Source organism: Mesorhizobium muleiense (assembly GCF_900099905.1).
Classification (GTDB): Bacteria; Pseudomonadota; Alphaproteobacteria; order Rhizobiales; family Rhizobiaceae; genus Mesorhizobium; species Mesorhizobium muleiense.
On sequence record NZ_FNEE01000008.1, the window covers coordinates 156,340 to 257,857 of the forward strand.

The 101,518-nt window shown below is 62.7% G+C and carries 87 protein-coding genes and 2 pseudogenes; 34 read left to right on the forward strand and 55 right to left on the reverse strand.

Annotated elements, in window-relative coordinates; genetic code table 11:
* From BLT09_RS16525 to BLT09_RS16535, 3 genes are all read left to right on the forward strand, one after another.
* Positions 1–958 (forward strand): OmpA family protein (locus BLT09_RS16525; RefSeq protein WP_139172617.1); only part of this gene is annotated, 958 nt, incomplete at its 5' end.
* Positions 959–987: 29 nt separating this feature from the next.
* Positions 988–1,461, forward strand: coding sequence for a Rab family GTPase (locus BLT09_RS16530; RefSeq protein ID WP_036262255.1), 474 nt, complete (start codon positions 988–990; stop codon positions 1,459–1,461).
* Positions 1,462–1,464: 3 nt separating this feature from the next.
* Entirely contained in the window at positions 1,465–2,535 is a 1,071-nt protein-coding gene (locus BLT09_RS16535; protein WP_091594753.1) for an adenylate/guanylate cyclase domain-containing protein, read from the forward strand.
* 9 nt (positions 2,536–2,544) lie between these two features.
* On the opposite strand, the pseudogene BLT09_RS16540 reads toward BLT09_RS16535, so the two are convergent.
* Positions 2,545–3,272, reverse strand: a pseudogene (locus BLT09_RS16540) (amino acid ABC transporter ATP-binding protein).
* A pseudogene (locus BLT09_RS34935) lies at positions 3,250–3,420 on the reverse strand (amino acid ABC transporter permease); the annotation flags it as partial. The pseudogenes BLT09_RS16540 and BLT09_RS34935, both read right to left, overlap by 23 nt.
* A 453-nt stretch (positions 3,421–3,873) precedes the next feature.
* On the opposite strand from BLT09_RS34935, the gene BLT09_RS16555 reads away from it, so the two are divergent.
* Positions 3,874–4,833: a DMT family transporter gene (locus BLT09_RS16555; RefSeq protein ID WP_091594755.1), complete on the forward strand. Its 960-nt coding sequence runs from the start codon at positions 3,874–3,876 to the stop codon at positions 4,831–4,833.
* A 23-nt stretch (positions 4,834–4,856) separates the two neighbouring features.
* Here BLT09_RS16555 and BLT09_RS16560 read toward each other — a convergent pair whose 3' ends face one another.
* The 23 genes from BLT09_RS16560 to BLT09_RS16665 all read right to left on the reverse strand — a co-directional run bounded on the left by BLT09_RS16560 (position 4,857) and on the right by BLT09_RS16665 (position 33,738).
* Positions 4,857–5,663, reverse strand: coding sequence for an ABC transporter permease (locus tag BLT09_RS16560; protein WP_091594757.1), 807 nt, complete (start codon positions 5,661–5,663; stop codon positions 4,857–4,859).
* Positions 5,660–6,667, reverse strand: coding sequence for a daunorubicin resistance protein DrrA family ABC transporter ATP-binding protein (locus BLT09_RS16565; protein WP_027153181.1), 1,008 nt, complete (start codon positions 6,665–6,667; stop codon positions 5,660–5,662). Before BLT09_RS16565 ends, BLT09_RS16560 begins: the two co-directional genes overlap by 4 nt.
* 181 nt (positions 6,668–6,848) lie before the next feature.
* Positions 6,849–7,358 carry a superoxide dismutase family protein gene (locus BLT09_RS16570; RefSeq protein WP_027153182.1) on the reverse strand — a complete coding sequence of 170 codons (510 nt, stop codon included), beginning with the start codon at positions 7,356–7,358 and terminating at the stop codon, positions 6,849–6,851.
* Between the two features lie 133 nt (positions 7,359–7,491).
* A complete protein-coding gene (locus BLT09_RS16575) occupies positions 7,492–8,268 on the reverse strand; it encodes a sulfite exporter TauE/SafE family protein (protein ID WP_091594759.1) in 777 nt (258 codons plus the stop codon).
* A gap of 440 nt (positions 8,269–8,708) precedes the next feature.
* Positions 8,709–9,824 carry an AI-2E family transporter gene (locus BLT09_RS16580; RefSeq protein WP_091594761.1) on the reverse strand — a complete coding sequence of 372 codons (1,116 nt, stop codon included), beginning with the start codon at positions 9,822–9,824 and terminating at the stop codon, positions 8,709–8,711.
* A gap of 559 nt (positions 9,825–10,383) precedes the next feature.
* Positions 10,384–11,343, reverse strand: a complete 960-nt coding sequence (locus tag BLT09_RS16585; RefSeq protein WP_091594763.1) for a D-ribose ABC transporter substrate-binding protein — start codon at positions 11,341–11,343, stop codon at positions 10,384–10,386.
* Between the two features lie 32 nt (positions 11,344–11,375).
* Positions 11,376–12,512: an ABC transporter permease gene (locus BLT09_RS16590; protein ID WP_091594765.1), complete on the reverse strand. Its 1,137-nt coding sequence runs from the start codon at positions 12,510–12,512 to the stop codon at positions 11,376–11,378.
* Positions 12,513–12,537: 25 nt separating this feature from the next.
* Positions 12,538–14,079 carry a sugar ABC transporter ATP-binding protein gene (locus tag BLT09_RS16595; protein ID WP_091594767.1) on the reverse strand — a complete coding sequence of 514 codons (1,542 nt, stop codon included), beginning with the start codon at positions 14,077–14,079 and terminating at the stop codon, positions 12,538–12,540.
* Positions 14,076–14,726, reverse strand: a complete 651-nt coding sequence (locus tag BLT09_RS16600; protein WP_091594770.1) for a DUF2291 family protein — start codon at positions 14,724–14,726, stop codon at positions 14,076–14,078. The genes BLT09_RS16595 and BLT09_RS16600 overlap by 4 nt, the downstream gene beginning before the upstream one ends.
* The gene (locus tag BLT09_RS35480; RefSeq protein WP_268929399.1) at positions 14,723–14,845 is read right to left on the reverse strand and encodes a hypothetical protein; all 123 of its coding nucleotides are present in this window, start codon (positions 14,843–14,845) and stop codon (positions 14,723–14,725) included. Before BLT09_RS35480 ends, BLT09_RS16600 begins: the two co-directional genes overlap by 4 nt.
* A gap of 398 nt (positions 14,846–15,243) precedes the next feature.
* Positions 15,244–17,028, reverse strand: a complete 1,785-nt coding sequence (locus BLT09_RS16605; protein ID WP_091594772.1) for a glycerol-3-phosphate dehydrogenase/oxidase — start codon at positions 17,026–17,028, stop codon at positions 15,244–15,246.
* On the reverse strand, positions 17,025–17,801 hold the full coding sequence (locus BLT09_RS16610; RefSeq protein WP_091594774.1) for a DeoR/GlpR family DNA-binding transcription regulator: 777 nt from the start codon (positions 17,799–17,801) through the stop codon (positions 17,025–17,027). The genes BLT09_RS16605 and BLT09_RS16610 overlap by 4 nt, the downstream gene beginning before the upstream one ends.
* On the reverse strand, positions 17,798–19,333 hold the full coding sequence (locus tag BLT09_RS16615) for an FGGY-family carbohydrate kinase (RefSeq protein WP_091594777.1): 1,536 nt from the start codon (positions 19,331–19,333) through the stop codon (positions 17,798–17,800). The genes BLT09_RS16610 and BLT09_RS16615 overlap by 4 nt, the downstream gene beginning before the upstream one ends.
* A gap of 349 nt (positions 19,334–19,682) precedes the next feature.
* Positions 19,683–21,194: an L-piperidine-6-carboxylate dehydrogenase gene (amaB, locus tag BLT09_RS16620; RefSeq protein WP_091594779.1), complete on the reverse strand. Its 1,512-nt coding sequence runs from the start codon at positions 21,192–21,194 to the stop codon at positions 19,683–19,685.
* A 231-nt stretch (positions 21,195–21,425) separates the two neighbouring features.
* Positions 21,426–22,697: an RNA polymerase sigma factor gene (locus BLT09_RS16625; RefSeq protein WP_091594781.1), complete on the reverse strand. Its 1,272-nt coding sequence runs from the start codon at positions 22,695–22,697 to the stop codon at positions 21,426–21,428.
* On the reverse strand, positions 22,694–23,068 hold the full coding sequence (locus BLT09_RS16630) for a YciI family protein (protein WP_027153193.1): 375 nt from the start codon (positions 23,066–23,068) through the stop codon (positions 22,694–22,696). The genes BLT09_RS16625 and BLT09_RS16630 overlap by 4 nt, the downstream gene beginning before the upstream one ends.
* Before the next feature lie 104 nt (positions 23,069–23,172).
* Positions 23,173–23,745: a type II toxin-antitoxin system VapC family toxin gene (locus tag BLT09_RS16635; RefSeq protein WP_091594783.1), complete on the reverse strand. Its 573-nt coding sequence runs from the start codon at positions 23,743–23,745 to the stop codon at positions 23,173–23,175.
* A gap of 1 nt (position 23,746) precedes the next feature.
* Positions 23,747–24,007 (reverse strand): hypothetical protein, encoded by a 261-nt coding sequence (locus BLT09_RS16640; protein WP_236473051.1) that lies wholly within the window; start codon positions 24,005–24,007, stop codon positions 23,747–23,749.
* Positions 24,008–24,194: 187 nt separating this feature from the next.
* Positions 24,195–25,301, reverse strand: coding sequence for a DNA topoisomerase IB (locus tag BLT09_RS16645; RefSeq protein WP_091594787.1), 1,107 nt, complete (start codon positions 25,299–25,301; stop codon positions 24,195–24,197).
* A 164-nt stretch (positions 25,302–25,465) separates the two neighbouring features.
* Positions 25,466–26,350 (reverse strand): transglutaminase family protein, encoded by an 885-nt coding sequence (locus BLT09_RS16650; RefSeq protein WP_091594789.1) that lies wholly within the window; start codon positions 26,348–26,350, stop codon positions 25,466–25,468.
* A 21-nt stretch (positions 26,351–26,371) separates the two neighbouring features.
* The gene (locus BLT09_RS16655; RefSeq protein WP_091594791.1) at positions 26,372–28,777 is read right to left on the reverse strand and encodes a circularly permuted type 2 ATP-grasp protein; all 2,406 of its coding nucleotides are present in this window, start codon (positions 28,775–28,777) and stop codon (positions 26,372–26,374) included.
* 6 nt (positions 28,778–28,783) lie between these two features.
* Complete coding sequence (locus tag BLT09_RS16660) at positions 28,784–32,179, reverse strand: transglutaminase family protein (protein WP_091594793.1); 3,396 nt, start codon at positions 32,177–32,179, stop codon at positions 28,784–28,786.
* A gap of 353 nt (positions 32,180–32,532) precedes the next feature.
* Positions 32,533–33,738 carry an acyl-CoA dehydrogenase gene (locus tag BLT09_RS16665; RefSeq protein ID WP_091594795.1) on the reverse strand — a complete coding sequence of 402 codons (1,206 nt, stop codon included), beginning with the start codon at positions 33,736–33,738 and terminating at the stop codon, positions 32,533–32,535.
* Positions 33,739–33,923: 185 nt separating this feature from the next.
* Here BLT09_RS16665 and BLT09_RS16670 point away from each other — a divergent pair, with 185 nt between their 5' ends.
* Entirely contained in the window at positions 33,924–34,820 is an 897-nt protein-coding gene (locus BLT09_RS16670; RefSeq protein ID WP_091594797.1) for a LysR family transcriptional regulator, read from the forward strand.
* Here BLT09_RS16670 and BLT09_RS16675 read toward each other — a convergent pair whose 3' ends face one another.
* The 8 genes from BLT09_RS16675 to BLT09_RS16710 all read right to left on the reverse strand — a co-directional run bounded on the left by BLT09_RS16675 (position 34,821) and on the right by BLT09_RS16710 (position 45,862).
* Complete coding sequence (locus tag BLT09_RS16675; protein WP_091594799.1) at positions 34,821–37,127, reverse strand: Tex family protein; 2,307 nt, start codon at positions 37,125–37,127, stop codon at positions 34,821–34,823.
* A 369-nt stretch (positions 37,128–37,496) separates the two neighbouring features.
* Positions 37,497–38,678, reverse strand: a complete 1,182-nt coding sequence (locus tag BLT09_RS16680; protein ID WP_091594801.1) for a serine hydrolase domain-containing protein — start codon at positions 38,676–38,678, stop codon at positions 37,497–37,499.
* 81 nt (positions 38,679–38,759) lie between these two features.
* The gene (locus tag BLT09_RS16685) at positions 38,760–39,956 is read right to left on the reverse strand and encodes a serine hydrolase domain-containing protein (RefSeq protein WP_091594803.1); all 1,197 of its coding nucleotides are present in this window, start codon (positions 39,954–39,956) and stop codon (positions 38,760–38,762) included.
* A 238-nt stretch (positions 39,957–40,194) separates the two neighbouring features.
* On the reverse strand, positions 40,195–41,229 hold the full coding sequence (locus tag BLT09_RS16690; RefSeq protein WP_091594805.1) for an ABC transporter substrate-binding protein: 1,035 nt from the start codon (positions 41,227–41,229) through the stop codon (positions 40,195–40,197).
* 29 nt (positions 41,230–41,258) lie between these two features.
* Positions 41,259–42,062 carry an ABC transporter permease gene (locus tag BLT09_RS16695; protein WP_091594807.1) on the reverse strand — a complete coding sequence of 268 codons (804 nt, stop codon included), beginning with the start codon at positions 42,060–42,062 and terminating at the stop codon, positions 41,259–41,261.
* On the reverse strand, positions 42,055–42,975 hold the full coding sequence (locus BLT09_RS16700) for an ABC transporter permease (RefSeq protein WP_091594809.1): 921 nt from the start codon (positions 42,973–42,975) through the stop codon (positions 42,055–42,057). Before BLT09_RS16700 ends, BLT09_RS16695 begins: the two co-directional genes overlap by 8 nt.
* Positions 42,975–44,069 (reverse strand): ABC transporter ATP-binding protein, encoded by a 1,095-nt coding sequence (locus BLT09_RS16705; RefSeq protein ID WP_091594811.1) that lies wholly within the window; start codon positions 44,067–44,069, stop codon positions 42,975–42,977. Before BLT09_RS16705 ends, BLT09_RS16700 begins: the two co-directional genes overlap by 1 nt.
* Positions 44,070–44,194: 125 nt before the next feature.
* Positions 44,195–45,862, reverse strand: coding sequence for an amidohydrolase (locus BLT09_RS16710; protein WP_091594813.1), 1,668 nt, complete (start codon positions 45,860–45,862; stop codon positions 44,195–44,197).
* A 169-nt stretch (positions 45,863–46,031) separates the two neighbouring features.
* Between BLT09_RS16710 and BLT09_RS16715 the strand changes: the two genes are divergently transcribed.
* Entirely contained in the window at positions 46,032–47,063 is a 1,032-nt protein-coding gene (locus tag BLT09_RS16715; protein ID WP_091594815.1) for a histone deacetylase family protein, read from the forward strand.
* Between the two features lie 155 nt (positions 47,064–47,218).
* Here the strand turns inward: BLT09_RS16715 and BLT09_RS16720 are convergent, their stop codons facing one another.
* The 3 genes from BLT09_RS16720 to BLT09_RS16730 all read right to left on the reverse strand — a co-directional run bounded on the left by BLT09_RS16720 (position 47,219) and on the right by BLT09_RS16730 (position 49,260).
* A complete protein-coding gene (locus BLT09_RS16720; protein ID WP_091594817.1) occupies positions 47,219–47,767 on the reverse strand; it encodes a dihydrofolate reductase family protein in 549 nt (182 codons plus the stop codon).
* A gap of 225 nt (positions 47,768–47,992) precedes the next feature.
* On the reverse strand, positions 47,993–48,919 hold the full coding sequence (locus BLT09_RS16725; RefSeq protein ID WP_091594819.1) for an SRPBCC family protein: 927 nt from the start codon (positions 48,917–48,919) through the stop codon (positions 47,993–47,995).
* Positions 48,916–49,260 (reverse strand): ArsR/SmtB family transcription factor, encoded by a 345-nt coding sequence (locus BLT09_RS16730; protein WP_091594821.1) that lies wholly within the window; start codon positions 49,258–49,260, stop codon positions 48,916–48,918. Before BLT09_RS16730 ends, BLT09_RS16725 begins: the two co-directional genes overlap by 4 nt.
* A 283-nt stretch (positions 49,261–49,543) precedes the next feature.
* Between BLT09_RS16730 and BLT09_RS16735 the strand changes: the two genes are divergently transcribed.
* Complete coding sequence (locus BLT09_RS16735) at positions 49,544–51,187, forward strand: MFS transporter (RefSeq protein ID WP_091594823.1); 1,644 nt, start codon at positions 49,544–49,546, stop codon at positions 51,185–51,187.
* Between the two features lie 73 nt (positions 51,188–51,260).
* Here BLT09_RS16735 and BLT09_RS16740 read toward each other — a convergent pair whose 3' ends face one another.
* The gene (locus BLT09_RS16740) at positions 51,261–52,262 is read right to left on the reverse strand and encodes an NADP-dependent oxidoreductase (RefSeq protein WP_091594825.1); all 1,002 of its coding nucleotides are present in this window, start codon (positions 52,260–52,262) and stop codon (positions 51,261–51,263) included.
* 107 nt (positions 52,263–52,369) lie between these two features.
* Between BLT09_RS16740 and BLT09_RS16745 the strand changes: the two genes are divergently transcribed.
* Both BLT09_RS16745 and BLT09_RS16750 read left to right on the forward strand, forming a co-directional pair.
* Complete coding sequence (locus BLT09_RS16745; RefSeq protein WP_091594828.1) at positions 52,370–52,972, forward strand: TetR/AcrR family transcriptional regulator; 603 nt, start codon at positions 52,370–52,372, stop codon at positions 52,970–52,972.
* Positions 52,969–53,835, forward strand: a complete 867-nt coding sequence (locus BLT09_RS16750) for an alpha/beta fold hydrolase (protein ID WP_091594830.1) — start codon at positions 52,969–52,971, stop codon at positions 53,833–53,835. Before BLT09_RS16745 ends, BLT09_RS16750 begins: the two co-directional genes overlap by 4 nt.
* A gap of 114 nt (positions 53,836–53,949) precedes the next feature.
* Here BLT09_RS16750 and BLT09_RS16755 read toward each other — a convergent pair whose 3' ends face one another.
* Both BLT09_RS16755 and BLT09_RS16760 read right to left on the reverse strand, forming a co-directional pair.
* Positions 53,950–55,371: a coiled-coil domain-containing protein gene (locus BLT09_RS16755; RefSeq protein WP_091594832.1), complete on the reverse strand. Its 1,422-nt coding sequence runs from the start codon at positions 55,369–55,371 to the stop codon at positions 53,950–53,952.
* A 271-nt stretch (positions 55,372–55,642) separates the two neighbouring features.
* Positions 55,643–56,755 (reverse strand): TauD/TfdA family dioxygenase, encoded by a 1,113-nt coding sequence (locus tag BLT09_RS16760; RefSeq protein ID WP_091594834.1) that lies wholly within the window; start codon positions 56,753–56,755, stop codon positions 55,643–55,645.
* A gap of 472 nt (positions 56,756–57,227) precedes the next feature.
* On the opposite strand from BLT09_RS16760, the gene BLT09_RS16765 reads away from it, so the two are divergent.
* Positions 57,228–57,512, forward strand: coding sequence for an SCP2 sterol-binding domain-containing protein (locus BLT09_RS16765; protein WP_091594836.1), 285 nt, complete (start codon positions 57,228–57,230; stop codon positions 57,510–57,512).
* Positions 57,513–57,573: 61 nt separating this feature from the next.
* Here the strand turns inward: BLT09_RS16765 and BLT09_RS16770 are convergent, their stop codons facing one another.
* Positions 57,574–58,245 (reverse strand): GNAT family N-acetyltransferase, encoded by a 672-nt coding sequence (locus tag BLT09_RS16770; RefSeq protein ID WP_091594838.1) that lies wholly within the window; start codon positions 58,243–58,245, stop codon positions 57,574–57,576.
* Between the two features lie 161 nt (positions 58,246–58,406).
* Positions 58,407–59,540: an ornithine/lysine decarboxylase gene (gene odc2, locus BLT09_RS16775; RefSeq protein ID WP_091594841.1), complete on the reverse strand. Its 1,134-nt coding sequence runs from the start codon at positions 59,538–59,540 to the stop codon at positions 58,407–58,409.
* A 544-nt stretch (positions 59,541–60,084) separates the two neighbouring features.
* On the opposite strand from odc2, the gene BLT09_RS16780 reads away from it, so the two are divergent.
* From BLT09_RS16780 to BLT09_RS16795, 4 genes are all read left to right on the forward strand, one after another.
* Positions 60,085–61,284: an amidase gene (locus BLT09_RS16780; RefSeq protein WP_091594932.1), complete on the forward strand. Its 1,200-nt coding sequence runs from the start codon at positions 60,085–60,087 to the stop codon at positions 61,282–61,284.
* Position 61,285: 1 nt separating this feature from the next.
* On the forward strand, positions 61,286–62,185 hold the full coding sequence (locus BLT09_RS16785; protein WP_091594843.1) for a LysR family transcriptional regulator: 900 nt from the start codon (positions 61,286–61,288) through the stop codon (positions 62,183–62,185).
* An 83-nt stretch (positions 62,186–62,268) separates the two neighbouring features.
* Positions 62,269–62,937, forward strand: coding sequence for a DUF1007 family protein (locus BLT09_RS16790; protein ID WP_091594845.1), 669 nt, complete (start codon positions 62,269–62,271; stop codon positions 62,935–62,937).
* Between the two features lie 4 nt (positions 62,938–62,941).
* Positions 62,942–64,078 carry a nickel/cobalt transporter gene (locus BLT09_RS16795; protein WP_413468389.1) on the forward strand — a complete coding sequence of 379 codons (1,137 nt, stop codon included), beginning with the start codon at positions 62,942–62,944 and terminating at the stop codon, positions 64,076–64,078.
* A gap of 254 nt (positions 64,079–64,332) precedes the next feature.
* On the opposite strand, the gene denD is transcribed toward BLT09_RS16795, so the two are convergent.
* The 4 genes from denD to BLT09_RS16815 form a co-directional block, all read right to left on the reverse strand.
* Complete coding sequence (gene denD, locus BLT09_RS16800; protein ID WP_091594847.1) at positions 64,333–65,304, reverse strand: D-erythronate dehydrogenase; 972 nt, start codon at positions 65,302–65,304, stop codon at positions 64,333–64,335.
* Between the two features lies 1 nt (position 65,305).
* Entirely contained in the window at positions 65,306–65,512 is a 207-nt protein-coding gene (locus tag BLT09_RS16805) for a hypothetical protein (RefSeq protein ID WP_027153224.1), read from the reverse strand.
* A 62-nt stretch (positions 65,513–65,574) separates the two neighbouring features.
* Positions 65,575–66,552 carry a cation diffusion facilitator family transporter gene (locus BLT09_RS16810; protein ID WP_091594849.1) on the reverse strand — a complete coding sequence of 326 codons (978 nt, stop codon included), beginning with the start codon at positions 66,550–66,552 and terminating at the stop codon, positions 65,575–65,577.
* Between the two features lie 128 nt (positions 66,553–66,680).
* On the reverse strand, positions 66,681–67,367 hold the full coding sequence (locus BLT09_RS16815) for a GNAT family N-acetyltransferase (protein WP_091594936.1): 687 nt from the start codon (positions 67,365–67,367) through the stop codon (positions 66,681–66,683).
* Between the two features lie 83 nt (positions 67,368–67,450).
* Between BLT09_RS16815 and BLT09_RS16820 the strand changes: the two genes are divergently transcribed.
* Positions 67,451–68,635: a pyridoxal phosphate-dependent aminotransferase gene (locus BLT09_RS16820; RefSeq protein ID WP_091594851.1), complete on the forward strand. Its 1,185-nt coding sequence runs from the start codon at positions 67,451–67,453 to the stop codon at positions 68,633–68,635.
* 34 nt (positions 68,636–68,669) lie between these two features.
* Entirely contained in the window at positions 68,670–69,050 is a 381-nt protein-coding gene (locus BLT09_RS16825; protein ID WP_091594853.1) for a YciI family protein, read from the forward strand.
* A gap of 192 nt (positions 69,051–69,242) precedes the next feature.
* On the opposite strand, the gene BLT09_RS16830 is transcribed toward BLT09_RS16825, so the two are convergent.
* From BLT09_RS16830 to trhO, 3 genes are all read right to left on the reverse strand, one after another.
* Positions 69,243–69,998, reverse strand: a complete 756-nt coding sequence (locus BLT09_RS16830) for an SDR family oxidoreductase (RefSeq protein WP_091594856.1) — start codon at positions 69,996–69,998, stop codon at positions 69,243–69,245.
* Positions 69,999–70,277: 279 nt separating this feature from the next.
* The gene (locus tag BLT09_RS16835) at positions 70,278–71,030 is read right to left on the reverse strand and encodes a tellurite resistance TerB family protein (RefSeq protein WP_091594858.1); all 753 of its coding nucleotides are present in this window, start codon (positions 71,028–71,030) and stop codon (positions 70,278–70,280) included.
* A 247-nt stretch (positions 71,031–71,277) separates the two neighbouring features.
* The gene (gene trhO / locus BLT09_RS16840) at positions 71,278–72,201 is read right to left on the reverse strand and encodes an oxygen-dependent tRNA uridine(34) hydroxylase TrhO (protein WP_167366454.1); all 924 of its coding nucleotides are present in this window, start codon (positions 72,199–72,201) and stop codon (positions 71,278–71,280) included.
* A 192-nt stretch (positions 72,202–72,393) separates the two neighbouring features.
* On the opposite strand from trhO, the gene BLT09_RS16845 reads away from it, so the two are divergent.
* A complete protein-coding gene (locus tag BLT09_RS16845; protein WP_091594860.1) occupies positions 72,394–73,032 on the forward strand; it encodes a 2-dehydro-3-deoxy-phosphogluconate aldolase in 639 nt (212 codons plus the stop codon).
* 131 nt (positions 73,033–73,163) lie between these two features.
* Here BLT09_RS16845 and mepK read toward each other — a convergent pair whose 3' ends face one another.
* Together mepK and BLT09_RS16855 are read right to left on the reverse strand one after the other, a co-directional pair.
* The gene (mepK, locus tag BLT09_RS16850; RefSeq protein WP_091594863.1) at positions 73,164–75,047 is read right to left on the reverse strand and encodes a peptidoglycan L,D-endopeptidase MepK; all 1,884 of its coding nucleotides are present in this window, start codon (positions 75,045–75,047) and stop codon (positions 73,164–73,166) included.
* Positions 75,048–75,423: 376 nt separating this feature from the next.
* On the reverse strand, positions 75,424–76,953 hold the full coding sequence (locus tag BLT09_RS16855) for a sigma-54-dependent transcriptional regulator (RefSeq protein WP_091594865.1): 1,530 nt from the start codon (positions 76,951–76,953) through the stop codon (positions 75,424–75,426).
* 191 nt (positions 76,954–77,144) lie between these two features.
* Between BLT09_RS16855 and BLT09_RS16860 the strand changes: the two genes are divergently transcribed.
* The 4 genes from BLT09_RS16860 to BLT09_RS16875 all read left to right on the forward strand — a co-directional run bounded on the left by BLT09_RS16860 (position 77,145) and on the right by BLT09_RS16875 (position 82,086).
* Positions 77,145–78,983, forward strand: a complete 1,839-nt coding sequence (locus BLT09_RS16860; RefSeq protein WP_167366455.1) for a M3 family oligoendopeptidase — start codon at positions 77,145–77,147, stop codon at positions 78,981–78,983.
* 353 nt (positions 78,984–79,336) lie between these two features.
* Positions 79,337–80,158: an NADH-quinone oxidoreductase subunit E gene (locus BLT09_RS16865; protein WP_091594867.1), complete on the forward strand. Its 822-nt coding sequence runs from the start codon at positions 79,337–79,339 to the stop codon at positions 80,156–80,158.
* Positions 80,159–80,329: 171 nt separating this feature from the next.
* Positions 80,330–81,475: an aminodeoxychorismate synthase component I gene (locus BLT09_RS16870; RefSeq protein ID WP_091594869.1), complete on the forward strand. Its 1,146-nt coding sequence runs from the start codon at positions 80,330–80,332 to the stop codon at positions 81,473–81,475.
* A complete protein-coding gene (locus tag BLT09_RS16875) occupies positions 81,424–82,086 on the forward strand; it encodes an aminotransferase class IV family protein (RefSeq protein WP_091594871.1) in 663 nt (220 codons plus the stop codon). Before BLT09_RS16870 ends, BLT09_RS16875 begins: the two co-directional genes overlap by 52 nt.
* 120 nt (positions 82,087–82,206) lie before the next feature.
* Here the strand turns inward: BLT09_RS16875 and aztD are convergent, their stop codons facing one another.
* Together aztD and aztC are read right to left on the reverse strand one after the other, a co-directional pair.
* Entirely contained in the window at positions 82,207–83,418 is a 1,212-nt protein-coding gene (aztD, locus tag BLT09_RS16880; protein WP_091594873.1) for a zinc metallochaperone AztD, read from the reverse strand.
* Between the two features lie 85 nt (positions 83,419–83,503).
* Positions 83,504–84,487, reverse strand: coding sequence for a zinc ABC transporter substrate-binding protein AztC (gene aztC / locus BLT09_RS16885; RefSeq protein WP_091594942.1), 984 nt, complete (start codon positions 84,485–84,487; stop codon positions 83,504–83,506).
* A gap of 372 nt (positions 84,488–84,859) precedes the next feature.
* Here aztC and BLT09_RS16890 point away from each other — a divergent pair, with 372 nt between their 5' ends.
* The 10 genes from BLT09_RS16890 (at position 84,860) to BLT09_RS16930 (ending at position 94,041) form a co-directional block, all read left to right on the forward strand.
* Positions 84,860–85,240 (forward strand): Fur family transcriptional regulator, encoded by a 381-nt coding sequence (locus BLT09_RS16890; protein ID WP_091594875.1) that lies wholly within the window; start codon positions 84,860–84,862, stop codon positions 85,238–85,240.
* 90 nt (positions 85,241–85,330) lie between these two features.
* Positions 85,331–86,335: a CobW family GTP-binding protein gene (locus BLT09_RS16895; RefSeq protein WP_167366456.1), complete on the forward strand. Its 1,005-nt coding sequence runs from the start codon at positions 85,331–85,333 to the stop codon at positions 86,333–86,335.
* Between the two features lie 72 nt (positions 86,336–86,407).
* Complete coding sequence (locus tag BLT09_RS16900; protein ID WP_091594877.1) at positions 86,408–86,668, forward strand: nitrate reductase; 261 nt, start codon at positions 86,408–86,410, stop codon at positions 86,666–86,668.
* A 12-nt stretch (positions 86,669–86,680) separates the two neighbouring features.
* Positions 86,681–86,854 (forward strand): hypothetical protein, encoded by a 174-nt coding sequence (locus tag BLT09_RS34320; RefSeq protein WP_167366457.1) that lies wholly within the window; start codon positions 86,681–86,683, stop codon positions 86,852–86,854.
* A 183-nt stretch (positions 86,855–87,037) separates the two neighbouring features.
* Entirely contained in the window at positions 87,038–88,483 is a 1,446-nt protein-coding gene (locus BLT09_RS16905) for a homospermidine synthase (protein WP_091594879.1), read from the forward strand.
* Positions 88,484–88,681: 198 nt separating this feature from the next.
* Entirely contained in the window at positions 88,682–89,053 is a 372-nt protein-coding gene (omp10, locus tag BLT09_RS16910; protein ID WP_091594946.1) for an outer membrane lipoprotein Omp10, read from the forward strand.
* A 178-nt stretch (positions 89,054–89,231) separates the two neighbouring features.
* Positions 89,232–91,253, forward strand: coding sequence for a bifunctional metallophosphatase/5'-nucleotidase (locus BLT09_RS16915; protein ID WP_091594948.1), 2,022 nt, complete (start codon positions 89,232–89,234; stop codon positions 91,251–91,253).
* A gap of 148 nt (positions 91,254–91,401) precedes the next feature.
* Positions 91,402–92,466 (forward strand): ferrochelatase, encoded by a 1,065-nt coding sequence (gene hemH, locus BLT09_RS16920; protein ID WP_091594881.1) that lies wholly within the window; start codon positions 91,402–91,404, stop codon positions 92,464–92,466.
* Between the two features lie 149 nt (positions 92,467–92,615).
* Positions 92,616–93,566 (forward strand): SPFH domain-containing protein, encoded by a 951-nt coding sequence (locus BLT09_RS16925; protein ID WP_091594884.1) that lies wholly within the window; start codon positions 92,616–92,618, stop codon positions 93,564–93,566.
* 4 nt (positions 93,567–93,570) lie between these two features.
* Entirely contained in the window at positions 93,571–94,041 is a 471-nt protein-coding gene (locus BLT09_RS16930; protein WP_091594886.1) for an NfeD family protein, read from the forward strand.
* Positions 94,042–94,119: 78 nt separating this feature from the next.
* Here the strand turns inward: BLT09_RS16930 and BLT09_RS16935 are convergent, their stop codons facing one another.
* Entirely contained in the window at positions 94,120–95,121 is a 1,002-nt protein-coding gene (locus BLT09_RS16935) for a KpsF/GutQ family sugar-phosphate isomerase (RefSeq protein WP_091594888.1), read from the reverse strand.
* A gap of 161 nt (positions 95,122–95,282) precedes the next feature.
* Between BLT09_RS16935 and BLT09_RS16940 the strand changes: the two genes are divergently transcribed.
* Positions 95,283–97,013, forward strand: a complete 1,731-nt coding sequence (locus BLT09_RS16940) for an outer membrane beta-barrel protein (RefSeq protein WP_091594890.1) — start codon at positions 95,283–95,285, stop codon at positions 97,011–97,013.
* Positions 97,014–97,081: 68 nt separating this feature from the next.
* Here BLT09_RS16940 and galU read toward each other — a convergent pair whose 3' ends face one another.
* Positions 97,082–97,987, reverse strand: a complete 906-nt coding sequence (galU, locus tag BLT09_RS16945; RefSeq protein ID WP_023798070.1) for a UTP--glucose-1-phosphate uridylyltransferase GalU — start codon at positions 97,985–97,987, stop codon at positions 97,082–97,084.
* 212 nt (positions 97,988–98,199) lie between these two features.
* Here galU and BLT09_RS16950 point away from each other — a divergent pair, with 212 nt between their 5' ends.
* Complete coding sequence (locus tag BLT09_RS16950; protein WP_091594951.1) at positions 98,200–99,423, forward strand: lytic murein transglycosylase; 1,224 nt, start codon at positions 98,200–98,202, stop codon at positions 99,421–99,423.
* Between the two features lie 127 nt (positions 99,424–99,550).
* The gene (locus BLT09_RS16955) at positions 99,551–100,789 is read left to right on the forward strand and encodes an SGNH/GDSL hydrolase family protein (protein ID WP_091594892.1); all 1,239 of its coding nucleotides are present in this window, start codon (positions 99,551–99,553) and stop codon (positions 100,787–100,789) included.
* A 36-nt stretch (positions 100,790–100,825) separates the two neighbouring features.
* On the opposite strand, the gene BLT09_RS16960 is transcribed toward BLT09_RS16955, so the two are convergent.
* On the reverse strand, positions 100,826–101,518 hold a 693-nt coding region (locus BLT09_RS16960), incomplete at its 5' end, for an FAD-dependent oxidoreductase (protein WP_167366458.1).

Consider the following 101,518-nt stretch of genomic DNA (forward strand, 5'->3'; position numbering starts at 1 on the left):
GCTGACCCCGCCGAAATCGGTTCGGCTTTCGATCGTCGAGGATCGCATCGTTGCCGAGGGTGAGGCTCCCGACACCTGGATAGATCGGGCACGCGTAGCGGCCCGACAGCTTGAGGCAGGCGGACCGGTATTCGACTTCTCCAAGGTTCGCGATGTGAGCCCCGAAGCACGCGCGGCGGAGCACTGGCAGACTTATGTGTCGCGTCTTGAGGCCCAACCGGGAATCATCGTCGCCCAACAAAGGGCGAGTGGCGGACATTTCTACATTTCCGGCCTGAGAGATCCGCAGGCCGCCGACCCGCAGGCTCTGCTGTCCGGAACGGAGGTTGATCCGGCTCGCGTTCATTCGCAGTGGCAATTCTATCAGAGCCTTGATCCGAAGTTCGTGGTGAAGCGGCTGATGGCGTCGCTGGTCCCGCCGGATTCAGTACGATTTTCGATCATCAAGGATCGCATCGTTGTCGTGGGCGAGGCTCCTGCCGCCTGGATAGATCGGGCGCGGGTCGCCGCCCAACAACTGGCCGCGGACGGACTCTCTCTGGAAATTTCCGAGCTGCGCGAGGTGACCCCTCAGGAACTCACGCATTTGAGGGAGGCTATTCAAGCGGTCGACATTTTCTTCGATTCTGGCAAGGCTGTACCGGGACCAGAGCAACTGCCAGTTCTCGACCAATTGGCGAATCAATTGAAGGAATTGGCCAAGGACGCCCGCAAGGCAGGCGTAACAGCACAGTTCATGTTGACCGGCCATTCGGACGCCGTGGGCCGTGAGACGGCCAACGCGTCGATCAGCGCCGCCCGCGCCGAGACAGTTCGTGCGCTTCTCAAGAAGCGCGGCGTTGCTCCGGAATCGCTTTTGGTTCGCGGCGCGGGCACTTTTGAGCCGGCGGAGACTGAGAATAGCCGAACCGGGAGCTCCGCCAATCGCAGAGTTTCGGTTACGGTAAACTTCCACTAGGGCCCAGGTTATTGCAAAAAAAGATCTGCATGTTGGGCGGGTTCGCTGTCGGAAAGACGAGTCTGGTTCGCAGGTTTGTGCAAAGCATCTTTTCAGAAACCTACTTGACCACGGTGGGAGTGAAAATCGACAAGAAGAGTGTTGTACTGCCGGATAAAACCGTGGATCTGATTTTGTGGGATCTGGCCGGCGAAGACGATATCGGCTCATTCCGCGTCAGCTATGTGCGAGGTGCGAGCGGGCTCGTGCTTGTCGTCGATGGAACCCGCGCCGCTACTCTTGCCGTGGCGCTCACGCTGCGCGAGCGGGCCGAGGCCGAATTCGGCGCCATGCCGTTCGTATTACTGTTCAACAAATCCGATCTGGCCGATCGGTGGGCAATACCGGATAGTGAGATTAACGAACTGAGGCAACTTGGATGGCAAATCTATCTAACAAGCGCGCTTTCAGGTGAACATGTTGATGATGCATTTCGTCAGCTTGCTTCGATGGTCACCAAATAGACCATGCATGGATTGCCAAGAGAAGTCAAAAGCTGGATTTACGATTTCTTCTACAACGAGAACTCTGTCGCATATCTGAAAATTGACGCCCAGCTTTGCATCGCTGCGAAGGGCGGCAGTGTTGAACATTACGGCCTATCATCACTTTGCATTGGCAAGCCCGTTGCCGAGCAGCTTGCGTTCATGGAAGGTTTGCTGCCTTGCCCGGAGCTTCCATATCATATGGCCATGGTCGAACTGCCCAGCGGGCGTGTCGCGGACCTTCATCTTTTTGCTGGCAATGCCTGCGTATGGCTGCTCTTTCTTGACGCCACTGCCGAACGCGACAACAGGCAGCGGCTTCAACAGAAGGCTTATGAAATGACTCTCCTGCAAGAGAGAGAGCGTCAACTCAACGAAAAATTACAATTGACGAACGAGGCGTTGAGGCAGAGCCAAGAGGGATTGTCGCGTGAATACCAGCGCGCCGAAAGCCTGCTCCTCAACATTCTTCCGGCGTCGATCGCGGAGCGGTTAAAAGCGGACGAACAAATTGCAGACAACCACGCTGAGGTGAGTGTGCTTTTTGCCGACATCGTCGGCTTTACAGAAAGAGCGCGGAGCGTCGGAGCCGAGACGACGCTCGCTATGTTAAATTACTTCTTCAAGGCGGCGGATCTGCTCTCGGAACGATACGGCTGCGAAAAGATCAAGACAATCGGCGATTGTGTGATGGTGGTCGCTGGCCTGCCCGCCGCGCGATCCGATCATGCAGAAGCCCTTGCGCACTATGCACTTGAACTGCGGAAGGCGGTTAAGCTCGAACGCTTCGCGGGACAACCGCTAAGACTCAGGATTGGAATTCACTCAGGGCCAATCGTCGCGGGCGTCATAGGCAAAAGGCGGTTTGCCTATGACCTTTGGGGCGAGACCGTTAATCTCGCCGCACGTATTCAAACGTCAGCGGAGCCCGACGAAATCCGTATTTCGGATGCAACTCGCAAACTGCTTGGACCAAATTTTGCTTGCGACCCACTCGCGGAAACGGAATTGCGTGGTACAGGTCGTGTGCGAATGTGGCGGCTCCCGGCCTGATTTGCCGGGCTACTTCACGTCCGATTTAATAAACTGCTGCAGTTCCGGGTCTTCGGCCTGCCGAAGAGTTCCACCGAAGGCCCCTCTTCCCAGATCTTTCCGTGATGCATGAAAATCGTTGTGGTCGCCACCCGGCGGGCAAAACCCATCTCGTGGGTGACGAGCAGCATGGTCATTCCGTTACGGGCGAGCGTTTCCAGCACGTTCAGCACCTCCTCGGTCAGTTCCGGATCGAGCGCCGACGTCACCTCGTCGAACAGCATCACCTTGGGACGCATGGCGAGCGAGCGGGCGATCGCCACGCGCTGCTGCTGGCCGCCGGAAAGCTGGTCGGGATAGGCGTCGAACTTCTCCGACAGGCCAACCATGCCGAGAACTTCCTCCGCAGTGGTTTGGCTTCAGCTTTCGACACCAATTTGACGATCCGCGGCGCCAGCATGATGTTTTCGCCCACCGTCAGGTGCGGAAAGAGATTGTAGCTTTGGAAGACGATGCCGACATCGGTGCGCAGCTTGCGCAACTCTTTCGGGTCTCGGCCAACGGCGTGGCCGGCAACTTCGATGCGGCCGGAATTGATCTTTCTAGTCCGTTGATGCAGCGCAGAAGCGTGCTTTTTCCGGAACCGGAGCAGCCGATCAACGCAAACACGTCACCCCGATTGACGACAGCGAGACGCCCTTGAGGACTTCGACAGCTCCGAAGCTCTTGTGGACATTATAAATAAGCACTTCCGGCATGGAGCCTCCTTTCCAGCAGACGCGACAGCTGGGACAATGGATAGCAGACGACAAAGTAGAGAGCCGCGACTGCGAGAAAAACGCGGAACGGCTGGAACGTCGCGTTGTTGATGAGTTGCCCGAGGCGGCGAGCGGGCCTTACGAAGCCGGCTGGGCGCGGGAAGCGATCATCTTCGTGCGCGCGCTGAGGTCGCCGGTCGGACGCGCCCCGACAGCCTGGGTCGAAATATCGCCCGACGGCATGCACTGGGTGCGCGAAGGCACAAGCCTGGAAATACCAACCGCCAAGGACGGTGTTGCGGCTGCCCGTCTCGGCCATTTCGGCAACTGCTGCGGCTCACCGCTCGTTTCGAAGAGGGTGCCGAAAGCACTGTTTTGGTTACGCTTCATCTCAAGGTGTGAGCCTGCTTCGTCTGAGGAGGCAGGCCTGTAGCCTATGCCTCTGTAGTGATCTCGCACCGGCCTCAAGGCGCGAGCAGCAAGACCCGCAATGGCTCACCTTTTTTGAATTCAAGGCGAGGAAGGTTGGTTAAACAGCTGACTTTTGCTGCTCGGCAAGACGCAGCAATTTTGCTAAGATCGGCTGTGGGAGGAGACGGGCATGCAATCGATGCCGATAGCCCATCCTGGCGTAGCCAAGACGACGGCCGACGCATCGCTTCCACTCGCCTATTCCACCGCGACGCTCTGCTGGCTCCTGTCCGCCGGCGTCTACATCGCAGCCAAGTGGGTCGCCCCCGAGATGCCGCCTTGGGCGCTCTGCTTCTGGCGGCTGGTGCTCGCCTGCGCGATCCTGCTGCCTATCGTCCATCATCATCATGGGGCGATGCTTGCACTGATCCAGTCCCGGGCGATCGAGGTGCTGGCCATCGGCGCCATCGGGCTGACCCTCTGTCAGGGCATGATCTACACGGGCCTCAATTACACCGACGCGACCACCGCCGGCATTATCATGGCGCTGTCGCCGATCATGACCATGGTGCTTGCCCGCTTCGTGCTCGGCGAGCCCCTCGGCGTCTGGAAGGCACTTGGCGCGCTGCTCGCTCTGGTCGGGATGGTGGTGATCGTGGCGCGCGGCGACCTTGCCTCGCTGATGCGGCTCCAGTTCAATCCCGGCGAGTTGTGGATCGTCGGCAGCGCGTTTTGCTGGGGCCTCTACACCGTGCTGCTGCGTCGCGCCAAATTCGCCATCGAACTGCTGCCGACGGTAGTCCTGCTGCTGGGGGCCGGCGCGCTGGCCGCACTGCCCCTCTATCTCTGGGAGCTGTTTTCCGGCGAGCGTTCGGCGCTGCATGCGAACGGCCTTCTGGCACTCGCCTATGTCGCTGGCCCGGGCGGCGCTCTGATGTATTACCTCTACAACCGCAGTGTCGAGACGCTTGGCGCCGGGCGCGCCAGCATGCTGCTCTATCTGCAGACTGTTTTTGTCGCCGTGCTCGCTTATCTTTTCCTAGGCGAAAGCTTGCACGACTACGACCTCGCCGGCGCCGCCTTTATCGTCGCCGGCCTGCTGCTCGCCACCGCGATCAAGCCGAGGCAGCGCACGGTGCATGTCGCGTAGGGATACCTCTCCCGCTACGCCTCTCACCTTCTGAGATACAGCCATAGTGTCGTCGGCGCCAGGATCGCGGTCAGCGCCACCGGCGCGATCAGGGCGAAGACGACCTGACTGAGTGTCGCCCCGCCACCCATCAACCCGCGCAGCGCCGTCGTCATCAGCGACACCGGATTGACTTCGACGAAGGCCCGCAGCCAGTCCGGCATGGTCCCGGGGTCGACCATGATGTTTGAGGCGAAGACGAGCGGGAACAGGAAGGTAAAGCCGAGCGTCATCACTGTGGTTGGCGTGCGGATCAGCAGGCCGAGCACGATGAATACCCAGCCCATGCCGAACCCGATGGCGATCAGCATGGCGAAGGCGGCAAGCACGCCGAGGCTGCCCGCCTCCGGCCGGTAGCCGAGGATCAGCCCGATGATGAGAATGATCGAGGCGGCAATCAAATGGCGCAGGATGTCGCCCACCATCAGACCGGCGAACGGAGAGAGCGACCAGATCGGCAGCGATCGGAAGCGGTCAAACAAGCCCTTGCCGAGGTCGGTCGACAATCCCATGCCCGAATAGACTGCGTTGAACACCACGGTCTGAACCAGGATGCCGGGCAGGAAGAACTGCAGGTATTCGCCAGGCGAACCGGCGAGCGCACCGCCGAAGACGAAGGTGAACAGCAGCGTGAACATGATCGGAGTCATCACCAGGTCGAAGAGTTGCTCCGGCACATGCTTGAATTTCAGCACCGCGCGCCATCCGAAGACCAGCGCGTTGGAAAGGGCTGATGGGGACCTCGGTCGGGCGACCCTTTGCAGCCGCTGCAGGGATGTCGTGTCGATCATGGCTTGTCGTCCTTCCGGCTTTCACCCAGGCTCGGCTGGCCCGTCAGCGCGAAGAAGACCTCCTCAAGGCTGGGTTGGCCCATGGAGAAATCCGACAGTTCGATGCCGGCAGCGACCAGGTCGGCGAGCGCCTCGTTGGCGGCCTTCGCCGTGCCGGCAAGGACGGAGAGTTCGGCGCCCTCGGCACTGCGTTGGACAGGGTGCTCCAGCCGGCGTTCCAGGATCGACGCCGCCTGGTCCAGCCGCGCAACATCAGCGAGCGCGACATGGAGAAAACCGGAGCCGGTGGCCGCCTTCAATTCGCGGCTGGTGCCCTCGGCAATCTTCCTGCCGTGGTCGATGACGGCGATGCGTGCCGCGAGTTGATCGGCCTCTTCGAGATATTGCGTGGTGAGCAGGATGGTGACGCCGGCCTCGGCGAGGCCGCGGATCATGCCCCAGACATCCTTGCGGGCGTTCGGATCGAGGCCCGTGGTCGGCTCATCGAGGAACAGCACGCCCGGCGTGACGATCAGCGACGCGGCTATGTCGAGCCGCCTTCGCATGCCACCCGAATAGTCCCTCACCTGCTTCGTCGCCGCTTCGGACAAGCCGAAAGCCGCGAGCAGGTCGTCCGCACGGGCTTTCGCGGCACGACCGCGAAAACCCCAGAGTCGGGCGAGCAGGACGAGGTTCTCCCGGCCCGTCAGGTCCTCGTCGAGCGAAGCGAACTGCCCGGTCATCGCGATTGCCGCACGGACCTCGTGCGGGGCCTGCACGAGATCGTGCCCCATCACGGTCGCGGAGCCGGCGTCGGGGCGCGACAGCGTCGCAAGCATCCGCATCAGCGTTGTCTTGCCGGCGCCGTTCGGACCCAGGATAGCGAAAATAATGCCGCGCGGCACATCGAGGTCGATACCATCGACGGCACGCAGCTTGCCGAAGGTTTTGACCAGGCCGCGGGCGGAAATGGCTGACTGGGCAAGGCCCGTGGCGGGCACACCCATAGGAGAAGTATCGTTCATGCAGTCATCCGGCAGTCGCAAATGAAGGCCAACCTCGGCGCAATCGCTGCGTCGTCAGTTCTCTGCAGGCTCATGAGCTTACCGTCTGGCTTATCCTCATGCCAGAGGCTCCGACCATCTGCCCGGCCGCCGAACTGTAGCGCCGGTCAGATCATATGTCGGCTACGCCCTTGGGGTTTTCTCACTCGATCACGGCACAGGCCTGACGTTTTCCGGCATCGCCGGCAGGCTGGCTTTTGTAGTCGTCCTGCCCACCGTGGATCATCAATGCCTTGCCTCGTATCGCCGTTTCTCCACCATCCAGCTTGACCATGCTGTTGAAGACCTGAGCACGCAAAACGCCGTCGGCGCCGACCCGCTGATTTGGCATATCGCCCGCGTGCGGGCCTTTTCCGGCGAGATATCCATGTTCGGCATTCGTCGGATTGAAGTGTCCACCGGCCGAGTCATGGCCGGTCTGATGATCGCACTTTCCAGTCTCATGAACATGGAACGCAACCAATTCGCCCGCCGGCAGTCCCGTCACCTGCAACTCTATCAGCACACCCTGCGCCGTCTCGGTCAGCGTGGCCGTTCCGTTCTTCTCGCCGGCCATGTTGACGAATTCGGCTTTCGCGGTCGCTGCGTCCTGCGCCGCTGCAGGCATCGCGACCGCCAGCGCCAACCCTGCTGTTGCAACCAATTTTCTCATCGACTCGGCCTCCGGTTGTCCAAGGCATCCAAACAACAAAGGGGCCTCTTCGTTCCATTTGGGAATTGAGTTTTTGTCTCCGGCACGGCCGCCAGGGAAGCGACGCCGATACTTTTTTCGATGTGTCTTCAGCTTATACCAGTTCGAAGAGTTGCGCGGTTTGCCAGCCCGCCAGCAGTATGATGAGAGTACCAACGAGCCTGAGAAGCGTCTTTTCTGCGATCGACTTCACCATCAATCCGGCCATCGGCGCTGCGATCACCCCGCCAAGGACCAGGCCGGCAACGGCGATCAGATTTTCTGTCAGCTCTCCTGCCTCCGCCCAATGGCCCGTTAACAACGCAAATAGGAAGGTCAGAGACACCGACAACGTGGTAAGGAACTCGGTGGCATTTACCGTACCAATAACGTAGCGGGGCGTTCCGCCAAAACCGAGAAGGCCCGTCGTCACGATGGGTCCCCATCCGCCACCCCCTGCCGCATCGAGAAATCCACCACCAAGTCCAAGCGGAGGTACCACGGCTGCAGGGACCGGATTGCTTGGGATCCGCCGGAAGGAACGGAACAGGAGCCAGGCTCCGACGAGCGCAAGATATGTGGTCACATATGGCTTCATGACGGCCCCCTCAAACGAGGTGAGCACAAAAGCGCCGAGAACGCCGCCGAGAACGCCAAATGGCATCAGCCGCCAGAAAAGCTTCCAGTCGATATTGCGGTGATAGAGGTGAGCCGAACCCGAAGCCGCCGTGGTAAACAGCTCAGCCGCGTGAACTGAAGCCGAAGCGTGTGCAGGAGACACGCCGAACCCCAGCAGTGTTGTCGAGCAAACCACGCCGTAAGCCATGCCGAGAGCTCCGTCCACGGCCTGAGCTAAAAACCCTACGATCACAAAAAGAAGGAATTCTTGCATTTGGCTCTCCGACAAAGCGCAGTGGTACTCGATAAAAGAGGAACCCGCCGCCTACAACGCATGCAATCTTCATGCTTCCACAACTCACCAAACGCCTGGCATCGATAATGGGGCGACGAACGGGAAACTGTCCACCCGATCAACGCTTTTCTCCGCACCCGATCGAATGGACTGCGCCCCACCTCCTCTGGAGGTTTCACGGGTCGGCCGCAGACTTGCAGCTCCACCCATGAGGCCGGTTGGCGCATGACAGAAAGCCAACCCGCTTGCCTCGGCCAGCCTCGATTATTGGGTCGACCTGCAAAGCTTCATCGATGACGTGATGCCTTTGCTGGAGGTTCGCAAATGTTCGACGCCGGGGGTAAGCGCACCCTTTGCGAGCAATACGGGCCTTCCACGTTCTTTAGGTCTGGAATCGAACTGGTGGCGCGTGGCGATGCTTATTCACGACCAGGCGCGGCTCCCGACTGCCGCGATGGCTTTGTGTCGCGCTTTGGCGTCAGTTCCGCCCCGGGTTGCTCGTTCAGTCGTTTCTTGAGGATGTCAACCAGGCTGACGGTGACCGCAATCACCGCAGGGCCAAGAACGAGCCCAGATGCTCCGAACAGGACGATGCCACCGACAGCACCGACAAAGGCGACCACCGTGTGGAGCCGCAGCCGGTTCCCGACAAGTATCGGATAGAGCAGATTGTCGATGCCGGCGACAACCACGCCGCCCCAGACGGTCAGGATCGCCGCGCTCGCCCAAGCCCCCTCCAGCGCGAGATAGATCGCTGCGGGCACCCAGATCACGAATGCGCCGAGCACCGGCACGATGGCAAGAAGTCCCATTGCCAGGCCCCAGAAGACCGGAGTGGGCAGGCCGAGCCACCAGAAAATCAGGCCGCCCAGCGTCCCCTGCACAGCTGCGACAAGCACGGTGCCTATCAGGATCGCATGGACCGTCTCGGCAAGGCGGGACAGCGTGTATGCCGTCTCCGCGGTACGCAGGGGCGAGAGACGCTCGATCCCGCGCAGGGCGGATTCACGGTCCCGCAGAAAATAGAACAGCAGATAGAATGTCAGCACGAACATCACGGCCTGATTGATCGAGCCGCGCAACAGCGATGTGCTTTGTGCCGTCAGCCATTGAACAAATGCGGCGACCGTACCGGCCGGATCGATTTGGTTCTCGATCCACTGGGCAACCGCCGAAAGCCTGGGATAGCCCGACATGAAGGCATCTGTGTTCCAGCCCCGGATGACCTCCTCCATATAGGTGGCGCCGTTTACCGTCTCGCGTACAAGCTGCTGGGCCACGAAGATGAGCGGCAGGCCGACCGCCACCGCCGCGATGCTGACAGACATCAGTGCAGCCAGGTTCTTGTTCCTGAGCCTTTCCTCGACCTGTCGATGAGCCGGATACAGGATGATTGCCAACACCACCGCCCAGGTCAGTGCGGGCAAAAAAGGCAACGCCAGGAGATAACAGACATACAGGCCGATCGCCGTCGCGGCGACGATGCCGAGCAATCTCATTTGCTTCATATCGGGCATCTGTTTCAGGTCGGGCATCTCTCGCCGCCTCGCAAACCAAGCGAGACTAGTGGATTTTCTGACAAAATGGCAGCTTCCGACGTCGCACCCCCTACTGCCAGGCCGCTGTCGAGCGTGACGAAATTGGCCATTTCTCGGTCATTGGGCTGGCTAGGCCGGTTGGGCGCCCGTCCGCGCTGCCAGCACCACGACGGCCTGCCGGTCGTGGATGCTCTGACCTACGGCGGTTCTACATCTCGCTCGCGGCAGCGCAGCTTCACAGGGCCAAAAAGAAAAAAAGGCCGGACTGTTAAAGTCCGGCCAGGCATGAAGGTTCAAAACCTCCAGAGGGGAACGCGCCGGACGCAATGGGAGGAAAACATCCGACGCAATGCTCATATGGGTCGGCACGGATGACGTTTCAACGACATGGGGTGGGCCACATCAGCCGCTCCATAGAGCCACCCGGGCGGATTCAATCGTCACCGGCCCGTGTTTCAGTTTTAGCGTCATACATGTGAGCGGTGCGTCGCCCGATCAAAAAGGTCGCCGCCTCGGATCAGGCGAGGAGTGTCCCGCGGGACACTCCTCCTTCGTTTTACTCCGAGAGCGTGAAGGGAGCCGTGTATTTGTCGACGTTGTCCTTGGTGATGAGAAGGCAGTCAAACAGCTGCTTCTCGGTCGGCGCGCCGGTTTTGCCGGTCTTTATGAAGGAGTCGGCCTGTTGCACGGCCTTCGCCGAGTAGACGGCCACCGGCTGGAGCACGGTGTACTGCAAGTCGCCCGCCTTGATCGCGGCGACGGCGTCCGGAGAGCCATCGAACCCGCCGACCTTGATGCTCGACAGCTTTCCGGCTTCTTTCAGCGCGGCGATCGCGCCGAGCGCCATCTCGTCATTACCGCTCGTCACGCCGATGATATCGGGATGGGCCTGCAGCAGGCTCTGCATCTTGTCGTGGCCCTGGGTACGGTCCCAGTTGGCGACTTCCGAGCCGGCCTTTTTAAGGTCCGGATACTGGCTGATCACGGTCTCGTATCCGTTTGACCGCGTGGCGGCGTTGTTGTCGGACGGGGCGCCCAAGAGTTCGACGTAGTTGCCTTTCTCGCCGATATTAGTCACCCATTGCTGTGCCCCCAGAGCGGCGCCCTGTGCGTTGTTGGAAACGAGCTGCGCTTTGGCCAGGCCTTCCTGGTTTATCTCGGCGTTGACGAGGAAGACCGGAATGTTAGCAGCAATCGCCTTCTTGACGGCGCCGATGGATCCGCTGGCGTCGGCAGGATCGAGGATGATCGCCACGGATTTGTTGGTGATCGCGGTGTCGATCAGTCTGCTTTCCGTGTTCGTGTCGGCTTTCGATGCGCCGACAGTCGCGGTGTAGCCGAGTTTTTCGGCCTCGGCCTTGGCCACATTGCCTTCGGTGAGCCAGTACGGGTTGGCGGGGTCAATGACGATGATCGAAATGAGACCTTCGGCCGACGCTGCGCTTACCGACCCTGCGAGGACCGGAGCGGCCAGCGCAAAGGCCGTGAGCATTAGAATTCTTGCCTTGCCATACATGAAATTTCCTCCTTGGTTAGCGATGGTACCGGTCAACCGGCAATCTTCTCGTGAGCGGGATCGGCCGTTCGGGCTTTGCCGGCTTGTTGCGGAGAAGTCGAAGGGCCGCCGGTCGAGCCCGGGAGCTTGACGCGACGGCGATACTGAATGGCGTTGAGCAGCACCGCCAACACGATGACGGCGCCGGTGAACACTGTTTGCCAGTAGGCGGACACGCCGATGATCACCAGGCCATCGGAGAGGAAGCCGATGACGAAGGCCCCGACCAGCGTGCCACGGATATTGCCTCGACCACCGGTGAGTGCGGCGCCGCCGATGACGACGGCCGCAATGGCGGTCAGCTCATAGGAGTTGCCGGCGGTCGGCCCTGCCGAGGTCAGTTCCGAGGACAGGATGAGGCCGGCTACCGAGGCGCAGATGCCGGACAGCATATACACCGAGACCTGGACTTTTTTCACCGGCACGCCGGACAGTTCCGCGGCGCGCTCGTTGCCGCCGGAGGCATAGAGCCACCGGCCGAAGGCCGTGCGATTGAGGATGATGCTGCCGATGATCGCGATGACCACCATGACCAGCACACCGATAGGGATACCGAACAGGCGGTTGAAGCCCAGCCAGTCGAAGCCGGTATTGCCCAGCTCCGGCTTGCCGCCGAGATCATTATATGTGAGGCCGTTTGTCATCAGCAGCGCGGCGCCCCGCACCACATAGAGCATGCCCAGCGTGGCAACGAAGGCAGGCACCTTCAACCAGGCGATAAGGACGCCGTTGACCAGGCCGACCAGTGCGCCGAGCACGCACACCAGCACCACGACCACCCAGACGGGGGGAAACAGCACGACGCCGAGCATTTGCAACTGCACGCCCTGCATCAGGAATCCGGCGATGACCCCCGACAGCCCAAGCGTCGACCCCACCGACAGGTCGATGCCGCCATTGAGGATGACCAGCAGCATGCCGACCGCGAGGATGCCGAAGATGGCGACATGCGACGCCATGGTGAGGAAATTGCCCAGCGAGAAGTAATAGGGCGACAGCATCGAGAAGACGAAGATGATCACCATCAGCGCGAGAAACGCCCGGCCCTCCAGCAACAGCTTGGCCAGGCTGAAGCCACCGCTCGATGTCCTCGGGCCGGAGCGGCTACTATTCTGACTGGCGTTGGTCACGGTCTGGGCTCCTGTATTCTTCTGATCAGACAAGCACGGCCTCGCCCGAGGCTGCCATGATCTGCTCTTTCGAGACGTCGGCGCCGAACTGAGCCGAAATCCTGCCTCGGCGCATGACGATGATCCGGTGCGCGATACCAAGGCACTCGGCGACTTCCGAGGTCGAGAACACGACCGCGAGCCCCTGCGCAGCCCGCTCGCCGAGCAGCCGGAACACCTCCGCCTTGGCGCCGACATCGATCCCGCGACTGGGCTCGTCCAGCAGTATGACCTTGGGGTCGGTGGTCAGCATCTTGCCGATGACGACCTTCTGCTGATTGCCGCCGGACAGCGATCCGATGGGCGCGCCTGCGCCCGCCGTCTTGACGCGCACATCGCGAATGGTTCCGTCGATCAGCGACCGCTCCCGCGATTGCGAAAGCAGCATCCCCTTGACGAAGGCGCCAATGCTGGCGAGCGACAGATTTGCCCCCACGGTCATCGTCTGAACCAGCCCGTCGCGTTGGCGGTCCTCAGGCACCAGCACAAGCCCCCTTGATATGCGCTCGGCGATGCTGAGGCGGGAGACGTCCTTGCCCTCCAGCAAGACCCGTCCGCCCGTCATCGGCAGTCGTCCGGCGACGCACTCCAGCAATTCCGTGCGCCCGGCGCCCATCAGCCCGTAAATGCAGATGATCTCGCCGGCGCGTACATCGAGCGACAGCCGGTCGACGACCAGGCGGTCCGAACCCGAAGCATCGGCGATGCTCACATCATCGATCGACAGGGCAACATCGCCGAATGCGTAACCGGTGGGTGGCGATCCCAGGTCGAAGTTCTCGCCCACCATGTTGCGGACGATCCATTCGAGATCGATGTTCTTCGCTTTGGCCGTGGCCGTGATCGTCCCGTCGCGCAGCACCACCGCGTGGTCGGTGATCTGCAGCGCTTCTTCGAGGTGATGGGAGATGTACACGATCGAGACGCCGCGGGCGGTCAGGTCCCGGATCACCTTGAACAGCACTTCTACCTCGGTCGCGCTCAATGCGGAGGTAGGCTCGTCCATGATCAGGATGCGTGAATCGACGCAGAGCGCGCGGGCGATTTCGACGATCTGCTGCTGCCCCAGGCGCAGATCCTGCACCAGGGTCAGCGGATCGATGTCTTCCTCGAGATCGGCCATCAGCATCCGCGTCTGACGAGCCTCTTCCGCGAAGTCGAGGCCGGTCGCGCCCCGCAACTCACGGCCCATGAAAATATTGTCGCGCACACTCAGATTGGGCGCGAGACTCAACTCCTGATGGATTATCGAGATGCCGCGGTCCCGCGCGTCGACGGTCGAGGAGAAGACGACAGGACGGCCATCGAGCTCGATGCTTCCGGACGTCGGCGTCTCGACACCGGAAAGGATCTTCATCAGCGTCGACTTGCCTGCGCCATTCTCTCCGAACAGCGTGGTGACCTCGCCACGGCGGATGTCGAAATTGACCCCCTTGAGGGCATGCGTTCCGCCATAGGATTTTACTATGTTGCGCGCCGCGAGCACGGTGTCGCCGGCCGCCGGCTCGAATTGAGGCGCCGCATTCATTGAACGCTCAGCTTTACGGGTGTGACGAGCCAGCCCTTGGGATTGATCAATTTGAAGACGCCGATCACCGAAATCGCCTTTCCGGTGAGCTTGGTATTGTCGATGGCCGACAACACCTGCTTCTTCATCTCGTTGTTCAAGGCCGATCCGGCGTTCTGATACTCGATCTGGTTGGTGAATTGCCCGAAGGTGATCGTGCCCGTGGCATCGCGCAGATCGGTTCCGTTGATCGCCGGCCCGGTCTGCACGCGAATGACCAAGGTGCTGGGAACATCGTCGACCTTGACGGCGTAGATGCCGGACTTTCCCTCACCGACGACGCCGGTGAATTTGACTGAGAATTCCGTACCGACATTGGCCGGCACGCCGTACTCCTTCTCCGCCGCCGCCTTGTCCTTGGCAATGGCCGACGCGAGGGTAGCGGCGTTCACCGCGCGTTGCTCCACTGCGGATTGAACCTTCGGAAACTCGGACTTGCCGTATTCTTCCGGGGAAAACGCAGCCTTTCTCGCGTCCTCCGCCGAACCAATTATGACGACCTTGGTGTCGAGAACCATTGCGCCGAGCAAAATCAAGATTGCGGCCGCGGCAACAATCCAACGAACGCCGACCCGCCGATTGATCGTGGTGGCGGGCTGCGAACTCATGGCGCAACGACCTGCGGCATGACGCCGATCAGGTCACGGTCACGACTGGCGGCGCTGCTGGCTTTCATTCCATCTCCTCCCAGGATGATATTATTATCTTCAGTTGAAAAATTTTTCACGCGTTCATATCGTTGTCAATCCGCCTTCACCAGGATCAGCGTGCAGCCTGCATCATCGAGAAGAACTTTAATCGCGTATCAGTTGATTGCGGCCGAGAACCCTGCCGGTATTCGGCTGCATGATCGTGTGACCGCGATTGCATGCGCTGGTCGTCTGCCCAACCGCCGTAAGCAAGAACTTCCTCACGAGCCGAAGCCTTTCGGAACAGTCAGGCCTCAGGCATAAAATCGACCATACGTTAGTGTTAAGTTCACGTCAAGACATGGGATATTTTGCCCATTCTCCGGCAGTGCCGGAGAATGGCCACCTGTCAACCAAGCTTAGTAGGCTGTTTTCGTGTGGTATTTTTTGAAAACAGCACATACCCGCGAGGTGTTCGTCCCAAATCAGGGCGCCATCACAATCGCATCAGATTCCTGTCGCTGAGCTGCGCGACAGCGGCATCGAGTTCGTCGGACATCCGCTGCGGGTCCCAGTTACGTGCACGGCCGGCAATGGCGGCGATCTGCTTCAAATCGCTCATGGTCAGGGAACCGCCAATGGCCAGGGTCGTGCGCCGCATGACGATATCGGCCAGATGCTCGACGAATTCATTACGAACGATGTAGTCGATTTCGGATGTGCCGTAGTCGCTTGCCCCCGGCAGGCGATCTTCATTGTCTCCTGAACTTTGGTGGCGGGCGATTGGCAACGCCTTGGTGCCGTAGCGCGACAGAAGCTGGTCGAGACGGCGTTCGTCGGCGCCCGAAGCCGACCTGGCATCGGCCAGCCAGGCGGCTCGCGCCGCAGGCTCGGTTGGAAACCCCTTGCCGCCGCCGATCGGCATCGATCGCGTGGTGACCTTGCGGCCGCGTCCCAGCCGGTCGAGTACCGTGTCGGCAACCTCCTCGGCAAAGCCGCGGAACGTCGTCCATTTGCCGCCGACCAGCGAGATAATCGGAAACGGACGCGAACCTTCCGGCTCGATGAGCGGTGCCGAATGATCCCGGCTGATCAAGCCGGGGACAGAGGCGTCGGATGCAGGCAACGGTCTGATGCCGCTATAGGCATAGACGATCTGGTCGCGTCCAAAGCTCATGCCCGGCATCAGCGCACGCACGCTCTCGAGCAGATAGTCGATCTCCTGCGGCTCGCAGCATACTGTGTCCGGGTTGTCGGCCTGGATGTCGGTCGAGCCGACAAGCGCCAGACCGAGATAGTCGTAGACAAGGCAGATGCGGCCGTCGTCGGCTTCGAAGTAGAGCATGCGGCCTGCCAGGCTTCGTACCAGTTCGTCATGCTTCAAAAGGATATGCGAGCCCTTGGTGCCGCCGATCATTTTCGACGGCGCGCCCAGCGAGGCGTTGACATCGTCGATCCACGGGCCGGCGGCGTTGACGACCAGTTTCGGCCGTACCGAAAATACAGCGCCGTTCTCGGACTGGCCCCCGGCTTTTGACTGGCCAACACCTTTTGACTCGCCCCCGCCTTTTGACTGAAAAGTCAGCACGCCATTGGACGACGAAACCAACGTCGTGTAGTTGGCGGCCGCGGCGAGGGCATTTGCTGCCAGCCCGTCGGTGATCAGTTCGAGCACCAGCCTTTCGGGATGGCTGATCTTGGCGTCGTAATAGATGCCGGTGGCGACGATCGACTTGGTCAGTGCCGGCATGTCGCTCAGCGCCCGCCGTCGCCCGACCAGTCGGTGGCGCGGCATGACACGATGCTGCGACCCATAAAAATCGTAGATCGTCAGGCCGATCTTGATGAGGACGGCGCCGCGGCTGCGCGGCGCGCTGGTCGAGCCCAGCAGCGTGCGCAACGCCGCCCAAATGCCCTTGCTCCAGGAGAAGATCGGGATGATTGTCGGCAGCGGGCTGACATAGTGCGGCGCGTTCTTCAACAGCAGGTTGCGCTCCAGCGTTGACTGCGCCACCAGCCCGAACTCGCCCGTTTCGAGATATTTCAGGCCGCCATGGATCAGCCGCGACGGCGCAGCACTTGTGCCTGAGCCAAAATCGTCCTTGTCGACGATCAGGCAACTGACGCCTTGCGCGCACAGATCCCGGAACAGGCCAGCCCCATTGATGCCGGCGCCAAGAATGACGACGTCGACGTCGCCCGTCCTGTTCATAAAGGCGAGGCGCCCGATCGGGTCGGCTGAGCCAGGGTCGGATGCGCCTGCGCCGTCGGAAGGGCTCATGGCTTAGTCATCTTGACGATGCGCAGTTTTACGCCCGCCTGTTCGAGCTTTTGCGCCTGCGCATCGCTTACGCCGTCGGTCGTCAGCACCGCGTCGAAACGGGTCAGATCGTCAAAGACATGCAGGGCGACCTTGTCGAACTTGGAATGGTCGACGACAAGAATGCGCCTGGTCGAGGCAGCAACCATCGCTTGCTTGACCCGGACCACATGCTGGTCCTGGATGAAGGCCGTGGTGCCTGAGATCGCCGAAGCCGAGCAAATCAGAAGATTGGCGCGCAATTGCGCCACGGCATTCTCGCAGACGATGCCGATATAGGCATTGTAGGTGCGGTGATACTGACCGCCTAGGCAGATGAAGTCGATATCGTCGACATTGGTCAGCAGTGCTGCAGTCGCGACGCTGTTGGTGATGACGGTCAGTGGCTTGATGTCGGGCAGCAGTGGCGCGATCGCGTTCGCCGTCGTCGAATCGTCCAGCATGACGGCCTGGCCGGCCTCGATATAATCCAGCGCCGCATGCGCCAGCGCATCCTTTTCGGCCCTGCCGACCGTCACCCGATAGCGGAAAGCGCTTTCATAAAGGCCGGAAGGCTGCACCGTCACCGCGCCGTGCAGCTTGCGCAGCACGCCCTGGTGCGCCAGTTGGTCGATATGGCGGTGGATGGTCATCCGCGACACGCCGAAATGCTCGACCAGGTCGTCGATGCGCACCTGGCCGAATTTGATCACATAGTCGGCGATTTCCTCGCGCCGTTCGTCGGCCTTGATCATGCAGCCCCCTCAATGCTTTGCCGCGCCAGCCTTTCGATCTCCGGCCATTGCGGCTTGAGCGATTCGGCAATGCGGCAATAGAGAGAAAAACGGTCCTCGAAAGCCGCATTGCGCGCCGCGTCGGGCAGATATTCATGGCTCGTCTCGCTGACGGCGCGCGCGCCCTGTTGCGGCGTGGCAAACAGGCCAACCGCGGCGCCGGCACAAAGCGCTGCGCCGAAGGCAGCCGCCTCGTCGGTCGACGTGACGATGACCGGTGCGTTGAGTACGTCGGCGAACATCTGCGCGAAGGCCGGATTGCGCGAACCGCCGCCGGTGAGCCGCACCTCACGAACGGCAAAGCCGTCGCGCAGCGCTTCGACGTGAGTGCGGTGGTTGAAGACGATGCCTTCCAGCACTGCCTTCAGCATGTCGCCGCGATCATGCCAGCCATGCAGGCCGAGAAAGCTGGCGCTGGCGGCATTGCCGTAAGGCGAGCCGAACAAATAGGGATGGAACAAGATGGTCGAAGGCCTGCCAAGCGCAACGTCGATCTCTGCCGCCAGCATCTCGTGGATCGAGCCGCCGGTCCTTTTTGCTTCATCCTGTTCCGGGCGGCAGAGCGTGTCGAGGAACCAGTCGTAATTCGCCGTCGAGGCCGGCGAGATCGACATGTTGTTCCAACGCCCCAAGTCGATAGCGTTGCGGCAGAACCAGCGCGGGTCGACACGCGGCTCGGTGGAGACGATTTCGTTGATCGAATAGGTGCCGGCGACGATGCTGACCACGCCCTCCTCGTGGCCGCCGATGCCAAGCGCCGATGCCGTGACATCATGCAGGCCGCAAGCGACCGGCGTGCCTTTCGCAAGCCCGCTCATCGCCGCTGCATCGGCGGTGACGTAGCCGACGATGTCGGCCGAATGCGCCATCGGCGGCAAGGCTTCAAACAACGCCTCAAGACCGAAAATGCGCATCGCCTCCGGCACATAGCTTTGCGTACGCACATTGGTGAACGAGGTGCTTGCCTCCGTGAGGTCAGTGCCGATGGTGCCGGTCAGGCAAAACCGCAGCCAGTCCTTGCAGGCGAATACGTGCCCTGTCCGGCTGAAGCGTTCCGGGTCGTGCTCCCGCAACCAAACCAGCAGCGACGACGGTGAGGAAGCGTGCGGCACTTGGCCGGTCAGGGCGAGCGCTTCGGCGAAGACCGAACTTCGCGACCATCTGTCGACGATTTCGCCCGACCGGCTGTCCAGCGACAATATGCCGGGGCCCAGCGGCCGGCGATCGTTGTCGAGCAGGTACAGACCATCACCATGCGCGGTCGCCGCCACTGCCTTGATGTCGCTGGCCGGCCGGCCGCTCAAGGCAATGGCCTCCCGGATCGCCTCGGCGGTCGCTTGCCAGAGACCGGCCATGTCGCGTTCGACCCAGCGCGCGTGCGGCATCGATTGCGGCACCCGCCGGCGCGCCACCGACAGTTGCGAACCGTCGGCGTCGAAGATCACTGCCTTCGTCACCGTCAGGCCGTTGTCGATCCCAAGCAGGCTGGACATGGCTACCTCTCAGCTCATCGCTTGCCGATACGCGTTGCGAATAGGATTCTGGTGCTTTGCGCTTGACGACGGCGGGGAAAGCTGCCCGGCGAAGCAACCGCCGAACACCGATGGGAAATCCGAACCAACGGAATCGACCATACAGTGGTGTTAAATTAACGTCAACATGTGTGATTTTTGGACGCAATCCTGCGGCGGGCCAAGGGCCTACCAGCGCTGAAGTCCCGAGCTCGCCATCATCGATGCGGCTTTCGCAGACTGATTTGGATCTCCCGGAAGCCGCTGAACGGCGACCGAGATAAGTCGTGGCAGCCATTGGCGTAGCCGCCACGACAAGGGTCTCACCAGCCTAGTCGATGTCGAAGGACACGCCTTGGGCCAGCGGCAGCGCCTTGGAATAGTTCACCGTGTTGGTGGCGCGCCGCATGTAAGCCTTCCAGGCGTCGGAACCGCTCTCGCGGCCGCCGCCGGTCTCCTTCTCGCCGCCGAAGGCGCCGCCGATCTCGGCCCCCGACGTGCCTATGTTGACGTTGGCGATGCCGCAGTCGGACCCGTCGACGCCGAGGAAGCGCTCGGATTCCTGCAGGTCGCGGGTGAAGATCGACGACGACAGCCCCGCTCCGACCGCATTGTGCTCGTCGAGCACGGCGTCGAAGTCCGAGTATTTCATCACGTAGAGGATCGGCGCGAAGGTCTCTTCCGTCACCGGCGAGACCTGCTTGGGCATCTCGATCAGCGCCGGACGAACGTAATAAGCGTCGGGAAGGCCGTTCTCGACCCGCGCGCCGCCGGTGACCTTGCCGCCTTGAGCGGCGGCTTCCTTCAACGCGTTCTGCATGCTGTCGAAGGCTGCCTTGTCGATCAACGGTCCGACCAGCGCTGATGTCTCCAGCGGATTGCCGACAGAGACGCTTTCATAGGCCTTTTTCAGGCGCGGAACGAGTTGGTCGTAGACGCTCTCATGCACGAACAGGCGCCTGAGCGTCGTGCAGCGCTGGCCGGCGGTGCCCATGGCGCCGAAGGCGATGGCGCGCAAGGCCATGTCGAGATCGGCCGTCGGGCAGACGATGCCGGCATTGTTGCCGCCGAGCTCCAGCACGGCGCGGGCAAAGCGCTTCGCCAGCCGTGGACCGACATCCCTGCCCATGCGGGTCGAGCCGGTGGCCGAGACCAGCGGCACATCAGGATGATCGACCAGAATTTCGCCGACGGCGCGATCGCCGATCAGCACCGAAATCAATCCTTCCGGAGCATCGCCGAAACGTTCAGCCGCACGCTTGAAGATCGCCTCGCAGGCGAGCGCCGTCAGCGGTGTCTTTTCCGATGGCTTCCACACCACCGCGTCGCCGCAGACCAGCGCCAGCGCGGCGTTCCACGACCACACCGCGACCGGGAAGTTGAAGGCCGAAATCACGCCGACGACGCCCAGCGGGTGCCAGGTTTCCATCATGCGATGACCCGGGCGCTCGGTGGCGATGGTCAGGCCGTACAATTGCCGCGACAGGCCGACGGCGAAATCGCAGATGTCGATCATCTCCTGCACTTCGCCGAGCCCTTCGGACGGGATCTTGCCGACCTCGATCGACACCAGCCGGCCAAGCTCTGCCTTGTGCGCGCGCAGTTCCTCGCCTAGCAGCCGCACCAGCTCGCCGCGCTTCGGCGCCGGCACCAGCCGCCATGTCTGGAAGGCTTTATGCGCCCTGTCGATGGTCTCTGCCGCATCGGCCGGTGAGATCGTCTTCAGCGCGGCGATCTGCTCACCCGTCACCGGGCTGCGCACGATGAGATCGCCGCCTGAAAGCGCAGCCTCGGCAACGCCCAGTTTCGCCAGCAGCCCGGCTGTTTCCTTCGCAATCGTCATTTTCTTTCCCTTTCAGACCCGTCGCTCAATTATGCATGTCGCCCAAAAGCATGCCCTCGGGCCTGACCCCAAGTGCGCAGCGGTTTTGGGACATGCACCCTTGCGCCATGCCGTCCCTGCACCGATCGGCACATCAGGCGCTGTCATGGCGTGGCATTACTCGCTTCAGGGAAAAATCGCCACCCCGGCATGGTCTAAGCCAAAGGCAGACCGTTGAACCAGCGAGTCGTCTCAGCGCGCTGCCTGCGCACCCCGCACGGCGCCTTCCTTCATCAGGCGGTCGATGTGCATGCGGATATGGGCGGCCTCGGCGGCCGTATTGGCAAGCGCAATGGCGCGGTCGAAGGCGATGCGCGCCTCCTCACCACGACCGAGCTGCATCAGCAGGCCACCCCTAAGGCCGAAGAAGTGGAAATAGCCGGAAAGCCTTTGTTCCAACGGCTCGATCATGGCAAGTGCGGCTTCCGGCCCGCGCACCTTGGCGACCGCGACGGCGCGATTGAGCGTCACCACCGGCGACGGCTGCATCTGCTCGAGCAGGCTGTAGAGCAGCTCGATCTCGTTCCAGTCCGTGTCCTCGGGCCTTTCCGCGCGCGCATGCAGGGCGGCGATCGCCGCTTGCACCTGATAGGGACCGGGCTTGTGGTGGCGCAGCGCTTTGTCGACCAGCGCCAGCCCCTCGTCGATCATCTTGCGGCTCCACAGGCTGCGGTCCTGGTCTTCGAGCAGCACGATTTCGCCGTTCTCGTCGAAACGCGCCGGCGCACGCGCATGCTGAAGCAGCAAGAGTGCCGTCAGGCCCATGATCTCCGGCTCGGTCTGGAACAGCCTGAGCAGCAGCCGGGCCAGCCGGATCGCCTCCTCGCAGAGCGGCGCGCGCGCCGGCGCCTCACCGCTGTTGGTCGAATAGCCTTCGTTGAAGATCAGGTAGACCATGGCGGCGACCGCGGCGAGCCGCTCGGAGCGCTCGACCGCACCGGGCGTCTCGAACGGCACGCCGGCATCGGCGATGCGCGCCTTGGCACGTGTGATGCGCTGCTCCATGGCGCTTTCGCCGACGAGAAAAGCGCGGGCGATCTGCTTGACGCTCAGGCCTGAAACGATGCGCAACGCCACGGCGATCTGCTGCGTCGCCGGCAGGTCGGGATGACAGCAGATGAACAGCAGCCGCAATATGTCGTCGCGGTAGTGCGCGCCGTCCAGCCGTTCGGCGATATCGGTTTCGGCATCTTCCAGATCGGAGATCTGGTGCTCTTCCGGCAGCGGCGCCTGCTTGGCACGCTTGCGCACCGCGTCGATGCCGCTGTTGCGGCCAACGAAGATCAGCCAGGCTGCCGGATCGCGCGGCGGGCCGTTTGTCGGCCAGTTCTTCAGAGCGCGCAGGCAAGCGTCCTGGAAAGCTTCCTCCGCCGCGTCGAGATCGCGGAAGTAGCGCAACAGCGCGCCCATCGCCTGTGGGCGGGCGGTGCTGATCGCTGTGCTGATCCAGGTAAGGTCGGTCATGCTGAAACCTTGGCGGGATTGAAGAGCGAAACCGGCCGTATCTCGTAGGAGCCGCCGCTCGGGTTGACCTCGGAAAGCTCGCGCGCAAAGTCGACGGCCTCGTCGAGATCGGCGCATTCGAGCGTGTAGAAGCCGAGGAACTGTTCCTTGGTTTCGGCAAACGGGCCATCGATGACGACCGATTCGCCCTTGACCTTTCTCAGCGTTGTCGCAGCGGTCGTCGGCAGCAGCCGCGCCACCGGGCCAAGCCGGCCGGCCCGAGCGTATTTTTCCTGCACGCCCAGGAGTTTTTCCATGACGGCATCGTCCTGTTCCTTGCTCCACGAGCAGACGACGTCTTCGGAGGCATAGCAGAGGATTGCGTAGAGCATGGGCGCGTCCTTTTCTCTGTCAAAGGACGAAACAGTAGGACCGATCCCGACACAACGTCGATAAAAAAATCACGTCCTGCTCACCCAGAAGCCCCGATGTGCAGCTATGTTTGGATTGGCCGATACATCAAGACCCGGCCCGTCGGGATCAGCTGCAGCAAATAATCGAAGTCGCTGATGTTGCCCGTTAGAACGGCAAATCCCAATTTCTGGGCCTGCAGGAACAGAACGCAATCCTGAAGCGCCCGCAGCCTGGAATCATTCTTGTAGCCTTGCAGGCGACACAGCATTCCTGAGAGGAGTGCGGCTCGGCCCAGGACATCGGGATCTGCTGCAAAAACCCGATGCGGCGGCATATCCTCGATCATGGTCCCGATCTGCTTGATCGCTTCGGCGGTGCCCGGGTGGTTCGGCTTGAGGACGCCAACCGTGTGCATCAGTTCCTGGATGGCTATGGTTGAATGATTGACCTGCCTGATGTCGAGGAGGTCGGCAACTGCTTCTGGCGCTCGGCCTTGCAAACCGTCAAGGTAAACACAGGTATCCAGCAGCAATTCCTGTCCCGCCTCGACAAGGTTACCGATGATCGGCAGCTCCTTGTCGGGCCGGCGGCTTAACGTTTTCTGGGGGTCAAATCGCGACCATCTGACGGCCGCACCGAAGTCGAAATCGGCCAATTCAGAATCCGAGCTTCAGCGTCGGATCCACCGTTCCACGTGTTTTCCTGAAGGTCTCGGCGAAATTGTCTTCCAAGGCTACATTTGCCAGCGCAAATTCGACCAGCTCGGTATCAGACGTCAATCCGGTTCGAGCCTTAGCCTGCTTGATCAGGTCGGCACTCACCCGTCCCGCGATCCTGCCGTTCTTCTCAGCGCGCAGGCCGGATTCTTCTGCCCTCTGCAGGACGGCATCAATTCTGGCCAGGCGACGCATCTGCATTTTCGCAGCCGCTTTGGGAAGCGTTTTCGTCCGCTTGCCAGCGGCGAGGCCGCGACGGACATGTACAGCTGTCTTCGCCATCAGGGTGCCTCACCTTCTGTTTAACAATAATCGATTTTGGACAACATAGCAGGAAAGACAATGTTTTCAATGCCCGCTTCCGGCACAGGTTCAGGCGCGCTTCGGTTCAGCTTTCCTGCGCCTTCAGCCATCTCAGAACGATGGCTTCTTCGTCATCAAGGCCGGCTATCGATCGCTTCCGCTTGTTCGCATCCGCCATTTCGCCGAGCAGCCGACCTTCGGACCAGGCTTCGAAAACCTGTGGGTGGATATAACAGCTGCGGCAGATGGCGCGCGTGTTGCCCAGCCGCTCGGCGACCTTGTCGATGACGCCGTTCATCACCCGCTTCTGTTGTGCCTGGCTTTCGGGTCGTTCGGTTTGCGCAAACAGCGACGCAGCATGGATGGTGCCGCCCCAGGTTCGGAAATGCTTCGAGCTGAAATCCGCCCCCGCCGTCTCCCTGATATAGCGGTTGACGTCGTCGGAGCGGATCGGTCGCCTGCTTCCGTCCTCGTCGAGATACTGGAACAACTTCTGGCCCGGCAGATCCTGCGCCCCGCGCACGATCCTGGCGATCCGGCGATCGACGAGCTTCAGCTTCCACTCCTTGCCGGACTTGCCCTTGAAAGCGAAACGCAGGCTCGAGCCACTGATGTCGACATGGCGGTCGCGCAGCGTGGTCAGCCCAAAGCTGTTGTTGTCGCGGGCGTAGGCAGCATTGCCGACGCGGATCATCGTGTTGTCGAGCAGCCAGACCACAGCGGCGACAACGCGTTCCAGCGGCAGGCCGTGACGGCGCAGATCGGCGTCGATCTGGCGTCGCAGTTCAGGCAGGCTCCCTGCAAAGGCAACCAGGCTCGAATATTTGACGCCGTCGCGCTCCTCGGCCCATTGCGGATGATAGCGATATTGCTTGCGTCCGCGCTGGTCTCGGCCGGTCGCCTGGATGTGACCGTTGGCATCCGGCGCGATCCACACATCCGTCCACGCCGGCGGGATGGCGAGTGCCTTGATGCGGGCCATGGTGTCTGTGTCGACGCCCTGCCCGTCAGGCCCTTTGTACGAAAATCCCTTGCCGGCCCTGAAGCGGCGGATACCGGGCTCGGTATCGGTGACATAGGTGAGCGAGGCTCGATCGGCCGAGGCCTCTCCGCCATTCTTCGGCGCCCCGTTTTTTGGTGCACCCTCCTTGGCAGCCGACCGGCCAGTCGACGATCCGGATTTGTCCAGCATGTCCTCTCCACGGAATCTTCCCGTAGATAAGCAACGGATCGGCCCGCTGGTTCCGCCATTGCTTCGACGAACATGGCTGCCACAAAGATGCCGGGCTCACCGCATGCGCGTTTGAGAAGCAGCCTTCTGCCGATGTTCAAGATCGATTGCGGCCTCGCTTGCCGTCATGCCTTTTCCAGCACGACCGGAATGACGTCGACAGCCTGCTCGCCGACCTGTCCGCCCGTCGTCTTCAGGACGCCGACGATCGGCGCTACATCCGAATAGTCGCGGCCGTGGCCAACGGTGATGTGGTCATTGCTTGCCCGCATGCCGTTGGTTGGATCGAATTCCTGCCATCCGGTGTCGCGCCCGCACCACACCTTGACCCAGGCATGCATGGCGTCGGCCCCTTCCAAACGCGGTTTTCCGGGCGGCGGAATGGTGCGCAGGAAGCCGCTGACATAGCCGGCGGGGATACCGAGGCCGCGCAGGCCGGCGATCATGATGTGCGAAAAATCCTGGCAGACGCCCCGCTTCAGGCTGAAAGCATCGCTCGCCCGGGTCTGCACCGTGGTCGCCTCGCCATCGTAGGTGAAATCGCGATGAATGCGGTTGCACAGGTCCATGGCGGTACCGACGACAGAACTGCCGGCACTGCTCCGCGCATACCCCGTGATATCAGCGTCAATGCCGACATGGTCGCTGGCGGCCAGAAAGTGATGCGGTGTATCAGGCGACAGCGACCGCACCGCTTCGAGTTGGCTCCGCAGCCGGCGAATGTCGGGCGACACGTCAAGCCCGGGTTCCGGCCGCGAGACGGCGACGCGCGCGCTCATCCTGATGTCGAGCGCATCATGGGCATCGCGAAAGGCGATCGACGTGACATTGTTGCCGAAGAAATCGGAAAAGTCGGAGCGTTCGCTCGGCGCCGGCGCGAAGGATAGCGAAGCGGCGATCACCCGCTGCACGCCCGATATCGTCGGCGGCAGCACGCGCACCTGATGGCGGCCGCCGCCGGCTGCAGCATCATAGTCGTAACGCAGATTGAGTCTGATGTCGTAGAGCATGCCAGCCTCCGGGTCCCGTCCTTAGCCGAAATAGGCCTTGGCGAGGCTGTTGTAGAGGCCGCCGATCTCGGTGGCGAGATCGTCCAGGGCCTTCGCCGTCATGTCCGAGGGCTCCTTGATGGCGATTGCCGTATTGAGCTGCAGTATCTCTTTCGCCGCCGGCGACATATGCCCCTCGCCACCGACAGCAGGCAACAGCGCGATCTCGGCCTTCAGCCGCTCGAGCTGGAACAGGATGGAGCGTGGGTTGAGCGGATCGAGCACCAGGAGGTCGATCACCGTGCGCCTGCCGGCCTGCACCGGATACTGCCGCCGGTGGGTCATCACGCTGTCGCCGATCTCCAGCATCATGTCGAGCGCGCCTTCGGGCGCCGCAGCCCCGGTCAGCCGGGCCAGCGTGCGGGCGATCTGGATGCCGCGTTCCAACCGCCGGCCGATCTCCAGGAAGCGCCAGCCGGTGAAGCGATACATGTTCTCATGCAGCAGGCCGGAAAACCCGGCGAGCTTGCGCAGGATGACCGTCATCGCCCGCGTCGCATCATCGCCAGGCGCCACCGTTGTCGCGAATTGATGGATGGTCTTCGACAGATCCTTCAGCGCCAGCCAGCCGTCGGGCGAGAAGCGGTCGCGGATCTGTCCGGCGCTGTAGACGGCGCTGTCCAGCGTGCCGATCAGCCCCGGCGGGATCGCCGTGGCGACGTCGATGCCGAACGGTTCGAGATGGTCTCTGATATCGGCAAGCAAAGGCATGTCCGGGTCGGAGGCCTCGGCCAGCCGCACGTGATAGGCGCGCAGGATGCGCACCGTGCCTTCCGATCGCTCGATATAACGGCCGAGCCAAGTCAGGTTCTCCGCCGCGCGGCTGGGCAGGCTGCCTGGCGAGGTGCGGATGAAGCTGTCGTGCTCCTGCGGCAGCAGCGTCTCGCGCTCCACCGGCCTGTCGCTGACCACCCATACATCCGCAGCCTGGCCGCCGCGCTGCATGGCGATTGCGGTCGGGTCGAGCGAAAAGCCGACACGGGCAAAACCGCCGGGCATCACCGTCCAGCCTTCCGGCGTTCGCGCCAGATAGACGCGCAGGGCTGCCGGCCGCGGCTCAAGCCAGCCGCCGACATAGACCGGCGTGGTCGAAAGCGTCACTGCTTCCTGTCCGACGAAGGCGCCGCCGTCGCGTTCGATCCGGGCTATCAGTTCGGCCCGTTCCCCGGCAACCAGCGCCGAGCCCAGCCTGGTGCAATCGTCATCCTCGAAGGCAAGCCGCGTCGACAGCGCCGGACCGATCACCATGCGGTCGAGGTTGGCCAGCACATGGTCACGGTCCGCGTCCCGCCCGCACCACCATGTCGCGACGCTCGGCAAGAGAAGCTCCTCGCTGCGCAATTCGCGCGAAATTTTTGGCAGGAAGGCGAACAGCGCCCGCGTTTCCATCAGCCCGGAGCCGAGCGCGTTGACGGCTGAGACGGCTCCCCGGCGGATCGCCTCGACCAGCCCTGGCGTGCCGATCTGCGAATCCGGCCGCAGCTCCAGCGGATCGGCGAAGGCGGCGTCGAGCCGCCGCCACAGCACGCTGACCGGCATCAGCCCGGAAACCGTGCGCACCATCAATCGACCGCCGGAGACGGTCAGATCCTCGCCTTCGAGCAGCATGATGCCGAGATAGCGGGCGATATAGGCATGCTCGTAATAGGTTTCGTTGAGTGGCCCGGGCGTCAGGATGGCGACACGACCGCCCGATCCCTTGGCCATGCCGTTAAGCGCGTCGCGAAAGCGACGGAAGAAGCCGGCAAGGCGGTGCACATGCATCTCGCCATAAACGTCGGACAGCGCACGCGTTGTGGCGACGCGGTTTTCCAGCGCAAAGCCGGCACCTGACGGCGCCTGCGTGCGGTCGCCCAGCACCCACCAGCGGCCATCCGGTCCACGGCCGAGTTCGAACGCGCAGAAATGCAGGAAATGGCCGCTGGCCGGTCTGGTGCCGACGACGGGGCGCAAATATTCCGGGCTGGCCGCGATCAGCCCCGCCGGCAGGACGCCTTTCTCGACCAGGCGGTTCGGCCCGTAGATATCGGCAATCGTTTCCTCGAACAGCTCGGCCCGCTGGACCAGGCCGGCACTGATCGCGGCCCATTCCTGCTCCTCTATCAGGAGAGGCACATGCGCCAGCGGCCATTCGCGCTCATTGGCGCCGGCCTGATCGTAGAGACGGTAATAGACGCCGGCGTCGCGCAGATACTGGTCGGCGCGGGCGAAACGCTGGGCGAGCTTTTCAGGCCCCAGATCTTCCAGCGCCTCGATGAACTCCTTCCAGACCGGACGGGGATTGCCTGATGCATCGACCATCTCGTCGACGACGCCGTCGATCGGCTGGTAGTGCTCCAGCAGGTTATGCGGCCTGCCGCGTATTTCCTGGTGATTCCCCTTTGCCATGGCTGATCAGAGTCTTGCAGGCAGCCGCAGGTCAAGGGTCATCGGGAAATCCTCAGAGGCTTGTTCGCCGCGCAGCACGTAGGCGGACGGCGTATGGCCGCGCGGCTCGAAGCGGGCGAGCCGCCGCGCCTCCGCTTCGTTGCCGTTGACCGGGAAAGTGTCGTAGCTGCGCCCGCCGGGATGCGCGACATGGTAGACGCAGCCGCCGACCGCCCGGCCCGACCAGCGATCGTAGATGTCGAAGACCAGCGGCGTGTTGACCGGCAGTGCTGGATGCAGCCCCGATGACGGCTGCCAGGCCTTGAAGCGGACGCCGGCCACCGCGATCTCTCTGGTGTCGGTCACCTTCATCGGCACGATGCGGCCGTTGCAGACGACCGCATGACGTTCCGGATTGAGCCCTTCGGTCTTCACCTGCAGCCGCTCGACCGAAGAATCGACGAAGCGCACGGTGCCGCCGATGGCGCCCTGCTCGCCCATGACATGCCACGGCTCCAGCGCCTGCCGCAGCTCCAGCTTGATGCCGGCATGCTGGACTTCGCCGCAGAAAGGAAAGCGGAATTCGAGCTGCGCATCGAACCATTCGGGACGGAACTCGAAGCCGTTCAGCTTGAGGTCGTCCAGCACGTCGAGAAAGTCAGCCCATACATAGTGCGGCAGCATGAAACGGTCATGCAGTGACGTGCCCCAGCGCACGAAGCGGCCATCGAGCGGGTTCTTCCAGGCGCGGGCGATGATGGCGCGCACCAGCAATTGCTGCGCCAGGCTCATGCGCGCATTGGGCGGCATCTCGAAGCCGCGGAACTCGACCAGCCCCAGCCGGCCGGTCGGTCCGTCGGGCGAAAACAGCTTGTCGATGCAGATTTCCGAACGGTGGGTGTTCCCCGTCACGTCGGTCAACAGGTTACGGAACAGCCGGTCGACCAGCCACGGCAACGGGGCGCTGCCACTGTCCGGATGCGGCACCTGCGCCATGGCGATCTCAAGCTCGTACAGCGAATCGTGGCGCGCCTCGTCGAAACGCGGCGCCTGGCTGGTCGGGCCGATGAACAGGCCTGAGAACAGATAGGACAGCGACGGACGGCGCTGCCATTGCAGGACCAGGCTCTTCAGCAAATCGGGGCGGCGCAGAAACGGACTGTCGTTGGGTGTTGCGCCGCCGACGACGACATGGTTGCCGCCGCCGGTGCCGGTATGACGGCCGTCGATCATGAACTTGTCGGCGCCAAGCCGCGTCTGCCGCGCCTCCTCGTAGATCGCTGTGGTCGTCGCCACGCAGTCCTGCCAGTTCGCAGCCGGATGGATGTTCACCTCGATGACGCCGGGATCCGGAGCAACGCGGATGACGTTTAGGCGCGGGTCGTGTGGCGGACCGTAGCCCTCGATATGCACCGGCAGGCCGATAGCCTTTGCCGCGTTCTCGGCCGCCGCGACCAGTTCGAGATAATCTTCCAGCGCCTCGACCGGCGGCATGAATACACAAAGCCGTCCGTCGCGCGGCTCGACCGACAGCGCGGTGCGCACCGCGCCACCGATCTCGGTAATCTCCTGTTCGACACGGTCCTGCTGGCCGGTCGCTGCGGTGAAGGACGCCGCCTGCTGGCGGCGCGCCATTTCGCCAGCGCCTTCAAGTTCGGCCGGGGCAGCCTCCGGCAAAGAAGCGGCTTCAGGCAAAATAGCCTCGCGCGCCGGCAATGGTCCGCGCGGCAGCGAAGGATCGACCGGCACGATGTAGGGGAACTGCGCCGGCGGCACATGGGGTAGCGTGCCGAGCGGCAGGCGGTAGCCGACCGGTGAATCGCCCGGCACCAGGAACAGCCTGCCGCGCCGCGTCTTCCATTTCTCCGAACGCCAGCGCGGTCCCGACGCCTGGCTGTTCCAGCGCTGGACAGGCAGCACATAGCCCGACGGCTTGGTCAGGCCGCGCTCGAACACCCGCGCCATGCGGCTGCGCTCCTCGGGGTCGTCCAGCTTCGAATTCGACGGATCGACATTCTCCGGCAGCTTGCCTTCCTTGAGCAGCCACTCAGCCGGGTCCTCATAGGCTTCGCTGACCATTGACTTGTCGATGCCGAGTTCATCGGCAATCGCCGTCAGCAGGCTTTCAGCCTGCTTCGGCCCAACATCTGCTTCGCCTGCTTCATCTGCTTCGCTGTTCTCCCGCGCGATCAGCGACGGGTCGCTCCACACCGGCTCGCCGTCGGCGCGCCAGTACAGCGAGAAGGTCCAGCGCGGCAGGCTTTCGCCCGGATACCACTTGCCCTGCCCGTAGTGCAGGAAGCCGCCCGGCGCGAAACGCTCACGCAGCTGGCGGATCAGCGCATCGGCCTTTTCGCGTTTTGTCGGGCCGACGGCGGCGGTGTTCCACTCCTCCGCCTCGAAATCATCGATCGACACGAAGGTCGGCTCGCCACCCATGGTCAGCCGCACGTCCCCGGCTTCGAGCGCGGCGTCGACCTGCCTGCCCAATGCGTCAAGCGCCTGCCAGCTTTCGTCGGAGAATGGCTTGGTGATGCGGGGGTGCTCGGCGATGCGGTCGACCCGCATGTCGAAGCCGAACTCGACATTGGCGAAGCTCGCCATGCCGGAAATAGGCGCGGCGTTGCGGAAATGCGGCGTGGCCGCCAGCGGCACATGGCTTTCGCCGGTGAGCAGACCGGAGGTCGGGTCGAAGCCGATCCAGCCGGCGCCCGGCAGATAGACCTCGCACCAGGCATGGAGATCGGTGAAGTCGACGGCGGTGCCGGGCGGTCCGTCAAGCGCGACGAGGTCGGGCTTCAGCTGGATCAGGTAGCCGGAAACAAAGCGCGCGGCGATGCCGAGGTTCCTCAGGATCTGCACCAGCAGCCAGCTCGTATCGCGGCACGAGCCTTTCTTGGCGGCCAGCGTTTCCTCCGGCGAAAAAACGCCGGTTTCCATGCGCACGATATAGGCGACCTCGCGCTGCAGGCGGGCATTGAGGTCGACGACGAAATTGACGGTATTGGTTGGGTGGCGATCGATGGTTTGCAGGAACGCCGACAGCAGCGGTCCAGCCGGTTCCGGCGTCCGGTAGATGGCGAGATCGTCGCTGATCTCTTCCGGGTATTCGAACGGCAAGGTCTCGGCCGCCGGCTCGACGAAAAAATCGAATGGGTTGTAGACCGTCATGTCGGCGACGAGGTCGACCTCGATCTTCAGTTCCGTCACCGGTTCCGGAAACACGAAGCGCGCCAGGAAATTGCCGTAGGGATCCTGCTGCAGATTGACGAAGTGGTTCGCCGGCCCGACCTTCAACGAATGGCTGAGCACCTTGGTGCGGGAATGCGGCGCCGGCTGCAGCCTGATGACCTGCGGGCCGAGGACGACCGGCCGGTCATATTTGTAATGGGTCAGGTGGTAGACGGCTGCCAGAATTGCCATGGGACCCCGAAAGTCGGCGTTTCAAACGAACGCTAGACCCTGACACAGATAGTAGCCGATCTCCAAGCGGATGTTGCGGCGCACCCAATCGAACGTCTTGTTTCGTCTAGCCGAGCAGGTCGACCCCCACTCCGTCTCGGCTTCGCCGAGCCACCTCTCCCCCGATCGACGGGGTAGAGGAAGGGCGCGAACCTATTCCGGCTGGCTCCCTTCTTCTCCCTCCGGAGGGGGGAGAGGTGGCTCGGCGAAGCCGAGACGGAGTGGGGGAAGGCGGTCCTCAATCGCGCGGCCCTTTGGTAACGCGATCAGCAATCCATTCAGGCGCGCACATTGCGTGCATGGCGCTGCCCGGCTTAGAAAAACGCCTGCAATCCGGTCTGCGCCCGTCCGAGGATCAGCGCATGCACGTCATGCGTGCCCTCATAGGTGTTGACCGTTTCCAGGTTCTGCGCATGGCGCATGACGTGGTAGCCGATCTGGATGCCGTTGCCGCCATGCATGTCGCGGGCCTGGCGGGCGATGTCGAGCGCCTTGCCGCAATTGTTGCGCTTGACGATCGAGATCATCTCGGGCGCCATCTTGCCCTCATCCATCAGCCGCCCGACCCGCAAGCTGCCCTGCAGCCCCAGCGCGATCTCGGTCTGCATGTCGGCGAGCTTCTTCTGGAACAGCTGCGTGCCGGCCAGCGGCTTGCCGAACTGCTTGCGGTCGAGGCCATATTGGCGGGCCCGGTGCCAGCAATCTTCCGCCGCGCCCATCGCCCCCCAGGAAATGCCGTAGCGCGCCCGGTTGAGGCAGCCGAAAGGCCCCTTCAGGCCCGACACGTCAGGCAGCAGCGCGTCCTCACCGACCTCGACGCCTTCCATCACCACTTCGCCGGTGATCGACGCGCGGAGACTGAGTTTGCCGTCGATCTTTGGCGCCGACAGCCCCTTCATGCCTTTTTCCAGCACGAAGCCGCGAATCTCGCCGTCATGCGCGCTCCCACTCTTGTCGGACAACTTTGCCCAGACGACGAACACGTCGGCGATCGGCGCGTTCGATATCCACATTTTCGAGCCGGAGATCCTGTAGCCGTTCGCCGTCTTCTCGGCCCGCGTCTTCATGCCGCCAGGGTCGGAACCGGCATCCGGCTCGGTCAGCCCGAAGCAGCCGATCCATTCGCCTGACGCCAGCTTCGGCAGGTATTTTTTGCGCTGCGACTCCGAGCCATAGGCATGGATCGGATACATCACCAGCGACGACTGCACGCTCATCATCGAGCGATAGCCAGAATCGATGCGCTCGACTTCGCGCGCCACCAGGCCATAGGTGACGTAGTTGGCGCCGAGCCCGCCATATTCTTCCGGAATGGTGATGCCGAGCAGACCCGCTTCGCCCATCTCGCGAAAGATCCCGGCATCGGTCTTTTCCTCGAGATAGGCTTCCTCGATCCTGGGGGCGAGCTTGTCGGCGGCGAATGCCGCTGCGCCATCGCGCACCATCCGCTCGTCTTCCGACAGCTGGTCCTCGATCAGGAAAGGATCATCCCAGACGAATGCGTTCTTGTCGGCGGCCATGGCCTCGGTCTCCCAACTCTTGCATGTCGCCCAAAAGCTTGCCCTGGGGCCTGACCCGAAGGTGTCCGGCGGTTTGGGATAACGACATGCACAAACAACAACATGAATCGGGCGGCTTATCGGCTTCCGGTTCGAAAAAATCAAACGAAATTGCTTCGCCAACCAATGAGCGTTAGTAATGGATCATGAACGTGCAGCGCCGCCTTTTGCCTGGTATCAGCGCCCTTGCCGCCTTCGAGGCGGTGGCCCGGCTGGGCAGCTTCACCGCCGCCGCAAGGGAGCTCGATCTGACCCAGGGCGCCGTCAGCCGCCAGATCAGACTTTTGGAGGACCAGTTCGGCCGCCAGCTGTTCGAACGCGACAGCCGCAATGTCAGGCTGTCGACGGCCGGTGAGATCTATGCCGAAGCCGTGCGCGCCGCCTTGGGTCAATTGCGCGACGCAGCGCTTGGATTGATGAGCAATCGGCATAGTGGCATCTTGAACCTTGCGATCCTGCCGACCTTCGGCACACGCTGGCTGATGCCGCTCATCCCGGATTTCGTCGAAAGCAACCCTGATATCACCATCAATTTCGTCACCCGCATCGGCCGTTTCGACTTCGCCCGCGAGAGGCTCGACGCCGCCATCCATTACGGCCTGCCCGACTGGCCCGGTGCCGACTCGACGCTGCTGGTGCGCGAGACAGTGGCGCCGGTTGTCTCGCCCGAATTTCTGGCCGGCCGCGCCATTGCCACGCCTGCCGATATCGGCCGCCTGCCACTGCTGCATATGGCGACGCGGCCCGGCGCATGGACCGAGTGGTTCGAGCATCAGGGATTGAGCGCACCGACCGGGCCCGGCATGCAGTTCGAGCAATTCGGCACCGCCGCCCAGGCCTGCATGGCCGGGCTCGGCGTGGCGCTGCTGCCGCAGGTCCTCATCTCAGGCGAATTGCAACGGGGCCAGTTGGTGCCGGCGCCGGGCCGGCCGATGCAGAGCCGCAGCGCCTATTACCTCGTCGTGCCGCATGACAAGCGCGGCCATCCGCCGGTCGCCAGTTTTCGCGACTGGCTGCTGCGCCATGTGCCGCCGGAGAAGTAGCTACTTACGCTTCAACGCATCGGCCAACGCGGCGCCGAACGCGCCTTGTTGCACCGGCCGCTCCGGCTGGCGCTGCGGCGCCGGCGCGCGCGGCACCGGTCTGTTGCCGTCGTCGCGCGGCTTCGGTGTGCCGCCGTCACCATCCCTGCGCATCGACAGGCCGATGCGCTTGCGCTTGATGTCGATGTCGACGACGCGCACCTTGACCACGTCGCCGGCTTTGACCACCTCATGCGCGTCCTTGACGAAACGGTCGGCCAGTTGCGAGACATGCACCAGGCCGTCCTGATGCACGCCGATATCGACGAAGGCGCCGAAAGCGGCGACATTGGTGACGGTGCCTTCCAGCAGCATGCCTGGCTTCAAATCCTTGATGTCGTCAACGCCGTCAGCGAAGGTGGCGGTCTTGAAGCCGGGGCGTGGATCGCGGCCGGGCTTTTCCAGTTCCGCCAGGATGTCGCGCACCGTCGGCAGGCCGAACCGCTCATCGACGAAGACACGCGGATCGAGCGCCTTGAGAGCGGCACTGTCGCCCATCAGCGAGCGGAGGTCGCGCCCGCAGGCCGCAACAATTTTATTCGCCACGCCATAGGCTTCCGGATGCACGGCCGAGGCATCGAGCGGTTCGGTGCCGTTGGCAATGCGCAGGAAGCCGGCGCATTGCTCGAAGGCGCGGGGTCCAAGGCGCGAGACCTTCAACAGGTCGCGTCGGCTGGCGAAGGGACCCGCCGCGTCACGGTGCGCGATGATCGCCTCGGCCAGCGAGGTGCCGAGGCCCGAAACCCGCGCCAGCAGCGGCGCCGAGGCGGTATTGAGGTCGACGCCGACGGCATTGACCGCGTCCTCGACCACCGCTTCCAGCGAGCGGCCAAGCCGGTACTGGTCGACGTCGTGCTGGTATTGGCCGACGCCGATCGACTTCGGCTCGATCTTGACCAGTTCGGCCAGCGGATCCTGCAGCCGCCGCGCGATCGACACCGCGCCGCGCAGCGACACGTCGAGGCCGGGGAATTCCGCCGCCGCTGTTGCCGAGGCGGAATAGACCGACGCGCCCGCCTCGCTGACGATCACCTTGAGCGGCTTCGGCCCGGACTCGGCAGGCATGTCGGCCAGCATGTCTGCGACCAGCCTTTCCGTCTCGCGGCTGCCGGTGCCGTTGCCGATGGAAATCAACTCGACCTTGTGCAGGCGGATGAGTTTTGCCAGTTCGGCCTGCGTGCCGCGCACGTCATTCCTTGGCGGAAACGGATAGACCGTCGTCGTTGCCAGCAGCTTGCCGGTGCCGTCCACCACCGCCACCTTGACGCCGGTGCGGATACCGGGGTCGAGCCCCATCGTGGCGCGCGAGCCGGCCGGGGCAGCGAGCAGCAAGTCCTTCAGATTGCGGGCGAAGACATGGATCGCCTCCTCCTCGGCCCGCTCGCGCAGATCCCGCATCAAATCGAGCGTCAGATGCAGCGACAGCTTTACGCGCCAGGTCCAGCCCGCCACCTCCATCAGCCAGCGGTCGCCCGGCAACTGGCGGCCGATGGCGTAGGCATCGGCGATCATCCGCTCGACCGGCTTCACCGGCGACGCGTCGTCGGCATCGACTTCGATATCAAGCGACAGCACCTCTTCGTTGCGTCCGCGCAGCATCGCCAGGGCGCGATGGCTCGGCACATTGGCCCAGCGCTCGACATGGTCGAAATAGTCGGAGAATTTCGCGCCGGCTTCCTGCTTGCCGTCGACGAGGCGCGACCGCATGAAGGCGCGTTCCTTCATGTAGCTCCGCAGCCTGCCGACCAGATCGGCATTCTCGGTGAACTGCTCGGACAGGATGTCGCGCGCGCCCTCGAGCGCCGCCTTGGCGTCGGCCACCTCTTCAGTGATGTAGGCCAGCGCCAGTTCGCTGGGCGCCGCCGCGCGGTCGGCAAGGATGGCCTCGGCCAGCGGTCCCAGCCCACGCTCGCGCGCGATCTCGGCCTTGGTCCGGCGCTTCGGTTTGTAGGGCAGATAGATGTCTTCGAGTTCCGCCTTGGTGGCGGCCGCAGCGATCTTGGTTTCAAGCTCTTCGGTCAGCTTGCCCTGCTCGCGGATGGAACCGAGAATGGTGTCGCGGCGCGCATCGAGCTCGCGCAGATAGGCTAGGCGCTCGGCCAGCAGGCGCAGCTGCGTGTCGTCCAGACCGCCGGTGACCTCCTTGCGGTAGCGCGCCACGAACGGCACCGTCGCGCCTTCGTCCAGCAGTCCGATCGCCGCCGCGGCCTGTTCGGGCCGGGCTGTGATCTCGGCTGCGATGATTGCTGCGATGCGCTCGGATGCCATGTCGTTCCTGCTGTCCTGTCGAAAAGAGCGGCGACCATAGGCGCAGAGCGTCGCCACGCCAACCTCGCTCTTTTCGACCGATCAAGAGTTCCACAGGAAAGCACGTTGGAAATTCGCATGGCAGAATGCGCCCACGCCTGGATTTGCCCGTGCCCTTCAGACGTGCGCGCTGCCCCTCATTGCCCTGCCGGGCATTTCTCCCCGTATAGTGACGGGGAGAAAGACGCCTCCAAAAGGGTTTCGCCAACGACCAGCGTTGCAATAAATAGCGCCGCGGTGCGGCCAGCCCCCTTCTCCCGGTCACTATACGGGGAGAAGGTGCCGGCAGCGGGGCAGCGCTGACATTGCCAGTCGGATACGATTGCCCTGCTAGACCATCCGGCTCAGCGCATCGAAGAAGGTGACCATATCGACACTGAGCGGCTCATCGACCGGCTCAGGCTGCGACGACATCTTGGCGATAACCACCTCCGCCTTGGGATCGACGTAGAGCCACTGGCCGTGGATGCCGATACCGCAAAAAGCGCCGCTGGCCGCGCCGGTCTGGTACCATTTGTTGCGGTAGCGGCCTTGCGGGAAGCGGAACGCCATCGCGCCACGCTGCCAGGCCTCGGCATCCCCGCCTGTGCTGACAGTGTCGCGCACCCAGGCTTCCGGCACGATGCGGCGGCTATGGGCGATGCCGCCCTGCCGCATCATCTCGCCGACCCGGGCCAGATCGCGCGGCGTCACCGAAATGCCGCCGGCCGTGCGCGCAGTGCCGGCCATATCGACCGTCACCGAGGCTTCGCTCATTGCACCAAGCGGCAGCCACAATTTCTCGTGCATCAACTCGGCAAAGCGCTGGCCGGACGCGCGCTCGAGCAGGATGCCGAGCAGGTCGGAATTGGGCGAGCGGTAGCGGAACGTCCGGCCATGCGGCTCGGCAAGGCGCTGCAGCGTCAGGATGAAGTCGGCCAGGCTTTCGGTGCCGCCGCCCGGATTCCACAGCGTCGCGCGGCGATAGCGGGCAAAGGCGCTTTCCGGATCGAGATAGGCTTCTTCGAAGTCGAGGCTGACGCTCATGTCGAGCGCATGCCGCACGCTGGCATCGCCATAGGCCGAGCCGGCAGCTTCCGGCAGATAGCGGGTCACCGGCGCCTGCGGATCGAAAACTCCCTCGCCTTCCAATATGCCGGCCAGAATGGCGGTCAGCGACTTGCTGATCGAGAAGATGATGTGGCGCGCGCCGAACTCCATATGCGGTGCGAACCAGTCGCCGACGAATTTGCCGGCTTTCGTGATCGTCAGCGCGTCGGTGTCGGAGCGCGCGAGAAAGGCCGCAACAGTCTCTGCGCCGCCGGTCAGCGCGACCTTTTCGTCAAGCAGCCCGTCAAGATCCTGTGCCGGCGCCTCACTGCCGCTTGACGCTGCAGCGACACGTGCGCTCGGCACCAACTCGCCGACATTCTGGAACGACCACCGGCTGAACGGGCTTTCGCGCCAGTTGCCGAGCAGCACCTTGTTGCGGGCAAAGCCATGTCTGGTCTCGAACGCGGTCTTACCGGTCATGGCTTTTCCTTCCGGTTTTTAGGAACTTAGAGACTGTTTCGAAATCAGATGGCCGCCAGAGTAGAGTTTCCAAACCGTCACTTAGCCAAGCGCGGCGGCGATCGCGTGCACGGCTTTCATCGTCGCCACCGAAAAGGCGATGCTGGTGAAATCGGGGTAGCTCGAAAGCTTCACCACGACCATTCTCCTGTTCCAGTCGATATGGATCAGCTGCCCGAACACCCCCCGGCACATCAGCGCGCGCGAACGCGGGTCCTCGATCCAGAACTGGTTGCGGTAGCTGCCTTGCGGCAGGCTGGGATTGAAGTCCGGTCCATGCCTGCCGGTGCGCGTCGCCTCGATCCAGTCGGCCGGCACGACGCCGCCGCCATTGTCGAGGATCAGCTGGCCGAAACGGCCATAGTCGCGCAGCGTGGCGTTGAAGCCGCCATCGGCGATGGCGTAGCCGGCGCTGTCGACGGTGAAGCAGGCGCTTTCATCCGCGCCGAGCTTTTGCCAGAGTTCTTCCGAAACCAGTTGCGCCAGCCGCTTGCCGGTCACCCGTTCCATGATGAAGGCGAGCACGTCGGTCTCTATCGAACGATATTCGAACGCAGCGCCATGCGGCCGGCTTGTCTTCTTGAGCCGCAGGATCAATTCGAACATATACGACGGCCACTCGAAGGCCGGGTCGCTGTCCGGCGGCACCGGTTTCCAGCCGCTGGCGACATCGACCTGGCCGATGTCGGAATAGCGGTCGGTGTATTCCTCGGAAAAGCGCACGCCGGACGTCATGTCGAGCACATGCTGCACGCTGGCGCCGGCCCAGCCGGTAGCTTCCAGCTCCGGCAGATAGGTCGTCACCGGCATGGCGGGATCGATCAGGCCGCGCCCGGCGAGTATGCCGAATACCGAGCCCGTGACCGACTTGGCCATCGACTGCGACAAATGCAGCGTGCGCTCGGTCATGCCGTTGCAATAGCGCTCATAGGCGATCTTGCCATCCTTGAGCACGAGGAACCCATCCGTATAGGTTTCGTCCAGCAGCCCGGCCAGCGTCGAAGGCTGCCCCGTGCTGCCGCCCACCGGCAGCGCGTCGAGATCGACGTCGGCGCGCTCGAGCCGGCGGCGATGGCCATTGCCGCGCCAGACTTCGACGGTCGGCAGGATTTCGCGGATGTGCTGGAACGCCCACCGGTTCCAGGGTCCCCTGTCCCAGTCGAGCTTCGGCGGCACCATCTTGGGCGGTGAGCCCTGCATGATCGGCGGCCGCGGATCGGAGTTGCGGTAAGACTGCATGAGAATTTCCCTGCCGCCGCATGCCGCTCTTCGGTTCACTTGGATGAGGAGCGGTCTGCACAGCGGACGAAAAAGCCCCCGAATGGGCCTTTCGAGTGACGAACGCCCGACGCCATGGCGAAGGGCAGTGCCGGCAGGCCAGGTGAGGGGCGGCGCGAACGCTGCGAATTCAGCGCTACCCCTCATCCGGCCCTTGACCCGCCTTCTTCCCGCTCGCGCGGAAAAAGGCGGAGTGCCGCTATTTCTGAACGTCCGTCCAGATGCGCGTGTAGAGTTGCTGCACATCGGGCGAGCAAGGGGTGAGGAACTCGCCCGCTTTCTCCAGTTCTGGCGGTACCACCAGTTCGGGCGCATCCTTCATGTCGGCTGGCATGAATGTCTTCGAGCCCTTGATGCCATTGGCATATTTGGCGAAGGCGGAGATCATGGCGGCGTTCTCGGGATCCATGATGAAGTTCATGAACAGCTTGGCGTTGTCGACATTCTTGGCATCCTTGAGGATGGCAACACTGTCCATGAAAAAGGGGAAGCCCTCTTTCGGGTAGCCGAACTTGATGTCGGGGTTCTTGATGCGCGAGCGCATGATGGCGCCGTTCCAGTAGTAGACGGCCGAATAGTCGCCGGCCGGTAGCTTCTCGGTCACGCTATAATCCATGGCCAACCACTTCGGCTTGGCCTCCACCAGCTTGTCGCGCACTTTCTTGAGCAGTTCCTTGTCGTCCGTGCACCAGTCGCCGCCCAGATACTTGATGGTGGCGAACAGCACGTCGTTCATTTCCGGCGCGACATTGATCTTGCCAACCAGTTCCTTCGGCGGATCGAGAAAGATGGCCGAGGTGTTGATGTCGCCGTCATAGACCTTTGTGTTGACGCCGATACCGGTCACGCCCCACTGCCACGGAACCGTATAATGACGGCCCGGATCCCAGGGAACGTTCACCCAGCGCTCGTCGACATTCTTGAAGTTCTCCATCTGGTCGGGCCGGGCCTCAAGCAGAAGCCCTTCCTTCACCCAGATCGGCACGTAGTTGGCCGACGGCACCACAATGTCGAAGCCATGACCACCGGCGCGTACCTTTGCTAGCGCGGTGTCGTTGGAGTCGTAGTCGGTGATCGTCACCTTGACCTTATAGGTATCCTCGAACTTCTTGATCATCTCGGGGCTGGTGTAGTCGCCCCAATTAAAGATGTTGAGTTCGCCTTCCGCATACGCGCTGCCCGCAAAGGCAAACATTGCGAATACCGCCGTGGCAGCCGTGGTCTTCCATTTCATTGCTATTCTCCCGTTTTGGCAATCGTTGGTCACGGCTTGCGCCGGTTGACGAAGTAGAACGCGGTTACGAGCACCACCGACAGCGCCAGGAATACCGTGGCGATCGCATTGATTTCCGGGCTCGTTTCGCGCCGCAACTGGCCGAGCATGTAGGTGGGCAGCGTATCCTGGCCGCCGGACTTGACGAATTCGGTGATGACCACATCGTCGAGCGAAATGACGAAGGCGAGCATGAAGCCCGCGATGATGGCCGGCCTCAAGAGCGGCAGCGTCACGAAACGGAAGGCTTTCCAGGGCGTGGCGTATAGGTCAGCGGCTGCGCGCTCCAGCGTCAGGTCCATGCTCTCCAGCCGCGCCCGGATCGGCAGGTAAGCGAACGGGATGCAGAAGGCGGTGTGCGCGGCGATCAGGTAACCGAGTCCTGAGTAACCGGTCCAGACCTTGATGCGCGAGAACACGATCAGGAGCGCGACGCCGGTGACTATCTCCGGCACCATCAGCGGCTGGTTGATGAAGGCGTATTTGAAGGTAAGGCCGGGATAGGGCCGCGTGCGGGTCGTGGCCAGCGCAGCCATGGTGGCGGCGATCGTCGACAGCGCGGCGGCCGAGACCGCCAGCACGAGCGAGCGGACGGAGGCGTCCTGCACGGCCGAATTGTGCCAGGCCGAAATAAACCAGCGCAGTGAGACGCCGTCCCAGCGCGAAAGCGAATCCGCCGTGTTGAACGAATAGGTGACGAGCGCCGCGATCGGCAGATAGAGCGCGAAGAAGGTCAGAAGCGCCATGAACCCGAAGCCGGGTTGCGCCTGGATGTCGAACGGACGCTTAGCCATGGGCGCCCTGCGACCCGGATGCGTTGCGCACGTAGAACAGGAGCGCGATCATCACCAGCACCATGAGCGTAATTGAGATGGCCGCGCCAAGCGGCCAGTTACGGCCCGCGCCGAACTGCAGTTCGATCAGGTTGCCGAGCATCATGTTCTTGCCGCCGCCCAGCACCCGCGGAATGACATAGGCGCCAAGCGAGGGAATGAAGACCAGTATCGAGCCGGCTATGACGCCGGGCTTGATCAATGGGAAGATGATGCGGCGCAGAACCTGCCAGCGACCGGCGTAGAGGTCATATCCGGCCTCGACCAGCCGGAAGTCGAGCTTCTCCATCGAGGCGTAGATCGGCAGCACCATCAGAGGCAGGTAGATATAGATCATGCCGAACAAGATGGCGGCGTCGGTATTCATGATCTGCAGCGGTTGCTTGATGATGCCGAGCGCCATCAGCGCCGTGTTGACCAGCCCTTCGTTGCGGATCACCTGCTGCATGGCGAAGGTGCGGATCAGGAGATTCGTCCAGAACGGAATGGTGACGAGGAAAACCCAGACCTCGCGCGTCTTCGGCGGTCGCGTGGCGATGAAATAGGCTGTGGGGAAGCCGAAGAACAACGTCAGCACGGTGGTGTAGAACGACAGGCTTATCGAACGCCAGAAGATCGACAAATGCGCATCGGCGAAGGCCAGAGTGTCGTCGAAGATGTCACGCTGCATCAACACCGACAGCCAGCCGTCGGTAGAAAATTTCCACACCACGTCGCCATAGGGCCCCGGCGTCAGGAAGGAATAGATCACGACGATCAGCAGCGGTCCGCTCGCGGCGAGAAAGATGATGATCAGCGCCGGCGCCGACAGCAGCCAGCGATCGCGGATCTCTCGGCGCTCGGCCTCCTCAGCGACTTGTTCCGCGCTCGCCATCAGTCCCTCAGCACTTGCGCGGCGTCGTTGCCGATCGAGATGCCGACCTTGTCGCCCCGCTCGAAACCGCAGCCGGCGCTGCGCGTGTTCTGCTGGCGCACGGTGAAGCTCTCGCTGCTGTCCAGGCGAACATGGATGTGGGTGTCGGTGCCGAAATAGACGATGTTTTCGACCGTGCCCGACAGGTCGCCCTTGCCGCTGGTCAGCTTGGCATGTTCGGGCCTGACCACCACGGTTGCATTGTCCTTCGGCTGGAAGCCTTCAGCCACGGTGGCGTCGATGGTCGCGCCGGATTTGAGCGTTGCGCGTGCCTTGCCGTTGCCCATTCCTGATATGGCCGCCGTCAGGAAATTGGTTTCGCCGATAAAGTCGGCGACGAAACGCTCGGCCGGCTTGTCATAGATATCCCAGGGCGTGCCGACCTGCAGGATCTTGCCCGCCGACATCACCGCGATGCGGTCCGACATGGTCAGCGCTTCTTCCTGGTCGTGAGTGACGAAGATGAAGGTGATGCCGGTCTCGTGCTGCAGCCGCTTCAGCTCGATCTGCATCTCCTTGCGCAGCTTGAAGTCGAGCGCCGACAGCGGCTCGTCGAGCAGCAGCACTTTCGGCTGCGGCGCCAGTGCCCGCGCCAGCGCCACGCGCTGCTGCTGGCCGCCGGAAATCTGGCTGGTGCGGCGGTTGCTCAGCGCCTCCATCTTGACCAGCTTCAGCATCTCGGCGACCCGCGCCTTCACTTCGGCCTTGGGCTTGCCGAGCATTTCGAGGCCGAAGCCGATATTCTCGGCCACCGTCATATGCGGGAACAGCGCATAGTTCTGGAACACGGTATTGACCGGCCGCTTGAACGGCGGCAGCGGCGCGATGTCCTGGCCATGCAGCAGGATCTCGCCGGCGCTGGGGAAATCGAAGCCGGCGATCAGCCGCAGCAGCGTCGTCTTCCCGCAGCCGGACGGACCAAGCAGCGTGAAGAATTCATTTTCGCGGATCGACACCGAAACCGTGTCGAGGGCGGCGACCTGTGACTCCCCGCTACCGAAGACCTTGCGGACGCCACGAACTTCAATTGCACTTCTACCCGGTTGTTCCGGCACGATTACCCCATTCTTGCGTCCGCTCTTCTGGCGGATCCAGTTCCCACTCGATTGTCAGCACACGGCGCATGGCTTGGCAAGCACACATCTGAATGTCGATCCAGAACGCAATTCCCATGCCACCGTCAGGCCTGGTAGGTGATCTTGCCGCCGCAGATCGTCGTCACCGGCCGCACCGTATGCAGCGCTTCCGGCGCGGTCGCCTCGATGTCGCCTGAGAGCACCACCAGATCGGCCATAAAGCCTGGCTTCAGGCGGCCCTTGCGGTGCTCCATGAACTCGGCATAGGCGCCTTCCACCGTGTAGCCCGCTAGTGATTCATGCAGCGAAAATCTCTGGTCGGGATCGCCCTCTGCCCAAGGTTTGCGCAGCACCGCCGCCTGAATGCCCAGGATCGGATCGATCGGCGACACCGGCCAGTCGGAAGCGAAGACGACATGCGCGCCCGCCTGCTTCAGCGTCCGCCAGGCATAGCTCAGCGGCCATCTTTCGCGGCCGATGCGCGAAAGCGTCGGCTCCAGCGGGAAGTCCATGGCGCCGGGCGGGTGCGGCGGCTGCATCGAGGCGATGACGCCAAGCTCTGCGAAGCGCGGTATGTCGGCGGCAGTGACCACCTCGATATGCTCGACGCGGTGCCGGCTGTCGCGCCTGCCGTTCTTCCGCCGCGCCGCCTCATAACCATCGAGGACCGCGCGCACCGCGCCGTCGCCGATCGAATGCACGGCGACCTGCAGCCCGCGCCGGTCGGCCTCCACCGCCACCTCGGCGAGATGCTCCGGCGTAAACAGCGGCTCACCGCGCCAGCCCGGCCGGTCGGCATAGTCGTCGACCATCACCGCGGTCCAGCCTTCCAGCACGCCGTCGTAAAACATCTTGACCATGCCGGACGACAGCCATTCGCCCGCGTATCGCTCAGCCATATCAGAGGCTTTGTCGAGCATGTCGAGCGTCATGAAGTTCTTGTAGTGGAACGGCACCTGCACCCGGCACAGCAAGTCGCCCTCGGCCTCGATCTCGGACAGGAGTTCGAGCTGGTGCAAATTGCCGTCCATGTTCTGGATCGAGGTGATGCCGTGCCTGGCGCACCATTCCAGCCCGCGGCGCATGATCGCCCGGTCGGAGGCCTGCTCCGCCGGCGTCGGCTTCGGGTCCGGCTCGCCGCCGGTGGCCAGGCCGAGCCGCACACGCTCCTCGCCGGCCAGCGCGATCAGCGGCCCAAAGGCCTCGCCCTCGCGCAATTCGCCACCGGCCAACCCGTCGTCGCCCATGACGATCTCGTTGCCGGGACCAAGCCGCTTGCCTCCAAGCAGGCCGGCCAATTCCAGTGCCTTGGTGTTCGCCCACATTGTGTGGTGGTCGGGCGCCGCCATGACGAAGGGCCTGTCCGGAAGGATGCGGTCGAGGTGATGGCGGCTGACCCGTTCCGTCGCCGACAGGATGGTATAGTCGGCGCCTTGCGCCTGCAGGACGGATAGATCCGTCCGCTTTGCGGCATAGTTGCGCACAGCATCGCAAAGCGCATCGAAACCGTGGACGCCCATCAGTTGGAGATGATCGAGTTCGGCCGCGCCGCCGAAAAGATGCATATGCGCTTCGATGAAGCCGGGAACGACGGAACCGCGCTCGGCGTCTATGACGCGCGTGCCGGATCCCTTGTGCTCCAGCACGGTCGCGCGATCTGCGATCGCAATGATTTCGCCGCCCTTGATCGCTATGGCTTCGGCGCGGGGAGTATCGGGATCCATCGTCAATATGCTGGCGTTCTCGACGATCAGATCGGCCGATGGCGGCATAATTTTCCCCCGTTTGAGCTAAGGCTAGCAGAGTATTGGCGTCTGGCAAGCCGCCGCTGCCACTCGCAACAACGATCCGGGAAAGCCTCTTGGCGGGGCTGAAACTCTCTGCCACAAAGCAATTCGTCAATGACGGATACGCAACCCGAAGAGCGAGCCGGCCGCCAAAATGAAGACTGTTTTCTCCCCTCTTCACGCCGGTCATGCCGGCAATTTCGAGCTCATTTCGGGCGCCATCGTGCCGGCCTTCGAGAAACCCTCGCGCGCCGAGTTCATCAAGGCGAGGGTGGAGAGCGAAAAGCTCGGCCCGGTGCTGCCGCCCCACACGCACGACCTCGCTGCCGCCAAGCAGGTGCATAGCAGCGACTACATCGATTTCCTGCCGACCGCATGGCCGCTCTGGGAAGCGTCGGGCCGGACGGGCTCGGCCATCCCCTTCACCTGGCCGACGCGCGGCTTGCGCGGCGATGTGCGCCCGCAAACCATCGATGCGCTGCTTGGCTTTTACTCCTTCGACGGCGGCGCCAGCTTCGTCAAAGGCACATGGGAGGCGATCAAGTCGTCCTACGATGTGGCGCTGACCGCAGCCGCTCTGGTCAAGGGCGGCGAGATATCAGCCTTCGCGCTCTGCCGCCCGCCCGGCCATCATGCCGGCGCTGCGTTCATGGGCGGCTACTGCTACATCAACAACGCCGCTGTCGTCGCGCAGTGGTTCCGCGACCAGGGCGCCAGGCGCGTCTCGATCCTCGATGTCGACTACCATCACGGCAACGGCACGCAGGAGATATTTTACAGCCGCGGCGACGTGCAGGTGCTGAACCTGCATGGCGACCCGATGACCGAATATCCGTTCTTCCTTGGCCACGCCGACGAGCGCGGCGCCGGGCCCGGCGAAGGCTTCAATGTCAACTACCCCATGCCGTTCGGCACCACATGGGACGCCTGGAATGTTTCGCTGGAGGACGCCTGCGCAAAACTTGCGGCTTACGCCCCCGAGATCGTCGTCGTTTCGCTCGGCGTCGACACGTTCGAGAAGGACCCGATCAGCAGGTTCAAGTTGAAAAGCGCCGACTATCCCAGGATTGGCCGTCGCATCGCCAAGCTCGGCCTGCCGACGCTGTTCGTCATGGAAGGCGGCTATGCCGTCGAGGAAATCGGCATCAACGCGGTCGGCGTGCTGACCGGATTCGAGGATCGGTAATGCATGTCGCCCAAAGGGCTGCCCCGGGCGTTCGACCCGAGAGCGCAGCGGTGATGGCAGCTACGCCACTTGGCCGCCGATCGTCTGGAGCGCGCCACTTCCCCGGGCCCTCCCAATTCGACAAGCCTGGTTGACGGGAAACAGCGGATCGATCGTCATTGTCTGCTCTCCGGCGCGTAATGGAGGATGACAACACCTGACTTGAGCGTCCTCGTCTCGAGATGCTTCAGGGGTATCCGCTTCGGGCCGCCCTTGAAGAGCGGCGTGCCTCTCCCGAGAATGACGGGGTTGATCCCGAGGTGAAACTCGTCGATCAGGCCATGCTCCATCAGGGTCGCCGTGAGGTCGGCGCTGCCGAACACGAAGATGTCTCCGCCGTCCCTGGTCTTCAGCTTGGAGATTTCTTCCGCGACATTGCCGTTGAAGAGCTTCGTGTTGTTCCAGTCGGCGCTTTTCAGCGTGCGCGAGAAGACCAACTTCTCGATCTTGTTCATGAAATCCGCGATCCAGCCTTGCTCGGACGGCCAATAGGCTGCCATGAGCTCGTAGGTCACCCGGCCGAAGATCAGCGTGTCGGCCTTTTCCTGGGTCTCACGAATGTAGTTCTCGAGTTCTTCTTCAAAGACGAACCAGCTGATGTCCCTGTCCGGACCTTCGAAGAAGCCGTCGACACTCACCATGTCCCATATGATCAGCTTTCTCATAGAACCCTCCTCTTCGTGTATCCCTTTGTGAATTCTCGGCCTATCCCGTGAAGCGGAAGCGCATGTTGGTGATCTGCCCCGCTTCCGAGAGCTCGGTCTTCTCCAGCCTGATCGGCACCATGCCGTTCTGACTGAAGCGGCGGATGCCGTCGCCGATGAGGACAGGCGCGACATGGAGAACTCGTCCGCAAGCCCTGATTCGGACCGACGGGAAGTCGCAGCATTTCAGCGGGATGCGACGAAGCGCTCCAGTTTGCCCAAAGTTTGCAGTCCCAGTTCCACGGCACCGAAGCCCTTCGCCTCCTGGAACTCGGCAGCCGTGCTGAATACCATGCCCAGCGTTACCTTCGTTGCCCCGTCCTGATCCTCGAACGAGGCCCAGGCGTCGGCATGTTTCGGCCCGTTCTCGCCCCAATGCAGCGTATAGCCGATCCTCTCCTCGGGCCGGACCTCGTTATAGAGATGGTGGTTCGGGAAAACCGTGCCGTCAGACGCGATCATGTCGAATACCCACTCGCCGCCCGCTCGCAAGTCGATCCTCTTCGTTCGACAGGAGAAGCCTTCCGGCCCCCACCATTGCGGCAGCGTTTCAGGGTTCATCCACGCGCCCCAGACGATGGACCGCGGCGCCTGAATCACCCGCTGCAGCACCATGGTTCGTTCGGCCGCGCCCGCGAGGTTGTCCAGGCCGGCACCGAAGCCCGCCCGGTAGCCTGCTTCCATGTCCTGCGCCAGCGAGGAAAGTTGCACCGTCACGACCAGCCGGCTGCGCTCGTGCGTGCCTGAGAGATCTGCCGTCACCAGCGCTGCTGATTGCGTCACGCCTTCGCACGAGACCACCTCGTAGCTCACACTGCACAGCGCTGGCTGCAACACCAGCCAGCCGCACTCGCAGCGGATGTCCGGCTGGCCCTCTGCCTTGCAGAGCGAGATCTCGCGACCACCCACCCTGGTGTCGGCCTCCAAAAACTCCACGGTGACCGAGGGCGATGGCGCAGCCCAGATCGCCCGCGCGGCTGGGGCCGTCCAAGCCTCCCACAGCACGGCCAATGGCGCGGCCACGTCCCTTTCGAAGGTCAGCGTCACAAAACGGCCCTTCCTATCATCGGGCACCGCACGAGTCGCACTGTTTGTAGCGAGGTTCTGTGTCATTCTGCGCGCTCCTTCTTCATCACATTCATCACAAATGCGTCCAACCGGTCGAGCCGGGCTTCCCAGATGGCCCGCTGTTCATCGAGCCATGTTCGCGCTGGATCCAGAGCCTCGGGTACGATGGCGCAGGTGCGTATCCGCCCGTCCTTGGACGTGGTGATCAACCCTGCCTCCTCCAGCACGGAAAGGTGCCGCATCACCGTGGGCAGCCGCAGTCCCGTCGGCCCAGCCAGATCCGTCACCCGCGCAGGTGTTTCGGCGAGCCGGCTCAGGATCGACCGGCGGGTCGGATCAGCGAGCGCATGGAAGAGCAGCGAGAGATCAGGATCATGCTTAGCCATATCGCTAACTATCGCCCAATTTGCCGATGGCGCAAGCGAAAACTTCGTCAAGTCGCTAAGTATTTTTTGCCCAACGCGCCGAGTTCCTGGAGCAGGCGGCCGAAGCGTTTAACGCGGCCTGCAGAATGGCCGCTGACCTGTCCCAGCCACCGTTATCTCTTTGTTGGACCATGATCTTCTTTGAAAAGGCGTTCGCCCTTTGCGAAGTCATGCTCTACTTCTAGGGGACGGCATGAGGCACCGATTCTGGAAGAACGCAGCATTTGAAGTCGGGGAAGCATCCATGATCGACGACGAGCCGGACAGCGAACGCGTCTCGGCGCTGGCGCCGTTCCGGCACGGCATTTTCCGCGCCGTGTGGTCCGCCAGCCTTGTTTCGAATTTCGGTGGCTTGATCCAGGGCGTCGGCGCCGCCTGGATGATGACCACGATCGCCACCTCGTCCTACCAGGTTGCGCTGGTCCAGGCTTCGACCACCTTGCCGATCATGCTGTTTGCGCTCGTCGCCGGGGCCATCGCCGACAGCTTCAACCGGCGCAAGGTCATGCTGATTGCCCAGATCTTCATGCTGGTCGTCTCGGTTCTGCTGACCGTGTTCACCTATCTTGGCTTGATGACGCCGTGGACGCTGCTCGCCTTCGCCTTCCTGATCAACAGCGGCACGGCGCTCTACAACCCGTCATGGCAGGCTTCTGTCGGCGACATGGTGCCGCGCGCCAAGCTGCCGGCTGCCGTCGCGCTCAACTCGCTGGGCTTCAACCTGACGCGCAGCGTCGGCCCGGCGATCGGCGGCATTATCGTCGCCGCCGCAGGTACCGCAGCGGCCTTTGCCGCCAACGCATTGAGCTATGTCGGGCTGATCATCGTGCTGGCCCGCTGGAAGCCCGACCTGCCGGCCTCGACACTGCCGCGCGAGACGCTGGGCGCGGCGATGGGTGCTGGCCTCCGTTATGTCGCCATGTCGCCCAATATCGGCAAGGTGCTGGTCAGGGGTGCGGCCTTCGGCTTCAGCGCCGGCGCGGTTCTGGCGCTGCTGCCGCTGGTGGCGCGCGACGTCGTCAAGGGCGATGCCTTGACCTACGGCATCATGCTCGGTGCTTTCGGCATCGGCGCCGTCGGCGGCGCGCTGATCAGCGTCCGGCTGAGGCAGATCCTGTCGAGCGAGACGATGGTGCGCATGGCATTCGCCGGCTTTGCGCTCTGCGCCTTCAATGCCGCCGTCAGCGATCAGGCCTGGCAAACGTCGCTCGGACTGCTCATCGGCGGCGCCTGCTGGGTGGTCGCGCTGGCGCATTTCAACGTCACCGTGCAGATGTCGACGCCGCGCTGGGTGGTCGGCCGGGTGCTCTCGGTCTATCAGACGGCGACCTTCGGCGGCATCGCGCTCGGCAGCTGGATCTGGGGTGTCGTCGCCGATGCGCAAGGCGCCGAGTTCGCGCTGACCGCGGCCGCCGTCACGATGCTGGCGGGCGGCGCGATCGGCCTGTTGCTGCCTTTGCCGCAGCAGGCGGTGCTCAACCTCGATCCGCTGAACCGTTTCAAGGAGCCGCATCTTGCACTCGACCTGAAACTGCGCAGCGGGCCGATCGCCATCATGATCGAGTACATCATCCGCGAGGAGGACGTGCCGGAATTCCTGGCCACCATGGCCGAACGCGGCCGCATCCGCCGCCGTGACGGCGCCCGCAACTGGACGCTGGCCCGCGATCTCGAAAATCCGGCAGTATGGATCGAGCACTATCACACGCCGACATGGCTCGAATACATCCGCCACAACAAGCGGGCCACCCATGCCGACGCCGTTGTCGGCGAGCGCGTGCGGGCGCTGCACAGCGGTGACGAGCCGCCGCGCGTCCGCCGCATGATCGAGCGTCCGACAACCGCCGGCACCGCCATCGTCATGCCGAAAGGACCAATCGAGCATTAATGCATGTCGCGCAAACGCCCACAACCTTAAGTTGCGCCCAGAGGCGGACGTGGTTGCCTGAAGCATTGCGAAGCTATTTGAGCTTGATGACAACCTTGCCCTTGGCCCGGCCCTGTTCAATGTATGCCAATGCCTCGTTTGTCTGCTCAAGCGGAAAGACACGATCTACGACCGGGCGGATGACGCCCGTTTCGATGAGCGACGTGATTTTTGTCAACTGCCCGCCATTGGCCGTCATGAACAGGAACGAATATCGGACATCTGCGCGTTTCGCCCGCCGCCTGATGCCTGCGCTCAAAACGCGCATGACCAGGTTTAGCACCCAGTTCAGCCCCTTCTCCCTGGCAAACCCAGGATCGGGCGGACCGGAGATCGAAACGGCGACGCCACCTGGCTTCAACACACGCAGGGACTTTTCGAGGGTCTTGTTGTCCTGGCTATTCAGGACGACATCGTAGCCCGAAAGGACTTTCTCGAAGTCATCCTTCTTGTAGTCGACAATGACATCGGCGCCCAGCTTCCTGACCATATCCGTGTTCGACGCGCTTGTTGTCGTGGCGACCGTCGCGCCAAGGTGCTTTGCCAATTGAATGGCGAATGTTCCCACTCCGCCGGAGCCGGCCTGGATGAAGACCTTCTGTCCTTTCTTCAGCTTCGCTCTTTCAACCAGCGCCTGCCAGGCGGTCAGCCCCACCAGGGGAATGGACGCAGCCTCTTCCATGCTGAGGTTCTTTGGCTTCAGGGCCACGTCCGCATCATTAATGGCGATGTACTCGGCGAACGCTCCGATCCGACCGTCGCGCGCTCGCGCATAGACCTCGTCGCCTGGTCTGAACTGTCGGACTTTCGAGCCGACGCGAATGACCGTTCCGGCCACGTCATGGCCTGCAACAAAGGGCCGGCGGTAGGGCAGGATGAGCTTGAATTCTCCGTCCCTGATCTTGGAGTCCAGCAGATTGACGCTGGCGGCATGGATCTGCACCAGCACGTCATTCTCCCCTGCTTCCGGCTCTGGAACGTCTCCGAGCCGCAGGGGAGCGTCCTTTGCGTATCGATCGATGATGAAGGCCTTCATGGCAGCTTTCCCAAATTGAGGGACCCGGTGTGACGCGCCCCTATTGCATTACGCCAATTTACTGATATTATGCTCATAATGCAATAGCTGACCGAAGGAGAAGCAACATGCGCTACGAGAAGGGCAGGAAGGACGCATCGCGGCAGCGGATCATGGATGTGGCGACCGAACGGTTTCGCTCCGACGGCATCGCTGCATCAGGTATCGCCGGCATCATGGGCGAGGCGGGACTGACCAACGGCGCGTTCTATCCGCATTTTCCATCCAAGGCGGCGCTCGTGCGTGAGAGCGTGGCGGCGGCCCTGGAGGTTCAGGCGACCCAGATTCAGGAGGCGGTGGCTGCCGGTGGCCTGCCAATGGCCATCGACGCGTATCTGTCGGCGGAACACCGAGACAATCCAGGCCACGGTTGCGCTTCAGCCGCGCTGTTGCCCGAAATTGCGCGTGAGCCGGTCGAGACGCGCCAGGTTTACGCCGAGCACCTGCTCAAGCTCGTACGCCCGGTGGCGGCCGAACTGACACCCGACGCCCGCGACCCCGAAGATGTCGCGTTCGGCGTCTTCGCGACCCTGATCGGCACGCTTGAGCTATCGCGCGCGGTGAACGGGACCGAACTGTCCGATCGCATCCTTGCGGCTGGCGCGGCAGCGGCGAAGGCGCTGCTCCAGCCCCGCGACAACGACAAGCCGGAAGAAAGGAAACCATCATGAACGTGCATCAGCTGTCGCGACCTGCCGCGATCGTCAAGCACGAGGACGTGCCGACAAAAACGGTCGACGTCGGCGGCACGAAATTCGCCTACCGCGAGCTCGGGCCCACAACCGGGGTACCGGTGATCTTCCTTACCCATCTGAGTGCAGTTCTCGACAATTGGGACCCTCGGGTCGTCGATGGCATTGCCGCAAAACGGCGAGTTATCACCTTCGATAACCGTGGCGTTGGCGCATCAGGCGGGTCCACTCCCAACACGGTGGAGGCGATGGCCCGCGACGCGATCGCCTTCGTCCGGGCGCTCGGCTTCGAGCAGGTCGACCTGCTCGGCCTCTCTCTTGGCGGCTTCATCGCCCAGGCGATTGTTCAGCTCGAGCCTGATCTGGTTCGCAAGATCATCCTCGCGGGAACCGGCCCAGCCGGTGGTACCGGCATCGACAGGGTGACATCAGTCACCATCTTCGACATGATCCGCGCCGCGCTGACCATCAAGGACCCAAAGAACTACCTCTTCTTTACCCAAAGCCCGAACGGCAAGAAGGCGGCGCGCGCGTTTCTGCAGCGCCTGAAGGAACGGACCAATGACCGCGACAAGCCCATCGCGCTCGGCGCTTTCAGCCAGCAGCTCAAGGCGGTCCGTGCCTTTGGCCAGGAGCGCCCTGCCGACCTATCGCGTATCCGGCACCCGGTCCTCGTGGTGAACGGCGATCACGACAGAATGGTGCCCACCAGCAATTCCCTCGACCTGGCACGGCGCTTTCCCAATGCCGAGCTGGTCCTGTACGAGGACGGCGGGCATACGGCCATTTTCCAGTATCACAGCGCCTTCGTGGACAAGGCCCTGGACTTCCTCGATGCCTGATCAGGCCATGCCGGTGCGTCCTTTGGTGAGCAAATGATCTTTCGATCCATGCGCTAACCTGACGGGCAATACCGCCGTAAGGCAAACAACACTGCGACGTGTCGACGCCGCGGCTCAGGATGCGGCGCGCAGGCTCGTACGGACGCGCCGCCTGCTTGTGGCGCGGGACTTCTCCGCCACGACACCGGTGATCTCGACCACGCCGTTCTCATGCAGTTTGGCGTTTGTGACCTTGTGGAGACGCTCATAGGGCAACAGTTCCTTGACCCGGGCGTCGAGCACCGCGACTTCGGCTCGCAGATCCTCGCATTCCTGCCTCTGAACATCGAGCTGTATCTGTTCGGATGCCTGCTGCAGGGAAAGCTGCGAAAAATTCGCGCTCACGGTCGAGAGGTGCATCTTGTCGTTTTCGTTCTCCTTCCTGAGGACGGACAACCTTTCCTCCGCAATTTGCTTTTCGGCGACAGCGTCGCTCCATTGAGCCTTGAGATTGGCGATCTCGCTCGCGGCTTGATTGTTCTCGTTCGAGGCGACTTCAAATCGTGATTGGAGGTTGCGAATTTCAGAACGCAGGCCGCCGATCTCAGCGAAACTACGCGCACGCTCGGCTTCCCTGTCACCTTCCATGATACGGGCCGCTTCCGTCATTTCCGACAGCTTCGCTTGCGCGATATCGAGCGATTTCTGCAGCCGCATCTCCTCTTGTTCGCTCTTGCCGAGCGCAGACAGCAGTTCCGAAAGTCGCGCCGCGTCACTGGCATGAATCGTCGAGAGCTCGTCCAGCCGGTGCCGCGCCTCAGCTTCCCGCTTCAGCGCCTTGTCGAAGTCGATCGACAGGCTGACATGCTTTTCCCGCAATATCTCGTTCTCGCGCGCGCATCGGTTGGCCTCGGCCGTTCTGGCCGAAAGCGTTTTGACGAGGTCGCCGAACTCCGCTTCGCGCTCTGCGCTCGCATTGCCTGCCACGACGAGTTCCAGCCTTGCCGCAGCCAGCGCACCGCGAAGTGCCTCCTTGTCCTCGACCAGGCTTATCTCGCGCTGCTGCAGGGCCTCGACGGCGCTTTCGCGCTCGCGCTGCTTTCTGGTCGCATCGTGGAACTGCTCCGATAGCACTCTTTGCTGCGTGGTCAGGCTGCCATTTGCCAGTTCCAGTTCGTTGGCGCGAAGAATGTCCCCGTGAAGCAGCTTCAGGAATTCGCCTGTCAGGTGATGCGAGGTCGCGATCTCCGACATTTTCGTGTTGATCTCCTCCAGATACTCGCGCGCATCGTCAAACAGCCCCTCAACGGCATCTAGCGCAGCCAGGCGGGTTTGTGTGTGGGAGGTCAGCCGCCGTGCGATCTCGGGAGCGTCGGCATCGTCCTCGGGCTGAGAGTTGTCATTCCTTGCCGCGAGATTCTCATCCGGAACGTTGTCCAACGGCGATTGGTCGTCCAGGTTGAGACACTCATCGAACGCATCCGCCAAATCGGCTTCGAGTTCCTTGAATGCCCTGTCCACCGTCTCGGCACGCTTGATCAGACTTCTGATTTTCATGACTGAACATCCCCTACTGTAACGCCATCTGGGGTCTCGATCCTCGCCTCCCGGACACGGGTTACCCCTTCCCCCTGATCGCGCGGTGGCGCATGAGGCGAGCCCACGCTAGGGACAGGCTTGGCCACTGTCCTCGTCTGTTTGAATGATGCAAACCTTGTAACTGCCCTGATTGCCGCCGGCTTTCGGGCAAACAACCCCCGTCGGAACGTCCGCCGGAGGCCTTGCACCGACAGCAACTGACCGTACGTCAGCGATCATCGTCGTGCCGCTATCGGGAGAGGACGCGAATGCGGCTCTGAAACTCACCCCGATCGACATAGCATCCCCGCAGATGTCTCAGCCCCGTATTTGGGTTGAACGATTGGCGGCCGTGAAGCACCCGGCGATTATCGAAGACCGCCATTTCGCCGGCCTTGAGGCGGTAGGCTATTTGAAAACGCGAGCTGCGGATCATCATCATCAGCTTGCGATAAGCCGCATAGAAGGGGGTGCATATCTCGGAGGGAAGGTCGATGACATCGACAAGATGGGCGTTGAACCGCAACTCTGTCACGTCTCCATTGCGTCGAGTTACGATCACAGGAAACCGACCGCGCAGATCGTAGTTTTCGTCGTGAAAACGATAGGGGATATCGACCTCGCACAAGAGACGGTATGCTTCCGGATCTTCCGCCTGTAATGCGGCCACAACCGCAAACCCGTCGGCAAAGACCGATCCACCGCCCTCAGCTTCATTCGCGATACAATGCAGGAATTGATAGCCGGGCGGCACCTCCTGGTTCGCGAGATCGGTGTGTAACGGCAAGGCGACAGGGGTGTAGGCCAAGTTGTTCGGGTTCGGCATCGACACGACTTCGAACATAGTGCCGAAATTTGTCTGGCGCAGGAAACCTACCCGCTCGGCCGCACGCCGCCCGGCGTCGGGATCATCGCCAAGCCCCTCGACGATGGAGAGCCCGTATGCAGCCGTCGCCCTCAGCCAGGCAAGCAGATCGGCATCGCTTTGAAAAAGGCCCCCGGCAGAGTAGCGCGGTATGGTTTCAAGATCGATCGAGCCGTCCCAGAGTTTCGGAGCGATCTCGGCCGGATCGTCCCGCTTTCTGCCTGGGCGGTAGGATTCAAAGAAATGGCCCGGGATTTCCTCCTCAGCCAGGCCGTTCGGCCAGACAATTCTCACAGCGCCGCGTCTGTCCTGGACGTTGAGGGGTCTGAGCGAGGCGTCAACGCTGGTCAGGTCGAATATTCGTTCTTGGGTCTGTGGGTGAAACGCCGATGGCGCATTATCCTTTAGCCAAAGCCAGGGATAGCAGACTGTTTCGCCTGACGAGAACGTCACGGCAAGCTCGGTCTCCCGGGCTTCCACGGAAAGCATGGTATTCATGATTGTGTCTCTCTGAACACGAAATTAAATCTTCAGATTGGATCGGGCCCGCAAGCCATCAACCCAGAGGTGGTGGCCACCACAAGCTCGGCTTCCCATAACGATGGGATCCGGGATTTCTGTTCGGTTCTTCGAGCACTCGATCTCCAGGTGAAACCTGGCTCCAGCTGAAATCTGGTGCACACAGCGATGGTAGCGGTCATTTGCCGGCGGTGTCCAGCTAAATGCAATGGGACCGGCATCCCCCTCTGGGCTGCCCTCGCCGACAACCCAGCTTCACTGCGGCGATAAAACCATCATCATATCGGGAACCGCGTTGACGTATACGTCAACCCGAAGCTATATGCGCCGGCGACCTTGATCGCGAAATGCGCAAGATGGCGACTTCGGCCGGACCGACGTGCCCCCAGACCGAAGTGCCCCCAGGAAGTGCAATGGGTGCGACAAACGCAACGAGACGAGGAGAACGGCCATGGGCGTTCAGGAAATTGCCGACAAGATCAGCGCGCGCGTGGCGAGTGCCGGGTTCGATCGTTCCGTAAAATTCGATACAGGTGACGACGGTGTCATCGTCATCGACGGCGCTGCCGTCTCGACCACCGATGCGCCGGCCGACTGCACGATAAAGCTTTCGCTCGACGATCTGGAATCGCTGATATCAGGCGATCTCAACCCGACGATGGCGTTCATGTCCGGCAAGATAAAGGTCGAAGGCGACATGAGCGTCGCCATGGCGCTGAGCCAGTTGATCGGCTGATCCACTCCAATCCTGAATGGAAACAAGCCGCCGCCCGATGGCAGCGGCTTGTTCCCGATCGTCAGGCAGCGAGCGACAGCCGCTGTGCCTTCAGCTTGCGCCCGGCCGCCTTCAGCGTGCCCTGCGCGCCGGCGAGCACGCCTTCCACCAGCTCCAACGCCAGCAGGCGGTGCCGCTCATAAGGTCCCGGCATGGCCAGCGAGCCGGTTTTATCGGCCGAGAACCCGAAGCGCTCGTAATAGGGCGCATCGCCGACCAGCAGGATCGCCGCATGGCCGAGGCGCGCGGCTTCAGCGATTGCATGGCGCATCAGCGCCGAGCCGATGCCGGCATTCTTGATTGTCGGATCGACGGCGAGCGGGCCTAGCAGAAGGGCGGACCGACCGCCCTCGCCCAGCACGACATCCCAGAGCCGCACGGTGCCGGTGACAGCGCCCGACGCGTCGCGTGCGACAAAGGCCAGGCCTTCCGAAGGCCGGCGGCCGCGCCGCAGCTTTTCCGACGATTTTCTCCGGCGCTTCGGCCCCATGGCGCGGTCGAGCAAGGCTTCGCGCGCCGGGGCGTCGGCAGCGGTTTCGGCGGTGATGACGAAAGCGCTGGCAATCTCCCCCCAAGAGGCGGAGATGTCGCCGAAGCCGACAGAGGGGGGCGCCGCGCGTGCAGCGTCGGCGCCACGCAGTCCAAGAGAAGTCGCGACAGCTGAGGCGACCCCCTCTGGCCGCTTTGCGGCCATCTCCCCCTCAAGGGGGGAGATTTGCCGGCTCACAGCGCCATCAACGATGAAATCCACAATTTCCATTTCCGCGATCCTTCACGAGCGGATTGTTCCACAGGCGAGCCCGGGCGGGCGACAGGCGCCCACCTCGGGATGATCTGACCGGCTCTTGCGAGCCGTCAGATCACGTAGGATCGGAGAGGCTCGAAGCCGTTGAAGGCGACCGAGGCATAGGTCGTCGTGTAGGCGCCGGTGCCCTCGATCAGCACCTCGTCGCCGATGGTCAGCGACAGGGGCAGCGGATACGGCGTCTTCTCGTACATCACGTCGGCCGAATCGCAGGTCGGGCCGGCGAGCACGCACGGCGCGGTCTCGGTGCCGTCATGCGCGGTGACGATCGGGTAGCGGATCGCCTCGTCCATCGTCTCGGCGAGACCGCCGAACTTGCCGATGTCGAGGAACACCCAACGCACATTGTCGTTGTCGGCCTTCTTCGAGATCAGCACGACTTCCGACTTGATGACGCCGGCATTGCCGACCATGCCGCGGCCCGGTTCGATGATGGTCTCGGGAATCGCGTTGCCGAAATGCTTGCGCAGCGCCGAGAAGATCGCCTGGCCATAGGCCTGCGCCACCGGCACGTCCCTGAGGTAACGGGTCGGGAAACCGCCGCCCATATTGACCATCTTGAGCACAATGCCTTCGTCAGCGAGCGTAGCGAACACCTTTTTGGCGTCGCCGAGCGCGCGGTCCCAGGCGGTCAGGTCGGTCTGCTGCGAGCCGACATGGAACGACACGCCATAGGCGTCCAGCCCGAGCGCCCTCGCGTGGCGCAGCACGTCGACCGCCATCGCCGGCACGCAGCCGAACTTGCGCGACAGCGGCCATTCGGCGCCTTCGCCGTCGGTCAGCACGCGGCAGAACACACGGGCGCCGGGTGCAACGCGGGCGATCTTCTCGACCTCCTCGACGCAGTCCACCGCGAACAACCGGATGCCGAGTTGATAGGCGCGCTGGATGTCGCGCTCCTTCTTGATGGTGTTGCCGAAGGAGATGCGGTCCGCCGGCGCGCCGGCGTCCATCGCCATCTCGACTTCGGCAACGGAAGCGGTGTCGAAGGACGAGCCCATCGCAGCAAGCAGGCGCAGGATTTCCGGCGCCGGATTTGCTTTCACCGCATAGTAGATTTTCGAATCGGGAAGCGCCTTCTCGAAGGCGCGGAAATTGTCGCGCACGACATCGAGATCGACGACGAGGCAAGGGCCGTTCGGACGTCGGGTGGCGAGGAAGTCAAGGATGCGCTGGGTAGCCATCGGGGTCTCTCCATAGCGCCTTTCGGCGCGCACAAAGGCTGCGGGACACGGGTCATCGACCTCGCGAACACGCGGTGGACAAAGGCGGGACGTCAATCCATGGAACCAGCCGGTGGAGACCCCGGAACCATGAAGCGCCGTCTCGCGGCGGTGAACCTTGGCCTTGCCCGGCCTCGGTTCGCTTTGTCTGCCTTGGCTTGGATTGGGAGAACCCGTTCCGCACTGCCGGCAATGAAGGTGTGCCTCTTCAGTAACCCCGGTCTTTGGACGACCGGCAGAACACCAGAAAGGCCCGCACCGTCGTTGCTTCAAGGTGTCCTCGGTCTGGCGGTTGGCCGCTAAACCGACTGGAGGGGTTAGCTCCAGTTACCTTACCGATATCCCTCACCATTTTGAGGATCGGCGGACACCCACAGGCACGTGCGACTTTGGGCAAGCGCGATATAAGGTCGATGGATTTCACAATCAATAAAAATCGTACGCCAGGTTGTAAAATTCCTGGCGTCGAACAATGTTGCAACAACTGTATCCGGATATCGAACGCATGGCAGGCACTCGCGGCCCTCTGAACGCTTTTCTCGACCTCAATGGTATACCTGTATCCAATGCGCAGTCCGGCCCGCTTGCCGACCTGCGCCTGGCCGTCAAGGATATTTACGACGTCGCCGGCTACCGCACCGGCTGCGGCAATCCGCAAAAATACCAAGAGGCTTCACCCGCCTCGGCGACGGCGCCGGCCGTCCAGGCGCTGCTTGATTCGGGCGCGCGCTTCGTCGGCAAGACGCAGACCGACGAACTGGCCTTCTCGCTGATGGGGCTGAACGCGCATTTCCCGTCGCCGGTCAATCCGGCAGCACCTGATCGCGTCACCGGCGGCTCGTCCTCCGGTTCCGCCGCCACGGTCGCCGGCGGGCTGGCCGACATCGCCGCCGGATCCGATACCGGCGGCTCGATTCGCGCCCCGGCAAGCTTTTGTGGGCTGATCGGCCTGAGGACCACGCATGGCCGCATCTCGCTCGAAGGCGCGATGCCGCTGGCCCCTTCACTGGATACGTTCGGCTGGTTCGCCAGGGACACGGCCACCTATGACAAGGTCGGCGCGGTGCTGCTCGGCGACGATCCGCACAACCACGAATTGCAGCGCCCCCTCGCGCTGGATGCGCTGGACGGGCTCGTGCTCGGCCCGCGGGAAGCTAACGAGTATCGCGCCATGGTCCGCGCTGTCGCATCGGTGCTAGGCGCACCGCGTACCGTTGCCCCGCTGTCGCATTCCACCGACGATCTCTATTGGTGCTTCCGCAAACTGCAGGGGTACGAGGCGTGGCAAAATCATGGTGCCTGGATCGCCGGCGGCGATCGGATGCTCGGCCCCGGCGTTAAGGAGCGCTTCGAGCATGGCGCAGCCATCGACGCGGCAACCGCGCAATTCGAAACGGAACGTCGCGTTTCGTTTCGTCTTGAGCTTGCCGACCTGCTTGGCGAGGACGGCGTCCTTGTGCTGCCGACCGCTCCAGGTGCCGCGCCGCTCAAGGCCGCCTCATTCGACGATTTGCAGACCTATCGCGAACGCGCGCTGAGACTGTTGTGTCTTTCCGGTCTGTCCGGCTTTCCGCAGATCACCCTGCCGCTGGGCCTGGTCGACGGCGCCCCGTTCGGCCTCTCGCTGCTCGGACCCAAAAACAGCGACCGGCAGCTGATGGCGCTTGTCGCGCGCATCCTTTCAGCCCAGCAAAGGAGCGCATGACATGGATACGCTGACCCGCATGCGCGCCTTCATCGACGTCGTCGAGGCCGAAGGATTTTCGGCAGCGGCGCGCAAGATCGGCCGCTCCAAGGCGCTGCTGTCGAAATATGTGCGCGAGCTGGAGGACGAGCTCGGCGCGCTGCTGCTCAACCGCACCACCCGGCAGTTCTCGCTGACCGAGGCCGGCCACACCTATTACCGCCGCGCCTCGGAAATCGTCCGCGAGGTCGACAGCCTGGCCGATGCGGTGCGCGAATCCTCTGGCGACGTGCGCGGCAGGATCAAGCTGTCGGCGCCGCGCACCTTTGCCGATGCGCCGATCGGCCAATCGCTGATCGACTTCGCCAAGCAGCATCCCGACATCGTGCTCGACATTCATCTCGACGACCGCTTCGTCGATCTGGTCGAGGAAGGCTTCGATCTCGCCGTGCGCATTTCGCGGCTGGAAAGCTCCTCGCTGATCGCCAGGCGCCTGGCGCCGTTCTCGGTGCGGCTGTGCGCATCTCCCGAACTGATTGCCAGGCACGGCATGCCGGCGCGGCCGCAGGACCTTGGCCGCATGCCCTGCATCATCGACACCAATGGCCGCTGGCTAACCAACTGGCCGTTCAAGGGCGACAGCGGCGACACGGTGACTGTTTCGGTCTCCGGCCCGATCGAGGTCAACAGTCCGATGGCGGCAAGGGCCGCCGCCGTGGCGGGATTGGGATTTTCCATCCTGCCGGATTTCATCGCCGCGCCCGACATCGAAAGTGGCCGGCTGGTGAGCACACTGGATGACCGCATCTTGCCCGGCGGCGGCATTTTCGCCGTCTATCCGCACCGGCGCTATTTGCCTGCGAAAGTTCGCGTCTTTGTCGATTTCCTGGTGCAGTGGTTCAAGACGATCGACAACGCATGACTTTTAGCCGCCCGGGGTCCCATTTTCGCCCGCTTTCTGATAACTCTCGACAGTCACCGAAGTCGATGGAATCACCACCCAGAATGAACCTGAAGCGGCAAACAATCATGATGGCTTCGGCCATGGCGGCGACTTTTGCCACGGTCGGGCCAGCCGACGTGCATCCCCACGTCTTCGCCGAGGCTCGCCTCGAAGTGATCCTCAGCCCGGATCACCAAAGCGTGAAGGCCTTGCGTCATGTCTGGCGCTTCGACGATTTGTTTTCGAGCACGGTGATGATGGAGTTCGACAAGAATTCCGATCTGAAGCTTGACGACAAGGAGCTGAAGGAAGTCGCCGACACCGTCCACGCTTCGCTGGCGGAGTTCAATTACTTCCAGCTCGTCACCGTCGACGGCAAGGATGAGGCGATGAGCCCGCCGCCGCAGCTGATGGCGAATTTCGACAACGACCAGCTCATTATCCTGTTCGAATCCGAACCCAAGGCGCCAACCAGGCTGGCCGGCAAGATCGATATCGGCGTCTATGACCCGACCTTCTACACGGCGATCGATTTCACCGAGGATGCCAATATGCAGGTCGCCGACTTGCCGTCGACATGCACGAGCAAGGTCGTTCGTCCGAACCCCGACGAGGCGATCGCCGCGAACCAGAAGAACCTGACGGACGCCTTCTTCAATGATCCGACAGGCACCGATATGAGCAAGATATTTGCGACCAAGCTTGAACTGAACTGTCAGCCAAAAGGATAATCCGGTGACGAAACCGTCCCTGCGTTTGGCTTTCGGCCTTTTGGCCGCCGCCCTTGTCATGACGCACGTCCTCGGCTCAGCCCACGCCCAGAGCTCGCTCGGCATCGGCACCAATGACGGGATGGCCCCCACCACCGGCCCGTTTGCCCAGATCCTGATGTGGATCAATCTGCGTCAGCAGGAATTCTACCGCGCGCTTGCCGGTGCGATGAAGGCGATGCGTGAGGACGGCAGCAAGCTGTGGCTGCTTATCGGCCTGTCCTTCGCCTACGGCATTTTCCATGCCGCCGGCCCCGGTCACGGCAAGGCGGTGATCTCGTCCTACATGGTCGCGAACGAAGTCGCGCTCAGGCGCGGCATCATGCTGTCCTTCGTCTCGGCCCTGTTGCAGGCGGTGACGGCGATCCTGGTGATGATGCTCGCCTACTTCGTCCTGCGCGGCACCACCATATCGATGACCGACGCGGCATGGTTCCTCGAAGTCACGAGTTTTGTCTTTGTCACCCTGTTCGGCGCCTGGCTTTTGTGGCGCAAGGCCGGCCCTGCCATCCTTCGCCTGTTCGGTGCGAACCCTGCCTATAGCCTTTCGGCGGCCCATGCCGGCCATTCGCAAACGGGCCATCCTGCACATGCGCATTCGGTGCATGCGCTTCACGCACATGGCCATGACGGCGACGACCATGATAGCCACGATCATGGCGCACACGATCACGATCATGGTCATGGGGGGCACGATCATCATCACCATGCGGCGGGCGAAGTCTGCGAGACATGCGGACATTCACACGCGCCCGACCCGGCGCTGCTTTCCGGGGACCGCTTCGACTGGCGCACCGCCTGGTCGGCGGTGGCCGCGGTCGGCGTCCGGCCGTGCTCGGGCGCGCTGATCGTGCTGAGCTTTGCCGCGCTCAACGGGCTATGGTTCGGCGGCATCCTGTCGGTGCTGGCGATGGCCCTCGGCACCGCGATCACCGTCTCGATCCTGGCGACGCTGGCTGTGACGGCCAAGAACTGGGCGGTGTATTTCGCTGGCGACGGCCGCATGGGCAACCGCATCCACTCGATCGTCGAGATCGGCGGCGCAGCCTTCGTCTTTTTGTTTGGATTGCTGTTGTTGTCGGCGAGCCTGACTGGCGGATGACGCTTTGATTGGATGGCAGGCGCTGCCCCTCATCGCCCTGCCGGGCACTTCTCCCCGTATAGTGACGGGGAGAAGGACGCCTTCGCAACAGATTTCGCCAATGTCCAGCGCTGCAAAAAAACGCGCCGAGAATGCGGCCAGCCGCTTCTCCCCGTCACTATACGGGGAGAGGTGCCGGCAGGCGGATGAGGGGCGGCGCTGAGGTCGGTAATTGGCGCAGTACCAGCCCACCCTGACCTGAATATCAACGCAAGTCAGATCTTCCCGTCCAACTCGTCCTCGATATGCGCGCGGATGATGTCGTCGAAGCTGGTTTCGGCGGCAAAACCAAGCTCCGTCGACCGCCGCGCCTCGAACCGTGTCGGCCAGCCCTTGACGATCGCCCAGATCGTATCGTCGGGCTCCTCGCGGATCAGGTTCACCGCCTTGGCGCCGGCAATGCGTTCCAGGGCCTCGATCTGCTCGCCGACCGTGACGGCGACGCCGGGCATCGTCAGATTGCGGCGCGGCCCGACGGCGTCGCCGTCGATCGCTGCTGCGTGGATCAGAAAATTCACCGCCGAGCGCGGGCTGGCGTGGGTGTGTACGACAGAGCGCGATACCGGCAATATTGCTTCCTGGCCGTTCAACGGCTCGCGGATGATGCCGGAGAAAAAGCCTGAAGCCGCCTTGTTGGGCTTGCCCGGCCTGACGCAGATGGTCGGCAGCCTGATGCCGATGCCATCGAAGAAGCCGCGCCGGGTATAATCGGCGAGCAATGCTTCGCCCATCAGCTTCTGCGTGCCGTAGGAGGTCAACGGCGTCGGGTGGAATTCGTCTGATATAATGTCCGGAAACGGTGCGCCGAACACGGCGATCGACGAGGTGAAGACGACGCGCGGCGCAAACCCCGCCAGTCTTATGGCATCGAACAGCGCCCTTGTGCCGTCGAGATTGACGCGATAGCCGAGATCGAAATTGGCTTCAGCCTCGCCCGACACGACGCCGGCGAGATGGAAGATCACGTCTGGGCGCGACGCGGCCAGCCGTTCCATCGCGCTCGCCGCGGCGAGATCGCCTGTATGGATGGTGACGTCGACGCCATCCAGCGTCGGCGCCTGCGGCGGCACGATGTCGTGAAGGTCGAGCGCGGCGATCTTCCGGCCGCTGAGCGTTCCATCCTTCGCCAGCCGGGCGATGAGCTTGCGGCCGACCATGCCTGCCGCGCCGGTAATCAAAACACGCATATCAATGATCCTTTTTGCGCTGGCTGCGGCCACGCAGCCAAAACACGACGAAAATGGCCACCATGAAGACAGCCGCAATAATAGCGGCAAGAATGGTCGACACGCGGCCGACCGCCAACATCACGGTTGGCAAATAGTAGGCGGCGATGCCGAACAGCAGCAGCACCCACAGTGCGCCGATCGCCGCATTGCGCGTGTCACGATCCATCACGCGGCCCTGACACGGCGGGGATTCGTCAACTTCGTTACCATGCCATGGAACTCCTGGGATCAGTGATAGTGGCGATGATGCGGAGCCGCATCATGCGCATGGTCGTGCTCGCCATCATGCTTATCATCGGCGCAATGGCCGAATTCCGGTTCTACGGTGGCGTGGGCAATGCCATGCGCGGCAAGCCGCTTCTTGATGGCGCTGACCGCTTTGTGGGCATCGACGCCATCGTTGAGGCAAGCATGCAAGGTCGCCATGTTGCTTGACCCGTCAAGCGACCAGACATGCATGTGATGCACCTCGCGCACGCCGTTCACCGTCCCTTCTATGTCCCTGGCGATCAGGTCGCGATCGAGGCTCGCCGGCACGCCTTCGAGCAGGACATGGGCTGCTTCGCGCATCAGCGACCAGGCGGTGGACAGGATCAGCAGCGAGACAAGGACGGACAGGATCGGATCGATAGGCGTCCAGCCGGTCGCCAGGATGATCAGCGCAGCGATGATCGCCGCCGCCGAGCCAAGCAGATCGCCGAGCACGTGCAGGATGGCACCGCGCATGTTCAGGCTGTCGCGGTCGCCGCCATGCAGCACGAAGAAGCTGCCGATATTGACCAGCAGACCGGCGATCGCGACGACCAGCATCGGCCCGCCGAGCACGGGCGCAGGCGTCAGCAGGCGTTCCCAGGCCTCATAGAGGATCCACAGCGCAATGGCGAAGATGGCGATGCCGTTGGTATAGGCGACCAGCGTCTTGACCCGGCCGAAACCGTAGGTGAGGCGAACCGTGGCCGGCCGGCCGGCCAGATGAAAAGCATACCAGGCAAGCCCGAGCGCGATACAGTCGGCGAGCATGTGGCCGGCATCCGCCAGCAGCGCCAGCGATCCCGCCAAGAGACCGCCAAGCGCTTCCACGACCATGAAGCCGGCGGTCAGGCAGGCTGCGATCATGACCCGTTTCTTGTCGGTCGAGCCATGCACATGACCGGCGCCGTGGCTGCGGTCATGCCCTTGCGAACCATGGTCGTGGGTATGCGCCACCTGCGAACTCCTGTTAGAGCCTGATCCATCCCGGCAGAATCGGGATGGAGGCTCTGTCTTCCTGTTTGACCATGATCTTGCCCGAAAACTCGGCCTTCACTTTTCGGGATCGTGGTCCTGGATCATGGTCAGGCGCCGAACTCGGCGCGGAAGTCCTCGAGCCGTCGCTTCTGCCGTCCGTCGCCATCGAAATTGCCCGGATCGAGCCATGCCTCATAGGCTCTGCGCAGTGCCGGCCACTCCTTGTCAATGATCGAGTACCACGCGGTATCGCGGTTTTCGCCCTTGACCACAAGATGCTGGCGGAAAATGCCCTCGAACTTGAAGCCGAAACGCTCCGCCGCGCGCTTCGACGGCTCGTTGCGGTTGTTGCATTTCCATTCGTAGCGGCGATAGCCAAGCTCGTCGAAGACGTATTTCATGAACAGGAATTGCGCTTCCGTCGCCGCCGGCTTGCGCGCGATCAGCGGACCCCAATAGATGTTGCCGATCTCGATCACGCCATAGGCAGGGTCGATGCGCATCAGCGTCTGGCGTCCGGCGACCTTGCCGCTGGCCTTGTCGATGACGGTGAAGAACAGTGGGTCCTCGCTGGCTTCGGCCTTGTCCAGCCACGGCTGGAAGGCGGCGCGGGTCTGCGGCGGATAATCGGGCAGCCAAGCGAAGCGGTCGTCGACATCAGGCACCGACGACGCGTCAAACAGGCCGTCGCCATGATTTTCGGAACTCAGCGGCTCAAGCCTGACAGTGCGCCCCTCCAGCACCTTGCGCTCCGGCCGCGGGCGCGGTTGCCAATTCTTGAGATTTTCCGACACCCAAAGCTCCAATCCGTTTGACTTTTGCGAAAGGACGCTCACAAAAACGCTCGCTCGGTGAAAGAACCACAGGGACGGGAAAAATGCTCCACACGATTTCGGCCTTCGATCGTCTCGGCGAGGAAAACGCCTTTGCGGTGCTGGCTCGTGCCACCGCGCTCGCCCATCAGGGCCGCGATATCGTCAATCTCGGCATCGGCCAGCCCGACTTCAAGACGCCGCAGCACATCGTCGAGGCCGCGATCAAGGCGCTGCGTGACGGCCACCACGGCTATACGCCGGCCAACGGCCTGCTGGCGACACGCGAGGCGGTGGTGCGCCGCGCGCTGACCACAACCGGTGTGGAGGTGTCGCCCGAGGCGGTGATGATCCTGCCCGGCGGCAAGCCGACCATGTTCGCCGCTATCCTGATGTTCGGCGAACCGGGCGCCGAGATCCTCTATCCCGATCCCGGCTTTCCCATCTATCGCTCGATGATCGAGTTCACCGGTGCTGCTCCGATACCGGTGCCGATGCGCGAGGAGAACGGCTTTGCCTTCTCGGCGCAGGAGACGCTGGCGCTCATCACGCCGAAGACCAGGCTGCTCATCCTCAACTCGCCGGCCAACCCGACCGGCGGGGTCACCCCGCGCGCCGAGATCGAGAAGCTGGTCAAGGGGCTGGAAGCGCACCCGGACGTCGCCATCCTCTCCGACGAGATCTACGACGTGATGACCTATGACGGCGAGACGCACTTCTCGCTGCTCAATTTCTCCGAAATCCGCGACCGACTGATCGTGCTCAACGGCTGGTCGAAGACCTGGGCGATGACCGGCTGGCGCATGGGCTGGTCGATCTGGCCGAACGGCGACAAGGGCGCCCACCTCTACGACAAGGTGCGCAAGCTGGCGGTCAATTGCTGGTCCTGCGTCAATGCGCCGAGCCAGTATGCCGGCATCGCGGCCATCGACGGTCCGCAGGACGACGTCGACAAGATGATGCGCGCCTTCGACCGCCGCAGGAATGTCGTGGTCGAAGGGCTGAACGCTTTGCCGGGCGTTTCCTGCATCACGCCGAAAGGCGCGTTCTATGCCTTCCCCAATGTCTCAAAAACCGGCTGGAAGGCCAAGAAGCTCGCCTCGGCTTTGCTTGAGGATGCCGGCGTGGCGCTGATCGGCGGACCTGATTTCGGCGTTCTCGGTGAAGGCTATATCAGGCTGTCCTACGCCAATTCCGAAGAGAACATCCTGCGCGCGCTGGAACGGATCAAGGCGTTTCTGGGCAAGTGAGGGCGGGTACGCGACCGACGAAAGGAGATGTCAGATGTTCTATGCCATCCTTGCCTATCACGTGGAAGAAGTGGTCACGGCGCTGACGCCGGAGGAGGACGCGGCGCTGATGGCCGACCTGCTCAATATCCACGAACGGCTTTACCGGGATGGCAGCCTCGGCCCGGCCGCGCGGCTCGGGGCGACCCAAGACGCGTGCACCTTGCGCGGGCCGGGCGCCGGAATTGTCATTGACGGACCCTTCGCCGAGACCAAGGAGCAATTGTTGGGACTATACGTCGTCGACTGCGCCACGCGCGACGCCGCGATCGCGATTGCGCGCGACTTTCGCCGTGTCAATCCGACCGCCGTCTACGAAATCCGCCCTATTTCGCTATATCTTCCAGGCGTGCCGCTTTCGGTGACGCAGTCCTAAAGCGCATCGCGTTTGAAGGATGCGACGCGCTTTAGTTCTTGTTTTATGCATGTCGTTATCGCAAAACCGCTGCGCACTTTTGCGCGACATGCATTAGCCAAAATTGAACGCCGTCCGCCCGGGTCCTCCCGGCGTTCGCCGGCCTTTCATCGTGCCAGTGGCACGATGAATTCGCTGACGCGAACCGGCCGCTCACCCTCGCCCGACATACGGCATCTTCGTCGCCATCACGGTCATGAACAGCACGTTGGCGTCGAGCGGCAGGCTGGCCATATGGAGGACGGCATTGGCGACCTGCTGGACATCCATCACCGCTTCGGCGGCGATGGAGCCATTGGCTTGCGGTACTCCGACCGTCATCGCCTGCGCCATGTCGGTCAAGGCGTTGCCGATGTCGATCTGGCCGCAGGCGATGTCATAAGGCCGGCCGTCCAGCGCCAGCGTCTTGGTCAGCCCGGTAATGGCGTGCTTGGTCGCGGTATAGGGCACTGAGCCCGGACGCGGCGCGTAGGCAGACACCGAGCCGTTGTTGATGATGCGGCCGCCCATCGGCTGCTGCCTGCGCATGGCGCCGAAGGCGGCGCGGGCGCACAGGAACGAGCCGGTGAGATTGACCCCGACAATTTCGTTCCACACCTCGACGGGGATCTCGTCGATCAATGTCGACTTGTAGCCCGTGCCGGCATTGTTGAAGAGCAGGTCGACACGACCGAAAGCCGCCGCCACCGTCTCGAACAGATCGTCGACCTGGTCGGCCTTGCTGATGTCGCAGGCGACCGCCAGCGCCTTGGCTTGTGTCGATCCGGCATCAGCGATTGCCTTGTTCAGCACCGGCTTGCGACGTCCGCAGAACACCGTATTCCAGCCGGCCCTGAGCAGCGCCGTGGCGACGGCTTTGCCGATGCCCGTGCCGGCGCCAGTGACGATGGCTGTTTTGTAGTCTGTCATAACTGTCCTCCTATAGCGCCGCATGCCCGCGAGGACGCTATAGCACCATGATTTTGAGCAATTTTTGAATTTGCGCATGATCGCTTGCAAAAATCGATTCCGATTTCGGCTCATGCGCTAACCGGCTCCGACAAAAAGGGCGGCCATTGGCGGCCGCCCTGATCTGAACCGGCTGGGAGGAGGAAAGCCGATCCGACTGCTTAAAATCATGCGCTTCCTGGGTAAACGAGACATTAACGCGAAAGCACGCCGGATTGCCGCTCTCCGCGGCCCTGAAGCCTACCAGCGCGAATTGGCGGTTGCCTTGCCCGATCCCGGCACCTCTGGCACCGGCACTTTTGCCGCCGACACCGTCGCCTCGACATGGTCGAGCAGTGCATCCGGCAAGCTGAGGCGGCCGGCGAGCAGATCGAGATAGCCGCGTTCGGCACGTGTATTCGGATCGATGGCGAGACGCGAGGCGGTGTAGAGCTCGAGCTTCTGGGCGTCGGTTTGGGCGCCGGCGACCAGCGTATCCAGGTCGAGCGGCCTTTCCAGTTCCGACAACAGGAATTTCTCCGCGTCGGCGTCGATGCCCGCGAGGCTGAGCTTGCCGGCGATCTTTTGCCGTTCGTCGTCGTCGATATGGCCGTCGGCCTTCGCCGCCGAAATCATCGCGCGCACCAGGGTCAGGGTGAATTCGTCCTCGCCTTGCGGCGCCTGCGAGGGATGAAAGCTGGTGTCGGCGGGCGGCGGCAGCAATTCCGGTTCACCGGCAACTTGCGTTTCAGCCGGCGCCTTGCCGTTCTTGTAGTTCTGGTAGGCCTTGTAGGCGAGGCCGCCGACCACGGCCAGGCCGCCGAGCTTCACCGCCGTGCCGGCGACCTGACGGCCAGCGCCGGTTCCGAGCAGCACCGCGGCCAGCGCGCCAGCGGCCAGCGGATTGTCCTTAGCCATCTGCACCGCCTGACCCCCTTTGTCGCGCACGGTCGACCCGGTTCCGGGAATTTGCGAGCCGAGCAGATCGTTGAGGAGCTTCTTGGGATCGAACATCAATGCCTCCAGAATTGGCCGGCCGAAAGCGCCGGGCAGGTTTTCGGACGTTGAACAGGTAGGCCCCGCATATGGACATTACAATGACGGATGGGCGCTTTGCCGGTGATGGCACAAACGAGATGATGTCAGGATTTGCCTTGTCCAACGCGTTGGGCCGAAAATCGGAATCGATTTTCGGAAGGCACGATTTATGGATTCAAAATGTTAGAGCGTACTTTGTGCGTCCAAGTGGACGCACGTCGCTTTAACGTCCGATATGCGGAGCCCTGCCTTGCGCTTGCGCCAGCTCGACCTGGCGTTGACGCTCGGCGTAGCGGGCGCGATCCTCGTCGGAACGGACATCGTAGCAATGCGGGCATGAGATACCGGCGGCGTATGTCGACGACAGCAGGTCCTGCCCGGTCAGCGGATGCCGGCAGGCGCGGCAAAGTTCGGCCTCACCCTCGATCAAGCCGTGCGACACCGAGACGCGTTCGTCGAAGACGAAGCACTCGCCCTGCCAGAGGCTTTGCTCGGCAGGCACCTCTTCGAGATATTTCAGGATACCGCCCTTGAGATGGAACACATCCTCGAAGCCGAGCGACTTCACATAGGCCGTTGCCTTCTCGCAGCGTATGCCGCCGGTGCAGAACATGGCCACCTTGCGGCCGACGAGCTCGGCCCGATGCTGCTCGACCCAGGCCGGGAATTCGCGAAAGCTCGTTGTCGCGGGGTCGACCGCTCCCTTGAACGTACCGATCGATACTTCGTAGGCGTTGCGCGTGTCGATGACGATCGTGTCCACATCCGATATCAGCGCGTTCCAGTCGGCCGGTGCGACGTAGGTGCCGGCGCTTGCCGCCGGATCGAGATCCCCAACACCCATGGTGACGATCTCGCGCTTCAGCCGCACCTTCATGCGGTGAAACGGCATCTGCGCGGCGCTGCTGTACTTGACCTCGAGACCGGCGAGACCTTCGATGGATTCGAGATGATCAATGAGCGCGGCTATGTCAGCTTCGCTGCCGGCGACCGTGCCGTTGATGCCCTCATGCGCCAGCAGCAGCGTGCCCTTGATACCGCGTCCGCAGCAAAAGGCGGCGAGCGGCGCGCGCAACGCCTCAAAGTCGTCGAGCCGGGCAAACCTGTAGAGCGCGGCAACGCGCAGGGGCTGATTGGGCAGTGTCATCGCCGAAGCCACTAAACGCTCATGAAAGCCGATTCAAGGCCGCCGCGCGGAGCAGCCTCTCCTTGGTGGCCTTTGACGGCCGGTCTGACGGACTTGCCGGCAGCGCGTGACATCGCGACACGCTTCGCTTCGTGGACAGAAAACCGGCCTTCTGCTAACCGATTGAACGGATCAATACCGGAGAGACGACAAATGCCCAGCAAGACCGAAAAGCTCCTGTCGCTCCTCAACGGCCAACCGGTTATCCCGGTGCTGAAGATCGCCAATCTCGCCGATGCCGTGCCGCTGGCGCGCGCGCTGGCGCGCGGCGGCCTGCCGGCGATCGAGATCACGCTGCGGACCGCTGATGCGCTCAAGGCGATCCGGCTCGTGGCAAGCGAGGTCGAGGAAGCCATCGTCGGCGCCGGCACCATTCTGGACATCAGCCAGTTCGACGCGGCGGCGGCAGCCGGATCGAAGTTCATCGTCAGCCCCGGCATCACCCGCGAGCTTCTGGCGGCGGCGAAGGACAGCGACGTTCCGTTGCTGCCCGGCGCCATCACGCCCGGTGAGATCATGGCCGCCCGCGAGGCAGGCCTGCGCTTCCTGAAATTCTTCCCGGCAGAACAGTCGGGCGGCATCGCCTCGCTCAAGGCATTCGCCTCGCCGCTCGCCGATGTCCAATTCTGCCCGACCGGCGGCATCACCGACAAGAACGCCAGCGACTATCTGAGCTTGCCCAACGTCATCTGCGTCGGCGGCTCCTGGGTGGCGCCGGACGATTTGGTCAAGGCCGGCAAATGGGACGAAATCGAAGCCCTGGCGCGCGCCGCGAGCAAGCTCGGGCGATAGAGACAACTCTCACCCCAAGCAGACCAATGCATGCCCGCGCACAAGGATGCCGCGGTTCTGGCATAACGACATGCATAAAAAAAAGCCGCGCGGGTTACCGGCGCGGCTTTTTTTATTGGTTGGTCGATCCGCTACTCGGTCCTGAAGCGGGCGACCGACAGGAACTTGACGGCTTTGCCGGTGAACCGGTTGGCGTCGGCCAACTGATCGTCCGCCTGGAAGCCCACGGTATAGACTTCGGTTGGGGGCGTGTGCACGATATTGTAGGCGTAGCGCTGCGCCGTCGTCGCGCTGGAGACGGTGGCGACATTCTCGCCGCTGTTCAACGCCCAGCGCGCCGCCGTCGGCTCGGCGGCGACTACCACGGACTTGGGACCAGGCTTCAGGTCACGGGCGGTTGCCCTGGCTGCCTTGCGGGTGGTCTTCACACCCGTGCCGATCGCCGCGGCCGGATCGGAGCCAGCCGGGCGGGCAAAGACAGCCTCACGCGGCGATGCGGCATTGCCCTTCGCCAGCTCACCGAGGACCGCGCTTGGCTGGGAGAGCGAAGCGACCTGGTATTCGTCGGTTGCGCTGACCCGTTCAAGGACGGCTTTGACCGCGTCAGACTGGACTGCGGCAGACTGGACCTGGTCAGGCTGCGCCAATTCGGGCTGGGCCAGATCGGGCCGAGCCGACGGCAGCACCGAGAACACATCGGTAGCGGTCTTGCCGTGCCCGGCGGTATCCGCCAGCGCCAGAAGCACAGCCTTGTCCTGCGGCGCAAGGTCGGCCGCTGCAAGGTCGGCCGGCAACGAGTGATTGGGGCGCCAGGTCGGCAACGGAATGTTGTTGGCGGCAACCTGCGCCGCATCGGCGACAACGGACGGTTCGGTCATGCCGAAGGGAGCGTTCGCCGGCGCTTGCGCGGTCGTCACCGCCTGTTCGGTGGTGGCGGTGGCATCCGCCACGCCGAACGGAACGTTTTCGGGCGGCTGAGCGACATCGGCCTTCGGACGCGGGGCGAAATCGGGCAGCGGCACGCTGCGCGCCGGCAGCGCCGCGATGATCGTTTCCGGCGTGTCCTCCTCCGGTTCGGGAGCAGGCGCATCGGCGATTTGCGGAATCTCGGCGCGCTTCGCATTCTCAGGCGACACGATGGCAATGCCCGGAAGCTTGCTGTCCCTGGCGGCCGGCGCCGGCTTCGCGGTCGCCAGCTTCACATTCGCCGGCTTGACGGTTGACTTCGGCGTTGGCGCGACTGCGACATCGGCGCTGTCATCGGCCTCGTCTTCACCGCCGCCGAAGAAAGCCGCCAGCAGACCGCCGGATCTTTTGGCACCGCCACCTGCGCTGGCCATTTCGATGGCGGGAGCGCCGGCGCCCTTGCGCGCCTTGTACGAGGCGAGCGCCTGTGAATAGCCGGGCAACGGCTTGCCGTCGCTCGGCACATGCAGCGTCTTGCCGTTGGGGAACACGCGCGCCAGTTCCTGGCGGCTGATGCCAGGCCAATGCCGCACATTGCCGACATCCATGTGGACGAACGGCGAGCCGGACCTCGGATAATAACCGACGCCGCCACCCTGCATCCGCAGACCGATGTCGCGCAGTTTCTTCAGCGGCACGCCGGGAATGTAGAAATCCATGGCCCTGCCGAGCGTATGCTGGCTTTTCTTGGCAACGCCCCTGCTGCGGCTGCGCAGCATCGAGTTCGTCGACGACGAACGGTAACCGCACACGACCTGGATGTAGTCGCGGGCGCCGCTCTGCCGGTAAGCCTCCCAGACCAGGTCGAGCAGGCGCGGATCCATCTTGGTCGGTTCGTTGCGGCGCCAGTCACGCAGGATGACGTTGATCTTTTTCAGACCCGCCTGATCGTAGCGGCCGCCGCGCTTGAAGACGATCTCCGCCTTCTCTTTGGTGTGCAGGTTGTAGAGTTTCAGCGAACGTGTCTGGGCGCTGGCGCCGGTCGCAGCCGCTGTAAGGAAGCCTAAGGCGAGAATCACCGCTGCCAGCCATCTCGGCCAGGCGCTCATGTGATAGTGCCGCCCGTCTGTGTGTCGTTCGACTTTGTTCAAATCAAAAGGCCTTGCAGGCTGCCGTTTGTCCCCGGATTTGACCAACGGATGCGGTGGTGTTCGTATCCGAATATCGATCCTAATGGTTAATCATCGCTTATTGAAGCCGAAATGCGGTAACACCGTGGCGATATCCCGTCAAAAATATTGCACGGGGTTTCTTGGTAAACTGCTGGTTTAGATCATGTTTCTGGCTTTGCCTGAACACGATCTGTTACCAGACGCCTCAATGCGTGAATACTGCCGGCAAGCGCGTCGCCCGACCGCGTCACGCCCGATTCGCGACTGTCGATTGTCCTGATGCCAGGTTGGCAAGCTGGTCCGGGCTTGCCTGTCAGGAAGCAAGCCGGTCGATACGGCCCGTTTCCGGATCGATGCCGTATTCCTTGAGCTTCCTATAGAGCGTCGAGCGGCCGATGCCGAGGCGGCGGGCAACTTCGCTCATCTGGCCGCTATAGTGGTCGATGGCGAGCTTGATCATTTCGAGTTCGACATCGGCCAGCGCCCGCACATTGCCGCGTTCGTCCAGCGCCCGCAGCGTGCCGAAGCGAGGCTGCTGCCTGGCAGGCGGATCGGGCTCGGTCACAGCGATGCCATTATTGGCGCCCTCGCCCAGCGGCTCGGTGACCAAAGGCAACGCGGGCAACCAGTCATGCGCATCGAGGTTGACGGTGCCCTCGACCTGCGCCCGGATCTGCGGAAACTCCTCTTCCGTCAGCAGATCGCCTTCGCAAAGCACCGAGGCCCGGAAGACGGCGTTTTCCAGCTGGCGGATGTTTCCCGGCCAGTCGTAGGCCTGCAGCATGGCGAGCGCCGCAGCCGAAATGCCGTGCAGGCGATGACGTGGACCGGTGGGCGCAACCTTGTCCAGAAAATGCTCGACCAAATACGGAATGTCGTCGCGACGGTCGCGCAGCGGCGGCACGAAGATCGGATAGACGTTCAGGCGGTAGAACAGATCCTCGCGGAACTTGCCGTCCTTGACCTGCTGCAGAAGATTGCGGTGTGTCGCCGAGATCAGCCTGATGTCGACCCTGACGGTCGAACGCCCGCCGACCGGATCGACCTCACCGTCCTGCACGGCGCGCAGCAGCTTGACCTGCACGTCGAGCGGCAGGTCGCCGATCTCGTCGAGGAAGAGCGTGCCCGAATGCGCCTCGACGAACTTGCCGGTGTGTTTTTCGGTGGCGCCGGTGAACGAGCCCTTCTCGTGGCCGAACAGGATCGATTCGACCAGATTGTCGGGGATGGCGCCGCAATTGACGGTGACGAACGGTTTGGAGCGGCGATCGCCGCTGCCCTGGATGGCGCGCGCCACCAGCTCCTTGCCGACACCGGATTCGCCCTCGATAAGGATCGGGATGTTGGACGCGGCCGCCTTCTGGCCGAGACGGATCACCCGGTCCATCGCCGGGCTGTGCGTGATCATGTCCTTGAAGGTCAGATGGCCGCCGCGCCGCCGCGACGTGCGCTTCACTTCCCCCTCGACCGCCTCGACTTTGAGCGCGTTGCCGATCGATGCGTGCAGCCTGTCGGGAGATGCCGGCTTGACGACGAAATCGAAAGCACCGTGACGCATGGCCGAAACGACGGTTTCGATGCCGCCCTGGGCGGTTTGCACGATGACCGGAACCTGGATGCCGCGCTCACGCATCGCCTTCAGCACGCCGATGCCGTCGAGGCCCGGCATGACGAGGTCGAGGATGACCACCGACACGTCGCGCGCCTTGGGCCCGTCGAGCGCGTCGAGACCGGCCTCGCCGCCATCCGTGATGATCGCGCTGTGGCCGAATTTCGTCACCGCCGCCTCGAGCAGCCTGCGCTGCACGGGATCGTCATCGACTATGAGTATGGAACCTGTCATGACTGGTTCAACGATGCTCGCCCAATATGCCCACCCCACTGTGCCCACCCAATGGGGAACCCTATGGATCATCCTGGCACAGGGTTCTAAATAAGATTTCAAAAAACCCGGTGAACGAATTGCTTAGGATTTGACCGGCTTTCTCATCCCCTTGATTCTTTGGCCCTTTGACAAACTGGAAAGTGTCGGCAATGAGCATGGTTTTTAGTCGGCAGCTTGCGGCGGCGGCGTCCGGTCAGGGCGCGGCGGAGCTTGGTGATCTGCCGGAATGGGATCTCGCCGATCTCTATTCCGGCATGGACGCCCCCGAGCTGAAACGCGACATCGCCAAGGCGCTCGCCGATGCCATCAGCTTCGAGAGCCGCTGGAAAGGCACGCTCGCCGCCGAGGCGGAGCGGGCCGACAGCGGCAGGCTGGGCGAGGCGCTTGCCGCCTATGAGGCGCTGGAGGAACTGATTGGCCGGATCGTCTCCTATGCCGGACTGATCTACGCCGGCAACACCGCGGATCCGCAGCGCGCCAAGCTCTATGGCGATATTCAGGAGAAGATGACCGACGCCAGCGCGCATCTTCTGTTTTTCGCGCTCGAACTGAATCTTGTCGACGATGCCGCGATCGAAACCGCGCTTGCTGCCGACCCCGCCTTCGCTCACTACCGGCCGTGGGTGCTTGATCTGCGCATGGACAAACCCTACCAGCTCGAAGACAGGGTCGAGCAGCTTCTCCACGAGAAGTCGATTACCGGACGCGGCGCCTGGAACCGCTTGTTCGACGAGACGATGACCGACCTGCGCTTCGACATCGATGGCGAAGAGCTGACCCTGGAGCCGGCGCTGAACCGCCTCCAGCACGCCGATGGCGAGGTGCGCCGCCGGGCTTCTGAAGCGCTGGCCGCAACCTTCCGCAAGAATCTGCGCACGTTCACGCTGATCACCAACACGCTGGCCAAGGACAAGGAGATCTCCGACCGCTGGCGCGGCTTCGCCGACATCGCCGATTCGCGGCATCTCGCCAATCGCGTCGAGCGCAGCGTGGTGGATGCGCTGGCCTCAGCCGTTCGTGACGCTTACCCGCGCCTGTCACACCGCTACTACGCGATGAAGGCGCGCTGGCTCGGCATGGAAGTGATGAACCACTGGGACCGCAACGCACCGTTGCCGGAAACCCCGCAAGCGATCATCGGCTGGGACGAGGCCAAGAACACGGTGCTTTCCGCCTATCAGCGCTTTTCACCTGACATGGCGGAGATTGCCCGGGTTTTCTTCGACCGCAACTGGATCGACGCGCCGGTAAGGCCTGGCAAGTCGCCGGGCGCCTTCGCGCATCCGACCGTGCCGTCGGCGCATCCCTATGTCCTGCTCAACTACATGGGCAAGCCGCGCGACGTGATGACGCTGGCGCATGAGCTTGGCCACGGCGTGCATCAGGTGCTCGCCGCAAGCCAGGGCGCGCTGATGGCCTCGACGCCGCTGACACTGGCCGAGACGGCGTCCGTCTTCGGCGAGATGCTGACCTTCCGCTCGCTGCTGGACCAGACCACCGACAAGCGCGAGCGCAAGGCCATGCTTGCCCAGAAGGTCGAGGACATGATCAACACGGTCGTGCGCCAGATCGCTTTCTACGAGTTCGAGCGCAAGGTGCATGCCGAGCGCAAAAACGGCGAGTTGACATCGGACAGGCTCGGCCAGTTCTGGCTGGAGGTGCAGGCGGAAAGCCTCGGGCCGGCGATCAAGCTGCGCGAGGGTTACGAGGTCTTCTGGAGCTATATTCCACACTTCATCCATTCGCCTTTCTACGTCTACGCCTATGCGTTCGGCGACTGCCTGGTGAATTCGCTCTACGCGGTCTATCAGAATGCAGAGCGTGGCTTTCAGGACAAATATTTTGCCATGCTGCGCGCCGGCGGCACCAAGCATCATTCCGAGCTCCTGGCTCCCTTCGGTCTTGATGCCACCGATCCTGCTTTCTGGCAGATCGGCCTTGGCGTGATCAGCGGGCTGATCGACGAGCTCGAAGCTTTGGACAATTGACGCACAGCGCTGAACATCCAGGTTCGACAGAACAGATTAGCCGCAATGCATATTGAAGGCCATTCTATTCTTCCCCTAAATATCTGTTCTTAAATAACTCTCCATGGAATTTTTCCGTTAGCTTTCCGGAAGCTGTATGATAGCGTCCCGCCTCAAGCTCAGTCGGGCGCGGCCAAATCTTCGGCCGGTCACGGCGCTTCGACGATTGCGACAGCGCCGTTGGCCATGGCAGGAAAGCCGGTCGCCGACAGCGCGATTTAAGCCGGCTGTTCCACGAGCAGCGGAGCCACCATTGAATGGTCCTTGTGCCAAGGTCCCAGGCCACGGCAGATGGATCGGACTGGAGAGAGACAATGGGCACTTTTTTCTACATGCTCCTGGCGTTCCTGGTAGGTGTGTTGGCTGGCTGGTTCATCTGGGGACGCCCGCGTGGCGATCTCGACAGCCTGCGCGGTGACATGGACCGCAGCCGCAGCGAGCGCGACAGGCTGCGCGCCGACGCCGACCGCCTGACCCGTGAGCTGGAAGTATGCCGCGGCGCCCGCGCCGACCTGGAGCGCCAGTTGGGCGAGGCGCAAGGCACCAAGGCCGGTGCGACAAAGGCAGCAATCCCGGCACCGCCGGCATTGATGGCGACATCCGCGCCGGCCAACACGACGCCCGCCAAGACGACGCCCGCTAAGGCGACGCCGGCCAAGACCGGGCCGGCTAGGACCGGGCCAGCAAAGACCACGTCCAAGAAACCGGCGGCCGGGAAGGCGGCAGCCGCGCCGAAGGCCAGTGCATCGAAAGCGAGTGCATCGAAAGCGAGTCCGTCGCAGCCAAGTGCGCCAAAACCTCCCGCATCGAAAACCAGTGCTGCACCAAAGAGCGCTGCGCCAGCGGCAAAGAAAGCCGCGACAACAGAGGCGGCGGTGGGCAAAGCCAGCAATCTGCGCCGCCTGATCGGCATCGGCCCGGCCAACGAGCGACTGCTCCACGGGCTCGGAGTGACGACCTACGCGCAAATCGCCGCCTGGACGGCCGCCGACGTCAAGCGGATCGAGGAGACATTGAACTTCGACGGCCGCATCGAGCGTGAGCGCTGGATCGAGCAGGCGAAACTGCTTGCCGCCGGCGATGAGGAGGAATTCGCGCGCCGCTTCCCGACCGCGGGGACCGGCAGCAACACCTGAATTGCCTGCCGGCATCGAGCACATAAGGGACCGGCGACGCCCGCGAGGTGCCGCCGGTTTGCTTTTGCACTAGCTGCGTTTGCGTCTTGAGACGCCGGTCTCTCGATTGCGCGCGATCGAGCCGCCATATAGAGCGATAGCTGGCGTCATCGATCGCAGCATCAGAGTCCCATGCCCCTGCCCTCTGCAATTTTTCGAAATGACGAGCGCGCTCATCAGCTCGTCTTCGACCAGCCGGCCGACATCATCGTGGCGCATGAGGCAGAGGATTTCCTGCCGGCGCTGGACATTGCGCAGGCCGCGCATGACGCCGGCAAATGGCTGGCCGGCTATTTCTCCTACGAGGCCGGCTACCTGCTCGAACCGAAGCTCGTTCCGCTGCTGCCGGGCGGACGCCGCGCCCCGCTTGTCTGCCTGGGGATCTTCGACGCGCCTGTCGAACTGCCGGTTGTGCCCGGCAACGCGCCGTCGACCAACGGCCCGATCTTCAACGCCAGGGCCGCCTGGACTTCGGAAGACTACGCAAAACGCTTTGCCCGACTCCACAATCACATTCGCAAGGGTGATTGCTATCAGGGCAATCTGACCTTTCCGGTTCATGCGCAATGGTCGGGCGATCCGCTGGCCGCCTTCGACGCGCTGACGGAGCGCCAGCCGGTGAAATACGGCGCGCTGATCGCGCTCGGCGATCCGGTCGTCTTGTCGCGTTCGCCGGAACTGTTCTTCGAGATCGACGCCGCAGGCATGATCGAGACGCATCCGATGAAGGGCACCGCCCCGCGCGGCGCGACCAAGGCGGAGGACAAGCGGCTGAAGACGTTCTTGCTCAATGACGAGAAGAACCAGGCTGAGAACCGGATGATCGTCGATCTCCTGCGCAACGACATTTCGCTGATCAGCGAAGTCGGCACGCTGGAGGTGCCGGAGCTTTTCCGCATCGAGAGCTACCCGACCGTCCACCAGATGGTGAGCCGCGTGCGGGCCAAGCTGTTGCCCGACCTCAGCATCCGCCGGATATTCGCTGCGCTGTTTCCATGCGGATCGATCACCGGCGCCCCGAAAATCCGCGCCATGGAAATCCTGCACGATCTGGAAGCCACGCCGCGCGACGTCTATTGCGGCGCGATCGGCTGGATCGCGCCCGGCGGCACGATGCGCTTTTCGGTGGCCATCCGCACCATATCGCTCTTTTCCAGCGGCGAGGCCGTCTACAATGTCGGCGGCGGCGTCGTCTTCGATTCGACGGCCGAGGAGGAGTATCAGGAGTGCCTGTTGAAAGCGCGCTACGCGACGGGAACACCGCCGATTTCGAGCTGATCGAAACCATGCGCTGGCAGCCGGGCCAGGGCTTCCTCCGTTTCGACCGCCATTTGGCACGCCTTTATGGCTCGGCGGCCGAACTGGGTTTTGCCTGCGATCCGCAGAAGGTCGGCGAGATGCTCAGGAACGCCGTCGACCGGCCGGACATAGCCTTGCGTACACGCCTGGTCCTGTCGCGCAGCGGCAAGGTGACGGTCTCGGCGCTGCCTTATGAGCCGCACGCAGCCGACAAGGTCTGGAGGCTGCAACTGGCGCGGGTGCGGCTTCAATCAAGCGACACGCTGCTGCGCCACAAGACGAGCCGCCGGGACATCTATCAGCGGGCGCGCTCCGAATATCTGATCAGCCGGGCCGACGAGGTTCTCTTGGCCAACGAGCGCGGCGAACTCTGTGAGGGCACGATCACCAATCTGTTTGCCGATTTCGGCGACGGCGCGCTGGCAACACCGCGGCTCGATTGCGGCTTGCTGCCTGGCGTGTTGCGCGGCGAATTGCTGGACGAAGGCCGCGCCCGCGAGGCAATCTACAGCCTGGATGATCTGAAGTCGGCCAAAGCGCTGTTCGTCGGCAATTCACTGCGCGGACTGATCCCGGCGCGGCTGGGCTGAAACGCAATCGAAGGGATACAATCTATGATTGCGAATCGCTTGTCTCCCCTTGAGTTGTAAAAGATGCGTCCGGCCCGAGAAGAATGGGCCGGACGCGCGGCAGCCGCTTGGGAGGAGCGACTATTCGCCTTCGTGGGTCTGACCGGAGCCGCCGACGGAAACGATGTTGAAGGGCTTGCCTTCGACGGCAATGTCGCCGGTTTTCTCAAACGACGTCGCGTCAACGACGTGCAGCACGCCTTGCAGGGGATCAGTGACCACGATCTTGTCGCCGGCGACCGCGACACGCGGCCTCGGATCGCTCCAGTGACCGTCCATCGAATAGGGGTCGGTCAGCTTGAGCGAGTTTGCGATCTCCCCCTTGACCACGTCGAGCTGGTGAAGCTGGCCGTCCTCGGTGAAGACGTAGGCGAATTTTGCACGAACGGGGTCGATCGCGAAATGCACGCTGCGCGTCGGAAGGTTGATCAGCCGGAATGCGTCGCTCTCGATCGTCGGATCGATCAGCACCACCTTGTCGGCGCCGTAGTTGCCGAGGAAATATTGCAGGCCTCTGCCGCCGATCAGCGTCGTCGTTTTGCCATCCGGCAGGCTGTCGGCATAGGGCAGATGACGGATCGCCGGGCTGCCGTCGCCATGGCTGACGACAAGCAGGCCGGTCGCGCAGGCGAAAGCCAGGATATTGCCGGAAGACGCCTCGCCGTGGAGGTCTGGGCAGGCGTGGACGCCGTCGATCGGCGCGCCGGCTTTGTCAGCGACGCTGATCCCGACCGGGAGTTCGTCCGGCTTTTCCCGGTTCGGCTCCGACAGGAGGACATGGGAGCCATAGGCGACTGCGACGCCGTGCTGCGGCGCGTCGGTCTTCACTTGCCTGAAATCCGGCTTGCCTTCCAGGACGGATTTTTCGGAGATGATGCGGGCGACACCTTCGCCGTCGAAGAAAACGGCGAAGTCTCCGTCATGCTCGACGAAATGCGACGGCTTCTTGCCTGTGATCTCGACGCCGGCAAGTTTTGGCGCTTCGACGTCGATGTCGCCGTGCTCGCCGTGGTCCTCGAAGGAAATGCCGCTCGCGATCCCGGCAACGACGCCGGCCGAGCCCTGCACGGCAAACACGGTCCTGCCGCTTTCGCTGCGATGGAGCGACGCCGGCCCTTTGATCTCGAACGTGTCGAGCTTTTCGCCATCGATCGCATCGACTACGGTCACCTTCGGGTCCGCGTGATCCGAGATGAAGAGGCGCCATGCGGTCACCTCCTCGGCATGGGCAGCACTTGTTGATAGGGACACAAGCAGCGCGATGGCCGTGGCTGACGCCCAATTTGTCCTCACGGTATTCTCCTTGAATGTTATTACATAACTCTTGGTGATCGACGAAGAGGCGGATTGCTCCGCCTTTCCATCACAGGGCTGGCGGTCAGCTTCCGAGGATCGCGCCTTTGATCGTCGTGATGTTGTGCCGCATCATCTCGAGATAGGTCGCAGCCGGACCGTTCTTATCCGACAGGGCGTCGGAGTAGAGTTCACCGCCGACTTTCAGGCCCGTCTCGCTGGCGATCTGCTCGATCAGGCGCGGATTGGTGACGTTCTCCACGAAGATTGCCGAAGCCTTGTCTTGCCTGATCTGTTTGATCAGCGCCGCGACGTCGGAGGCTGAAGCCTCGGATTCGGTGGAGACGCCCTCCGGTGCCAGGAATTTTATGCCGTATTCGTGTTCGAAATAGCCATAGGCGTCGTGGGAGGTGATGATCGTGCGCTTGTCCTCGGGGATCTCAGCGACGGCAGCCTTGATCTCCGCTTCCAGTGCCTCGAGCTGCTGGCCGTATGATTCGGCATTGGCCCGATAAGTGTCGCAGCCGGCTGCATCGGCGGCACAGAAGGCGTCGGCGATGTTCTTCACATAGAGTTCGGCATTGTGCACGGACTGCCATGCATGGGGATCGGACTCGCCGTGATGATGGTGCCCTTCCTCATGGCCCTCTTCCGCCGCGGCGTGTTTTTCCCCGCCCTCGGCGGCTTGATCCTGATCGTGGTGACCTTCTTCCTCGGCGTTGCGCAACACCTCGCCACCTTTGGTCAATTCCACGATCGGCGCCTTGGTGGCGCTCGCCTCGACGAGACGCTGGAGGAAACCCTCGAACTGGAGGCCGTTGACCAGCACCACGTCGGCCGAACCGACGGTTGCCGCGTCGGCCGGTTTCGGTTCGTAGACATGGGCGTCGCCATTCGGGCCGACCAGCGTGACGATGTCGACACGATCGCCGCCGACATTCTTGGCGAAATCGGCGATGATCGAGAAACTGGCGACAACCCTGAGGTTCTCGGCAGCGGCCACCGACGGAGCGATTGGCATCGATGTTATAGCGCCTATCACGGCGGCGAGTTTTAGCGTCCTGGACATTCGACCGACTCCTTTGTTCAAGCGGTTCTGTGGGAGATGCGCCGGACGCGTGGCGAGCAGCCGCACACCCCGGCAGAGATAAAAGGGAATGTGGATCGTGCCCGCCGACATATGATCGTCGTCCTGCACGATCCCATCGAGGCGCGCTGTTGTGGCCCCAGCGTCAGGATTTGAAGTGTCAGGTCTTGAAAGATCAACACAGGCAGCCATTCGATCCATCTCCGCGGGAGCCATAGAAGTCAGCCCGCTCTTGACGTTCCGTTATGTTATGTTATCACGTTCGTCAATCCAAAATGTTATACTATAACTGACGCCCGCCATTGTGCTCGAAACTGCCTGGAACCAAACTGCTGGAAAAAGGGGGAACAGCGGATGCGTGGACGCAACCAGCAGCTGGTACTCGACGCGCTGACGCGCTCCGAGAGGCCGATGGGGGCCTATGAACTGCTTGGACTTCTTCGCCAGGAAGGGCTCCGCTCACCGCTACAGATCTATCGCGCTCTGGATCGGCTCGTCGAGCAGGGCCTGGTTCACCGGATCGAGAGCCTGAGCGCGTTTGCGCTCTGCGTCCACAGCGAATGCGGCACCCATGGCCGCGCCGCCTTTGCAATCTGCGCGAATTGCGGGCGGGCAAGTGAGGTTCATGACCCGGCATTGGAGCGGGTGCTGCGCCGGATTGCCCGACGGCAGGGCTTCCAAACCAACTCTGCCACGGTGGAGCTTTCGGGTCTATGCGAGGCTTGCGCGCATTGAACAGACGCCGGCCTTCCGTCTACGGGCGATCCAATCGGCTCGCGCCTGACCCAGCTTCAATCCGCAACAATCCAACATCCGGAGACGACCATGCCGCTTGAAGCCTCCCAGAAAATGCCCGTCACGGTTCTTACCGGCTACCTCGGCGCCGGCAAGACGACGCTGCTCAACCGCATCCTGTCCGAACAGCACGGCAAGCGTTACGCCGTGATCGTCAACGAGTTCGGCGAGATTGGCATCGACAACGACCTCATCGTCGATACCGACGAAGAAGTCTTCGAGATGAACAACGGCTGCATCTGCTGCACGGTGCGCGGCGACCTGATCCGGATCATTGAGAGCTTGATGCAGCGCAGGGACCGTTTCGACGCCATCCTGATCGAGACGACCGGCCTTGCCGATCCCGCCCCCGTCGCCCAGACCTTCTTCGTCGACGACGATGTGAGGCAGAAGACGACACTCGACGCGATCATCACCGTCGCCGATGCCAAGCATCTCCTCGGCGAACTGGATCATGCGCATGAGGCGCAGGAGCAACTCGCCTTCGCCGATATCGTCATACTGAACAAGACCGACCTGGTGGCGCCGGCCGAACTCAAGGCAGTGGAGGCGCGCATTCGCAGGATCAACCCGACGGCTGCGATCAAGCATTCCATACGTTGCAACGTTCCACTCGACGAGGTTCTGGATCGCGGCGCGTTCGATCTGAACCGTGTCCTTGAAGTCGAGCCGGACTTTCTCGACCCGGGCCACGACCATGTGCATGACGATCACGTCACCAGCTTCTCTCTCGTCACCGAAGCGTCGATCGATCCGCGCAAGTTCTTGCCGTGGATCCAGATGATCACACAGAAATTCGGCATCGACATGTTGCGCATGAAAGGCATCCTGGCGTTCAAGGGCGATGAGGACCGCTTTGTCGTTCAGGCCGTCCACATGCTGCTGGAAGGCGACCACCAGCGCCCCTGGAAAGCGGGGGAGAAGCGCGTCAGCCGCCTGGTATTTATCGGCCGCAACCTGCCCAAAGACCTGATCGAAGACGGCTTCCTCAAATGCCGCGCCGAAATGGACTCGCTGGTGGCGCTGAATGCATAGGGGCAAGGCCGACGACAGCGCGCGTCCTTTATCCCGTTGCCGAGCGCCGTCGTCTTCGGGACGGGATTGGATATGAACCGTCTCGCGAACCCACTCGCCCCGCGCGGCCTTGCCCTTCCGGAGAAGACCAGACAGATCAAGCTCTGGGTTCGCAGGGCTTGCGGGCTCGATGACGATGTCGTCGTGTCCGTCACGGAGCTGGCATGCCGCAAAAATGGCTGTCCCGACATCGAAACGGTGATCGGCATAATGCGTCCCGGCGAGAAAATCGAGACGATCCGGGTCAAAAAAGCAATCGCCGATGTGACCTCGCATGATCTGCCGCGAGGGTGAATGGATCGGGATATGCGCAGGGTGTCGGCCTCTTGGCCAAAGCTCTGGCGCGTACCGAGTGTCACCGGCATGGGACCGAGATCGGGAACCGTCGACGAGAGCTGGTGCTCGCCACATCTTTCGCCCGCGCCATTGCTGGCGGCCGGCTTCGCCCAACTCGACTACAAGGGCCAACTCGGGGAATGACGGCCGGCCGTCAGCGGCTGGTCGTCCTCCTTAACCACATGACGAATGCGGCGTAGCTCGCGGCTTTTCGCTGGTTTATGACAATGATCTGTGGTTGTAGCGCGTGGTGGTCGGGCAAAAAAGTGCTCCGCTTTGCGTCTGTTTGCCCGGCTTTTCAGCCTGTCTGAGGGAGTAATCGATAAAATGGCGAATGAAAACTGGCCCGTTTACGGTGAGATCACCGGCCCTGTCGTGATGATCGGCTTCGGCTCGATCGGACGGGGAACGCTGCCGCTGATCGAGCGCCATTTCAAGTTCGACAAGTCGCGCATGACGGTCATCGACCCACGCGATACCGACCGCAAGCTGCTCGACGAGCGCGACATCACCTTCATGCAGGATGCGGTGACCAGCAAGAACTACAAGAAGCTTTTGACGCCGCTGCTGACCAAAGGCGGTGGCCAGGGCTTTTGCGTCAACCTGTCGGTCGACACCGGCTCGGTGGATTTGATGCGGCTCTGTCGCAAGCTGGGTGTGCTTTACATCGACACCGTCGTCGAGCCATGGCTCGGCTTCTATTTCGACACCAAGGCCGACACTGGCAGCCGCACCAATTATGCGCTGCGCGAATCCATGATCGAAGAAAAGCGCGCGCACCCCGGCGGGGCGACCGCAATCTCCACCTGCGGCGCCAACCCAGGCATGGTCTCGTGGTTCGTCAAGCAGGCGCTGGTCAACCTCGCCACCGATCTTGGCCTCGAATTCTCCGAGCCCGCGCAGCACGATCGCGATGCTTGGGCCAGGCTGATGAAGAAGGCCGGCGTCAAGGGTATCCACATCGCCGAGCGCGACACACAGCGCACCAAGAAGCCGAAGCCGATGAACGTGTTCTGGAATACCTGGTCGGTCGAAGGCTTCATCTCGGAAGGGCTTCAACCGGCCGAGCTCGGCTGGGGCACGCATGAGACGTGGATGCCGAAGAACGGCAAGAAGCACAAGCATGGCTCGAAGGCCGCAATCTATCTGGAGCAGCCGGGCGCCAACACGCGTGTGCGCAGCTGGTGCCCGACGCCGGGCCCGCAATATGGCTTCCTGGTGACCCACAACGAGTCGATCTCGATCGCCGACTTCTTCACCCTGCGCGGCAAGAAGGGCAAGGTCCAATATCGCCCGACCTGCCACTACGCCTACCATCCCTGCAACGACGCCGTGCTGTCGCTGCACGAGATGTTCGGCGCCGCCGGCAAGGCACAACCGGTGCATCACGTGCTCGATGAAAACGAACTGGTCGACGGTGTCGACGAACTCGGCGTGCTGCTCTACGGCCACGACAAGAACGCCTATTGGTACGGCTCGCAGCTGTCGCTGGCGGAAGCGCGCAAGCTGGCGCCCTATCAGAACGCCACGGGCATGCAGGTCACGTCGGCAGTGCTGGCGGGCATGGTCTGGGCGCTGGAAAATCCCGAGGCCGGTATCGTCGAGGCGGACGAGATGGACTACAGGCGCTGCCTGGAAGTGCAGTCGCCCTATCTCGGGCCGATCAAGGGCTATTACACCGACTGGACGCCGCTCGACAACCGCCCTGGGCTGTTCCCGGAAGACCTCGACAAAAACGACCCATGGCAATTCCGCAACATCCTCGTTCGATAGTTCAACATCCTCGTTCGAAAGCAATGTCTCACTGCCTTGCAATCGTCTGGAAATCGGGCGATTGAAGGAAGGCGGCCTGGAGCGACGTGCATCCATTTGGACGCACAAAGTACGCTCTGGCGGTTCGAGTGTACGCATCGTGCTTTCCGAAAAATCGCATCGATTTTCGGGCCAATGCGAGAGGAGAGGATCTTGATGATGACGATTGCGCGCAAATTGCTTTCGGCCGGCGTTGTCGCGGCCGCTGCCGCCTTGGCGGCGTGCACCACCGCCGGCCCGGGCGGGCCGCCATCGGCCACGCGGAGTCCGGTCGAAGGCTCATGGATCGACGCGCAGGGCACGGGCCTGTCGACCTTCGCCGGCGGCAGCTTCAAGACCGTCGCCACCGACACCGGCCAGAAGCTTGCCGACGGCAGCTACGCCATGACCGGCGGCACCTCGGTCCAAATCCAGGGCACTTCGCTGATCCGCCAGACGCCGATCGGTTTCAACTGCTTGTTGATCTCCACCTCGCAGCTTAATTGCACCAGCGTGAGCGGGCAGAACTTTGTGCTGACGCGACGCACCTGAGCCCATACTGAACTGCTTTTGCAAAGGGCGGCGGCTTGAGGCCGCCGTCCTTTTGTGCCGGCAAAGCTGGGCCCGATTCCACTTGCATCGGCCAAAACGCGATGTGAACATGGGCGAAAAGCCGGCTGTTATATTCCAGTCGAGCGAGGGCGTTAAACAGGTCATCCGGGAGACGAAGATGAAGAAGATCGCCGCCATTGCCGCCCTTTCGGCGTCTACGCTTGGCCTGTCGACCGGCATGTCCTTTGCCGACTACACTCTGAACATCCTGCACATCAACGACTGGCACAGCCGCATCGAAAGCAACAACAAATATGAATCGACCTGCTCGGCCGAAGAGGAGACCAAGGGCGAGTGCACCGGCGGCGCGGCGCGGCTGATCACGGCGATCGCCCAGCAGCGCAAGAAGCTGGAAGGCCAGAACGTGCTGCTGCTCAGCGCCGGCGATAATTTCCAGGGTTCGCTGTTCTACACGACCTACAAGGGCAAGACCGAAGGCGAATTCCTCAACCAGATGAAATTCGACGCCATGGCGGTCGGCAATCACGAGTTCGACGATGGCGAGGCGGCGCTGGCGCCGTTCCTGGATATGATCAAGTTTCCGGTGCTCGGCGCCAATGTGAAGGCCAACGCGCAATCCAAGCTCGGTGACCGCGTGAAACCGTCTGTTGTGATCGAGGTCGGCGGCCAGAAGATCGGCGTCGTCGGCGCGGTCACCAACGACACGCCGGAGCTCGCTTCGCCAGGCCCTAACGTCACGATCGAGGACGACGTCAAGTTGATCACGTCAGAGGTCGAGAGATTGAAGGGAGAAGGCGTCAACAAGATCATCGCGGTCACCCATATTGGTTACAAGCGCGAGCGTGACGTCATCGCCAAGATCCCGGGTGTCGACGTGGTGGTTGGCGGCCACAGCCATTCGCTGCTGTCCAACACCGACCCCAAGGCTGAAGGCCCCTACCCGACGATGGTCGACAATCCGGACGGCTACAAGGTGCCGGTCGTCCAGGCGGCGTCCTATTCGAAATATCTCGGCGAGTTCAAGGTCGTGTTCGACGACAACGGTGTCGTCAAGCAGGCCAGCGGCGACCCGATCTACCTCGACAAATCGATCACGCCAGACTCCGCCGTGCTTGCCCGCATCAAGGAGCTCGGCGCGCCGATCGAGGCGTTGAAGAACCAGGAGGTCGCCGAGACCACCAAGGCGATCGACGGCAGCCGTGAGAACTGCCGCACCCGCGAGTGCGAGATGGGCAATCTTGTCTCCGATGCCGTCCTCGACCGCGTCAAGGACCAGGGTGTCGAGATCGTCATCACGAATGGCGGCGGTCTGCGCGCTTCGATCGACCAGGGCACCGTCACCATGGGCGAGGTGCTGAACGTGCTGCCGTTCCAGAACACAGTGGCGACCTTCCAGATTTCCGGCAAGGATCTGGTTGCCGGGCTGGAGAACGGTCTCAGCCAGATCGAGGACGGCGCCGGCCGCTTCCCGCAGGTTGCCGGTCTGAAGTATTCATTCGACAAATCGGCCGTCGCGAATGCCGGGCGCGTCAAGTCGGTCGAGGTCATGCAAGGCGGCGGGTGGACGCCGATCAATCCGGACAAGGATTACCTGGTCGCCACCAACAACTATGTGCGCCAGGGTGGCGACGGCTACAAGGTGTTCGCCGACAAGGCCAAGAACGCCTACGATTACGGTCCGGGCCTCGAACAGGTGGTCGCCGATTATCTCGGCGCGCATCGGCCCTATACGCCGAAGCTCGAGGGCCGCATCACCGAAATCACGGCCGCCGCCGCGGCGGAACCGGGCCAGCAACCGGCGCAGGATCCGGCCCAGGAATCGGCGAAGCCGGCCGAGGCTCCCGCTCCGGCCGAGCCCGCAAAACCGGCAGAAACGGCTCCAGCCGCACCGGCGATGCCCGAACCGCCGGCCGGTTCGGACGATATTGCCACGACACCGCCAGCCGTGCCGACGGAACCCGCCCCGACAGCGCCGGCACCAGCGGAGGCTGCGCCTGCCGAGCCGGCAAAGCCGGCCGAAAGCAGCCATGTGATCGTTGCCGGCGACACCTATTGGGATTTGGCGGAAAAGGCCTATGGCGATGGCGCCAGGTGGAAAACGATCTCCGACGCCAACCAGGACTACGAGCCGCGCCGGCTTCCCGTCGGCGCAACCTTGACCATCCCGGCCGCAAACTGAATTCTTCTGTCATTGTTGGAAAACCCGTCCGGCAAACCGGGGCGGGTTTTTCTGCTTTCGCCTCCCAAGCTTAGATAAGGTGCGGCCAGACGCTGCATTGAAAACCGGCGCGGCATCGCTAGTTTCGCGCGGTGTCCGGAGATCCTTTATGACGCCTTCCAACCCTGCCGATCCCAAGGCCGCGACGGTCCTCGACCCGCTGCCGGAAGGACAGCCGCCGGTCGGGGCGGGCAGGATCGGCGTCATGCTGGTTAATCTCGGCACTCCCGACGGCACGGAATTCAAGCCGATGTGGCGCTATCTCAGGGAGTTCCTGTCCGATCCGCGCGTCATCGAACTCAACAAGGCGATCTGGTACCCGATCCTCTACGGGCTGGTTCTCACCACACGGCCGAAGAAGTCGGGCGCCAACTATGCCAGGATCTGGAACCGGCAGCGTGACGAGTCGCCGCTGCGCACCTACACCCGCGCTCAGAGCGAAAAGCTGACCGAGGCGCTGCGCGACCTGCCCGGCGTCAGCGTCGACTGGGCAATGCGTTACGGCAATCCTTCAACCGAGAGCGTCGCCAAAGGGCTGGTCGCGCAGGGCTGCGACCGCATTCTGACTTTTCCGCTTTATCCGCAATATTCCGCGACCACGACCGCCACCGCCAACGACCAGTTGTTTCGCGCGCTGATGAAGATGCGCCGCGCCCCGGCGATCCGCAGCGTGCCGCCCTACTATGCCGAACCGGTCTATATCGAAGCGCTCGCCGCGTCGATTGAGCGCCATCTGGCGAGCCTCGATTTCGAGCCGGAAATGGTCATCGCCTCTTATCACGGCATTCCGAAACCCTATTCCGACAAGGGTGACCCCTACCAGGCCCATTGCCTTGAGACGACCCGGCTGCTGCGGGAAAAGCTCGGCTGGGATGAGAAGAAGCTGATCACCACGTTCCAGTCGCGCTTCGGCGCGCAGGAGTGGCTGCAGCCTTACACCGACAAGACGGTCGAGAAATTGCCCGGAGAAGGCGTGAGATCGATCGCCATCGTCAATCCGGGCTTCTCTGTCGACTGCATCGAGACGCTGGACGAGATCGGCAGGGAGGCGGCCGAAACCTTCCATCATGCCGGCGGCGAAAAGTTCGCGCATATTCCCTGCCTCAACGACAGTGCCGAGGGCATGGCGGTGATCGAGGCGATGGTGCGACGCGAACTGTCGGGCTGGATCTGAAGCGGACATAATCGAGCGCCGCTAACCGGCTTTCTATGCACCGGTTATCCACTATCACCTGATTGTAACGTTCCTGAAACACACTTAAGTGTTTGGTGAAGTCGGTCGCGTTGAAACATTTCCGTGGCCGGCATCTGAGGGAGACCCAAATGGATTTCAGTGGTTTCGATATCGCGCTTCTTGTTCTTGTCGCTCTTGTCGTGCTCGTGCTTTTCAAAGGCATCCGGACAATCCCGCAAGGCTACAATTACACCGTCGAACGCTTTGGCCGCTATACCAAGACATTGAGCCCCGGCCTCAACCTCATCGTGCCGTTCGTTGACCGCATCGGCTCCAAATTGAACATGATGGAGCAGGTGCTCGACGTCCCGACGCAGGAGATCATCACCCGCGACAACGCCACTGTCGCCGTCGACGGCGTCGCCTTCTACCAGGTGCTCAACGCGGCGCAGGCCGCCTACCAGGTCGCCGGTCTGGAGAACGCCATCCTCAACCTGACGATGACCAACATCCGTACCGTGATGGGGTCGATGGACCTCGACGAGCTTTTGTCGAACCGCGACGCCATCAACGAACGCCTGCTGCGCGTCGTCGATGAAGCGGCACATCCCTGGGGCATCAAGATCACCCGCGTCGAGATCAAGGACATCAATCCACCGGCCAATCTCGTCGAATCGATGGGTCGCCAGATGATGGCCGAGCGCAACAAGCGCGCGCAGATCCTCGACGCCGAAGGCCTCAAGCAGTCGCAGATCCTGGAAGCCGAGGGCCGCAAGGAAGCCGCCTTCCGCGACGCCGAGGCGCGCGAACGCTCGGCCGAGGCCGAGGCCCGCGCCACGCAAGTGGTGTCGGAAGCGATCGCCAAGGGCGACGTGCAGGCGCTCAACTACTTCGTTGCGCTGAAATACACCGAAGCACTGACCAGGATCGGCTCCGCCACAAACAGCAAGGTCGTGCTGATGCCTATGGAAGCTTCGTCATTGATCGGCACGCTCGGCGGCATCGGCGCGATCGCCAAGGAAGTTTTCGGCGCAGAGGGCACTGCCGGCACCACGCGGCAGGCTGCACGCCCGCCCGTGGTTCGTCCCAGCGAGACCTGAGGCCATGTTCGAACGCATCATTTCCGAACTCGGCCCCTGGGTTTGGATGGTTCTCGGCTTCGTCCTCCTAGTGATGGAGGTCATCGCACCGGGCATATTCATGCTGTGGATCGGCATCGCCGCGCTGCTGATCGGCGTGGTGTCCCTGCTCATCTGGGACGCGGACTTCTGGACCTGGCAGATCCAGGTTCTTGCCTTCCTGGCGATGTCGCTGGTTTCAACCTATGTCGGCAAGAGACTGGTGGGTGGGCACGATGATGGCACCGATCAGCCACTGCTCAACCGCCGCGGCGCACAGATGATCGGCAGGATGGCCACCCTGGACGAGCCGATCAGGGACGGCCGCGGCCGGATAAAGCTGGGCGATACGCTATGGCGCATCTCCGGCCCCGACCTGCCGGCCGGCACGCAGGTGCGCGTGACGGGCGCGGCCGACACCGATCTGGAACTGACGGTCGAGGCGGTCCTGGACTGATCCGACCATCTCGGCGGGCGACTTTTCAAACAGGCCTGATGTCTGTCAGAGACTGTTTCGAAATTCGCTCTGGCGAGATCAGGCCGCGCCGATGCGCAGCAGATCGTGCAGATGGACAAGTCCGACCGGCCGTCTGCCTTCGACAACCATCAGGCTGGAGATGGTCGAACTGTTGATCGTCTGCAGCGCGGTCGCCACCAGCGTATCCGGTCCGGCCGTCTTCGGCTCCTTGGTCATGACCTGATCGACGCTCATCGCCAGAAGATTGCTGCCGATGTGGCGCCTGATGTCGCCGTCGGTGATGATGCCGATCAGCGCACCATCCGCAGCGGTTATCGCCACGCAGCCAAACCCCTTGCGCGACAATTCGAGGATCGCTTCGCGCATTCCAGTGCCGGAAGGCACCAGCGGCAGCCTGTCGCCGACATGCATGATTTCGCGGATCTGCGTCAGATTGGCGCCAAGCTGCCCACCGGGATGGAAAGTGCGGAAATGATCCGGCGTGAAGCCGCGCGCTTCGAGCAGGGCGATGGCCAGGGCATCGCCGATCACCAGTTGCAGCAGCGTCGATGTCGTCGGCGCCAGGCCGTGCGGGCAGGCTTCCGGCGCACGCGGCAGCAAAAGCACCACATCGGCCGCCCGCGCCAGCGCCGATCGCTCTCCGGCGGTGACTGCGATCAGCGGAATCGAGAAGCGCCTGGAATAGGCGATGATGCCCTTGAGCTCGCGGCTCTCGCCCGACCACGATATGGCGATGATGGCGTCGTCCCTGGCGATCATGCCGAGGTCGCCATGATTGGCTTCGGCAGAATGGACGAAGAAAGCCGGCGTGCCGGTCGAGGCGAGCGTCGCCGCGATCTTTGAGCCGATATGGCCGCTCTTGCCGACGCCGCTGACGATGACGCGGCCGGCGATATGCGACACCATATCGACGGCGCGCGCGAACGGTTCGGTCAACCCGTTCTCGAGCGCGGCCGCCAGCGCCGCGACACCGGCCTGCTCGGTCGCTACCGTTCTAAGCGCCGAGGCGATCGAAGCCTGCCCATCGAGCCGCTTCTTGTCTGGGGATCCCGCATGCATGGCTGATGCGATTAGCGCTTTGCTGCGCGCCTGTCCAACGGAATTGCCATCCGGTAGCTATCCAGTGGGCTTTGGTCGACCGTCGCTCAACCCTCCGTTAACCATCCCCGTTTACGGTTCGGTAAGTATGGCGCGCGTGCGCCGCGCAAGCAGTGGTAGCGATGTCCGGGGTCCCGCCTGAAAAGAAAAGAAGACGAAACGGCAAGGCGGTCTGCGCCTTGCTGCTGGCGACCAGCGTCTTCGCCTTGCTGCGGCCTGCGCAGCCCTATGCCCAGGTAACCGAGCTGCGCGGCGAGGTTTCGGAATCGGCGATTCTGGACGACCAGCAGCGCAAAACCAGGCAATTGAGCATTGCCCAGGATCAGACGGCGCAGGCCGGTGCAACCACGCAGAGCACTGCGCCGACGCCCACCTATCAGCCGGCCAGCCCGGGCGCCGTGCAGGACGACGACGCGGCACCCGCGACCGGCAGCATTTTTGATCCGCCGGAAGCAACCGACGATCCGTTTGCGGACGCCCCCGTTCCCGTCCCGCCGCGCCGGCCATCGAGCGCAACCCAGGGCGCAGCCGATCAGGACGAAGCCGCCGAGACACAAGCCGCCACCGCGACGACGGCCCCGACGGATGACGAGGACACCGCCGAGACGGACCCAATCAATTCCCGTGCCGTGACCATCGATTCCGCCGACAGGCAGCAACTCGATCCGGGCGCCGAGCGCGCCGAAGCCATCGAAGGCCGGGACAGGAGGGCCGAGGACGACCCGTTCGCCGCCACCGGCATCAAACTCGGCTCCTTCGTGATCAGGCCGACGCTCGAGCAAGGCCTGAAGGCCTCATCGAATGCCGATTCAAGCAGCGAAGGCAAGCCGGCCCTGCTGTCGGAAACGACGCTGCGCTTCAACGCCATCTCCGACTGGCGGGAGAATTCGGCTACCGTCGACGGCTACGGCACCTTTCTCAAGACCCTATCGGGCGACGAGGTTGAGGAGGCGCGCGGCCGTGTCGAAGGCACGCTCAATGTCGACTTCGACAACGATCTGCGCGCCATCGCCAAGCTCGGTTACGAGGCGGCACCGGAATCGGCTTCCTCGCCGGTCGTCATCGAAGGCACCGCCGAGCAGCCGGTGCGCCAGACCATTGATGGCAGCCTGGCGGTCGAGAAGGATGCCGGCAAGATGCGCTTCGCCCTGACCGGCGCAGTCGAACACGACATCTACGGCGACGCCAGGCTTTCGACGGGCGGAACGCTGTCGCAGAAAGACCGCGATTCGACGCTCTATACCGCCACCTTGCGCACCGGCTATGAGATTTCGCCCGCCATAACCCCTTTCACCGAGGTCGAAATCGGCCGCCGGGTCTATGATTTGCGCGTCGACAGCAATGGTTTCGAACGATCCTCGACGCGGCTTGGGGTTCGGGCCGGCACCGAGCTCGACCTCGGCGAGAAGCTTGCCGGCGAGTTCTCGGCCGGCTGGCTGCGCGAGGCGATCGACGACGACCGCCTGCCGGCAATTTCGGGCGCCACGGTGAACGCCGACCTCAGATGGTCGCCGCAACGCGGCACCACGATCGGCCTCACCGGACAGACGATCGTCGAGGGCACGACAACCGCCAACGAAAGTGGCACCATCCTTTACTCCGGCCGCCTCACCGGCGAGCGGGAAATCCGTGCCAACCTGATCGGCAACGCAGCTCTCGGCATAGACTGGCGCGACTACATCGGGTCGGACGGCCATGATCTGACGCTGAGCGCCGAGGCATCACTGACATGGTGGCTGAACCGATATGCCGGACTGACCACCCGCGCCAGAACTGAAAAACAGACCAGCAACATCGAGGGCCGCGACTACACCGCCCACAGCATCTTTGTCGGGGTGACGCTGCAGCCATAAACCAGCCGCCGCGCACCCTCGGTTCAGGCCCGAGGGCTTGCTTTTGCGCGCATGCATTAGCCCGGGGGTTAGAACGCCGCGCCCCGCTGCTCTGACGGTTTCATCTCGTCGAGAAGCTTGCTGATAACGCCCGCCATGCGTCCGTTCATGTCGCTGCGCCACAGTGCGAAGGCGACGTTGGCCTCGACAAAGCCTTCCGGCGATCCGCAATCGAAGGTGCGCCCTCGGTAGTGGCAGCCATAGAAGGGCTGCTGCTTCTCCAGCTTCAGCATCGCATCGGTGAGTTGTATCTCGTTGCCGGCGCCCTTCTCCTGGCCTTCGAGTATCCCAAATATCTCCGGCTGCAGGATGTAGCGCCCGTTGATGTATAGGTTGGAGGGTGCCGTGCCGGTCTTCGGCTTCTCCACCATGCCGGTAATGCGGAAACCGTGATGCGTATCCTCGCCGCGGCCGACGATACCGTATTTATGCGCCTCGGCGGGGTCGCATTCCTGAACCGCGACGATGTTGTTGCCGGTCTCGGCATAAAGCTCGACCATCTCCTTCATGCAGCTTTTTTCGGACTGCATGATCATATCGGGCAAAAGCAGCGCGAAGGGCTCGTCGCCGACCAGCTCGCGGGCACACCAGACGGCATGGCCAAGGCCAAGCGGCACCTGCTGACGGGTGAAGCTGGTCTGCCCTGGCGAAGGTTGCAGCCGCTGCAGGCGGGCGAGCTCGTCGTCCTTGCCGCGTTGGGCGAGCGTGTCATAGAGTTCAAACTGAACGTCGAAATGGTCCTCGATGACCGCCTTGTTGCGTCCGGTCACGAAGATGAAATGCTCGATGCCGGCTTCGCGTGCCTCGTCGACCACATACTGGATGACTGGCCTGTCGACGACGGTCAGCATTTCCTTGGGTATGGCCTTGGTGGCCGGGAGAAAACGCGTGCCGAGGCCAGCGACCGGGAAAACTGCCTTGCGAACTCTCTTCATGCTGTCAAATATCCGCTTCTAAGGCTGTTCGGCAATCCCGCTTCAAGACATTTTCGTGCCGGAATCTGGGATTATGGAACGGCTGGTCAGAAAAAATCTGTAGTCCGTAAAGCACCAACCCGCCTTTTCGTTCCCAACGGCACCTATGGTAAACTAAATGCTAACCGGGTTCGGCGATGAATGATCTTCCTGTGATGAAGAAGGAGGAAAAGATGTCCGTTCGCGACGCCGCAAAGCGCTTCACCAGCATCGTTGCGGCCGCCAGTCTGTCGCTTGCCTTGCTGATGCCCACCGGATCGGCTTTTGCCGACGCCGGTTTCCGGCAATGGGTGGCGAGCTTCCGCGCCACCGCGGTGCGGAGCGGCGTTTCCGGCGCCGTTTACGACCGCGCATTCGAGGGCATCAGCGATGCCGACCCGGTCGTGCTGGAAAAAGCGCGTTATCAACCCGAATTCACCGCGCCCGCCTGGGACTATTTCGACAACCGCGTCCATGACCAGTCGGTCGCTGTTGGCAAGCAGATGGCCAGGAAGTGGAAGCCGTGGCTGGACAGGATCGAGGCAAGATACGGCGTCGACCGTCACATCCTGCTGGCGATCTGGTCGATGGAATCGAACTACGGCGAAATCCTCAAGCGCGACGATGTCATGCGCAATGTCGTGCGTTCGCTAGCCACGCTTGGCTATGCCGATTCGAGACGATCGAAATTCGCCCGCACGCAGTTGATCGCGGCGCTGAAGATCCTGCAAAGGGGCGACATCGATAAAAGCCACCTCAGTGGCTCATGGGCCGGCGCCATGGGCCATACCCAGTTCATTCCCACCAGCTACCAGGCCTATGCGGTCGACATGGACGGCGACGGCAAGCGTGACATCTGGAATTCGATTCCCGATGCATTGGCAACGGCCGCCAATCTGCTCAGGAAGAACGGCTGGCAGGCCGGCAAGACCTGGGGCTATGAAGTCAGCCTTCCCGACGGAAAGAAGTTCCCGGCCGGATCGAAGTCGTTGTCGCAATGGCAAGCGCTCGGTGTCACGCGTGCCAACGGCAAGCCGTTCAAGAGTGGGGAGAAGGCCACGCTGAAGGTGCCAGGCGGCCGCGGCGGCCCGGCTTTCCTGATGGTCAAGAATTTTTCGGTCATCAAGCGTTACAACAATGCCGACAAATATGCGGTTGCCGTTGGCCTTCTTGCCGACGAAATCGCCGGTTATGGTGGGCTTGTGCAGGACTGGAAGCGGCCTTTCACGAAGCTCTCCTTCGAGGAGAGGCAGGAGCTTCAGCAACGGCTTTCCCAGTACGGCTACTATGACGGCAAGTTCGACGGCAAGATCGGCGAGGGATCGAAAGCCGCTATCATGGCCTTCCAGGCGAAGGCTGGCTTGACCCAGGACGGACATCCGAGCATGGAAGTGCTCAAATGGCTCAGGCAGAACTAGCTTCGCATAGGGCAGACCTGGAGCATCGGACCCAAACCGGTTTTGAGGAAATCCGATGCTCAACTTAAGGTAGAGCGGCGGCACGGTTGTATCAGAGTCCGGCGCTCTTTAGGGATGGAGACGGTAATTGGTTTCGGCTGCGCGTATCCGTGTGATCCTTCGTCGCGTGCCGATCCTGATTCTGGCTATTGCCGTCCTGGCCGTCGGCACTGCCGCCGTCTTTCACACGCCCGCCGTGGCGCAGGAAGAACAAAGGCGTGGCTGGTCGCTGCGCGACCTGTTGTTTCTGCGCCGAAGCGAGCGGATGGAGCCGCCACGACTGATTGAGCCGCGACGGATTCAGAGGATCGGGCCACGCAAGCCAAAAGTCAGAAAGTCGCGTGCTGCGCCGCGCCGGCCGGCTGAGCCGGCAGCCCCCATTGTCGAGAAGGCGCCGGATGCCCGCACCGTTCTGGTGGTCGGCGATTTCATGGCGACCGGCCTCGCCGAGGGTCTCGAGACCGCCTTTGCCGAAAACAACAAGGTCAGGATCGTCGTTCGCAGCAATGGTTCGTCCGGTTTCGTGCGTGACGATTTCTACAACTGGCCTGAGCAGATCAAGTCGCTGATCGAGGCCGAAAAGCCCGCGGCCGTGATCGTCATGCTGGGTTCCAACGATCGGCAGCAGATGCGCGTGAACGGTGAACGCGAACAGCCACGGTCCGAAGCGTGGACCAAGGAATACGAACGCCGTACCGAAGCGTTCGGCAGGGCCATCGCATCGGCCAAGGTGCCGTATCTGTGGGTCGGCATGCCGGCCTTCAAGGCGCCGAAGATGACCTCAGACATGCTGGCTTTCAACGACATCTACCGCTCGACGGCCGAGAGCCATGGCGGCGAATTCGTCGACATCTGGGACGGTTTCGTCGACGAGGAAGGCGCCTTTGTCACCAGCGGGCCTGATATCAACGGCCAGCCGGTGCGCCTGCGCACCGACGACGGCATCCGTGTGTCGAAAGCCGGCAAACGCAAGCTCGCCTTCTATGCCGAAAAACCCTTGCTGAAGATCCTTGGAATGACCTCGCCTCCGGGCACACTGGCAGCTTATGCGCCAGCCGGCGCTCCGGTCGGGGCGCCGACACCGACACCCATGCCCGTCGATCGCACCGTGCCGATGCTGCTCAGCGATCCGGCACTCGACGGCGGTACGGAACTTCTCGGCGCCGCAGCGCCGGCAAAGGCGGACGGGCCTGGCGAAAAACTCTTCGTCGAGGGCAAGGTATCAGCTGCTTCGCCCGGACGCGCGGACGATTTTTCCTGGCCGCCAAGGAAGCAGCCTGCGGCGGCGGCGGCCGTGCCCGAAACGACCACGGCGATCACTCCGTAAACCTGCCGGGCGGCCGCACACAAGTAGGAGACGGTCTCAGCGTGGCAGCACGCTCGATCCCATCAGCGCCTCGTCGATCGAACGCGCTGCCTGACGGCCCTCGCGGATCGCCCAGACGACCAGCGATTGACCGCGGCGCACATCGCCCGCCGCATAGAGCTTTTCGACGCTGGTCTTGTAGTCGCGATCATTGGCCTCGACGTTGTTCGAGCGGCGGCTGTCGATGGCGATCTTCATCTGGCCAGCCAATTCCGACACCGGCCCGACCGCGGCCGGCCCAGCAAAGCCGATAGCGATGAAGGCGAGATCCGCGCGGATGACGAATTCCGTGCCGGCGATCGGCTTGCGCTTTTCATCGACCTCGCAGCATTTGACGCCGGTCAACGCGCCGTCCTCGCCGATGAATTCGAGCGTCGCCACCTGGAACTCGCGCTCGGCGCCTTCCGCCTGCGAGGACGAGGTGCGCATCTTCGTCGCCCAGTAGGGCCAGACCGAAAGCTTGTCTTCCTTTTCCGGCGGCTGCGGCCGGATGTCGAGCTGGGTGACGCGAACGGCGCCCTGGCGGAAGGCGGTGCCGACGCAGTCGGACGCGGTGTCGCCGCCGCCGACGACGACGACATGCTGGCCGCCGGCGACGATCGGCGGCGACGGCCACGCCACCGACTGGATCGGCTCGCCGCCGATGCGCTTGTTCTGCTGCACCAGGTAAGGCATCGCGTCATGCACGCC

Bases quoted from the DNA above. Each gene is read 5' to 3' on its own strand.
- BLT09_RS16555 (WP_091594755.1), top strand. From the start codon at position 3,874: ATGCAATCGATGCCGATAGCCCATCCTGGCGTAGCCAAGACGACGGCC.
- BLT09_RS16765 (WP_091594836.1), top strand. From the start codon at position 57,228: ATGGGCGTTCAGGAAATTGCCGACAAGATCAGCGCGCGCGTGGCGAGT.
- hemH (WP_091594881.1), top strand. From the start codon at position 91,402: ATGACGCCTTCCAACCCTGCCGATCCCAAGGCCGCGACGGTCCTCGAC.
- BLT09_RS16780 (WP_091594932.1), top strand. From the start codon at position 60,085: ATGGCAGGCACTCGCGGCCCTCTGAACGCTTTTCTCGACCTCAATGGT.
- mepK (WP_091594863.1), bottom strand. From the start codon at position 75,047: ATGAGCGCCTGGCCGAGATGGCTGGCAGCGGTGATTCTCGCCTTAGGC.
- BLT09_RS16680 (WP_091594801.1), bottom strand. From the start codon at position 38,678: ATGACCGGTAAGACCGCGTTCGAGACCAGACATGGCTTTGCCCGCAAC.
- BLT09_RS16665 (WP_091594795.1), bottom strand. From the start codon at position 33,738: ATGGCCGCCGACAAGAACGCATTCGTCTGGGATGATCCTTTCCTGATC.
- BLT09_RS16940 (WP_091594890.1), top strand. From the start codon at position 95,283: ATGTCCGGGGTCCCGCCTGAAAAGAAAAGAAGACGAAACGGCAAGGCG.
- BLT09_RS16890 (WP_091594875.1), top strand. From the start codon at position 84,860: ATGCGTGGACGCAACCAGCAGCTGGTACTCGACGCGCTGACGCGCTCC.
- BLT09_RS16700 (WP_091594809.1), bottom strand. From the start codon at position 42,975: ATGGCGAGCGCGGAACAAGTCGCTGAGGAGGCCGAGCGCCGAGAGATC.
- BLT09_RS16860 (WP_167366455.1), top strand. From the start codon at position 77,145: ATGAGCATGGTTTTTAGTCGGCAGCTTGCGGCGGCGGCGTCCGGTCAG.
- BLT09_RS16760 (WP_091594834.1), bottom strand. From the start codon at position 56,755: ATGAATACCATGCTTTCCGTGGAAGCCCGGGAGACCGAGCTTGCCGTG.
- BLT09_RS16650 (WP_091594789.1), bottom strand. From the start codon at position 26,350: ATGCTCTACGACATCAGACTCAATCTGCGTTACGACTATGATGCTGCA.
- amaB (WP_091594779.1), bottom strand. From the start codon at position 21,194: ATGACGATTGCGAAGGAAACAGCCGGGCTGCTGGCGAAACTGGGCGTT.
- BLT09_RS16580 (WP_091594761.1), bottom strand. From the start codon at position 9,824: ATGCCCGACCTGAAACAGATGCCCGATATGAAGCAAATGAGATTGCTC.
- BLT09_RS16770 (WP_091594838.1), bottom strand. From the start codon at position 58,245: ATGGCCGCAAAGCGGCCAGAGGGGGTCGCCTCAGCTGTCGCGACTTCT.
- BLT09_RS16630 (WP_027153193.1), bottom strand. From the start codon at position 23,068: ATGCTCTACGCAATCCTCTGCTATGCCTCCGAAGACGTCGTCTGCTCG.
- BLT09_RS16915 (WP_091594948.1), top strand. From the start codon at position 89,232: ATGAAGAAGATCGCCGCCATTGCCGCCCTTTCGGCGTCTACGCTTGGC.
- BLT09_RS16790 (WP_091594845.1), top strand. From the start codon at position 62,269: ATGAACCTGAAGCGGCAAACAATCATGATGGCTTCGGCCATGGCGGCG.
- BLT09_RS16805 (WP_027153224.1), bottom strand. From the start codon at position 65,512: ATGGATCGTGACACGCGCAATGCGGCGATCGGCGCACTGTGGGTGCTG.
- BLT09_RS16530 (WP_036262255.1), top strand. From the start codon at position 988: ATGTTGGGCGGGTTCGCTGTCGGAAAGACGAGTCTGGTTCGCAGGTTT.
- BLT09_RS16585 (WP_091594763.1), bottom strand. From the start codon at position 11,343: ATGTATGGCAAGGCAAGAATTCTAATGCTCACGGCCTTTGCGCTGGCC.
- BLT09_RS16660 (WP_091594793.1), bottom strand. From the start codon at position 32,179: ATGGCAATTCTGGCAGCCGTCTACCACCTGACCCATTACAAATATGAC.
- BLT09_RS16615 (WP_091594777.1), bottom strand. From the start codon at position 19,333: ATGTCCAGCCTGCTTGGGATCGACAACGGCCTGACGGTGACGAAGGCA.
- aztC (WP_091594942.1), bottom strand. From the start codon at position 84,487: ATGTCCAGGACGCTAAAACTCGCCGCCGTGATAGGCGCTATAACATCG.
- BLT09_RS16865 (WP_091594867.1), top strand. From the start codon at position 79,337: ATGGGCACTTTTTTCTACATGCTCCTGGCGTTCCTGGTAGGTGTGTTG.
- BLT09_RS16745 (WP_091594828.1), top strand. From the start codon at position 52,370: ATGCGCTACGAGAAGGGCAGGAAGGACGCATCGCGGCAGCGGATCATG.
- BLT09_RS16645 (WP_091594787.1), bottom strand. From the start codon at position 25,301: ATGCTGGACAAATCCGGATCGTCGACTGGCCGGTCGGCTGCCAAGGAG.
- BLT09_RS16870 (WP_091594869.1), top strand. From the start codon at position 80,330: ATGCCCCTGCCCTCTGCAATTTTTCGAAATGACGAGCGCGCTCATCAG.
- BLT09_RS16825 (WP_091594853.1), top strand. From the start codon at position 68,670: ATGTTCTATGCCATCCTTGCCTATCACGTGGAAGAAGTGGTCACGGCG.
- BLT09_RS16655 (WP_091594791.1), bottom strand. From the start codon at position 28,777: ATGGCAAAGGGGAATCACCAGGAAATACGCGGCAGGCCGCATAACCTG.
- BLT09_RS16735 (WP_091594823.1), top strand. From the start codon at position 49,544: ATGATCGACGACGAGCCGGACAGCGAACGCGTCTCGGCGCTGGCGCCG.
- BLT09_RS16905 (WP_091594879.1), top strand. From the start codon at position 87,038: ATGGCGAATGAAAACTGGCCCGTTTACGGTGAGATCACCGGCCCTGTC.
- BLT09_RS16710 (WP_091594813.1), bottom strand. From the start codon at position 45,862: ATGCCGCCATCGGCCGATCTGATCGTCGAGAACGCCAGCATATTGACG.
- odc2 (WP_091594841.1), bottom strand. From the start codon at position 59,540: ATGGCTACCCAGCGCATCCTTGACTTCCTCGCCACCCGACGTCCGAAC.
- omp10 (WP_091594946.1), top strand. From the start codon at position 88,682: ATGACGATTGCGCGCAAATTGCTTTCGGCCGGCGTTGTCGCGGCCGCT.
- trhO (WP_167366454.1), bottom strand. From the start codon at position 72,201: ATGACACTGCCCAATCAGCCCCTGCGCGTTGCCGCGCTCTACAGGTTT.
- BLT09_RS16720 (WP_091594817.1), bottom strand. From the start codon at position 47,767: ATGAGAAAGCTGATCATATGGGACATGGTGAGTGTCGACGGCTTCTTC.
- BLT09_RS16935 (WP_091594888.1), bottom strand. From the start codon at position 95,121: ATGCATGCGGGATCCCCAGACAAGAAGCGGCTCGATGGGCAGGCTTCG.
- BLT09_RS16605 (WP_091594772.1), bottom strand. From the start codon at position 17,028: ATGAGCCCTTCCGACGGCGCAGGCGCATCCGACCCTGGCTCAGCCGAC.
- BLT09_RS16895 (WP_167366456.1), top strand. From the start codon at position 85,331: ATGCCGCTTGAAGCCTCCCAGAAAATGCCCGTCACGGTTCTTACCGGC.
- BLT09_RS16640 (WP_236473051.1), bottom strand. From the start codon at position 24,007: ATGCAGATGCGTCGCCTGGCCAGAATTGATGCCGTCCTGCAGAGGGCA.
- BLT09_RS16950 (WP_091594951.1), top strand. From the start codon at position 98,200: ATGTCCGTTCGCGACGCCGCAAAGCGCTTCACCAGCATCGTTGCGGCC.
- BLT09_RS16670 (WP_091594797.1), top strand. From the start codon at position 33,924: ATGAACGTGCAGCGCCGCCTTTTGCCTGGTATCAGCGCCCTTGCCGCC.
- BLT09_RS16845 (WP_091594860.1), top strand. From the start codon at position 72,394: ATGCCCAGCAAGACCGAAAAGCTCCTGTCGCTCCTCAACGGCCAACCG.
- BLT09_RS34320 (WP_167366457.1), top strand. From the start codon at position 86,681: ATGCGCAGGGTGTCGGCCTCTTGGCCAAAGCTCTGGCGCGTACCGAGT.
- BLT09_RS16690 (WP_091594805.1), bottom strand. From the start codon at position 41,229: ATGAAATGGAAGACCACGGCTGCCACGGCGGTATTCGCAATGTTTGCC.
- BLT09_RS16835 (WP_091594858.1), bottom strand. From the start codon at position 71,030: ATGTTCGATCCCAAGAAGCTCCTCAACGATCTGCTCGGCTCGCAAATT.
- BLT09_RS16535 (WP_091594753.1), top strand. From the start codon at position 1,465: ATGCATGGATTGCCAAGAGAAGTCAAAAGCTGGATTTACGATTTCTTC.
- BLT09_RS16820 (WP_091594851.1), top strand. From the start codon at position 67,451: ATGCTCCACACGATTTCGGCCTTCGATCGTCTCGGCGAGGAAAACGCC.
- BLT09_RS16570 (WP_027153182.1), bottom strand. From the start codon at position 7,358: ATGAGAAAATTGGTTGCAACAGCAGGGTTGGCGCTGGCGGTCGCGATG.
- BLT09_RS16595 (WP_091594767.1), bottom strand. From the start codon at position 14,079: ATGAATGCGGCGCCTCAATTCGAGCCGGCGGCCGGCGACACCGTGCTC.
- BLT09_RS16900 (WP_091594877.1), top strand. From the start codon at position 86,408: ATGAACCGTCTCGCGAACCCACTCGCCCCGCGCGGCCTTGCCCTTCCG.
- BLT09_RS16740 (WP_091594825.1), bottom strand. From the start codon at position 52,262: ATGAAGGCCTTCATCATCGATCGATACGCAAAGGACGCTCCCCTGCGG.
- BLT09_RS16610 (WP_091594774.1), bottom strand. From the start codon at position 17,801: ATGATCAAGGCCGACGAACGGCGCGAGGAAATCGCCGACTATGTGATC.
- BLT09_RS16830 (WP_091594856.1), bottom strand. From the start codon at position 69,998: ATGACAGACTACAAAACAGCCATCGTCACTGGCGCCGGCACGGGCATC.
- BLT09_RS16750 (WP_091594830.1), top strand. From the start codon at position 52,969: ATGAACGTGCATCAGCTGTCGCGACCTGCCGCGATCGTCAAGCACGAG.
- galU (WP_023798070.1), bottom strand. From the start codon at position 97,987: ATGAAGAGAGTTCGCAAGGCAGTTTTCCCGGTCGCTGGCCTCGGCACG.
- BLT09_RS16930 (WP_091594886.1), top strand. From the start codon at position 93,571: ATGTTCGAACGCATCATTTCCGAACTCGGCCCCTGGGTTTGGATGGTT.
- BLT09_RS16925 (WP_091594884.1), top strand. From the start codon at position 92,616: ATGGATTTCAGTGGTTTCGATATCGCGCTTCTTGTTCTTGTCGCTCTT.
- BLT09_RS16675 (WP_091594799.1), bottom strand. From the start codon at position 37,127: ATGGCATCCGAGCGCATCGCAGCAATCATCGCAGCCGAGATCACAGCC.
- BLT09_RS16695 (WP_091594807.1), bottom strand. From the start codon at position 42,062: ATGGCTAAGCGTCCGTTCGACATCCAGGCGCAACCCGGCTTCGGGTTC.
- BLT09_RS16560 (WP_091594757.1), bottom strand. From the start codon at position 5,663: ATGATCGACACGACATCCCTGCAGCGGCTGCAAAGGGTCGCCCGACCG.
- BLT09_RS16730 (WP_091594821.1), bottom strand. From the start codon at position 49,260: ATGGCTAAGCATGATCCTGATCTCTCGCTGCTCTTCCATGCGCTCGCT.
- BLT09_RS16755 (WP_091594832.1), bottom strand. From the start codon at position 55,371: ATGAAAATCAGAAGTCTGATCAAGCGTGCCGAGACGGTGGACAGGGCA.
- BLT09_RS16575 (WP_091594759.1), bottom strand. From the start codon at position 8,268: ATGCAAGAATTCCTTCTTTTTGTGATCGTAGGGTTTTTAGCTCAGGCC.
- BLT09_RS16855 (WP_091594865.1), bottom strand. From the start codon at position 76,953: ATGACAGGTTCCATACTCATAGTCGATGACGATCCCGTGCAGCGCAGG.
- BLT09_RS16715 (WP_091594815.1), top strand. From the start codon at position 46,032: ATGAAGACTGTTTTCTCCCCTCTTCACGCCGGTCATGCCGGCAATTTC.
- BLT09_RS16785 (WP_091594843.1), top strand. From the start codon at position 61,286: ATGGATACGCTGACCCGCATGCGCGCCTTCATCGACGTCGTCGAGGCC.
- BLT09_RS16685 (WP_091594803.1), bottom strand. From the start codon at position 39,956: ATGCAGTCTTACCGCAACTCCGATCCGCGGCCGCCGATCATGCAGGGC.
- BLT09_RS16565 (WP_027153181.1), bottom strand. From the start codon at position 6,667: ATGAACGATACTTCTCCTATGGGTGTGCCCGCCACGGGCCTTGCCCAG.
- BLT09_RS16625 (WP_091594781.1), bottom strand. From the start codon at position 22,697: ATGACCGACCTTACCTGGATCAGCACAGCGATCAGCACCGCCCGCCCA.
- BLT09_RS16600 (WP_091594770.1), bottom strand. From the start codon at position 14,726: ATGAGTTCGCAGCCCGCCACCACGATCAATCGGCGGGTCGGCGTTCGT.
- BLT09_RS16725 (WP_091594819.1), bottom strand. From the start codon at position 48,919: ATGACACAGAACCTCGCTACAAACAGTGCGACTCGTGCGGTGCCCGAT.
- denD (WP_091594847.1), bottom strand. From the start codon at position 65,304: ATGCGTGTTTTGATTACCGGCGCGGCAGGCATGGTCGGCCGCAAGCTC.